A 112,468-nucleotide genomic window follows, 5' to 3' on the forward strand; every position below is an offset into this window, starting at 1 on the left:
AGCCGTTCGTCCACGTCGCCGGGTCCCGCTACTGGACGACGGCCGGGCCGCTCTTCATGGTGGCTGCCGTCGGCTTCGTCCGTGAGTCGCACGTACGGCGGAGCCACGACTCCGCGGTGCGCGAGGACCTGCACGGCACCGACGCGCTGCTGAGCCGATGGCTCAAGCCGGTGCAGCTGGCGCTCTCCGCGCTCTTCGCCGTGGTGCTCGTCGGCCTCGGCCTCATGGCCATCTAGAGTTCGCCGCATGGCCGATCCCACCGACCGAGACTCCACCGGGCGGCGCCGGATCGCCTACGTCCTGCCCGTCTACAACGAGCAGGACAACATCACGGTGTTCCACGGCGCGCTGACCGAGGCGACTGCCGTGCGCAGCGACCTCGACTACGAGTTCGTCTACGTCAACGACGGCAGCCGGGACGCCTCGCTGGATCGCCTGCTCGAGCTGCGGGCCGCCGACCCCCGGGTGACGGTGCTCGACCTGTCCCGCAACTTCGGGCACCAGCTGGCCGTGACCGCAGGTCTCGACCTGGTCGCCGAGGACGGCTCGGCGGACGCGGTCATCGTGATGGACACCGACCTCCAGGACCCGCCCGCGGTGAGCGTGCAGATGATCGGCCTGTGGGAGGACGGCGTCGACGTCGTCTACGGTCAGCGCCGCAGCCGCAAGGACACGGTCTTCAAGCGGAGCACGGCGTACGTCTTCTACTGGGCGCTTGACCGGCTGGCGTCGATCGAGATCCCCCGCAACGTGGGCGACTTCCGGCTCATGGACGCCAAGGTCGTGGCCGAGGTCGCCCGCTACCGCGAGCACGGGCGCTTCCTGCGGGGCATCGTCGCCGATGTCGGCTTCCGGCAGGAGGCGTTGCTGTTCGACCGCGACGAGAGGTACGCCGGGGAGACGGGCTACCCGCTGCGGAAGATGCTCAGCTTCGCGGCCAACGGGATCCTCGGGTTCTCCACCGCCCCGCTGCGGATGATCAGCCGGCTCGGCATCTTCATCTCGCTGCTGAGCGTGCTGCTCGCGGCGTACGTCCTCTACGTCCGGCTGTTCCAGCCCGACCAGTCCGTGCCCGGCTGGGCGTTCCTCGGCGTCGGCATGTTCCTGCTCGGCGGCATCCAGCTGATCATGATGGGCGTCATCGGCATGTACCTCGGTCGCGTCTACATCGAGGCCCAGGACCGCCCGCTCTACTCGCTCGCGCTCGTCGCCCGCGACGGTACGCCGCCCCCGCCGCGCCGCCACCGCGACATGGGGCAGGACGACCCGGGAGTGGTCTCCTGAAGAGCCGCATCCCCTGGACGGCGGTGCGGTTCGCCGGGGTCGGCGTCTGCAACACCGCGATCGACTGGGGGCTGTTCCTGCTCCTGCACGGCCACCTCGGGATCACGCTGGCCAACTTCGTCTCGGCCAGCGCCGGCATGGCGTTCAGCTTCGTCGTGAACGGGCTCTTCACCTTCCGTGCCGGGCGGCTCACGCTGCGCCAGGGGCTGCTGTTCGTGGCGACGACCGGCACCGTGATGTGGGTCGCACAGCCGCTGCTCATCCACGGCTGGCTGTGGGTCCTCGAGCACCTGCTGGACGACGCCGACCTGCGACTCGCCGCCGCCAAGCTGGCTTCGATCGCCTGCAGCCTCGCGCTCAACTTCGCGGCGTACCGCCTCGTTGTGTGGCCGGTCACGCGCCAGGCGGAGCCGGCTCCGCGCTGATTTGTTCTCGCATTCACAAACTCCTAGAGTGAATGCGCTGCGCCCGCGGTGAGTGCAGCTGGAAAGTGGAGCTGTGACCGCACGGACTTCGAGCGAGACGGCCCGGGTCATCCCGGAGGCCACGGTCGCGCGCCTGCCCGTCTACCTCCGGGCGCTGACGGCGCTGGCCGATGCCGGCATCCGCACGTGCTCAAGCGAGGACCTCGCCACCGCCGCCGGCGTCAACAGCGCCAAGCTCCGCAAGGACCTGTCCTACCTCGGCAGCTACGGCACCCGGGGCGTGGGCTACGACGTCGACTACCTGCGCTACCAGATCGCCCGGGAGATCGGCGTGACGCAGGACTGGCCGGTCGTCATCGTCGGCATCGGAAACCTCGGTCACGCCCTCGCGAGCTACTCCGGCTTCCGCAGCCGTGGCTTCCGCGTCGTGGCGCTGCTCGACGCCGACCCGGAGCGCCACGAGGAGGTCGTGGCGGGCGTCGCCGTCCGCCCGTTCGACGACCTCGACGCGATCGCCCACGAGCACGCCGTCGCGATCGGCGTCATCGCCACCCCCGCCGCAGCGGCCCAGGACGTCGCCGACCGGATGGTCGCCGCCGGCATCACCAGCATCCTCAACTTCGCACCGGCGGTGATCTCGGTGCCCGACGGCGTCGACGTCCGGAAGGTCGATCTCTCGATCGAGCTCCAGATCCTGGCCTACCACGAGCAGCGCAAGGCGCACGAGCACGCGCGCGACGAGGTCGCCGCAGCCATGGGAGGCGAAGCATGAGCGTCCTCGTCGTGGGCATCTCCCACAACTCCGCACCGGTCTCCCTGCTGGAGCGCGTCGCGCTCGACGACGACGGCGTGCAGAAGCTGATGGCGGACGCCGCCGCCTGCGAGCACGTCACCGAGGCGACCGTCATCTCCACCTGCAACCGGGTCGAGATCTACACCGAGGTCGAGCGCTTCCACGGCAGCGTCGAGTCGCTCTCCAAGCTCCTCGTCGAGCGCGCCGGTGAGACCACCGAGGCGATGCTGCCGCACCTCTACGTGCACTACGACGACGGCGCGATCTCCCACCTGTTCCAGGTGGCTGCGGGCCTCGACTCGATGGCGGTCGGTGAGGGCCAGATCCTCGGCCAGACCCGCGAGGCGCTGCGCCGCGGCCAGGAGCTCGGCACCGTCGGGCCCGCCCTCAACACGCTCTTCCAGCAGGCCCTCCGGGTCGGCAAGCGCACCCGCGCCGAGACGGCCATCGACCAGGTGGCACCGACGCTGGTCACCGCCGCGATCGACCAGATCGACGGGTCCGACGACGCCGTGCGCGGCAAGGACGTTGTGGTCCTGGGCGCCGGCGCGATGGCCGGGCTCGCGACCGCGACCGTCGCCCGGATGGGCGCGCGCCGGGTCGCCGTCGTCAACCGGTCCATGGAGCGGGCCAAGCGGCTCGCCGCGCTCTACGACGCGCACCCCGTCCCCATCTCCCAGCTGGCCGCCGAGCTCACCGGCGCCGACGTGCTGATCACCTGCACCGGCTCCGCCGCGACCCTCGTCGGTCGCGACGTGCTCGCCGCGGCCCGCGCCGACGTCGCCGACCGGCCGCTGGCGATCATCGACCTCGCGCTGCCCCACGACGTCGACCCGGCCGCCGCCGAGCTGCCCGGCGTGACGCTGATCGGTCTCGCCCAGCTCGCGGAGGCCCTCCACGACGGCACCAGCAGCGTCGAGGTCCTCGAGGTCCGCCGCATCCTCGGCGAGGAGGTCACCGCCTTCCTCGCCGCCCGCCGCCAGGCCAGCGTCACCCCCACCGTGGTCGCGCTCCGCTCGATGGCGACGTCGGTCGTCGACGCCGAGATGACCCGCCTCGAGAGCCGCCTGCCCGACCTCGACGACCACGTCCGCGACGAGATCCGGCACGCCGTGCGCCGGGTCGCCGACAAGCTGCTCCACGAGCCGACGGTGCGGGTCAAGGAGCTCGCCAACGAGGACGGCGCCGTCTCCTACGCCGCGGCCCTCGCCGAGCTGTTCGCGCTCGACCCCGAGGCCGTCGACGCCGTGACCCGGCCGATGGGCGTCCCCGAGGAGGGAGCCCCGTGACCGGATCGACAGTGACGGGACCGGCCTTGACGGGGCGCCGCACCCTCCGCGTCGGCACCCGCCGCAGCCTCCTCGCCACCACCCAGGCCGAGCACGTCGCCGCCCTGGTGCGCGACCGGCTCGGCGTCGACACCGAGCTGGTGGAGATCACCACCGACGGCGACCGCAGCCAGGCCGCCGGCACACCGCTGCGCGGCAGCTCGACCGGCGTGTTCGTCGGCGCGCTGCGCGACGCCCTGCTGACCGGCGAGGTGGACCTCGCGGTGCACTCGCTCAAGGACCTCCCGACCTACCCCGAGGCCGGCATCGCGCTGGCCGCCGTACCCGAGCGCGAGGACCCCCGAGACGTCGTCGTCGCCCGCGACGGGCTCACCCTCGGCGAGCTGCCGGCCGGCAGCAAGGTCGGCACCGGGTCGCCCCGGCGAGCCGCCCAGCTGCACGCCCTCGGCCTCGGTTTGGAGGTCGTGGCCATCCGTGGCAACGTCGACACCCGGATCGGCAAGGTGCGGGCAGGAGAGTGTGACGCGGTGGTGCTGGCGCGAGCGGGCCTGGCGCGGATCGGGCGGCTGGACGAGGCGAGCGAGGTGCTCGACCCCCTCCAGATGCTGCCCGCCCCCGGGCAGGGTGCGCTGGCGGTCGAGTGCCGCGCCGACGACCCGCTCGTCGACCTCCTCGCCGCGCTCGACGACCCCGCGACCCACGCTGCCGTGCTCGCCGAGCGCACGACGCTCGCCACGCTCGAGGGCGGCTGCTCCGCCCCGATCGGCGCCCTCGCCGAGGTCGCCGAGGGAGAGGACGGTCCCGAGCTGTGGCTCCGGGCTGTCGTGCTCTCGGAGGACGGCACGCTCGCCGTGCGCCGCTCCGCCTCCGCACCCCTGACCGACCCCTCCGCTGCCGCCCACCTGGGGGCGCAGCTGGCGCAAGAGCTGCTCGACGAGGGTGCCGGGCAGCTCGACTCCGCTCCCGAACCCTCCAACATCACCGAACCCGCCGCAGGATCGACAGAGGTGCACAACGCATGACGCGAGCCCATTCAGCCGCCACCAAGGCTGCCAAGGCTGAGAAGAACATGGCCACGAACCACGCTGCCGGCGTCGCGTTCGTCGGCACCGGTCCCGGTGACCCCGAGCTGCTGACCGTGCGCGCCCTGCGGCTCATCGAGGGCGCGGACGTGCTGATCACCGAGGCGCCCGAGCACCTCGACCTGATCGCCCGGCTGCGGGGCACGTCCCCCGACAGCGCGGACAGCACCGACGGACCCGAGGTCGTCGACGGCGGGTTCGGCGAGGACGGCCAGCCGCTGACCCACGCCGCCCGGGCCAAGGTGGTCGTCAAGCAGGCCAAGCGCGGGCTGCGCGTCGTACGCCTGCTCAGCGGCGACCCGTTCCTCTACGCCTCCGGCCCGGAGGAGGCCCAGGCCGTCGCCAAGGCCGGCCTCGCGTTCGAGGTCGTGCCCGGTGTGTCGTCGGTCGCCGCGGTCCCGGCCTACGCCGGCATCCCGCTCACCACGAAGGACCACCGCGAGGTCGCGGTCGTGACGTGTGGCGACCGGGTCGACTGGAGCCGCTACTGCGACACCCCGACCCTGGTCCTGCTCTCGGCCGTCGGCCAGATCGGCGACATCGCCAAGGACCTGATCGCCGCCGGCCGGTCGCCCGAGACCCCGGTCGCCATGACCCGGGTCGGCACGACCACCGAGCAGCAGACGGTCACGTCCACGCTCGAGCGGATCGCCGCCGACGCACGTGCCGCTCGGATCGCCCCGCCGGCGATCACCGTGGTCGGCTCGGTCGTCGACCTGCGCGCGGCGCTGTCGTGGTTCGAGACCAAGCCGCTCTTCGGCTGGCGCGTGCTCGTGCCGCGCACCAAGGAGCAGAGCGCGACGCTGTCCGACCGCCTGCGCCACTACGGCGGCGTCCCGGAGGAGGTCCCGACCATCTCCGTGGAGCCGCCCCGCAACCCGCAGCAGATGGACAAGGCCGTCCGCGGCCTGGTCGAGGGTCGCTACGAGTGGATCGCGTTCACCTCGGTCAACGCGGTCAAGGCGGTCCGCGAGAAGTTCGAGGAGTACGGCCTCGACGCCCGTGCCTTCAGCGGCCTCAAGATCGCCGCGGTCGGTGACAAGACCGCCCAGGCGATCGCTGCCTGGGGCCTGCGCGCCGACCTGGTGCCGTCGGGCGAGCAGTCGGCCGCCGGCCTGCTCGAGGACTGGCCGGAGTACGACGAGCAGCTCGACCCCATCAACCGCGTCTTCCTGCCGCGTGCCGACATCGCCACCGAGAACCTCGTCGCCGGCCTGATCGACCTCGGCTGGGAGTGCGACGACGTGACGGCCTACCGCACGGTGCGTGCGGCGCCGCCGCCGGCGCCGACCCGCGACGCGATCAAGACCGGCAAGTTCGACGCCGTCGTCTTCACGTCGTCCTCGACCGTGCGCAACCTGGTCGGCATCGCCGGCAAGCCGCACCCGTCGACGGTGATCGCGGTCATCGGGCCCGCCACGGCGAAGACCGCCGAGGAGCACGGCCTGCGGGTCGACGTCATGGCGCCCAAGCCCGACGTCGACGTGCTGGTCGAGGCCCTCGCCGACTTCGGAGCCGCCCGCCGCCAGGCGATGGTGGAGGCCGGCGAGCCGGTGACGAAGCCGAGCGACCGGAAGGCGTCGGGTCGGCGGCGGAAGGCCGAGTGACGGGGAGACAGTTTCACCGGCCGGCCGGTGAAACTGTCGTCCGCCGCGGGATGATGGCCCCATGACCGAGCTCGACCCCCCCGTCATCCGCCCGCGCCGCCTACGGACCACCCCTGCGATGCGGGAGATGGTGGCGGAGGCGACGCTGCGGCCGTCGCAGCTGGTGCTGCCGCTGTTCGTCCGCGAGGGCATCACCGAGACCCGGCCGATCTCGTCCATGCCGGGTGTCGTGCAGCACACGCGCGACACCCTCCGCAAGGCGGTGGTCGAGGCGGCAGAGGCCGGGATCCGCGGGGTGATGCTCTTCGGCATCCCCGAGTCGAAGGACCCGGCGGGCTCCGGGGCCATCGACCCCGACGGGATCCTCAACGTCGCGATCCGGGACGTGGCGGACGAGGTCGGCGACGCGGTCGTGGTGATGGGTGACCTTTGCCTCGACGAGTTCACCGACCACGGGCACTGCGGCGTGCTCACGCCCGACGGCAGGGTCGACAACGACGCCACGCTCGCGGCGTACGCCGAGATGGCCGTCGCCCAGGCCGCGGCCGGGGTCGACATGGTCGGCCCCAGCGGCATGATGGACGGCCAGGTCGCCGTGATCCGCGCGGCGCTCGACGCGGCCGGGCACACCGACACCGGGATCCTCGCCTACGGCGCCAAGTACGCCTCCGCCTTCTTCGGACCGTTCCGGGAGGCGGTGGACTCGTCGCTCCAGGGTGACCGTCGGACCTACCAGCAGGACCCGCGCAACGGGCTCGAGGGCGTCCGGGAGGCGGTCCTCGACGTCGAGCAGGGCGCGGACATCGTGATGGTCAAGCCGGCGCTGGCGTACCTCGACGTCATCCGGCAGGTCCGGGACGCCCCCGAGCTGCGCGGCGTGCCGGTCGCGGCCTACAACGTCAGCGGCGAGTTCGCCATGGTCGAGGCCGCCGCCGCCCGCGGCTGGATCGACCGGGAGCCGGCGATCCTCGAGACGCTCACGTCGATCCGACGGGCGGGCGCCGACCTGATCCTCACCTACTGGGCCGTCGAGGTCGCAGCGCTCCTGCCCTGAGCCGGGCGTCTGCCAGCGACGCAAATGCGAAGGACCCCGGATCCTGGATCCGGGGTCCTTCGCGTTGCTGAGTCGTTGCTGGGTCAGAGGCCGTAGGAGCTCAGGCACTGCTCCAGCTTGACCGGGTCGAGGAGGAACTCCGCGTTGCACTTGAGCTTCGCCTGGATCTTGGTCAGCGGGCCGAGCAGGCCGTCGATGAGGTTCTCGAGCGGCTCGTCCACCGGGGTGTTGGTGTCGGGGACGTTGTTGCCGCCCGGGTCGAGCGGGTTGTCGTTGCCGCCGCCACCCGGCGGAGGCGGCACGGGCCCACCGCCACCCGGCGGCGGAGTCGTCGGCGGCTCCTCGTCGTCGCCGTCGTCCACCGGCACGTAGCCGTCGTCGTCGGAGACGTCGGGACCGTCGCTGGGCCGGCTGTCGTTGGCGCCGTTGTAGGTGCCCGGGTTGTAGGTCGGGGCCTCCGGCACGATGTAGCCGGCCGAGGTGGTGTTGTTGGGGATCGTGGTGAAGTCGCCGTCGAGGTAGGCGTCCATGATCGCGAGCACCAGGTCGACGTACGACTGGCTGTGGTTGTAGCGGAAGACCGCGGACCGCTGGCCGACCAGGGTCGACAGGTCGTCCTTGCCGGAGCAGAGGTAGACCGCCGTGGCCAGCGCCGCGTCGTCGATGTCCTGGGGGTTGCGCTTGTCGTCACCGTCGGCGTCGACACCCACGATCGACCAGGTCGACGGGATGAACTGCATGGGGCCGATCGCGCGGTCCCACTTGCTGTCGCCGTCGAACTGACCGGCGTCGGTGTCGCTGATCGCCCGGGTGTTGTTGCGGCCGTTGAGCGGAGCGCCGTAGATGCCGGGCGTGGCCACACCGTCGTTGTCGAGGACGTTGCCGCCGAAGCGACCGTGGTTGGACTCCACCCGGCCGATCGCGGCGACGAGCTGCCAGGTGAGGTTGCAGCTCTTGTCGGCCTTGTTGATGACCGCCTCGGCGCGCTGGTAGGCGGCGAGGGCGGCCGAGGGGATCTGGTTGGTCGACGCGGTGGCGACGATGTTCTGGTCGTTGCCGGTCGGGCTGAGGCTGTCGGGGTCGGAGACGCTCGCCGGTGCCTCGATCGCGTCGGTCGGCACGCTGGTGCCGTCCGGAAGCGACTCGTCAGGCGACTGGCTGGCCGACACTGCGGGAGACACCCCACCGATGCCTGCCACGCTGGCGGTCCAAGCGGCCGACAGCAGTGCGAGCGGAACGATCGTGGCGGCCCGTTGAAGCCGTCCCAAACGCTTCCTCGACATATGGACTCTCTCCCCAGGCCCTGTGGCCCCGAACTCGGTCACGTGAGTCTCTCCCCGCTACCGGACTCACTGTGTCGTCGCGCCTGCTCCCACGGGTGCGACAACAGACAGAACGAATGGTCCCACATACACGTTACGGGTGTCACACGTTCCAATTTGTGGCCCACCCGGCGTGGCACACACCACAGTACCCACGAGAGGCGTAGAACAGACTGCCCCCGAGGAGGGGATCCGTCCTTCGATCGGCCACAATGACTCGGTGACTCCCGTCCCGACGTCCCGCTCCGAGGAGCTCTTCGCCCGAGCGCGCGCCGTGACCCCCGGCGGGGTGAACTCACCCGTCCGGGCGTTCAACGCCGTGGGCGGCACCCCGCGGTTCGTCGCGTCGGCGCAGGGAGCATGGCTGACCGACGTCGACGGCAACGAGTACGTCGACCTGATCTGCTCCTGGGGCCCGATGCTGCTGGGGCACGCCCATCCCGAGGTCGTCGCGGCCGTCCAGGCGGCGGCCGCCCGCGGCACGTCGTACGGCACGCCCACCGAGGGCGAGGTGGCCCTGGTCGAGGAGATCATCGGTCGCGCTCCGGTCGAGAAGGTCCGGCTCGTCTCCTCCGGGACCGAGGCGACGATGTCGGCGATCCGCCTCGCCCGCGGCTTCACCGGCCGCGACGTGGTGGTGAAGTTCGCCGGCTGCTACCACGGCCACCTCGACGCGCTGCTCGCCTCGGCGGGCTCCGGCCTGACCACGTTCTCGATCCCCGGCACCCCCGGCGTGCCGGAGTCGTCGACAGCGCTCACCCTGGTGCTGCCCTACAACGACCGGGCGGCCGTCGAGGCGGCCTTCGCCGAGCACGGCGACCGGATCGCCTGCCTGATCACCGAGGCCGCGCCCGGCAACATGGGTGTCGTCCCGCCCGAGCCCGGCTTCAACGCGTTCCTCGCCGAGACCTGCCGCCGGCACGGTGCGCTGTTCGTCAGCGACGAGGTGATGACCGGCTTCCGGGTCTCGCGCAGCGGTCAGTGGGGCACCGACGGTGCGGTGGAGGGCTGGCGCCCCGACCTGGTGACCTTCGGCAAGGTGATGGGCGGCGGCCTGCCCGCCGCGGCGTTCGGCGGCCGGGCGGACGTGATGGCCGCGCTCGCCCCGGACGGGCCCGTCTACCAGGCCGGCACCCTGTCCGGGAACCCGATCGCCACCGCCGCCGGCCTCGCCACGCTCCGGCTGGCGACGCCGGACGTCTACGACCACCTCTCCTCCGTCGCCGACACCCTCCGTGGAGCGGTCGCCGAGGCGTTCACCGCGGCCGGCGTGCCCCACGTCATCCAGTCGACGGGCTCGATGTTCTCGGTGTTCCTCACCGACGGGCCGGTCTGCGACTTCGCCGGGGCGTCCCGGACCGACGTGGCGGCGTACGGTGCCTTCTTCCACGCCATGCTCGACCGGGGTGTCCACCTGCCGCCCTCGGCCTACGAGGCGTGGTTCGTCTCCGCCGCCCACGACGACCGCGCCGTGCAGACCGTGCTCGACGCCCTGCCCGCTGCCGCCGCGGCCGCTGCCGAGGTCTCGACCAGCTCGACCACCGGAGGTTCCCCATGACGCCCGACACCATCGTCCATCTGGTCCGCCACGGGGAGGTCCACAACCCCGAGGGCGTGCTCTACGGGCGCCGCGACGGCTTCCACCTCTCCGACCTCGGCCGCGAGATGGCCGAGCGGGCCGCTGCCTACCTCGCCTCCCGCGACGTCACCGTGCTCCGCTCCTCGCCGCTGGAGCGTGCGCGGGAGACCGCGGCGCCGCTGGCCGACAAGCTCGGGCTCGAGATCGAGATCGACAACCGGGTCATCGAGTCCACCAACCGGTTCGAGGGCCTGACCTTCGGCCGCGGCACCAACGCGCTCCGGAACCCGCTGCTCTGGCGGCACCTCTACAACCCGTTCCGGCCCTCGTGGGGCGAGCCCTACAAGGAGATCGTCACCCGGATGATGGCGGCGGTCCACGACGTACGCCTCGAGGCCGCCGGCCACGAGGGCGTCATCGTCTCCCACCAGCTGCCGATCTGGACCACCCGGCTGCACGCGGAGAAGCGGTCCTTCCTCCACGACCCGCGCCGGCGGCAGTGCACGCTCTGCTCGGTGACGTCGCTCCACTTCGTCGACGACCGACTCACGCAGGTCAGCTACCACGAGCCCGCGATCGAGCTGATCCCGAAGAGCGACCGCAGCGCGCCGTTCTCGGCCGGTGACGCGCCCGTCGAGAAGCGGCCCGAGGGCTCCCTGCCTCCCGAGGAGCCGGAGTCCTGAGCATCGTCCGCCTCGCCGCGCCCGCCCTCGCGGGCGTCCTCCTCCTCACCGGCTGCTCCGACTTCGCGGGCACCGGCGACCTCGACTACGTGCCCGGCCAGGGCAACGTCACCGAGGTCGCGCCGGAGGACCGCGACGACCCGGTCGGGGTGAGCGGCGAGACGGTCCAGGGCGACCCGCTCGACCTGGCCGACCTGCGCGGCCAGGTCGTGGTCGTCAACGTCTGGTGGTCGCTGTGCGGTCCGTGCCGCACCGAGATGCCGATGCTCGTCGAGGCGGAGGCCGACCTGCCGGCCGACGAGACGGCGTTCGTCGGCATCAACATCCGCGACGCGGCGCCGGAGAACGCGGCCGCCTTCGAGCGCGACCTCGACGTGACCTACCCCTCGATCTACGACCCGGGCAGCGAGACCCTCGACGAGTTCGGCCGCTACCGGCCCTCCTCGATGCCGGCCACGGCGATCCTGGACCGGGAGGGACGGGTCGCCGCGCTGATCAGCGGGGAGGTCCCGTCCAAGACCACCCTCGTCACGATCGTCGAGGACCTCCTCGAGGAGGACGCCGATGGGTGAGTGGTTCGAGAGCCAGGCGGCCGCCGGGTCGCTCGCGCTCGCCGTACCCGTCGCCGTGATCGCCGGCCTGGTGTCCTTCTTCTCGCCCTGCGTGATCCCGCTGCTGCCCGGCTACCTGTCCTACGCGACCGGGTTGTCCGGCGCCGACCTCGCCGCGGGTGAGGCCGCCCGGCACCGCGGGCGGATGCTGGCCGGCTCGGTGCTGTTCGTCCTCGGCTTCGCGGTCGTCTTCGTGCTCCTCGGCGCCGCGTTCGGCAGCGTCGGCTCCTGGCTCCGCGGCTGGCAGGACGAGATCACCCTGGTGCTCGGCATCGGCCTGATCGTGCTCGGCCTGGTCTTCTCCGGGCTGCTGCCGTGGCTCCAGCGCGACTGGCGCGTCCACAAGATCCCGGCGGTCGGGCTGGGCGCCGCACCGCTCATCGGCGCGCTCTTCGCGATCGGGTGGACGCCGTGCATCGGCCCGACGTACGGCGTGATCGTCAACCTGACCTACACCGACGCCACGGCGCTCCGGGGGGCGCTCCTCTCGCTCTGCTACGCGCTCGGGCTCGGTCTCCCGTTCGTCGTCGCGGCCGTCGCCTACCGGCGGACCCTCGGCGCGGTCGCGTGGGTGCGCCGGCACCAGGTCTGGGTGATGCGGCTCGGCGGGCTGATGCTGGTCGTGATCGGTTTGCTCCTCGTCACCGGCTGGTGGGACCAGGCGGTCCAGTGGGTCCAGCTGAGGTTCGTCGGCGGCTTCGAGGTCGCCATATGAAGATCACCCCACGGCGTTCTTCGTCTCCTCCGCTGCGCTCCCCTGACGAAGAACGCCGCGGGGACCCCGATTCGGTGGTTGCGCCCGAAGGGCAGCGGGAGGGTCGCCCCGTCGCCCGGGGCGAGCTGACCGCGCGCGAGCTGCTGCGGTGGACCTGGCGCCAGGTCACCTCGATGCGGACGGCGCTGGTGCTGCTCCTGCTGCTCGCGCTGGCGGCCATTCCCGGGTCGGTGGTCCCCCAGTCGGGCGTCGACGCGCTCGCCGTGACCCGGTGGAAGGAGGAGCACCCCGACCTCACGCCGATCTACGAGAAGCTCGACCTGTTCTCGGTCTACGACTCGATCTGGTTCTCCGCGATCTACCTGCTGCTGGTGCTGTCGCTGGTCGGCTGCATCATCCCGCGCTGCCTGGTCTACGCCCGCGCGCTGCGGGCCCAGCCGCCGGCCGCCCCGCGCAACCTCTCCCGGCTGCCCGAGCACACGTCGTACGAGACCTCCCTGCCGGCCGACGAGGTGCTCGCCCGCGCCCGGAAGGTGCTGGGCAGGCGCTACCGGCTCCGGGTCTCGACCGGCTCGACCGGCTCGACCGGCTCGACCGGCGAGTCGGACGCGGTCAGCGCCGAGCGCGGCTACCTCCGCGAGGCCGGCAACCTGCTCTTCCACCTGTCGGTGCTGGTCGTGCTGGCGGGCTTCGCGATCGGCGGGCTGTTCGGCTACCAGGGCGGCGTGATCCTGGTGCAGGGGTCGACGTTCGGCAACAACCTCACGCAGTACGACGACTTCGACCCCGGCGGTCTCTTCACCCCGGAGCAGCTCGACGAGTTCGACTTCACCGTCGAGGACTTCGAGGTCGAGTGGCTGGAGGAGGGGTCCGGCGCCGGCACGGCGCGGGGGTTCGTGGCCGGGCTGTCCTACCGGGAGGGCGACGGCCCGGAGCGCTCCTACGACCTCAAGGTCAACCACCCCCTGTCGATCGGCGGCACGGACGTCTTCCTGATCGGCCACGGCTACGCACCGGTCATCACGATCCGTGACGGCGAGGGCAACATCGCCTGGACCGGCCCGACCGTGTTCCTGCCGCAGGACTCCTCGTTCGTGTCGTTCGGCGTCGTGAAGGCACCCCCCGCGGAGCCTGAGCAGATCGGCCTCGAGGGACTGCTCTACCCGACCTTCGACCTCTACCAGGGCGACCCGGTCTCCGTCTTCCCCGACGCGCGCAACCCGCTGGTGTCGCTGCTCGTCTACTCCGGTGACCTCGGGCTGGACTCCGGCGAGGCGCAGTCGATCTACGTCCTCGACAAGGAGGACGCCACCCTGGTGACCGACGAGGACGGCAAGCCGTTCCGGCTCGACCTGTCCGTCGGCGAGACGATCGAGCTGCCCGACGGCCTCGGCTCGGTGACCTTCGAGCGGGTCGAGCCGTGGGTGCGGGTCCAGATCAGCCAGTCACCCGGCAAGGAGGTCGCCCTGGCGGGCGTCGTGCTGGCCCTGATCGGCCTCTGCGGGTCGCTCTTCATCCGGCCGCGTCGGGTGTGGGTGCGCGCCCGGGCTGTGGCCGGTGACGGGGCAGGGGACACAATGGCCGGCGGGACGACAACGGTCGTCGAGGTCGCCGGGCTCGACCGGTCCGGCAACGGCGACCTGGCCGAGGTGCTGACCGACCTGGTCGCAGCATTGCACGACGAGAAGGAGCGCCCGTGACCGACGCTGCATGGGAGACCCTGAGCAACCAGGGCGTGGCCGTGGCCGGGCTCGTCTACTTCGCCGCCCTGCTGGTGCACCTCGCCGAGTGGGCGACGCTCCGCCAGCCGGCGCCGCGGGAGGCGGCGCTCGTGGGCGCCGAGGCGCCGCCCGCCTCGACCAGCAACGCACGTCGTACGGCGGCGGAGCGCGCCGCGTTCCTCGGCCGGCTCGGCTTCCTCCTCACTTGCATCGCTGCGGGAGCCCACCTGGTCGGCCTGGTCGGCCGGGGCATGGCCGCGGACCCGAACCGGGTGCCGTGGGGCAACATGTACGAGTTCACGGTCGCCGGCACCTTCGTCGTGACCCTGATGTACCTCGGGCTCCACCGGCGGTTCCGGCTCGGGTGGATGGCGCCGCTCGTCGTTACCTTCGTGCTGACCACGCTGATGGTCGCCGTCATCTGGCTGCACGAGCCGGTGCAGCCGCTGCGCGAGGCGCTCAACTCCTACTGGCTGGTCATCCACGTCGTCTCCGCGGTCATCGCGACCGGCGCGTTCACGCTGGGCGGCATCGCGTCGATCGTGTACCTCGTCAAGATGCGCAAGGGCAGCGAAGCGACCGGCTCGACCACCACGGAGGGCTGGCTCGGCCGGGTCCCCTCCCTCGACGCCCTCGACAAGCTGGCCTACCGCGTGCACGCGTTCGCGTTCCCGGTGTGGACCTTCGCAGTGCTCATCACCGGCCCGATCTGGGCGCACGAGGCGTGGTCGCGCTACTGGAACTGGGACCCGAAGGAGGTGTGGGCGTTCATCACCTGGGTGGTCTACGCCGGCTACCTCCACGCCCGCGCGACGGCCGGGTGGAAGGGCCGCAACGCGGCGATCCTCGCCCTGGTCGGGCTGGCGACGCTGTGGTTCAACTTCATCGGCGTCAACTACTTCTCGTCCAGCAGCCAGCACTCCTACGCGCTGGAGGCACCGGTCGAGCGACCGGCCGGGTCCTAGCCGTTCTCGTCGGGCGGATTCAGCCGCTTGCGGTCGAGGTCGCGCAGGAAGTCCTCGTCGTCGTCGGGGGCGACGGGACGGGGCGGGGTGCTGGGCCGCTTCGGCTTCGGACGCGGCATCCCGGGCCGATTGCCGGGGCCCCGCTCCTGGAGCGCCCGCGTGACGAGGTAGGTCACGGCCGCGAAGACCAGGATGACCACCAAGAACTTGAGCACACCTCCAATGTAGATCGTGTCTGGTCACCCCGTGTCACGGATTGAGAACACTTCACCCGGTGGACCTACCCTGGGTGACGTGAAGGAGTTCTGGGTCTACACCCTGCTGCGGCTCGGCCTGTTCTTCGGGTCGGGCGCGATCGTGTTCGGCATCTGGTTCCTCATCACCGGGGACGTCCCGCTGATCTGGGTGATCGTGATCGCGTTCGCGGTGAGCGGCGTGGCGTCGTACTTCCTCCTCGAGCGGCAGCGCGAGAAGCTCGCCGAGAAGGTGCAGGGCCGGGCGGCGAAGGCGGCCGAGAAGTTCGAGCAGCAGCGCGCCAAGGAAGACGCGGACTGACTCAGGCCACGGCGAGGCCGATGCCGCAGCCCACGGCCCAGACCAGCTCGGCCAGGCCGGTCTGCTGGAGCACGGGGATCAGACCCGGTCCGACGGCGCCGCCGAGGACCGTCCGGCACGCCGGCGCGGCCAGGGCGAGGAACGGCAGCCCGAGCAGCGCCCACGGGGTGGTGAGCACGGCGACGCCCAGGAGGGCGCCGGTGGCGAGCAGCACGAGCGCGGCGTAGAACGCCCGGGTCCGGCGGTCACCCAGTCGTACGGCGAGCGTGATCTTGCCGGCCACGGTGTCGGTCGGGATGTCGCGAAGATTGTTGGCGACGAGGATCGCGCAGGCGAGCGCGCCGACGCCGGCTCCGGCGACCAGGGCGGCCCAGCCGCTGTCGCCCCACTCCTCCGTCTGGACGTAGGTCGTACCGACGACCGCGACCAGGCCGAAGAACACGAAGACCATCACCTCGCCGAGGCCGAGGTAGCCGTACGGCTTCGAGCCGCCGGTGTAGTACCAGGCGGCGAGCACGCAGAGCAGGCCGACGGCTACCAGCCACCAGGCGGTGGTGGCGGCGAGGACCAGGCCGGCGACGCCGGCCACGCCGAAGGCGAGGAACGCTGCCCGCTTCACCGCGGCAGGCGACGCGAGCCCCGACCCGACGAGCCGGAGCGGGCCGACCCGCTCGTCGTCGGTGCCACGGATGCCGTCGGAGTAGTCGTTGGCGTAGTTGACCGCCACCTGCAGCGCCAGGCTGACCACCAGGGCCAACAGTGCCTTCCACCACACCGCCTCGGATCCATGACCGGAGTACGCCGCGACGCCGGTGCCGGCGACGACCGGCGCGACGGCCGCGGGGAGGGTGCGCGGGCGGGCGCCCTGGAGCCAGTGAGCGGGGGTGGCCATGATGCAGCGATTCAAGCAGGCTGCTCGATGCCCTGCTTCTCCAGGTGCCGCTCCGCCGCCCGCGCTGCGGGGTGGATCAGGACCGCGGCGACGAGCACGATCGCGGCGATGACTACCCAGCCGGGCGTGCCCCACTCCATCGCGAGGAAGGTGTAGAGCGCCGGCGCCCAGACCGAGCCGAGGGTGAAGCCGAGCTGGGAGACGCCCTGGTACTCCCCGCGGCGCTCCGGGTCGGAGAGCTCGGCCTGGAGGCCCCACTCGCCAGCCGACTGGAACAGCTCGGCGCCGGTGACCGTCACGTGGCCGATCCAGACCAGCGCGATCGTCACCCAGCCGACCGTGTCGTGGGTGACGAGGACGATGCCACACGAGAGCACGAAGAAGAACGCGCCGCGGCGTTGGGCGCGCAGCGAGTCGGCGACGGTGGCGATGCCGCGCGCGGCGGCGACCTGGAGCAGCACCGCCATCACGGTGTTGGTGCCGAACAGCCACGCCAGCAGCACCCGCGGGGCGTCGGTCTCCTCGACCAGCCACAGCGGGATGACGACGTTGAGCAGGATCTGGTGGGTCGACAGCACGCCGCCGAGGATCGCCATCGCGACGTAGCCCCGGTTGCGGAGCGCGCTCCGGCGCTCGTCCGACGCCTCGAGCGCGACCTCGAGCAGGGGCTCGGTGTCGATGTGGTGGGCGGCCCGCGGGAGGCGGGCGACGAGCGCGGCGTTGAGGAGCAGCAGGCCGGCGGTCACGACGGGCACCACCCGCACGACGTCGTCGTCGTTGGTCGCGAGCGCGACGCCGGCGAGGAGCGCGCCGAGGGTGTAGCCGACGTTGCGAGCGGCGCGGAAGTAGGCGTTCGACCGGACCCGCTCCTCGCGCGGGAAGACGTCGAACCGGTAGGCGTTTCGCGACGAGCGGCTGGCGGCCTGCACGAGGCCGAGCCCGATCATCATCGCCACGAACGACGTCATGTCGCCGACCACGAGCCACACCAGGTAGAGCAGCGCCTCGACGAGCGAGCTGAGCGCCCAGACCAGCTTGGCGCCGTAGCGGTCGCTCAGCTTGCCCAGTGGCACCGCGAGGACGAACGTCGCGAGCCCGGACAGCGAGAGGCCGAGGCCGACCTGCGCCGCGGAGAGGCCGACGATCTGGGTGAAGAACACCGCGCTGCCGGTGAGGAAGACGCCGTCGCCGAACGCGGACAGCACCGACTGGGAGGAGAGCCGGCGGACCAGCGTGGTCGGGCCGGCCAGCCGGAGGACCCGCTCCGGTAGATATCTTGACATCAAGATAAGTCTAGGAGGGCTCGCTCGCGAGGTCCACCCCGGCGGCCGGCGTCCCGGTCTCCGGCCCCGTCTCCTCCTCCGGCGGGAAGTGCTGGTCGCGGAACCGCTCCGCCATCCGCACCGACGGCCCGAGACCGAGCGTCGCCACGACCACGATGCCGGCGATCACCAGCCAGCCCTGGCCGCCCGCCCACGACAGCGCCAGCCAGGTGTAGAGCGCGGGCGCCCACTGGAAGCCGAGCGCGCTGCTGACCTCCTGGACGCCTTGGTACTCCCCGCGGCGCGCCGGGTCGGACAGCTCGGCCTCGAACGACCAGCTCGCGCCGGAGATCGCGAGCTCGGCGCCGGTCACGGTGAGGTGGCCGAGCCAGACCAGCAGCACGGTGATGAGGCCGACGGTCGAGTGGGTGATCATCGTGACCACACAGGAGACGATGAAGAACGCCGACGAGATCCAGGTGTAGCGCATCGCGTCGCGGAGGTTGCGCACACCCTTCGAGGTGTAGGCCGGCAGGAAGATGCAGAGCACGGTGTTGGTGCCGAACAGCCAGGCCAGCAGCACGTGCGGGGCGTCGGTGGCGTCGACCAGCCACAGCGGGATCACGATCTGCAGCAGGACCTGGTTGGTCCACAGCACGCCCATGAAGAACGTCGTCAGGATCCACCCGATGTTGCGGATCGGACCCGGTCCGGTCGGCCGCACCCGCCGCTCGCCGCTCGCGATCCGGAGGTCGTGGGGAGCCGCCGGCAGCCGCGAGACCCAGAACGCGTTGGCCAGCATCGTCGCCGCGGCGAAGAACGGCGTCCACCGGATGACGGTCAGGCTGTCGGTCGCCAGCGCGATGCCGCCGATCATGGCGCCGAGGGTGTGGCCCACGTTGAGCCAGGAGTACATGTAGGCCTGGGTCTCGACCCGCTGGTGGCGGGGCAGGACGTCGAGCACGTAGGCCTGGTGGCTCGACCCGCCGAGCGAGGCGAACAGCGCGAAGACGATGGCGACGGCGACGTACTCCTGGAACCCGGAGACGAACGGCAGCGCACAGAACACGACGGCGCGGCCCAGCGTCGACAGCGCCCAGACCCGCTTCGGACCGAGCCGGTCGACGACGCGACCTGCGGGGTAGGCGAACAGGAACTCCGCGACGCCCATGATCGTGAGGGCCACGCCGACCTTGCCGGCGGACATCCCGACGACGAGCGTCAGGAACACCGCGCTGCCGGTCATGAACGCGCTCTCGCCGGTCGCGAACAGCATCGACTGGGTCGCGAGCCGGCGCGACAGCGGGGTCGGCGGGATCAGTCGCCGCAGGAAGCCGCGCTGGTCCCCGGGAAGGGTGGTCGTCACTCGTCGCATTCCATCGCAGGCCACCGACACCCGGCCACCGAATATCTGCCCGGCTAGCCTCGCCCCGTGAGCTTCTGGACCCCGCAGGACTCCGCGCCGGAGGTGGTCGAGCAGATCCGCACCTGGCTCGACGGCCCGGAGGGCGTGCGCCTCGTGGTCGCGACCTCGGGGTCCACCGGCGCGCCGAAGCTGGTCGCGCTCGGCCGCGACGCCGTGCTCGCGTCGGTCGCCGCCTCGGCGCGCAGGCTCGGTGCGACGGGGCCGTGGGTGCTGGCCCTGCCGCCGACGTACGTCGCGGGCGTGCAGGTCCTGGTCCGCTCCCTGGTCGCCGGACACCCCCCGGTCTGGCTCGAGCGCGACGGCTGGCCGGACGGGAGGGGGTGGTTCGTCTCGCTGGTCCCGACGCAGCTCGGCCGCCTGCTCGACGACGACGAGGCGGTGTCCGCGCTGCGGCGGGCGCACACGGTGCTGCTCGGTGGCGGGCCCGTCGACGCCGCGCTCCGGGAGCGCGCGGGGGATGCCGGCGTACGGGTGGTGGCGACGTACGGCGCCGCCGAGACCGCAGGCGGCTGCGTCTACGACGGCGTGCCGCTCGACGGCGTGGCGGTCGCGGTCGGCGAGGGTGGCCGGATCCGGATCGCGGGACCCACCCTGTTCGAGGAGTACGTCGACGAGCCGGAGCTCACGCGGCGGGCACTGGTCGACGGGTGGTACCTCACCTCCGACGCCGGCCGGATCGACGAGGACGGCCGGCTGGTCGTGCTGGGCCGGGTCGACGACGTGGTCGTGACCGGCGGGGTGAACGTGCCGGCCGTCGCCGTCGCGGCGCGGATCCGTGAGCACCCGGCGGTGGCCGAGGCCGAGGTGCTCGGCGTCCCCGACGAGGAGTGGGGCAACCGGGTGGTGGCGTTCGTCGTCGGCTCGGTCCCCCTGCCAGAGCTGCGCGACTGGGTCGCGGAGGCCCACCCACGTTCGTGGGCGCCACGCGAGCTCGTCCTCCTCGACCACGTCCCGCTGCTGGCCAACGGCAAGCCCGACCGGCAGGCACTGCTGGCGCGGGTGGGGCGGCCATGAGGGTGGTCTCGATCCCGATGCGCACCCGCTTCCGCGGGCTGACGGTGCGCGAGGCGGTGCTGCTGCCCGGGACGGCGGGGTGGGGCGAGTGGAGCCCGTTCCTGGAGTACGACGCGCACGTCGCCGAGCCGTGGCTCCGCTGCGCGGAGGAGGCCGCGGCAGGCGAGTGGCCCGAGCCTGTCCGCGACGTCGTACCCGTGAACGTGACGGTGCCGGCGGTCGGCCCGGAGGCCGCCCACGCGATCGTCCTGCGCGGCGGCTGTCGCACGGCGAAGGTCAAGGTCGCCGAGCCCGGTCAGACGCTGGCTGACGACGAGGCACGACTCGAGGCGGTGCGCGACGCGCTCGGCGCGGACGGGCGGATCCGGGTCGACGCCAACGGGGCGTGGTCCGTCGACGACGCGGTCGCCGCGATCGGTGCGCTGGACCGCGCGGCCGGCGGCCTGGAGTACGTCGAGCAGCCGTCCGCCTCGGTCGAGGACCTGGCCGCCGTCCGGCGCCGGGTCGACGTGCCGATCGCCGCTGACGAGTCGATCCGGCGGGCATCTGACCCCTACCGGGTGCGGGACCTCGCGGCGGCGGACGTGGCGGTGCTCAAGGTGCAGCCGCTCGGCGGCGTCCGGGCGTGCCTGCGGATCGCCGAGGACATCGGGCTGCCGGTGGTCGTCTCGTCGGCGCTGGAGACGTCCGCCGGCGTCGCCGCCGGCGTCGCGCTGGCGGCGGCGCTCCCGGAGCTGCCCTACGCCTGCGGCCTCGCCACCGTGCAGCTGCTGACCGACGACGTCGCCGTCGACCCGCTCCTGCCGGTCGACGGCGCGCTCGCGGTCGGACGCCCCGACGTCGACGAAGCCGCCCTCGACCGGCTGGCCGCGCCACCGGACCGGGTGGCGTGGTGGGAGGCCAGGTACGCCGACGTCGCCTCGCTGCGGCAGGATCGACGCTCGTGAGCAGCATCAGCGGCGTCGACCTCGGCGCAGCCGTCGTCGCGCGGCTGGTCGAGGAGCAGGTCACCGAGGTCGTGCTCGCGCCGGGCTCGCGCAACGCGCCGCTCGCCTTCGCCGTCTGGGCGGAGGAGAAGGGGCCCGGCCGGATCACGCTGCGCACCCGGATCGACGAGCGGTCGGCCGGCTTCCTCGCGCTCGGGCTGACCAAGGTCGGCCCCCGGGCCGGGGTCGTCTGCACCTCCGGCACCGCCGTCGCGAACCTCCACCCGGCCGTGCTCGAGGCCGCGCACGCCGGCCTCGCGCTGGTCGTGGTGACCGCGGACCGGCCCGCCCGGCTGCGCGCCACCGGGGCCAACCAGACGACCGACCAGGTCGGCATCTTCGGCCCGCTCGTGACGACGTACGACGTCGCGCAGGTCGCCGACCTCGACGCGGTCCCGTGGGGCAGCCCGGGCCCGCTCCACCTGAACGTCCGGCTCGACGAGCCCCTGGTGCCGGAGGACGCCTCGGTTTCGAGGCTCGCTGCGCTCGCACCTCGACCAGCGGCGCCGCCGGCGGCTGAGGTGCGAGCCTCGGCAGCGCGGAGCCTCGAAATCCCCGCCCTGCCGACCGGCCCCCGGACCGTCGTGGTCGCCGGTGACGACGCCGGCCCCCGGGCCCGGCAGCTCGCGGAGCAGGCGGGCTGGCCGCTCCTCGCCGAGCCGTCGAGCGGCGCCCGGACGGGCACCCACGCGCTCCGCACCTACCGGCTGCTGCTCGGCACGTCCCTGGGGGCGGAGGTCGAGCGCGTGGTGGTCTTCGGCCGCCCGACCCTGTCGCGCCCGGTCACCCGGCTGCTCGCGCGCGAGGACGTGGAGGTGCTCGTCGTGCCGGGGCGCGGCGCGTGGCCGGTGCGGCCGCCGGGCTCACGTGAGCTCGACGGGATCCCCACCGCCGAGCCGGACGACCCCGGCTGGCTCGAGCGCTGGCAGCAGGCCGACCGCGAGCTGGGTCGGAAGGTCGACCAGCTGCTCGCGGCAGAGCCCCGGCTGACGCCGTACGACGTCGCGGCCGCCGTGTCCGCCGTCCTGCCCCCCGAGGGGCTGCTCGTCGTCGGCGCCTCGAGCCCGATCCGCGACCTCGACCTGATGGCCCGGCCGGCCCGGGTCGGGGAGCGGCGGAAGGTGATCGCCAACCGCGGGCTCTCCGGCATCGACGGCACCATCAGCACGGCCATCGGCGCGGCGCTGGGGCGCGACTCGAGCCGGGCCCTGGCGCTGATGGGCGACGTGACGTTCCTCCACGACCAGTCCTCGCTGGTGCTCGGGCCCTACGAGGAGCGGCCGGACCTGACGATCGTCGTCGTCAACGACGACGGCGGCTCGATCTTCTCGATGCTCGAGCAGGGGGCGCCGGAGCACGCGGCCGCGTTCGACCGGCTCTTCGGCACCCCCCACGGCGTCGACCTGGCGAGCCTGTGCGTCGCCACCCGCACACCGTTCCTGCGGGTGAGCTCGCGGCCGGAGCTCGAGCACGCGCTCGCCAGCCCCAATGGTGGGATCGAGGTCATCGACGTGCTGGTCGGCAGGGCCGACCGCCGCGACCTCGACGCCCGGATCCGGGCGCTGGCGAGCGAGTGAGTCCTGGGCAGCCCCCTAGATCCTGCCCAGGACCGGCTCGGACTCGAGGATCCCCTCCTCGCTCGGCCTCGCGCCCTCGCCGAACACCTTGGCGTGCTGGCGGGCCCGCAGGTCGAGATGGGCGTCGCGCGGCCGGTCGTAGCCATAGCGCTCGCGGGCCTGCGCCGGAGTGAGCACCTCCTCGCGCTCGGGCGGTACGCCGAGCAGGACCGGCGCCGCGACCGAGACTGTCATCGGCGACAGCAGCCGGAGCAGCTGCACGGCGACGGAGCCGTTGAGCGACGCGAGCCAGAACGCGATCCGCAGCACCGGACGGATCGCCGCGTCGGTCACCCGTGACTGCTGCAGGCCGCTCTCCTCGCGCATCCACTGCGGCAGGGTCGCGATCGTGCCCTTGCGCAGGAGGACCGCGGAGATCCAGCTGACCGGCGCCAGGAACCACGGCAGCTCCGGAAGCATCACCCGGGCGTCGAGCAGCTGGTTCATCGCATCCTTCGCGATGTCGCTACCGAGCAGCTGGGGCCGCATCCGTTCGTAGTAGGCGCGAAGCTCCTCGCGGTTGCGGGGGACGTCGGCCGGGTCGCAGGTCTGCAGCTCGGCGGCGACCGCGCACTCCGCCCAGTACTGCGCCTCCTCCTCGGGGCTCAGCCTCCCCGGGCCGTACCGCTCGTAGGCGAGCAGGATGGAGTGCCATCCGGTGAGCTGGATCCAGAGCTGGCTGTCGGGGTCGTTGGCGTCGTACCTGATCCCGGTGACGGGGCAGGTCCCGATCCCCTTGGAGTGGATCTTCACGAGCACGTCCGCCGCCCGCGACGTCTCGCGGCTCGGCCCGAACGCGACGAGCGCGAAGTACCGCAGCGTCCGGTCGTAGCGGGTGCGGGGCCGGTCGAAGATGGCGTGGGTCTCGGTCACCGACGCCACGAGGGCGGGGTCGAGCTCCTCGACGACGACCGCCCGCTGGAAGCCGATGGTGAGCGACGTGGGGTAGGACCACACCTTCCAGGTCACGGAGTCGGGGCCGAAGAACCCGTAGTCCTCGTGGGGCTGCACATCCTTGCGTCTCATGACCCTATTACTACACAACTGTAGTATTTAGGGGAAGGGGTGTGCGCACTAAGGTTCCGGATGTGCCCGATGCCCCGCGCCAGCGCCGTCCGTACGCCGCGCGCGTGCCGATGGAGGTGCGCCGCGAGCAGCTGATGGATGCGGCGCTCCGGGTGATCGTGCGCGACGGGTACGGCGGCGTCTCGGTCGACGCGATCGCCAAGGAGGCCGGGGTCACCCGCCCGGTGGTGTACGGGGCGTTCGAGGGGCTCGGCGACCTGCTGACCGCGCTGCTCGACCGGCAGCAGGTGCGGGCGTTCGGCCGACTGCTGCAGGCGCTCCCCGAGGACGCGGACCCCGCTGACCCGGTCGGCCTGGTGAAGGCCGGGATCGAGCAGCTGGCGACGATGATCCGGGAGGACCCGGACACCTGGCGGCCGATCCTCCAGCCGCCCGAGGGGCTGCCCGAGGTGGTCAGGCAGCGGATCGAGGCCGACCGCGAGCGGGTCCGCCTGATCTTCGCCGACCTCATCGCGGGCGTGAGCACGACGCAGGACGGGCCGCCGTTCGACGCCGAGCTCTACGCCCACGCGGTGCTGGCGATCCTCGAGCACTTCGGCAGGCTGCTGATCGACGACCCCGGCCGGTTCACCACCGAGCGGATGGTCGACGGGGCGACCCGGCTGCTGTCCATGTTGTGGCGGTGACGCTCGGGGAACGGTCAGCCGGGAGAATGTCCCCGTGGAGATCGCCCTGCTGCTCGTGGCCATCGCCGTCACCGTGCTCGCAGTCACCGCGATCACCGGCCGGCTGGGGATCGCCGCCCCGATCCCGCTGATCCTGGTCGGCTGGGCGGGGTCCTACCTCCCGGGCGTCCCGACGATCCACCTCGAGCCGGAGGTCGTGCTCCTCGGACTGCTGCCGCCGCTGCTCTACGCCGCCGCCCTCGGCACGTCGCTCGTCGACTTCAACGCCAACCGCCGGTCGATCCTGCTGCTGTCGGTGGGTCTGGTCGCGTTCACGACGGTCGGCGTCGCCGTCGTGGTGCACGCGATCCTGCCCGAGATCGGGTGGGCCGCCTCGTTCGCGATCGGCGCCGTCGTCGCGCCGCCCGACGCGGTGGCCGCGACGGCGATCGGGCGTCGGATCGGGCTGCCGCGCCGGATCGTGACGATCCTCGAGGGAGAGTCCCTGCTCAACGACGCCACCGCGCTGGTCGCCCTGCGGACGGCGATCGCGGCGATCGGAACGACCTCGGTGGCGATGACCTCGGTGTGGGAGGTCGGGCTCGACTTCCTCCTCGCCGCCGGCGGCGGGCTGGTCATCGGCATCCTCGGCTTCCTGGTCGTCGCGAAGATCCGCAGGCACGTCACCGACCCGCTCCTCGACACCGGGATCTCGCTGGTCGTGCCGTTCGCGACCTACATCGCGGCCGAGGAGATCCACGCCTCCGGTGTGGTCGCCGTGGTGGTCGCCGGCCTGCTGCTCGGCCACAAGGCGCCGATCCTGCAGACCGCGCAGTCGCGGATCGCCGAGCGGATGAACTGGCGCACGTTGGCGTTCGTGCTCGAGAACACCGTCTTCCTGCTGATCGGCCTGCAGGCCCACTGGCTGGTCGACGACGTGCGCGCGAGCACGCTCTCCGCCAGCACGATCGTGACGGTCTGCCTGGCGACGCTGGCAGCGGTCATCGTGCTCCGGCTGGCGTGGGTGTTCCCCGCGCGCTACCTGCTCATCCGCCCCGGGCTCGATCCGACGACCGGGAAGCGGCCGCCCGCGTCGTACACGTTCCTCATCGGGTGGGCCGGCATGCGCGGTGTGGTCACCCTCGCCGCGGCGTTCATCATCCCGGAGTCGGTGCCGCACCGCGAGGTGCTGCTGATGATCGCGTTCACCGTGGTCGCCGGCACGCTCCTGCTGCAGGGGCTGAGCCTCGGCTGGCTCGCGCGCCGGCTGCGCGTGCCGGCCCCGGACCCGATGGACGACGCGCTGGCGCGGGCGACCCTGCTGCAGCAGGCGTCCAAGGCCGGCTACGCGCACCTCGACGAGCTCGACGCGGACGACGACCCGTACGGCGTCGCCGACCTGATCCGGCAGCGGATCGAGCAGCGCAACTTCGCGGCCTGGGAGCGGCTCGGCACGACGGCGGGGGAGGAGAGCCCGGCAGCGCTCTACGCGCGGGTGCGCGAGGAGATGATCGAGGCCGAGCGCAGGCGGGTGCTGGAGATCCGCTCGACCGGGTCGGTGGCGTCCGAGGTGGTCAGCGACGTGCTGGCCATGCTCGACATCGAGGAGTCGATGCTCGACGCCGCGGAGCAGGAGCGGGCGGAGGTGGAGGCGGTGCGGGTGCGGACACCGGTCGGCCAGGTGTGCGACCACCTGGCGTCGACCCCGGTGACGGAGCCGGCCGGTGAGGTCGCGTGTGAGAACTGCCTGGCGATCGGCAGCCGCTGGGTCGCGCTGCGGATGTGCCTCGGCTGCGGTCACATCGGCTGCTGCGACTCCTCACCCCACCGTCACGCGACGGCCCATTTCCACGAGAGCACCCACCCGGTCATGCGCTCGGTCGAGCCCGGCGAGGACTGGCGGTGGTGCTTCGTGCACCACCTCACGGCCTGATCGCGTCGCGATCACGCCCGGCTCAAGCGGTCGACGAGCCCCCTGGTTCCGGCGTTAGCGTGAACCATGCGACTCACCAAGCTCGGCCACTCCTGTGTCCGGATCGAGCACGACGGCACGGTGCTGGTGCTGGATCCCGGCGTCTTCACCGACGCCGGCGCCGTCGACGGTGCGGACGCGGTGCTCATCACCCACGAGCATCCCGACCACTACCACCCCGACCACCTGCGCCGGACCACCGCGCCGATCTACACGATCACGGCGGTCGCGGCGCAGGTCAGCGACGGTGCGCCGGACCTGACCGAGCGGGTGACGGTCGTCCGGCCCGGCGAGGAGTTCACCGTCGGGACGGTCCCGGTGACCGCGGTGGGGGAGCTGCACGCGGTGATCCACGACGAGCTGCCGCGGTTCGACAACACCGGGTACCTGCTCGGGCTCGGCGACACCACCGTGTTCCACCCCGGCGACGCGCTGACCGTGCCGGACCAGGACGTCGACGTGCTCCTCGCGCCCGTGTGTGCCCCTTGGATGAAGGTGTCCGAGGGCATCGACTTCGCCCGCCTGGTGGGCGCGCCCCGCAACGTGGCGATCCACGACCGCACCTACTCGGAGGCGGGCCTCGGCATCGCCGACGGCCACTACGGCCGCTTCCTCGGCGCCGCCGGGCTCGAGTACGTCCGCCTTCCGGACGGCGCCGACCTCTGAGGGACGAGCGCCAAGGCATGATTGCCGGATGCCCTTGCGCTCCACTCTCGTCGGTGCCGCCTCCGGCATCCTCCTGCTCGCCGGTGTCTTCGGCTTCGCCGTCGGACTCCCGGAGGTCGAGGGCGACGAGATCGACGCTCCTGCGGAGGCCGAGGAGCAGGAGGAGGCCGACGACACCCCGGTCGGCGAGCTGTTGCCCGCGACGCTGCTCGACGGCGCGCTGGTGCGCTACTCCGACGTGCAGTCGGAGTACGCCGCCCTGTTCGACGAGGTCGAGGGCTACGGCGCCGACACCCTGACCGAGGCGTTCGGCGAGGACACCGCGGTCGGCGTCTACACGACGTCCGACGAGCAGGTGCGCGTCGCGGTCACGATCTACGCCGGCGGGTCCGGCCTGTTCCTCCAGACCGGCCCACCGGTGCCGCCGGAGCTCTCGGCCAACAACGAGAGCGTCGGCGAGTACTCCCGCCAGGGCGAGAGCGTGTGCTTCGGCCAGTGGCAGACCCAGGCCTTCGAGCAGAAGGCCCCGCCGTTCCAGGCGCAGTGCCAGCGCGAGGTCGCCGGGCGCACGATCAACGTGTACGCCGTACCGGGCATCACCGTCGAGCAGACCGCCGACATCGTGGACGACGTCGTCACCCAGTCCGGGCTGGGATAGCGGTTCTGGCGGGGCTCACCGCTGTAGCGACGTCACGTCCCCGAGCCTCTGCAGCTTGTGCGGGTTGCGCATCGCGTAGATCCGGGTGATGCGGCCACCCTCGACGACGAAGCTGAGTGCCGTGGTCGAGCCGTCCAGCGGGACGTCGAGCCTGGCGCCGGGCAGGCCGTTGATCGAGAGCGGCATGCCGGTGAACTCGACGTTGAGCCGCCACGCGGTGCCGAGCAACGCCGTGACCTTGTCGGCGCCGCGGACCGGCTTGCGCGCCGCGGCGGCGACGCCTCCTCCGTCGGCGACCAGCACCACGTCGGGCGCAAGCACCTCGAGCAGCGACTGGAGGTCACCGCCCTGGACCGCGGCGAGGAACTTCTCGACGGCGGCCTTCTGCTCGTCGTGCTTCACCTGCATCCGCGGTCGCCGCGCGGCGACGTGCTCCTTCGCCCGGTGCGCGATCTGGCGGACCGCGGCCGGCGACTTCCCGACGGCCTCGGCGATCTCGTCGTACGGCGTGTCGAACACCTCGCGCAGGACGAAGACCGCCCGCTCGGCCGGTCCCAGTGTCTCGAGCACGGTGAGCATCGCGATCGACACGTTCTCGGCCAGCTCGACGTCCTCGGCGACGTCGGGGGACGTCAGCAGCGGCTCGGGCAGCCACTCCCCGACGTAGTCCTCCCGCCGCCGGGACAGTGAGCGCAGCTTGTTCAGGGACTGCCGGGTCACGATGCGGACCAGGTAGGCACGCGGGTCGCGCACCTCTGCCTGGTCGACACCGGCCCACCGCAGCCAGCTCTCCTGCACCACGTCCTCGGCATCGGCGGCCGAGCCGAGCATCTCGTAGGCGACGGTGAAGAGCAGGCTGCGGTGCTCGACGAACGGATCGCTCACGATCACGACCGTACGGCTCCGGCGGTCGACGGCTCGGCCAGGGGCCTGAGCCCGCACGCCGCGGCGAACCCGTCCGACTCGATGCCGAGCGCGACGTTGCCGCGGGTGGTGAAGTTGGCGAACGCGATGACCGCGGTCAGCTCGACCACCGCCGCGTCGCCCAGCTGGTTGCGCAGGCTCGCGACCATCTCGTCGGTGACGGTGACCGGCGTCCGGCTCATCGCCTCGGCGTAGTCCATCACCTCGCGCTCGAGCGTGGTGAAGACGTCCGACTCCCGCCAGCGCGGCACCTCGCGGGCCTTGTCCATGTCGAGGTTCTTGTTGTGCGCCTCGAAGTAGTTGAAGTCGAGGCACCACGTGCAGCCGATGTACGACGCGACCGCCATGTGCGCGAACGTCTTCAGGGACTCGTCGCAGGCGTCCCACTTCTTCAGCTTGCCGCCCAGCCCGCCCAGGGTCATCAGCACCTTCTGGTTGTGCCAGTAGACGCCGAGGGAGGTCGGCACCTGGCCGAGCGTCTTCTTCATCATCCGCTTCAGCAGCGCGCCCTTGAAGCCGGTGACCTCGGCGGCGGGAATCCGGGTGTTGCTCATGTCGTCCTCCTCGGTTGCGGTGTCGCCATGAGACACCGCTCCTGCGGAGGCTGTGACACGTCGGCCTCGACTTGTCGGTCGAGCCCGTCGAGACCCTCAGCTCCAGTAGACGACGACCGTGTCGCCGATCTGGACCTGGTCGTAGAGCCAGGCGATCCCGTCGTAGTCGCGGACGTTGACGCACCCGTGGGAGGCGCCGTCGTAGCCGACCGCGGCGAAGTCGGGGGAGTAGTGCACGGCCTGGCCGCCGGAGAAGAACATGGCGAACGGCATCGGCGTGTCGTAGAGGCTCGACACGTGGTCGCGGCTCTTCTGGAAGACGCTGAACACGCCCTCGCGGGTCGGGGTGAACTCGCCACCGAACCGGACGTCCACCGTCTTCTGGACGTCGCCGTCGACGACCCAGCGCAGCGTGTTGCTGGACTTGTCGACACAGAGCACCCGGCCCTCGAGGCAGCGGGGGTCGAGCGCGCCAGGAGCGTTGGTGGCGGTCTGACCGGTGAGCTCGGCCTCGGTCGGCTCGGTGGTCATCGCGAGGAGCCGGTCGAGCGTGCGCCGGTCGACCTCGCCGGTCACCGGGATCTCCCGCTTGGCCTGGAAGCCGCGGACGGCCGCCTCGGTGACGTCGCCGTAGAACCCGGTCACGTCGGCGTTGAACCAGTCGATCTGCGCGAGCCGCGCCTGGAGGTCGCGCACGTCGTCCCCGGAGTCGCCGGGAGCGACCAGGGCCGGGCCGGGCACGAGCTCCGGCTCGACCGGCTCCTCGGGCTCCGCGGCAGGACCGTCGGTCGGGTCGTCGGCGGACTCGTCGGGAGCGTCGGTCGTGGGCAGGTCCGCGGGAACCTTGGCGTCGGGGCGGTCGGCGACGGGGGTCACGTCCTCCACGGGACGCTGCCACGGGAGGCTCCCGGCCTGGCTAGCTGATCCGACGCCGTAGGCAAGGCCGCACAGGAGCGCCGCGACGAAGGCGACGATGGTGAAACGACGGACGACGGACATGGGATTCCTCGGGCTTCTCGGGTGCTGCGTTCTTGGTCTTGTACCGGAGAGGACGCAGCAGCCGCCCCTTTGGTTGCGATGAGTCGCCCGGCACTACAGTTCCGGGGTGGCCCGCGCAGCACTCGACAAGCAGCCCGCCGACGTCCGTCGCATGTTCGACGCGGTCGCCAAGCGGTACGACATCACCAACGACGTGCTGTCGTTCGGGCAGGACCGGCGGTGGCGGCGCGAGGTGCTCGCAGCGGTCGATCCGGCGTACGGCGACAAGGTGCTCGACCTCGCTGCCGGCACCGGTACGTCGAGCCAGCCCTTCGCCGACGCCGGCGCCACCGTCGTCCCGTGCGACTTCTCGATCGGCATGCTGCAGGTCGGCAAGAAGCAGCTGCCGCACCTCCCCTTCACCGCCGGCGACGGCACGAGGCTGCCGTTCGCGGACGGCACCTTCGACGCGGTGACCATCTCGTTCGGCCTCCGCAACATCGTCGACCCGGTCAAGGGCCTCGCCGAGATGCGCCGGGTCACCCGGCCCGGCGGCCGGCTGGTGGTCTGCGAGTTCAGCCACCCGACGTGGAGCCCGTGGCGCACGGTCTACCTGGAGTACCTCATGAAGGCGCTCCCGGCGCTCGCGAGGACCGTCTCCTCCTCGCCGGACGCCTACGTCTACCTCGCCGAGTCCATCCGCGCCTGGCCCGACCAGGCCGGTCTGGCCGCGATGATCGCCGAGGCCGGCTGGGCGAGGCCGGAGTGGCGCAACCTCTCCGGGGGCATCGTCGCGATGCACCGGGCGACCGCCTGACCGTTCGCGAACCGGCGTCCGGCCTCTGCGGGGCGCGTGGAATACCCGGTCAACGTCCTTTCCCACGGGTTGTCGGCCACTGCAGAGGCGGACAACCCGTGGGATACCCGGTCGACCGGGTATCCCGCCCCCCACCCACCCCATCCCCCTGAATTAAGCCACGCCTCCGTGAGGTAAATCCCCAGGTCAGCGGCGTATTCCGATCCCCCGCACCCCGTTGTGCGAAGGCCGCCGCGGGGTGGCAGTATGTGTGCCGCGCCACTCGTGATTACTTTCACAAGATCACGATCCGGGCGCTGGCGCAGGGCCCTCGCACGGGAAGGGGAGGCAGTTGGAGCTCTACACACCGGTACTGGTCCTCGCGGCGCTGGCCGCGCTGTTCGCGGTCGGCTCGGTCGCGTTGAGTGCGCTGACCGGGCCTGCCCGCTACAACCGCGCGAAGCTCGACTCCTACGAGTGCGGCATCGAGCCGACGCCGCAGGCCATCGGGGGGCGCTTCCCGGTGAAGTACTACATCACCGCGATGCTCTTCATCGTCTTCGACATCGAGATCATCTTCCTCTACCCGTGGGCCGTGCAGTTCGACGCCATGGGCTGGTTCGGGCTGGTCGAGATGGTCGTCTTCATCGCCACCGTCTTCGTCGCCTACGTCTACGTATGGCGCCGCGGCGGCCTCGAGTGGGACTGAGAGGGAACCTGTGGGTCTCGAAGAGAAGCTCCCGAGCGGCGTCCTGCTGACCACGGTCGAGGGGGTTGCCGGCTACTTCCGCAAGGCCAGCTTCTGGCCCGCGACGTTCGGCCTCGCCTGCTGCGCGATCGAGATGATGACGAGCGGCGGTCCGAAGTACGACCTCGCCCGCTTCGGCATGGAGGTCTTCCGGGCCAGCCCGCGGCAGGCCGACCTCATGATCGTCGCCGGCCGGGTCAGCCAGAAGATGGCTCCGGTCCTCCGCCAGATCTACGACCAGATGGCCGAGCCCAAGTGGGTGCTCGCCATGGGCGTCTGCGCCAGCAGCGGCGGCATGTTCAACAACTACGCCATCGTCCAGGGCGTCGACCACGTCGTACCCGTCGACATGTACCTTCCCGGCTGCCCGCCGCGTCCGGAGATGCTGATCGACGCGATCCTCAAGCTGCACGACAAGGTCAAGGCCACCCCGCTCGGCCCCAACCGGCTCGCCCAGATCCGCGAGCTCGAGGCCGAGGGCCTGGCCGCCCTGCCGACCAGCGACATGAAGGGTCTGCTGCGGTGACCGACGAGAAGAAGGTCGACGGGCCGGCCGAGGCCGTCGAGCAGCCTGCGGTCGAGCAGTCGCCCGAGAACGTCCCGGCCCCGACGGGCGAGGTGCGCAAGATCGGCGAGCGCCACGGCATGTTCGGCGTCACGGGCACCGGTGACACCAGCGGGTACGGCGGACTCGTCGCCCCTGTCGTCTACCCCGCGGCCACGGAGCGTCCCTACGGCGGCTGGTTCGACATCGTCGCCGACGGCCTCGACCCGCTCATCGAGTCGGTCGTCATCCACCGGGGCGAGATCACCTTCCACATCGCGCCGGACAACCTGGTCGCCGCCGCGAAGCTGCTCCGCGACGACCCGAGCCTGCGGTTCGAGCTGTGCGCGGGCGTCAGCGGCGTGCACTACCCCGGCGACACCGGGCGCGAGCTGCACGCGGTCTACAGCTTCCTGTCGATGACCTACAACCGGCGGATCCGGGTCGAGGTCAGCGTCCCCGACGCCGACCCGCACCTGCCGTCGCTGTGCGGCGTCTACCCGGCCGTCGACTGGCACGAGCGCGAGGCGTTCGACATGTTCGGCCTGGTCTTCGACGGTCACCCGGCACTGACCCGGATCCTGATGCCCGACGACTGGCCGGGCCACCCCCAGCGCAAGGACTACCCGCTCGGCGGCATCCCGGTCGAGTACAAGGGCGGCACGATCCCACCCCCGGACCAGCGGAGGAGCTACAGCTGATGGTCTCGACAAGCTCGACCAGCCACGAGGACGTCTACGCCGGCTCTTCGGAGACCAGGGACGCGCGCGCTGACAGAGTGTTCACCGTCTCGGGCCAGGACTGGGACGAGATCGCCTCCGGCCTCAAGGACGAGAACGACGGCGACGGCGGTGATGCCTACGAGCGGATCGTCGTCAACATGGGCCCGCAGCACCCGTCCACCCACGGCGTGCTCCGGCTGATCCTCGAGCTCGAGGGCGAGACGGTCACCGAGGCCCGCTGCGGCATCGGCTACCTCCACACCGGCATCGAGAAGAACATGGAGTACCGCTCCTGGGTGCAGGGCACCACGTTCTGCACCCGGATGGACTACCTCAGCCCGTTCTTCAACGAGATGACCTACGCCCTCGGCGTCGAAAGACTTCTTGGCATCGAGGACGGTCCTGATGGGGTCCCCGAGAAGGCCCAGGTCATGCGGGTCCTGCTCATGGAGCTCAACCGGATCTCCTCCCACCTGGTCTGCATCGCGACCGGCGGCATGGAGATCGGCGCCCTCACGGTGATGACGATCGGCTTCCGCGAGCGGGAGCTGGTCCTCGACCTGTTCGAGCTGATCACGGGCCTGCGGATGAACCACGCGTTCATCCGCCCCGGCGGCGTCGCCCAGGACCTCCCGGTCGGGGCGCTGGAGGAGATCCGCGGCTTCGTCGCGCTGATGAAGAAGCGGCTGCCGGAGTACGCCGCGCTCTGCAACGCCAACCCGATCTTCAAGGCGCGCCTGGAGGGTGTCGGCCACCTCGACCTCGAGGGCTGCCTCGCGCTCGGCCTCACCGGCCCGGTCCTGCGGAGCACGGGCTACCCGTGGGACCTGCGCAAGACGTCGCCGTACAGCGGCTACGAGACCTACGACTTCGACGTGCAGACCTGGGACACCAGCGACTCGTACGGCCGGTTCCGGGTGCGCCTCAACGAGATGTGGGAGTCGCTCAAGATCATCGAGCAGGCCGCCGACCGCCTCGCACGGATGGAGGGCGAGCCGGTCATGATCGCCGACAAGAAGATCGCCTGGCCGAGCCAGCTCGCGATCGGCAGCGACGGCATGGGCAACAGCCTCGACCACATCCGCACGATCATGGGCGAGTCCATGGAGGCGCTGATCCACCACTTCAAGCTGGTCACCGAGGGCTTCCGGGTGCCGCCCGGCCAGGCCTACGTGCCGGTGGAGTCCCCGCGCGGCGAGCTGGGCGCCCACGTCGTCTCCGACGGCGGCACCCGGCCCTTCCGCGCCCACTTCCGCGACCCGTCCTTCAACAACCTGCAGGCCATGGGCGTGATGAGCGAGGGCAGCATGATCGCCGACGTCATCGTCGCGATCGCCAGCATCGACCCGGTGATGGGAGGCGTCGACAGGTGACGCTGGACGACAAGACGCTCGCCGAGCTGCGCGAGATCGCCGGCCGCTACCCGGAGAAGCGGTCCGGCCTGCTGCCGATGCTCCACCTCACGCAGTCCGTGCAGGGCAAGGTCACGCCCGAGGCCATCGAGGCCTGCGCGGAGATCCTCGGCACGTCCGCCGCGGACGTCAGCGGGGTCGCGACGTTCTACACGATGTACAAGCGGCACGCCGTCGGCGACTTCCACGTCGGCGTCTGCACCAACACCCTGTGCGCGGTCATGGGCGGCGACGAGATCTTCTCCCGGCTCAAGGAGCACCTCGAGATCGGCAACGACGAGGTGGCCGAGAAGCGTCAGGGCGACCAGTACTCCGTGAGCCTCGAGCACGTCGAGTGCAACGCGGCCTGCGACTACGCCCCGGTCGTGATGGTCAACTGGGAGTTCATGGACAACCAGACCCCCCAGGGCGCTGTCCAGATGGTCGAGGCGCTGCGGGCCGGTCACGACGTCCGCTCCACCCGCGGCCCCCGCCTCTGCACCTGGCGCGAGGCCGAGCGGGTCCTCGCGGGCTTCCCGGACGGCCGCGTCGACGAAGGCCCCGCTGCGGGGCCGGCCAGCCTGGTCGGCCTGGAGATCGCCCGGGAGCGCGGCTGGACCGCCCCCGACGCTCCGGCGCCGGCCGAGGTCGAAACCGCCCCGTCGAAGGAGGAGGCGGTCGCCGAGGCCGACACCTCGCGCGCCGAGTCCGAGACGGTCGAGGAGACCAGCGGCGCCGGTGAGCCCGCGGCCGAGAAGGAGGAGGCGCAGTGACGACCCAGGACTCGGTGCTGACCCCCGTGCTCACCGACATGTGGGACGTCGAGCGCTCGTGGACGCTGCCGGCCTACGAGGCCAAGGGCGGCTACCAGGCGCTGGACAAGGCGTTCGCGATGAGCCAGGACGAGGTGATCAACGCCGTCAAGGACTCCGGCCTCCGGGGCCGTGGCGGCGCCGGCTTCCCGACCGGCATGAAGTGGTCCTTCATCCCGCAGGACAACCCGAAGCCGAAGTACCTCGTCGTCAACGCCGACGAGTCCGAGCCGGGCACCTGCAAGGACATCCCGCTGATGATGGCCAACCCCCACGTGCTCGTCGAGGGCGTCATCATCAGCTCCTACGCCATCCGCGCCAACAAGGCGTTCATCTACATCCGCGGTGAGGTCCTCCACGTCATCCGCCGGGTGCAGGCGGCCGTGGCCGAGGCGTACGCCGCCGGCCACCTCGGCAAGGACATCCACGGGTCGGGCTTCGACCTCGACGTCGTCGTCCACGCGGGTGCCGGCGCCTACATCTGCGGCGAGGAGACCGCCCTGCTCGAGGGCCTCGAGGGCCGCCGCGGCCAGCCGCGGCTCCGCCCGCCGTTCCCCGCCGTCGCCGGCCTCTACGCGAGCCCGACCGTGATCAACAACGTCGAGTCGATCGCCTCGGTGCCGAGCATCGTCGCGAACGGCGCGAAGTGGTTCGCCTCCATGGGCACCGAGAAGTCCAAGGGCTACGGCATCTTCTCCCTCTCCGGCCACGTGCAGAAGCCGGGGCAGTACGAAGCGCCGCTCGGCATCACGCTTCGCGAGCTCCTCGACCTCGCCGGCGGCATCCGCGAGGGCCACGACCTGAAGTTCTGGACGCCCGGCGGGTCCAGCACCCCGCTGCTGACGGCCGAGCACCTCGACGTCCCGCTCGACTTCGAGGCGGTCGGAGCCGCCGGCTCGATGCTCGGCACCCGGGCGCTGCAGATCTTCGACGACACCGTGTGCGTCGTACGCGCCGTGCTGCGGTGGACGGAGTTCTACAAGCACGAGTCGTGCGGCAAGTGCACGCCGTGCCGTGAGGGCACCTGGTGGCTGGTGCAGACCCTCGCCCGGCTCGAGAAGGGGCACGGCAGCGAGGCCGACCTCGACCTGCTGCTCGACCAGTGCGACAACATCCTCGGCCGCTCGTTCTGCGCGCTCGGCGACGGCGCGACCAGCCCGATCTCGAGCTCGATCAAGTTCTTCCGCGACGAGTACCTCGCCCACCTCACCCAGGGCGGGTGCCCCTTCGACCCTGCCCGGTCGACCGCGTGGGCCGGGCAGGAGGTGCCGGCATGACCGTCTCGACTCCTTCGACAGGCTCAGGGACCGACGAGGGCGGTGTGGAGAAGGCCACCGACCTCGTCAACGTGACGATCGACGGCATCCAGGTCGCCGTGCCCAAGGACACCCTGGTGATCCGGGCGGCGGAGCAGGTCGGCGTCCAGATCCCGCGGTTCTGCGACCACCCGCTGCTGGCGCCGGTCGGCGCCTGCCGCCAGTGCCTGGTCGACGTCCCCGATGCCGGCAACGGCCGCGGCTTCCCCAAGCCGCAGGCCTCCTGCACGCTGCCGGTCGCCGAGGGCATGGTCGTCAACACGCAGGTCACCAGCCGGGTCGCCGACAAGGCGCAGCAGGGCGTCATGGAGTTCCTGCTCATCAACCACCCGCTCGACTGCCCCGTCTGCGACAAGGGCGGCGAGTGCCCGCTGCAGAACCAGGCGATGTCGAACGGCCGGGGCGACTCGCGCTTTGCCGGCAACGTCAAGCGCACCTTCCCCAAGCCGATCAACCTGTCGCCGATCGTGCTGCTCGACCGCGAGCGCTGCATCGTCTGCCAGCGCTGCACCCGGTTCGCCGACGAGATCGCCGGTGACCCGTTCATCGCGCTCGTGGAGCGCGGCGCGGAGCAGCAGATCGGCATCGCCGAGGACGCGCCGTTCCTGTCGTACTTCTCCGGCAACGTCATCCAGATCTGCCCGGTGGGCGCGCTCACCTCGGAGACCTACCGCTTCCGGTCCCGCCCGTTCGACCTGGTCTCCAGCCCGGGTGTCGCCGAGCACGACGCGTGCGGGTCCGCGATCCGGGTCGACCACCGGCGCGGCAAGGTGATGCGCCGGCTGGCCGCTGACGACCCCGCGGTCAACGAGGAGTGGATCACCGACAAGGACCGCTTCGCGTTCGCGTACGCCCAGGGCGACGACCGGATCACCTACCCCCGGGTGCGGGGAGACGACGGCGCGCTGCGCCCGGCCTCGTGGCCGGAGGCGTTCGCCGTCGCGGCCCGGGGGCTGACTGCCGCGAAGACCGCCGGCGGTGTCGGTGTGCTGACCGGTGGCCGGCTGACCGCCGAGGACGCCTACGCCTACAGCAAGCTGGCCCGGGTCGGGCTCGGCACCAACGACATCGACTTCCGTGCCCGTCCGCTGTCCGCCGAGGAGGCTGCGTTCCTCGCTGCCAACGTCGCCGGGACTGTGATCGGTACCGACTCGGCGACCACCGGCCGCCTTGCCCCGGTCTCGTACGCCGACCTCGAGTCGGCCACGAAGGTCGTGCTCGTCGGGCTGGAGCCCGAGGACGAGGCCGGCGCGATCTGGCTGCGCCTCCGCAAGAGCGTCCGGGCCGGTGGCACCGAGGTGATCGCGGTCGCGCCGTACACCTCGCGTGGCCTCAGGAAGCTCGACGCCCGTCTCGTGCCGACCGTCCCGGGCGACGAGCCGGCTGTGCTGGCCGGCCTCGCCGCGGACCTCGACGGCACCACGGTGGTCCTGGCCGGGGAGCGCCTCGCCACCGTGCCCGGCGCGCTCACGGCCGTCGCCGACCTCGCAGCGTCGTCCGGTGCCCGGCTGGCCTGGGTGCCGCGCCGTGCCGGTGACCGCGGCGCGGTCGAGGCGGGGTGCCTGCCCAACCTGCTGCCCGGCGGTCGTCCGGTGGCCGACCCCGGTGCCCGGGTCGACGTGGCGACGGCGTGGGGCGTCGACGCGCTTCCCGAGGCCGAGGGCCGCGACGCCGACGCCATCGTGGCCGCGCTCGTCGCCGGTGAGCTGGGCGGACTGCTCGTCGGCGGGGTCGACCCGGCCGACACCTCCGACCCGGCCGCGACCCGCGCGGCCATCGAGGCCGCCGGCTTCGTGGTCGCCCTCGACCTCCGGGAGACCGAGGTCACCCGCGCCGCCGACGTCGTGCTGCCGGTCGCGCCGGTCACCGACAAGGCCGGCACCTTCGTCAACTGGGAGGGCCGGGTGCGGCCGTTCGAGGCGGCTCTCAGCAACCCCTCCTCGCTCCCGGACCTGCGGATCCTGGCCGGCATCGCGGAGGAGATGGGCACGCCGCTCGGCTTCCGCACGGTGCCCGAGGTTCGCGCCGAGATGGCGCAGCTGGGCCCGTGGGACGGGGCGGGTCCGTCGGAGGCTTCGAGGCTCGTCGCTGGCGCTCCTCGCACCTCAACCAGCGACGGCTCGGACGGCCTCGTCCTCGCCACCTGGAAGCAGTCCATCGACAACGGGCGGATGCAGGACGGCGACAAGTACCTCCGGGCCACCGCCCGGGTTCCCGTCGCCCTGGTGACCCAGGACGTCTACGCCTCGTGCGGTCCGACCGTGACGATCACCGGTGACCGCGGGTCGGTGACCCTGCCGGCCGTGGTCGCCGGCGACCTGGTCGCCGGCGTCGTGTGGGTGCCGGCGAACTCGTTCGGCGCCGGAGTGCTCAGCGACCTCGCCTCACCCGGCAGTCGCGTGCGAGTGGAGGGAGGACAGGCATGAGTGCCCTGTCTGCGTACCTGACGCCGATGGCGGCCGACCCCACGAGGGAGCTGCCCGCGTTCGGCCACGACGAGTGGTGGGTCATCGGCCTCAAGACGCTGCTGATCTTCGTCGTGCTGGTGCTGCTCACCCTCTTCAACATCTGGTGGGAGCGCCGGGTCGTCGCCCGGATGCAGCACCGGATCGGACCCAACGTGCACGGGCCGTTCGGCCTGCTGCAGTCGCTGGCCGACGGCGTGAAGCTCGCGCTCAAGGAGGACCTGACGCCGAAGGCCGCCGACAAGTTCGTCTTCATCCTCGCGCCCGTCATCGCGGTGATCCCGGCCTTCGTCACCTTCGCCGTGATCCCGTTCGGCCCCGAGGTGAACTTCTTCGGCGAGCGGACACCGCTCCAGCTCACCGACATGCCGGTCGCGGTCCTGTTCGTGATGGCGATCGCGTCGATCGGCATCTACGGCATCGTGCTGGCCGGGTGGTCCAGCGGCTCCACGTACTCCCTGCTCGGCGGCCTGCGCTCGAGCGCCCAGATGATCTCCTACGAGGTCGCGATGGGCCTCGCCCTGGTCTCGGTCTTCATGTACGCCGGCTCGATGTCGACCAGCGAGATCGTGGCGGCGCAGGACGACTTCTGGTTCGGCCTGATCCTGTTCCCGTCGTTCGTGATCTACACGATCGCGATGGTCGGCGAGACCAACCGCGCGCCGTTCGACCTCCCGGAGGCCGAGGGCGAGCTGGTCGGCGGCTTCCACACGGAGTACTCCTCGCTGAAGTTCGCCCTGTTCTTCCTCGCCGAGTACATCAACATGGCGACCGTATCCGCGCTCGCGACCACGCTCTTCCTCGGCGGCTGGCACGCGCCGTTCTGGATCGACGAGGTGTGGCCCGGCGCCAACCAGGACTACTGGCCGGTGCTCTGGTTCTTCGGCAAGGTGCTGTTCTTCATCTTCATCTTCATCTGGCTGCGCGGCTCGCTGCCGCGACTGCGCTACGACCAGTTCATGGCGTTCGGCTGGAAGCTCCTGATCCCGATCTCCCTGGGGTGGATCATCGCGGTCGCCACGATGCGGGTCGCCCGCGAGGAGATCGACTTCGACGGACGGAACCTGCTGATCGCCATCGGCATCGGGGTCGGGGTGGTGCTGCTGGTGTCCCTCATCCCCGAGCGCCGGAAGGACGACAGCGAGACGACCCGGAGCGCCACGCCGCGAAGCGGCGGCTTCCCGGTCCCGCCCATGCCGACCGGCGGCGCGGTGCAGGGTGCTGCCCGTCCGCTCGTCTTCGCGAACGACGAGGGGGTCACTGAGCCTGTCGAACGTGTCACCACCACGACTTCTGCCACCACCGACCGCACGGAGGCGCGCGATGGCTGACAAGGACCAGGGGACCCCGTCCCTCAAGGAGCAGTTCTGGGACCCGGTCGCCGGCTTCGGCGTGACCTTCCGGACCATGTTCCGCAAGGTCGTCACCGAGCAGTACCCCAAGGAGAAGCTCCCCACCGCGCCGCGGTTCCACGGCCGCCACCAGCTCAACCGCTGGCCGGACGGACTGGAGAAGTGCGTCGGCTGCGAGCTGTGTGCCTGGGCCTGCCCGGCGGACGCGATCTACGTCGAGGGCGCGCAGAACAGCGACGAGCCCACGGTCGACGTCGACGGCAACCCGGTTCCGTCCGGGCGGTTCTCGCCGGGCGAGCGCTACGGCCGCGTCTACCAGATCAACTACCTGCGCTGCATCCTCTGCGGCCTCTGCATCGAGGCGTGCCCGACCCGGGCGCTCACGATGACCAACGAGTACGAGCTGGCCGACGACAACCGCGCCGACCTCATCTACGAGAAGTCGGACCTGCTCGCGCCGCTGCTGCCGGGGATGGAGCAGCCGCCGCACCCGATGCGGCTCGGCGACGAGGGGGCCTACTACCGCGGCGAGAGCGCTGCCGTGGCCGTCGACGCCGGTGACCGACCGCAGGCGTCGCGGGCCGCCCAGGAGCCGACGGGGGAGGAGCACCGGTGACCGCCTTCTGGATCCTGGCGCCGGTCATGGTGCTGGCCGCCCTCGGCATCCTCTTCGTGCGCAAGGCCGTGCACGCAGCGCTGCTCCTCGCAGTCGTGATGATCAGCCTCGCGATCCTCTACGCGGTCCTCGAGGCGCCGTTCCTCTTCGCCGTGCAGATCATCGTCTACACCGGCGCGATCCTCATGCTGTTCCTGTTCGTGCTGATGCTGGTCGGCGTCGACGCCTCGGACTCGCTCGTCGAGACCATCAAGGGCCAGCGTGCGCTGGCCTGGCTGACCGGGATGGTGTTCGCGGTCGTGATGGTCGTCGGGCTGACCCAGATCTCGTTCGGCACGGCCGTGGGCCTCGACGAGGCCAACACCGGCGGCAATGTCAAGGCGCTCGCCAACGTGCTGTTCTCGCGCTACGTCTTCGCGTTCGAGGTGACCAGCGCCCTGCTGATCACGGCCGCGGTCGGCGCGATGGTGCTCGCGCACCGCGAGCGGCTCACGCCGAAGACGCACCAGGCCGAGCTCGCGGCGAAGCGGGTGCGCGACTTCAGCGAGAAGGGGGTCCACCTCGGTCCGCTGCCCCCGCCCGGCGTCTACGCCCGGCACAACGCGGTCGACACCCCGGCGCTGCTGCCCGACGGCAGCCCGGCGCCGGCGTCCGTCTCCCGGGTGCTCGCCGCGCGCGGCACGGTCCGCGCCGCGGACGCGCTCGCCGACGACGTCGACGAGGTCACCGCCCAGCTGGGCCAGGACGCCGCCCACAAGCCCGAGACGTCCGGCAAGGCCAGCGCCACAGCCTCCTCCGAGGAAGACTCCGCCGAGCCAAACGGCGACCACGGTGTGCGAGGCAAGAAATGAGCGACCACAGATGAGCCTCACGCCGTACGTCGTCCTCTCCGCGATCCTGTTCACGATCGGGTCGATCGGGGTCCTCACCCGCCGCAACGCGATCGTCGTGTTCATGTGCGTGGAGCTCATGCTCAACGCCTGCAACCTGGCGTTCGTCGCGTTCGCCCGCCAGCACGGCAACCTCGACGGCCAGATCGCTGCCTTCTTCGTGATGGTGGTCGCCGCGGCCGAGGTCGTGGTCGGGCTCGCGATCATCATGACCATCTTCCGGACCCGTCGGTCGGCTTCCGTCGACGACGCCAGCCTGCTGAAGTTCTGAGGGGCCGATGAGTTCTCACCTGCTGCTGACCGCTGCCGCGGAGGCGGAGCACCACGTCCCGGTGGTAGCCCCGACCGAGGCCGACGGCGTCTTCTCCCTGCTCTGGCTGATCATCGCGCTGCCGCTCCTCGGCGCCGTGGTGCTCCTGCTCGGCGGCAGGTACGCCGACAAGTGGGGCCACTACCTCGGCGCTGCGCTGCCGATCGGCTCGTTCGTCATCAGCCTGATGTGCTTCTTCAGCGTCCTCGGGCGTGACGAGGACGACCGGCAGGTCGCCCAGCACCTCTACGACTGGATCCAGGTCGGCGGCCTCGACGTCGGCATGGACCTGCTCTACGACCCGCTGTCGGCGATGTTCCTGCTGCTGATCACCGGCGTCGGGTCGCTCATCCACGTCTACTCCATCGGCTACATGGCGCACGACCCGCGCCGGCGCCGGTTCTTCGGCTACCTCAACCTGTTCGTCGCCGCGATGCTGATGCTGGTGCTGTCGGAGAACTACCTCGGACTGTTCCTGGGCTGGGAGGGGGTCGGCCTGGCGTCGTACCTCCTCATCGGGTTCTGGCAGCACAAGCCCTCCGCCGCCGCGGCCGCCAAGAAGGCGTTCGTCATCAACCGCGTCGGCGACATGGGGATGGCGCTCGCGATCTTCCTGTTCTTCGTCACGTTCGGCTCCACCAGCTTCAGCGTGATCAGCGAGAACGCCGCCGGCGCCTCGGAGACCACGCTCACCTGGCTCGGTGTGCTCCTCCTGCTCGGTGCGTGCGGCAAGTCGGCGCAGGTGCCGCTCCAGGCCTGGCTGCTCGACGCGATGGAGGGTCCGACCCCGGTGTCGGCGCTGATCCACGCGGCCACCATGGTGACCGCCGGCGTCTACCTGATCGCGCGCTCGAACTTCGTCTTCGAGCTGGCGCCGACAGCGCAGACCGCGGTCGTGATCGTCGCGACGGTCACGCTCCTGTGGGGTGCGATCCTCGGCTGCGCCAAGGACGACATCAAGAAGGCGCTCGCCGGGTCGACGATGAGCCAGATCGGCTACATGATGCTCGGCGCCGGCCTCGGTGTGGCGGGCTACGCCTTCGCGATCTTCCACCTGCTGACCCACGGGTTCTTCAAGGCCAACATGTTCCTGGGCGCGGGCTCGGTCATGCACGCGATGGACGACGACGTCGACATGCGCCACTACGGCGGCCTGCAGAAGATGCTGCCGGTGACCTTCCTGACGTTCGCGATGGGCTACCTCGCGATCATCGGGTTCCCCGGGTTCTCCGGGTTCTTCTCCAAGGACAAGATCATCGAGGTCGCCCTGACTGAGAACCTCCTGGTCGGTCTCTGCGCCCTCCTCGGCGCGGGCATCACCGGCTTCTACATGACGCGCCTGATGCTGCTGACGTTCTTCACGAAGAAGCGCTGGGCCGACGACGTCCACCCGCACGAGTCGCCCGCAGTGATGACCGTCCCGCTGATCGTGCTCGCGGCGCTCTCGGTCCTCGGTGGCGTGATGCTCGCCGGCGACTGGATCGTCGACTTCCTCAGCCCGGTCGTCGGCCACGTCGAGCACGAGGAGCCTCCGCTGCCCGCGATCGTGATCACGCTGCTCGTCGTCGTCGTGGTCGGCATCGGTGTGGCACTGGCCTGGTTCTTCGTCCAGCGGCGGGACGTTCCCCGCGAGGCCCCGCGCGACGTCTCCTTCGTCACCAAGGCCGCCCGTGCGGACCTGTACGGCGACGCGATCAACGACGGGCTCGTCGTCCGGCCCGGCGGTCACCTGGTGACCGGCCTGGTCGCCGCCGACCGCAGTGTCGTGGACGGCACCTTCACCGGCGGCTCGTTCACCGTCCGCGGCGTCGGACAGGGGCTCCGTCGGCTGCAGACCGGATACGTCCGGTCCTACGCGCTGTCCGTGCTCGGGGGCGCCCTCATCCTCGTCCTGACCCTGGTGGCGGTGAACCTCTGATGTTGTCCACTCTCATCTGGCTCCCGCTGGTCGGCGCGATCGTCGTCGCCGTCGCACCGGCGACCCTGAGCAAGCTGCTCGGCATGGCCGTGGCCGCGGCGACGCTGGTCGTCGCCGTCGTGGCGGCGGTGTCCTACGAGGTCGACGGCGGCTTCCAGCTCGAGGAGACCTACACCTGGATCGACGCGTTCGGCGTCCACTACGCGCTCGGGCTCGACGGCCTCGGCCTGCTGATGGTCCTGCTGACGGTCGCGCTGGTGCCGCTGGTGCTCGCGGCCGAGTGGTTCCTCGCCGACGACGCCGGCGGCAGTGGTGCCCGCTCGTTCGTCGCGTGGACCCTGGCTCTCGAGGCGCTGTCGCTCGCCGTCTTCTGCGCGACCGACGTGTTCCTCTTCTACGTCGTCTTCGAGGCGACGCTGATCCCGGCGTACTTCCTGATCGGCGGCTTCGGCCGCGCGGGCCGCGGCGCGGCTGCGATGAAGTTCCTGATGTTCCAGCTCGCGGGCGGCCTGATCCTGCTGGCGTCGGTCATCGGGCTCTACGTCGTGGCGGCCGAGGAGGGCGAGCCGTCGTACCTCCTCACCGACCTGGCGGCGGTCGACATCGGCACCCAGGAGGGCCGCTGGCTGTTCATCGGCTTCTTCATCGCGTTCGCGATCAAAGCGCCGCTGTTCCCCCTCCACACCTGGCTGGCCGACACCACCGAGAAGGCGACCCCGGGCACCTCGGTCCTGCTGGTCTGCGTGCTCGACAAGATCGGCACCTTCGGCATGCTCCGGTTCTGCCTCGGGATCTTCCCCGAGGCCTCGGAGTGGGCGACGCCGGTCGTGATCGCGCTGGCCCTGATCTCGATCGTGTACGGCGCCCTCGTGGCGATCGGGCAGGACGACGTCCTCCGCCTGATCGGCCTGACGTCGCTCAGCCACTTCGGCTTCATCACGCTCGGCATCTTCGCGATGACCAGCCAGGGCGGCTCCGGCGCGATCCTCTACATGGTCAACCACGGCATCGGCACCGCCGCGCTGTTCCTCATCGCCGGCTACATCCTGCACAGGCGCGGCACGACGCTGATCAGCGAGATGGGCGGGCTCGAGAAGGCCACGCCGGTCCTCGCCGGCCTGTTCCTCGTCGCCGGCCTCGCGACCCTCGGCCTGCCCGGGCTCAGCCCGTTCGTGTCGGAGTTCCTGGTCCTGGTGTCGGCCTTCGACTACGCGTGGTGGGTCGGCGCGATCGCCGTCACCGGCATCGTGCTGGCCGCGATCTACGTCCTGTGGATGTACGAACGCACCATGACCGGCCGCACCCCGGTCGACGTCGAGGCGACGCCCGACCTGAGCATCCGCGAGATCGGGGCCGTCGCGCCGCTGATGCTGGCGCTGGTCCTGTTCGGCTTCTACCCGACGCCCCTGCTCGACGTCGCCAACCCGGTCACCGACGACCTGCTGGCGCACGTCGGCGTCGAGGACGACAGTCCCGACGTACCGCCCGGTGAGGTCCACGACGAGGCGGAGGAGGCGCACTGATGCCCGAGTTCAGCAAGCCGACCATCGAGTACTTCGAGCTGCTCCCGCTGCTCATCGTCTTCGGCACCGCGTGCCTGGGCGTCCTCGTCGAGGCGTTCCTGCCGCGCGACCGGCGCCGGGTCCCCCAGCTGCTGGTGACGCTGGCCGGCCTCGTCGCCGCGCTCGCCGCCACCATCTGGGTCGCCACCGACCTCGAGGAGCACGCCGACGGTGCCGCGCGTGGCCTCGTCGGAGCCGAGGGCAGCGTCATCGTCGACGGCCCGACCGTCTACCTGTGGGGTCTGCTGCTGGTCTTCGGCATCCTCGGCACCGGTCTGTTCGCCGAGCGCCGGCTGGAGGGCGGCCTGTCTGCGTTCGCCGGCCAGGCGGCGGCCCTCCCCGGCACCGAGGCCGAGCGCCTCGCGGCGACCAAGGGCCTCGACCACACCGAGGTCTACCCGCTGCTGCTGTTCGCGATCGGCGGCATGCTGCTCTTCCCGGCGTCCGGCGACCTGCTCACGATGTTCGTCGCGCTCGAGGTGCTGTCGCTGCCGCTCTACCTGCTCTGCGGCCTCGCCCGCCGCCGGCGGCTGCTCAGCCAGGAGGCGGCGCTCAAGTACTTCCTGCTCGGCGCGTTCTCCTCCGGCTTCTTCCTGTACGGCGCCGCGCTCGTCTACGGCTACGCCGGCACGATGTCCTTCGCGGGCATCGACCAGGCCGTCCGCGCGGGCACGGCGGACCAGGGACTCCTGCTCGCCGGCATCGCGCTCCTCGCGGTCGGCCTGCTGTTCAAGGTCGGCGCCGCGCCGTTCCAGGCCTGGACCCCCGACGTCTACCAGGGTGCCCCCACCGCGGTGACCGCGTTCATGTCGGCGGCCACCAAGGTCGCGGCGTTCGGTGCGCTCCTGCGGCTCTTCTACGTCGCGTTCGGCGCCGAGCGCTGGAGCTGGCAGCCGATGCTGTCGGTGATCGCGATCGCGACGATGCTGCTCGGTGCGGTGCTCGCCGTCGTGCAGACCGACGTGAAGCGGATGCTCGCCTACTCCGCGGTCGCGCACACCGGCTTCCTGCTGACCGGTCTGATCGGTGCGCAGGGCGTGGGAGACCTCGCCGAGGGCCAGTACTCCTCGCTCGAGGGCGTGCTCTTCTACCTCACGACCTACGGCTTCGCGTCGGTCGGCGCCTTCGCGCTGGTCACGGTGGTGCGCGACGCCGGCGGTGAGGCCACCGGCAACGCCGCCTGGGCGGGTCTCGGCAAGCGCTCTCCGCTGGTCGCCGGCGCCTTCGCGTTCTTCCTGCTGTCGATGGCCGGGATCCCGCTCACGTCCGGCTTCGTCGGCAAGTGGGCGGTGTTCACCTCGGCCATGTCCGCCGGGTTCTGGCCGGTGGTGCTGGTCGCGATCGCGTCGAGCATCATCGCGGTGTACTTCTACATCCGCCACATCCGCCTGATGTTCTTCAGCGACCCCGACCCGGACGGGACGGTCGCCGTGAGCGACGCCTCGCTGCTCACCGTCGGCACGATCGCGGTGTGCCTCGCGGCGACGGTCGTCCTCGGCGTTGTGCCAGGGCCGGTGCTCGATCTCGTGGTGGGTGCGGGAGACTTCATCAGGTGAGCACTGATCCGTCGGCCGGGCCCAGCCCGGCCGAGCTGGCCCTCCCGATCGTCGACGACGCGCTGGCCGCCCGCCTGCGCGAGCGGATGGCGGCGGTCGAGACCGCACTCTTCGAGCACGCGAGCAGCCGTGCGCCGTACGTCACCGAAGCGGCGCGCCATCTCCTCGCTGCCGGCGGGAAGCGGTTCCGGCCGCTGCTGGTGCTGCTCGCCGCCGAGGCGGGCGACCGTCCGGACGCCGAGGAGGTGCGGACGGCGGCGTGCGTCGTCGAGATCACCCACGTCGGCTCGCTCTACCACGACGACGTCATGGATGAGGCCGCGCTGCGCCGCGGCTCCGACTCCGCCAACTCGCGCTACGACAACCTGGTCGCGATCCTCACCGGCGACTGGCTGTTCGCGAAGTCGTCCGAGCTCACGGCCGCGCTGGGCCCCGAGGCGGTGCGGATCCAGGCGGAGACCTTCACCCGGCTGGTCGAGGGCCAGATCCTCGAGACGGTCGAGCCTGGCCCCGGCGAGGACCCGCTCGCGCACTACCTCGAGGTCGTCGCCGGCAAGACCGGCTCGCTCATCGCCACGTCGGCCCGCTACGGCGCGCTCTTCGGCGGGGCGTCGCCCGAGGTGGTCGCGGCGCTGACGGAGTACGGCGAGCTCGTCGGCACCGCCTTCCAGCTCTCCGACGACATCCTCGACATCGCCTCCGACTCCGCCGAGTCGGGGAAGACGCCGGGCACCGACCTCCGCGAGGGGGTGCCGACGCTGCCGGTGCTGATGGCCAAGGCCTCCACGGACCCCGCGGACGCCCGGCTCCTGGAGCTGCTGTCGCTCGACCTCGACGACGACGCCCTCCACGCCGAGGTGCTGGACCTCCTCCGCAAGCACCCCGCGATGGACGAGGCGCGCGCCTACGTCGTCGCCCGTGCCCAGGAGGCCAAGCAGCTCCTGACGGTCCTGCCCGAGGGGTCGGTGCGTTCCGCACTGGAGACCTTCGCCGACGTCGTCGCCACCCGCACGGCCTAGACCGCGGCTGCCTCGGTCACCAGCGCGAGCTGCTGGCGACGGCGCTCGCGGATCGCGTCCCAGGTGAACACGCTCAGCGCCAGCCAGACCAGCACGAAGCCGAACCAGCGGCCCGGCGGCATGTGCTCGCCGAGAACCGTGATGCCGAGCGCGAACTGCAGGATCGGCGCGAGGTACTGCAGCAGCCCCAGCGATGTCATCGTGATCCGCGTCGCGGCGCCGCCGAACAGCAGCAGCGGGATGGCCGTGACCACGCCGGTCGACATCAGCAGCAGCACGTGGCCGACGCCCTCAGAGGCGAAGCGCGCGTCCCCGGTGCTGCCCAGCCACGCCAGGAAGCACAGCGCGAACGGGGCGATCAGCGCCGTCTCGACGGCCAGGCTCTCGATCGCGCCCACGCCGGCCGTCTTCTTCGCCAGGCCGTAGGTGCCGAACGAGAACGCGAGCACGAGCGCCACCCACGGCGGCCGGCCGTAGTCCCAGGTCAGCACCGCGACGGCGACGAACCCGAGGCCGAGCGCGGTCCACTGGACCGCCCGCAGCCGCTCGCCGAGGAGCACCACGCCCATCAGCACCGTGACGAGCGGGTTGATGAAGTAGCCGAGCGACGTCTCGACCACCCGCTCGGAGTTCACGCCGTAGATGTAGGTGCCCCAGTTCGCGGTGATGGTGGCTGCGGCGAGCACGAGGAGCAGCGTCGTACGACGGTCGCGGAGCAGGTCCCGCAGGGCGGCTCGCCGTCGGAGCACCACCACCAGGACCGCCATGACCAGCGCCGACCAGAAGACCCGGTGGGCCAGGATCTCGACCGGCCCGCTCGGCTCGAGCAGCGGGAAGTAGAGCGGGAACGCGCCCCACAGTCCGTACGCCGCGAAGCCGAAGATCAGACCTCGTCGCGACTCCGTCACGTAACGAGCGTAAGGGTGGAACGCCCATTACTCAAAGGTAAAGGGGACGGCTAGCATGCGACGGCCGGCGTTTGCCTGAGAACGAGCAGGGTAGGACGCCGCCTGCACAGCTCATCTACTCGGACCAGGGGATTCCATGCATCGCTTCATCGTCGGCCTGATCGCCATGTTCAGCGCCGCCCTGCTCGCCGTGACCGCCGCACCGGCGGACGCTCGCGACACGACCAGCATCACTTCTTCCAAGGACGCCGCGGCCTCGGCCGCCGAGAACGCGGAGCGCGGCCGGATCCGGCTGACGATCCACGGCGAGATCGTCAACAACACCCGCCTCAAGATCAACGGCCAGGCGCGGGGCTGGCGCAGCAAGCCCGTCCTCCTACAGCGCAAGCGCGGTCTGAACGGCGCCTGGCGGGTCGTCGAGCGCGACCGCACCACCCGCGAGGGTCGCTACCTCTTCGCGAGCGCGCCGGTGCCGCGGTCCGGTCGCTACTACTTCCGGACCAAGGTGAAGAGCCCGCGGTACGCACCCTCCGCGACGATCGGCTGGTACTCCCGCAGCGCGTCATGACCTGAGAACGATCGTGGGCCCCGCCGACCGGCGGGGCCCACGCTCATTTGCTGCTGGGTCAGCCGACGTTCCAGGTGTCCCCGGCGTTGAGCAGCTTCGTGAGCCGGTCGGCGTCGGTGCCGCCTGATTGTGCTGCCTTGGCCTTGGCGTCGGCGACCTGCGCGCGGGCGAGGTCGTCGTACGTCGGCCGCTCGACCTGGCGGAAGATGCCGATCGGGGAGCGGTGGAGGTAGCCGGCGTCGGTGAGCCGCGAGATCGCGAAGGCGGTGGACGGGTCGGGGTTGTGAGCGTCGTGGACCAGCAGCTGCTCGGTGGGTACGGCGGCGGTCTCGACGACCTCGACGCCGCCCCCGGCGCGGGCCAGGGCCTTGTCGCCGAGGCCGGTCTCCTCGTCGCGGACGCCGAACGTGATCGGCTTGCCGTGCTCGAGCGGGATGATCGCGTGCTCCTTGGTGTCGCGGTCCTTGATCGCGTCGAACGCCCCGTCGTTGAAGATCGGGCAGTTCTGGTAGATCTCCACGAACGAGGTGCCACGGTGGGCGGCAGCGGCGGCGAGGACCGCGGTGAGGTGCTTGCGGTCGCTGTCGATGGTGCGAGCGACGAAGGAGGCCTCGGCGCCGAGGGCCAGGGACACCGGGTTGAACGGGTGGTCCAGGGAGCCCACGGGGGTGGACTTGGTGACCTTGCCGACCTCACTGGTGGGGGAGTACTGGCCCTTGGTCAGGCCGTAGATCCGGTTGTTGAACAGCAGGATCGTCATGTTGACGTTGCGGCGCAGCGCGTGGATCAGGTGGTTGCCGCCGATGGAGAGAGCGTCACCGTCACCGGTGACCACCCACACCGACAGGTCCTCGCGGGCGGTGGCGATGCCGGTCGCGATCGACGGCGCACGGCCGTGGATCGAGTGCATGCCGTAGGTGTCGAGGTAGTAGGGGAACCGGCTGGAGCAGCCGATGCCCGAGACGAAGACGATGTTCTCGCGCCGCAGGCCGAGGTCGGGCAGGAAGGACTGCACGGCCTTGAGCACGGCGTAGTCGCCGCAGCCGGGGCACCAGCGGACCTCCTGATCGCTGGTGAACTCCTTCGCGGTCTGCGGGCCCTCGGCAGCGGGGACCGACTCGGTGCCGGTGCGCAGGGCGGGCAGGGGCAGTTCGGTGCTGGTGGGGGTGCTCATCGGCTCGGAGCCTCCTCGTGGTCGGACGGCGGGTTGAGCCCGTGCTCACCGAGGTCCACCTCGGTGCCCTCGGCCTCGCCGACGAGCTGGCCGACGGCCTCGGCGAGCTCGGCGGCCTTCAGGGGCAGGCCGCGGACGTGGTTGTAGCCGATGGCGTCGACCAAGAACTCAGCACGAAGCAACCTGCTCAGCTGGCCGAGGTTCATCTCGGGCACGAGCACCTTGTCGTAGCGCTTGAGGACGTCGCCGAGGTCGGCGGGGAACGGGTTGAGGTGGCGCAGGTGGGTCTGGGCGACGTGGTAGCCGGCGCGACGCACCCGGCGGCAGGCGGCGCCGATCGGGCCGTACGTCGAGCCCCAGCCGATCACCAGCACCTTGGCCTCGCCGGAGGGGTCGTCGACCTCCAGCGGCGGCAGCGACTTGGCGATCGCCTCGATCTTGGCCTGCCGGGTGCGGACCATCAGGTCGTGGTTGGCCGGGTCGTAGGAGATGTTGCCGTGCCCCTCGCCCTTCTCCAGGCCGCCGATGCGGTGCTCCAGGCCGGGAGTGCCCGGGATCGCCCACGGGCGAGCCAGGGTCTCCTGGTCACGCAGGTAGGGCCAGAACTCGTCCGGCTCACCTTCGGCGGCTTTCGGCGAGGCGTGGTTGAGCGCGGTCGCGAAGTCGGGGTCGATGACGGGGAGGTCGTCAATGGAGGGGACCTGCCAGGGCTCGGAGCCGTTGGCGAGGTAGCCGTCGGAGAGCAGCATCACCGGGGTGCGGTAGGTGATGGCGATCCGGGCGGCCTCGACGGCGGCGGAGAAGCAGTCGCCGGGTGACTGCGGGGCGACGATCGGCACCGGCGCCTCGCCGTTGCGGCCGTACATCGCCTGCATCAGGTCGGCCTGCTCGGTCTTGGTCGGCAGGCCGGTCGACGGCCCGCCGCGCTGGACGTCGATCACCAGCAGCGGGAGCTCGGTCATCACGGCGAGGCCGATCGCCTCGGACTTCAGCGCGATGCCCGGCCCGGAGGTGGTGGTGACGCCCAGGGAGCCGGCGAAGGAGGCACCGATCGCGGCGCCGATGCCGGCGATCTCGTCCTCGGCCTGCAGCGTGGTCACGCCGAAGGCCTTGTGCTTGCTCAGCTCGTGGAGGATGTCGGAGGCCGGGGTGATCGGGTAGGACCCCAGGAACACGGGAAGACCGGACCGCACGCCCGCGGCGATCAGGCCGTAGGAGAGCGCGAGGTTGCCGGTGATGTTGCGGTAGGTGCCCTCGGGGAGCTTGGCGGGCTTGATCTCGTAGCGGACCACGAACGTCTCGGTTGTCTCACCGAAGTTCCACCCGGCCTTGAAGGCGGTCAGGTTCGCCCCGAGGATCGCGGGCGCTTTCTTGAACTTGTTCTCCAGGAAGGCGGTGGTCGGCTCGGTCGGACGGCCGTACATCCACGACAGCAGACCGAGGGCGAACATGTTCTTCGCGCGGGCGGCGTCCTTGCGGGACAGGCCGTACTCCTTGACCGCCTCCACCGTCATCCCGGTCAGGTCCACCGGGTGGACCTGGAAGTCGCCGAGCGGGTCATTGGCGTCGCCGAGCAGGTCCAGCGGGTTGGTGTCGTAGCCGGCCTTGTCGAGGTTGCGCTTGGTGAAGTCGTGGGTGTCGACGATGATCGCCGCGCCCTTGGGCAGGTCGCCCACGTTGGCCTTCAGCGCGGCCGGGTTCATCGCCACCAGCACGTCGGGACGGTCGCCCGCGGTCAGGATGTCGTGGTCGGCGAAGTGGACCTGGAACGACGAGACACCCGGCAGCGTGCCCTGAGGCGCCCGGATCTCGGCCGGGAAGTTCGGCAGCGTCACCAGGTCGTTGCCGAACACCGCCGATTCCTGGGTGAACCGGTCACCGGTCAGCTGCATGCCGTCACCGGAGTCGCCGGCGAACCGGATGATCACCCGGTCGAGCTGCTTGACCTGCTTGGTCTGACTCACTGTCGGTCCACTTTCCCTGAGCCCCGTGGAGGGCAACTGCGCTGAGTTCACGGTCGTCGCGCGCCGGAGGATCCGGAGCACAGGATCCGATTCTAGAACGTGTTCTAGGTTTCCGGCTCCGACGTGCTCGAAGTCTCCCTGTGGCGGTCACGACACGCCGTCCCCACGATAGTCCGCCGCCCTCGCGCATCCGAGTTCTCGCCAGCGGCTGAGCGCGGGATCGGGGTGACCTCACTCACAGGGGGGCGCCGTCCGCACTGTGAGCCGTCCCGACCGCGACACGCGGGGCTTGCGTACTGTCTCCATTAAGTCTAGTAATCTACATGGCATTCACGAGGAAGGCTGTGCCCAACGGGGCATCGGCCGGGAGACGAAGTCAGGAAGTGACGCAATGAAGAAGACGATCAAGGCGGCAGTGGTGGGGATGACCGGGATGCTGGCCTTGACCGCCTGCACCTCGGCCGGCGGCAGCAGCTCGAAGGACACGCTCTCTGTGGTCGCGTTCTCGGTGATGGAGACAGCGAACGAGGGCGTCTACGAGGCCTACCAGGAGACCGACGCAGGCGAGGAGACCGAGTTCGCGCCGTCGTACGGCGCCTCGGGTGACCAGAGCCGGGCCGTCGTCGACGGCAAGGAGGCGGACTTCGTCCACTTCTCCCTCGAGACCGACGTGACGCGGCTGGTCGACGAGGGCCTCGTCGCCGACGACTGGAAGGAGGCCACGCCCACCAACGGCATCGCCACCTCCTCGGTCGTCGTCTTCGTCGTCCGCGAGGGCAACCCGCTCGGGATCGACTCCTGGGACGACCTCGCTCAGCCGGGTGTCGAGATCGTGACGCCGAACCCTGGCTCGTCCGGCGCGGCGCGGTGGAACATCCTCGCCGCCTGGGCGCACATCATCGGCAACGGCGGCACCGAGAAGGAGGCCGAGCAGTTCGTCTCCGACCTGCTCGCCAACACGCCGGCGCTGCCGGCCAGCGGTCGCGAGGCGACGTCGGCTTTCGTCGAGGGGGACCAGGACGTGCTGCTCTCCTACGAGAACGAGGCGATCCTCGCGAAGCAGAACGGTGAGGCCATCGACTACGTCGTGCCGCAGGACACGCTGCTCATCGAGAACCCGGCGGCCGTGACCGTCGACGCCAAGGACGGCGCCGAGGACTTCCTCGAGTTCGTGACCTCGGCGGAGGCCCAGTCCCTCTACGCGGGCTTCGGCTTCCGCCCGGTCGAGGGCGTCGAGGGCGTCGAGCTCCCCGAGGTCGAAGGTGCGAACGACCCCGCCGACCCGTTCCCGGCCCCGGAGGAGCTCTACACGATCGATGGCGACTTCGGCGGCTGGGGCGAGGCGGCCGACAAGTTCTTCGCCGACGGTGAGGACGGGGAGCCGCTCGGCATCATCCCGCGGCTCATCGAGCACTCCGGCGCGGACGCCCAGGAGTAAGGACTCCTGTGGCTACCGCGACCCTCGACGCGCCTGAGGTAACCGCCCGCCCGACGCCCACGCGTCGGGCGGGCCCGCGCACGACCCTGACCGCCGGCTCTTCGCTCGGCCTCGGCGTCGCCGTCACCTGGTTCAGCCTGCTGGTGCTGATCCCCCTGACCGCGATCGTCGTGACCTCCGCCGAGCGCGGCTGGTCCGGCTACGTCGACACGATCACCAACCCGCAGACGATGGCGGCGATCAGGCTGACCGTCGGACAGTCACTGCTGGTCACCGGGATCAACGTCGTCATGGGCACCCTCATCGCCTGGGTGCTGGTCCGTGACCGGTTCTGGGGCAAGGCCGTGCTGGACGTCGTCATCGACATCCCGTTCGCCCTCCCCACGATCGTCGCCGGCCTGGTGCTGCTCGGGCTCTACGGGCAGGGCAGCCCGCTCGGCCTCGACTGGGCCTACACGGAGCGGGCGGTGATGCTCGCGCTCGCGTTCGTGACGCTGCCGTTCGTCGTACGCACGGTGCAGCCGGTGCTCGGTGAGCTCGACCACGACGTGGAGGAGGCGGCGGCGTCACTCGGCGCGAAGCGGCTCACCATCTTCCGGCGGATCATCCTGCCGAGCCTCGCCCCGGCCATCGCTGCCGGTGCTGCCCTGTCGTTCGCGCGAGCGATCGCCGAGTACGGCTCGCTGGTGCTGCTCAGCGGCAACAAGCCGTTCAGCACCGAGGTGGTGTCGGTGCGGGTGCTGTCCTTCATCGAGAACGGGAGCACGGCGTCGGCCGCCGCTGTCGCAAGCCTCATGCTCGCGGTCGCGCTGTTCGTGATCGTCGTCCTCGACATCGTGCAGAGGCGGGTGTCGCGCCGTGGTTGAGGTCTCCACGCCCGTCAAGTGGCTGCTGCGGCTGCTCGCGATCGGCTACGTGTTCTTCCTGGTTGCCTGGCCGGTGTCGACGATCGTCCGCGAGGCGTTCGCCGACGGCGTCGGCGCCTTCTTCGACATCTTCAGCGACGAGCAGGTCGTCAACGCCCTGGCCCTCACGGTGCAGGTCGCGGTCCAGGCCGTGCTCATCAACCTGGTGTTCGGCGTCGGCATCTCGCTGCTGCTGGTGCGCTACGAGTTCCCCGGCAAGCGACTGCTGTCGGCGCTCGTCGACCTGCCGATGTCGGTCTCGCCGGTCGTCGTGGGCCTGTCGCTGCTGCTCGTCTACAACGGCCGCGACGGCTGGTTCGGCACGCACCTGGAGGAGTGGGGCGTCCAGATCATCTTCAGCGGCACCGGGATGATCATGGCCACCTGCTTCGTCGCGCTGCCGCTCGTCATCCGCGAGGTCGTGCCGGTCCTCGCCGAGATCGGCGACGACCAGGAGCAGGCGGCCCGCAGCCTCGGCGCCAACAGCCGGCAGACCTTCTGGCGGATCACTCTGCCCAGCATCAAGTGGGCGGTCGTGTACGGCGTCGTGCTGAGCCTCGCCCGCAGCCTCGGCGAGTTCGGGGCGGTCAAGGTCGTCTCCGGCAACGTCGCCAACCAGACCCAGACGGCGACGCTCGTCGTCGAGAAGCAGTACCAGAGCTTCGACCAGGCCGGCGCCTACACGGTGTCGTTCGTGCTCGCGTTCGTGAGCGTGCTCTGCATCGTCGTCGTCTCGATCCTTCGTCCCAAGGAGCACCACTGATGTCCATCGAAGTAACCAACGTGACCAAGAAGTACGGCGACTTCTACGCCCTCGACGACGTCAGCGTCTCGCTGCCCACCGGCCAGCTCACGGCGCTGCTCGGCCCGTCCGGTGGCGGCAAGTCGACGCTGCTCCGGATCATCGCCGGCCTCGACACCGCCGACAGCGGGACGGTCGCGATCGAGGGGACGAACGCCACCAGGCTGCCGCCGCAGAAGCGCAACGTCGGCTTCGTCTTCCAGCACTACGCGGTCTTCAAGCACATGACGGTGGCGAAGAACGTCGCGTTCGGCCTGGAGATCCGCAAGACGCCGAAGGCGGAGGTGAGGCGGCGGGTGGACGAGCTGCTCGAGCTCGTGCACCTGTCGCAGTTCGCCGACCGGCTGCCGTCGCAGCTCTCGGGTGGTCAGCGGCAGCGGATGGCGCTGGCGCGCGCCCTCGCGGTGGAGCCGACCGTCCTCCTGCTCGACGAGCCGTTCGGTGCCCTCGACGCCAAGGTCCGCAAAGAGCTGCGCGAGTGGCTGCGCCGCCTGCACGACGAGGTCCACGTGACCACGGTGTTCGTGACCCACGACCAGGAGGAGGCGATGGAGGTCGCCGACGAGATCGTGGTGATCAACCAGGGCCGGGTGGAGCAGGTCGGCAGCCCCGACGAGCTCTACGACGAGCCGGCGAGCGACTTCGTCATGGGCTTCCTCGGCGAGGTGACCCGGCTCGGGCCGGTGCGGCTGCGCCCCCACGACGTGGAGGTCGGGGTCACGCCCGGCCGGGCGGGTGCGATCCCGGGGACGATCACCCGGCTGCTCCGGGTCGGCTTCGAGGTGCGGCTCCAGGTCGAGCTGGACCGGGAGCTCGGTGGCGGGGCGGACCCGGTGTCGGTCGTGCTGTCGCGCAGCCACGCCCGCTCCCTGGATCTCGAGCTGGGATCGAAGGTCTGGCTCACCGCTGCCGTCGGTGCCGTGACCGTGCCGGCGATGGTGGCGGTCTGAGGCCGACCCGCGGGGCTCGGACTACCCGACCGACTCCGCGCGCTGCTTGAGTGCTTCGGCGTGGCGGCGGAAACCCTCAGCAACCCGGTCGGGGCCGGCGAGGCGCACCAGCGGCCCGGAGAACTCCTCCACGGTGTCGTAGGTCGTCGGCCCCCCGGGTCGCTGGGTCAGCCGCTGGTGCCGGGTTCCGCGGACCAGGCCGAGCTTGGCCGGCAGTCCCTCGTAGACGTACGACAGGAGCGCGGTCGTCGTACCGTCGCCGGCAGGAGCTGGCGGCTCCACCGCCGTGATCCGTTCCGGTGACTTCGCGCCCTTGCCGTTCGCCCAGCGCACGTGGAGCAGGATCGGGTTGTCGACGGCAGCCGGCTGCGGCGTGTCCGCGCGTACGACGAAGGGGTTCCACTCGGGGTACGCCTCCGTGTCGAGCATGACTGCCCACACGACCTCGATCGGGGCGTCGATCTCTACCGACGCCCGCGGGTCGGTCGCCGTCATCGGTAGTTGGTGAACTGCACGGCGAAGTCATAGTCCTGCGCCTTCACCAGCGAGATCACGGCCTGCAGGTCGTCGCGCTTCTTCGACGACACCCGCAGCTCGTCACCCTGGACCTGGGCCTTCACGCCCTTGGGGCCCTCGTCGCGGATCAGCTTGCTGATCTTCTTCGCGTCCTCGGAGGAGATGCCCTCCTTGAGCGTGATCCCGATCTTCGACTGCTGGCCCGACTGGCGCGGCTCCGAGGCGTCGAGGATCTTCAACGACTGGCCGCGCTTGATCAGCTTCTGCTGGAACACGTCCAGTACGGCGGACGCGCGGTCGTCCGCCGACGCGGTGATCTCGATCGCGTGCTCGCCCTTCCACTCGATCGTGGCTCCGGTGCCCTTGAAGTCGAACCGGGTCGCCACCTCCCGCGCCGTCTGGCCGAGTGCGTTGTCGACCTCCTGGCGGTCGATCTTGCTGACGATGTCGAAGGAGGAGTCGGCCATCAGGTTCACCTCGTGCTGTCGGGGCTGGGATCTCAGGGCTGGTGTTTTCGGGGAAGGCGTCGTGCTGCGCTATTGTTTCGCGTCGTTGTCGACCGGCCAACCGGGGCCTCCCCGAGCCGCCGACGGCACACCCCCGGCAGGTTGCCCGAGCGGCCAAAGGGAGCTGACTGTAAATCAGCCGGCATTGCCTACAGTGGTTCGAATCCACTACCTGCCACAGGGACAGAACCGCCCCTGACCTGCGGAAGAACGCCGGTCAGGGGCGGTTCGCATCTGGTCGTCGTGCGGCCGGCCCGACGAGTGCGCGCAACCTATTCCCCCGGCGATCCAGCGGACGTACATTCCTCCAGAAGGGCAGGCCCGTCGAGGAGGATCGCTCATGAAGAAGCCGTTGGTCGCCATGGCTGCCACTCTGGTCCTCGGGGCCGCGGGCGCCTTGCCCGGCATGGCCTCCTCGGGGCCGGACGTCGCGGCACCCCCTCGGGCGACGAACCCGGCGTACGCGTTGGTGCAGCTCACCGGCGCGCCACTGTCGACTGCTGCAGCGACCCGTCCGCAGGGCGGCAAGAAGATCAACTTCAGAAGCGCGGCGGTGCGCAACCACCGCGCAGACCTCGCGGCCGAGCGGAACCGGTTCCGCTCCTGGCTCCGCGCCAACGCTCCCTCGGCCCGGATCACCGGTGAGTTCGACCTCGCAGTCAACGCGGTGGCGGTCAAGCTCAACGGCACCAGCCTGCGCAGGCTGAGGTCCGCGCCGGGTGTGCGCTTCGTCGAGAAGCAGGGTGTGTTCAGAGCGGTGGCGCACGAGGATCCCGACCTGAGCCTCTCCCACGTCGATCAAGCGTGGACGGCGGTCGGCGGTGAGGCGAACGCCGGCGCGGGGGTCGACGTCGCGATCATCGACAGCGGCATCGATGTCACCCACCCGTGCTTCGACGACGCTGGCTACCCGGCGGTGCAGCAGTCCGGTGACCCGGATCTGACCAACAACAAGGTCGTCGTGGCGAAGGCCTACGGCAACAAGCTCGCGAAGCAGGGCTTCGACGCCTCCGACCAGAACGGCCACGGCACGCACGTGGCGGGCACGGTGGCGTGCAACGCGCACACCCCGTCCATGGTCGACGGTGTGGACATCCCCTACGACATGTCGGGCATCGCGCCGCGTGCCGTGCTCGGCAACTACAACGTCTTCCCCGGTACGACGGGATCGGCGCGGTCCGAGGACATCCTCGAAGCGATGGAAGACGCCTACGAGGACGGGTTCGACGTCGCGAACATGAGCCTTGGTGGTGCTCGCAACGACGGCGGCGGAGCCTTCCTGCTCGACCGTGCCGTGGACAACCTCGATCGGGCCAACATGGTGGTCGCCGTTGCCGCGGGCAACGATGGGCCCGGCTACTTCACAGTCCACTACCCGGGCGCCGCGCCTCGCGCGCTCACGGCAGGCGCCAGCACCGTGGGGCACGGCGTGATCAACACGGCGACGGTCGCGGGTGTCGAGTACGAGGTGGTGGTCGGCGAGTTCGGCGAGCTGGAGTCCGACCTCACGGCGCCGCTCGACGTCGTACCCGCGGCCGGACTCCCCCACGGACTGAGCACAGCGTGCGACACCGACCCACCGCTGCCGGACTTGACCGGCAAGATCGCCCTGCTGGGCCGCGGCAACTGCGACTTCACCGTGAAGATGCGCAACGCACAGAACGCCGGTGCCGTCGGAGTGATCATGGTCGACCACACCGAGGAGCCGCCGTTCGTGATGGCGCACAACGGCCTGGAGCCTGTCCCGACGATCCCGGGCGTGATGGTGCGTCTCTCCGACGGCGCGGAGATCGACGACCACGAGGGCGCGCCGGCGACGCTCCACGCCCTCGGGACGTACGTGCACGACCCTGCGGCCACGAACCTCATGGCGGGATTCAGCAGCCAAGGTCCGACACACGGCGACCTGCTGATCAAGCCCGACGTGGTGGCGCCGGGCGCCGACGTGCTCAGCGCCCAGCCAGCGTGGGCGTGCAGCGCACCTCCGTGCTTCAGCTTCCTCGGTGGCACCAGCATGGCGACGCCGCACCTCGCGGGCGCTGCAGCGGTGGTGCGCGGCGACCACCCAGGCTGGACGGCGGCGCAGGTGCGTTCCGCGATCGTCAACACCGCCCAGGAGGGTTTGCTCCGGCACCCCGAGACCGGTGAGGTGACCGACGACCCGCTCATCACGGGTTCCGGCCTGCTGGACGTCGCGGCGGCGGTGGACGCCGTTGCCGGTGTCGCGCCGGTGAGCAAGTCGTTCGGCGCCTGGTCCAGCGGAGCGGGCGGTTCGCGGACAGCGACGATCACGGTCACCAACCTGTCCGGGTCGCCGCAGACCTTCACCGCGGCAGTCGAGGACACGGCAGCCGACGGTGTCCGCTTCACCGGCGCCCGTACGTTCACGCTCGCCCCAGGCCAATCCGGGACGGTCGCCGTCACCGCGGCGGCCGCCAAGGGCGCACCCGACGGGCACAAGTTCGCGACCCTTCGCGTCTCCAAGGCGGGTGGCGAAGTGGCGCACGCGCGTCTCTACACCTTGGTGGGCGAGGGTGACCGGGCCCCGGGGCAGCACCAGCTCCCTCCGCCGTTCGCGTAGAACACCTGGTGGGCCCTGCGGACGGGCAGGATGAGCGGATGGAAGTACTCAGCAGCCGAACCCTTCTGAGGCCTTCAGACCCTGTGCGCAGTCAGCGGTTCTACCGGGAGACGCTCGGCCTGGCCGTCTACCGGGAGTTCGGAGGCCCGGACGCTCCCGGGGTGGTGTTCTTCCTCGGCAACGGCCTGCTCGAGGTCAGCGGTCGGGCGACGGACCCGCGCGGCGACGGGATCGCGTTGTGGATGCAGGTCCGGGACGTTCAGACCGAGCACCGGCGCCTGCTGGCCGCGGGTGTGCCGATCCTCCGCGAGCCTCGACGAGAGCCGTGGGGACTCCTGGAGATGTGGATCAAGGACCCGGACCAGATCCCGATCGTCGTGGTCGAGATCCCCACCGACCATCCGCTCCGGCAAGACCAGCGCAGCGAACGGAGGCGTTCCGACGCCTGACTCAGCCGGCGTCGGTCGGCTCGATCTGCGCGAGCTGCTGGGTCAGATAGCTGCGCATCCGGTCCCGATGCTCCTGCTCGAGCTGCTGCAACCGCGCAACCTCGTCCTGCAGGGCAGCCTGCTGCTCGGCCAGCTCGCCCAGCACGGTCGCGCGCTGCCGGTCGTGCTCAGCCCGCGTCTGCTCGAGCTCCGCCTGCACCCGCTCCACCTCCTGCTGGGCATCGGCCCTGGCCCGGTCGGCCTCAGCGCCCGCCGACGCCCGCAGCTGTTCTGCCTCGGCTCGGCTCGACGCAGTGAGCCGGTCCGCATCGCTCTTCGCCTCCGCCACGATCGAGGCCGCCTCGGCCCGCGCCTCGTCGAGCAGTTCGTCGGCGTTGCGTGCAGCGATCTCCAGCAGTCGCGCGGCCGCGTTGGTGCCGTCTCCCACACCGGTGACGTGCTTCTCCTGAGTCAAGATTCCCCCTAGGTCCTGATGTCACCGTACGGTCCGCCCGTCGCGCACCACAACGCGGCCGCCCCCCATACAGCGCGTCGCCGGGATCTCAGGTGCCGCAGAAGGTCTGGTAGCGACCGAAGTCCTCGGGCGCTGGATCGGCGTAGCGCTCCAGCCCCGGCGTTGCATCGAACGGCTGGCGCACCGCTTGGAGCAAGGCGTGAAGGGGCACGAGGTCGTCGTTCGTCGCGGCGCGGAGGGCTTCCTCCACGAGGTGGTTGCGAGGGATGTAGAGCGGGTTGACCCTGTCCATGGCGTCCGGGTCAGGATAGAGCGCTCGCCACCCCTCGAGCCAACCGTCGATCGCGGAGAGGTCGAGGAAGAGGCCACGCGCCGGCTCGGCGTCACCCCGAGCGGCGGTCGAGAGGTGCCGCCAGAAGGAGGTGTGGTCGACGTGGCTCTCCCGGAGCAGCTCGAGCAGCTTCTCCGCCAGCTCGTCCGCGGCCGCGTCGTCGACCGCCACGAGCCCGAGCTTGGCGCGCATCCCGGCCGACCACGCCTCGGCGTACTCCTCGCGGAACGAGCCGAGGGTCTCGGTGGCCAGCGCGACTGCTTTCTCCTGGTCCTCGTCGAGCAGCGGAAGGAGTGCCTCGCCGAACCGGGCGAGGTTCCACTCCGCGATCCCCGGCTGGTTGGCGTAGGCGTAGCGGCCCGCGTAGTCGATCGAGCTGAAGACCGTCGCGGGGTCGAATGCTTCGAGGAACGCGCACGGACCGTAGTCGATCGTCTCCCCGGAGATGGTCATGTTGTCGGTGTTCATGACTCCGTGCACGAACCCGACGAGCATCCACCGGGCGACCAAGGCGGCCTGCGCAGAGATGACGGCGCGGTACAACGCGAGGTGCGGGTGCTGGTCCGACGCGGCTTCGGGGTGGTGGCGCTCGATGGCGTGGTCGGCCAGCCGGCGCAGGAGGTCGATGTCGCCGGTCGCCTGGACGAGCTGGAAGGTCCCGACCCGCAGGTGGCTGCTGGCGACCCGGGCCAGGAGGGCGCCGGGCAGCACCGTCTCCCGGCGGACGTCGCGGCCGGTGGCGACCACGGCCAGCGACCGGGTCGTCGGGATCCCGAGGGCGTGCATGGCCTCGCTGACGACGTACTCGCGCAGCATCGGGCCGATCGCAGCCAGACCGTCGCCTCCGCGCGCGAACGGTGTGCGCCCGGAGCCCTTGAGGTGGACGTCGCGTACGCGGCCCGCACGGTCCGTCAGCTCGCCCAGCAGGAGCGCGCGGCCGTCGCCGAGCCGGGCGAACCCACCGAACTGGTGGCCCGCGTAGGCCTGGGCAACGGGGATGGTCCCCTCCGGAAGGCGGGTCCCGGTGAGCAGCCCGACGCCCTCCTCGGTCCGCAGCCACTCCGGGTCGAGCCCGAGGTCCTCGGCGAGCGGCTCGTTGAGGACCACGAGCCGAGGCGCCGGGGTGTCGGCGGCCTGCCACTGCACGGCAAGCTCCGGCAGCTCGGATGCGAACCGAGCCTGGAAGGCGGCGGTGCTGGTGGGAGCCGTCATGCCTCGAGCCTACGGAGGCCGAGGTGGAGGCTCGACCTGCCACGAGCTGAACCCCTCGTCCGACGGTCGGCGTCAGGTGATGGTGGCGAGCAGGACGGGATGGTCGGAGTAGTAGCGCCGGAAGGTCGCCGGTGGACACCCGTCGCCCGGGCGGCCGTGTCGCAGCGACCGGGCCTGGCAACGCAGCAGCACTCGCTGCCGGGTGAACACCGAGCGTTCTGCTTCGCAGCGCCAGCGTTTGACGAAGTACGCCAGGTAGCAGCGGTCGTACCACGCGGCGGTCGGGGTCCCCAAGGTGTAGATGAAGTCGATCCTGCGGGCGACACCGGCGACACCGGCCGGTCCGGTCGGGTGCAGGCTGCGCACCGCATCTCGGTAGCCGGCGCGGATCAGGCCGCGATGTCCGGCCCGGACGGCGCAGCCGAGTCGCTCTCCCTCGCGGGGGTCGTGACGACAGCGGGTGAGGTTGAGGTCGCCCCCGAGCACAGCGATCGTGCCGGGCGCCCGCTGCGCCCGGTCCGCCAGCTCGCGGCCCAGGGTGGTCAGGGCGCGGGTCTTGTGGCGGGGTCCGGCCGGCGCGATGTGGGCGTTGACCAGAAGGGCGGCCCGGGCGCCGCCGGGGGTGCGGATCGTGGCGTGGATCCACGGATGCGCGGTGCACCCGAAGCCGCCGCGACCGGTGAGGTGCCGGGCTCGGGTCGACCACCTGCCCCAGGTCCGGATGGTGCCGCGTCGGTGGATCTGCGTCACGGTCCGGTTGTTGACGAGGATCGAGGATCCGCGCAGCAGGCTGAACCTGCCGGTCCGTGGCCCGTCGCACGCCCCGTGTACGACGCGGTGCGCAGTGCGGGTGGCCACGACGAACTCGACGCCGGCGGCCTGGGCGCGCGGGTGGGCGTTGAGTGCGCGGCCGACCCGTTGGGCGGTGCCGAGGGTCTCCTGCAGGAGTACGACGTCGGGCAGGCGACCCGGTCGCGAGAGCAGACGACGTGCAAACGCCCTGCGGTCGGTCGCGTCGCGTCGGTCCGCCCGGTGGCGCACGAGGATGCCCTCGTGCACGTTGGCGGCGGCGACCCGGATGCCAGCCGAAGGTGCGACCGTGCTGACCGCCCCCGCACGGTCGGCCGCGGCGGGCAGTGCGGCCGAGGCTCCGATCAGCACGAGGCACAGCAGCCGGATCGCGAACATGCGGCCATCGTTCGGCCGGCGGGTGAGACGAGGGTGAGGCGTCGATGAGCCCGCCCTCACCTCGCCGTCACACGCCGTCAGGGGCGCGGGGCCCGCGCCTCCTGGCAGGGAGGTCTGCCGGGGGCGGAACGGGGCACTGTCGCTCGTGAGTGAAGCCTTGTGGGGTGGGTCTGCCCGACAGCAGACTTGCCGCACACCGACCCAGGAGGACCAATGACCGAAACACCTGACCAGCCCCTCGGCGACGACGACATGACCACGGGTCCCGCGGATGACGCGGGCGCGGGCCTCGGCGACGCGGACGGCACCGACGGCGACACCACCGACAGCGACTCGACCGACAGCGACAGCACCGACGGCGACGCCAGCGACAGCGACAGCACCGACAGCGATGCCTCGGACGGGGACATCATCTGAGTGTCCGCCCTCGCCCTGCTGACCGGTGACGCCCAGACCTTCCTCACGAAGATCTGGGCGTCACAGGTCCACCTCCACCGCGCCGATCCCGACGACCTGGTCGGCCTGCTGTCGCTCGAGGACGCCGACCGGCTGCTGACGTCCTCCGCGATCCGCACGCCGTCGATCCGCTTGGCGAAGGACGGCGCGATCGTGCCCGAGTCGTCCTACACCCGCGGGGCCACCGTGACCGGCAGGCCCCTCACCGGCCTCGTCGACGCCCGCAAGGCGCTTGCGCTGTTCGACGACGGCGCGACGGTGGTCTTCCAGGGGCTCCACCGCTTCTGGCCGCCGCTGACGACCCTGATCGCCGAGCTGGAGCTGGAGCTCGGCCATCCCTGCCAGGTCAACGCCTACCTGACGCCGCCCGGTTCGCAGGGCTTCGCCGTGCACTCCGACTCCCACGACGTCTTCGTGTTCCAGACCGCCGGCTCGAAGCAGTGGGAGGTCCACGGCGAGGACGGCGCCGAGGAGGTGCTGCTCGAGCCCGGGCTCTCGATGTACCTCCCGACCGGCACTCCCCACGCGGCGCGAGCCCAGGAGTCGGTCTCGCTCCACGTGACGGTGGGCATCAACCAGCTCACCTGGCGGGGACTGGTCGAGCGCACGCTGGCGGCGGTGGTCGCGGGCGTCACTGACGAGCACCTGCCGGCCGGCTACCTCGACGACCCGGCTCTGCTGACCGGCCCGCTGGCCGAGCGGCTGCAGGCCGTCGCCGAGGACCTACGGCGCGTCGATGCCGATGCGGCCGTCGAGGCCGAGATCCGCCGCTTCCTCACCTCGCGCCCCTCGCGCCTGCCCGGCGGCGTCACCGACGTGCTCGCCCTGCGCGCGGGCATCGACGACGACACCCGGCTCCGCCGGCGCCCCGGGCATCCGTGCGTGCTGCTCGGCGACGACGAGCAGGTCCAGGTCCTGCTCGGCGACCGGCAGCTGACGGTCCCCGCCTGGACCCGGCCCGCCCTCGAGGAGATCCGCACCCGCTCGTCGTTCACCGTCGGCGACCTCGCCGACCACCTCGACGTCCAGAGCCGGAAGGTGCTCTGCCGGCGCCTGGTCCGGGAGGGGCTCCTCGAGGCGGTGTCCTGACGTCGTGGAGACAGCTCCGCCGAAGCGCTTCTCGTGCGCGCCCGCCAGCGTGCTGCGCGACGAGCCGCTGGCCGGCACGGCCACCCACGTCCGCACCTGGGTCCTGCTCGAGCACTCCGGCCCCTGGGGCAGCGACGCGCTCCTCGACGCCCGGCTCCCGGAGGGCCTCGGGCCGGCGCTGAAGCAGCAGGCGAAGGCCTACCGCGCGAAGATCCTGCTGGTCCGGCGGGCCCGGGCGAAGCGCGATCCCGAGCGGCTCAACGTGTTCGTGGCCGACGCCCACCACCGCCACCCGCGGGTCGAGCACGGCACGGTCACCGACCTCCGCGAGGTCCTCGACCTGGACCTCACGGCGTTCCGCGACGGCGGCTCGACCGGGCTGGCGGCGTACGACGGCGCGCTCTTCTGCGTCTGCACCAACGGCCGCCACGACGCCTGCTGCGCGGAGCTCGGCCGGCCGGTCGCGATGGCGCTCGACGACGCGCACCCCGAGGAGGCGTGGGAGGTCTCGCACATCGGTGGCGACCGGTTCGCCGGGAACCTGGTCGTGCTGCCGGAGGGCCTCTACTACGGGCGGCTCGACCCACAGCGGGCGATCGCGGTGGCTGGCGCGCACCTGGCCGGCGAGGTCGACCTCGACCACCTGCGCGGCCGGTCGTCGTACCCGATGCCCGTGCAGGCCGCGGAGCACCACCTGCGCCGCCAGCTCGGCGCGACCCGGATCGCCGACGTCCAGCTCGTCAAGCGCTCGGCCGACGGCGACGTCACCGACGCCACCTTCGCCGTGGCGGGCGGGACCTACGCCGTGCGCGTCCGGACCCGGGTCGATCCGGCGACGGCCACGAGGCTGACCTGCAAGGCCCATCGGGACAACCCGATCCCGTCGCACGAGCTGCTGTCGGTCGAACGGACCGGGTGACCGTTCCGCAAATCGCCCATGCCGCCCGTCCCGCGCTGCTAGCGTCCGAGGCATCGCGCGAAGGGGACAGCGATGAGCGAGACGCCCGCAGGACCTGGGTGGTGGCAGGCCTCCGACGGCCGGTGGTACCCACCGGACGCGCACCCGTCCGCCCAGCAGCCGCCGCCCCCACCGCCGACGCAGCCGCCGCCGACGCAGGCGCCGCCGTCGTACCCGCCGGGCGGCTACCCGCCGGGCGGCTACCCGCCGGGCGGCTACCCGCCGGGCGGCTTCGCCCCCGGCCAGCCGCCGCCGCGCAAGAAGTCGAAGGGCTGGCTCATCGCGCTGGTGCTGGTGCTCCTCGCCGGGCTGATCGGTGCTGCCGGCGCCTTCGTCTACTTCGAGTTCGTCCAGGGCGACGACGAGCCCGAGATCACCGGCGACCCGGTGACCCTCGAGCCGGTGGACTTCCCGGGAGAGTCGCCGTTCGTCACCGGCAGCGCGGTGGCCGACACGTCGCTGTCGTCTGCGGCGGTGGACGCCGCCAACGCGATCAGCTCCGACCTGGAGGTCGACGACGAGACCGGCGGCCGGATCGCGACGGGGACCGAGCCGGGTCTCTACGGCGGCACCATGGACGAGCAGGCCTGCGACCCGTTCGCGCTGGCCGACTTCCTGGAGTCCGAGCCCGCGAAGGCTGCCGCCTTCGCCGGTGTGCTCGAGCTCGACCCGGCGGAGATCCGTCCCTACATCGAGAACCTCACCCCCGTCCTGCTGACGGCCGACACCTGGGTCACCAACCACGGCTTCGAGAACGGTGAGGCAACGCCGTTCCAGTCCGTCATGCAGGCCGGTACGGCGGTGCTGATCGACGAGCACGGCGTGCCCCGGGTCCGCTGCTTCTGCGGCAACCCGCTGCTCGAGCCGGAAACCGCCGACCACACGCTCCAGGCGACCGAGGGCGAGGAGTGGGACGGCTACGAGCCCGACGGGGTGCGGCTCGTCCAGGGCGGCGACACGGCCCTGGAGACCGTGACCCTGATCGACGCGGAGTCGGGCGAGCAGTTCGACCGCGGCCTCGGGCCCGGCCAGACCGGGTCCGTCCAGGCGACGCTGCGCTGGAGCACCGAGGCCGACATGGACCTGCACGTCCTCGACCCCGAGGGCCGGGAGATCTACTTCGCCTCGCCCACCAGCACGTCCGGCGGCGAGCTCGACCTCGACAAGATCCCCGGCTGCGGGAGCGGCGACAGGGGTCCGCACACCGAGAACATCTTCTGGGAGGAGGACGCGCCTCCTGGCGAGTACACCGTCTTCGTCCTCGACTACACGTCGTGCGACGCGCCGACCGAGTTCAGCCTCCAGGTGGTCGTCGGCGGCATCACCGTGATCTCGGAGACCGGCACGCTGTCGTCGTCAGCGGAGGAGAGCACCCGGTTCACCTTCGAGGTCTACTAGCCGGCTAGGGGCCCTCCGCGAACGCGACGACGTCGCCGACGACCCGGACGCTGACCCGGTCGCCGGCGGTGGGCACGGAGGTGGCGGGCGTCCGCGCGGACAGCTCCTCACCGGAGTCCAGGCGCACCCGAACCGTGGCGTCGTGCCCGTAGAAGCTGATGTCCACGACCTCGGCGGGAGCGCCGTCCGCCCCGGCCGACCGGATCTGGAGCTGCTCGGCGCGCACGGCGAGCCGCACGACGCCGGGCGCCGTCGTCGTCTGCAGCGGGACGACTCCCAGCGCGCAGGTGGCCTCCCGGCCGTCCGCGACCTTGCCGTCGAGGAGGGACGCGTGCCCGAGGAACGACGCGACCCGGGGGTCCGACGGCGTCAGGTAGACGGACCCGGGCGATCCCACCTGGAGGAACGCGCCGTCGAGCATCACCGCCACCTGGTCCGCGAGCGACAGCGCCTCGCCCTGGTCGTGGGTGACCAGGACCGCGGCGGCGCCGGCGGCCCGCAACGCACGAACCACCGCCCTGCCGGTGTCCTCCCGCAGCGACGCGTCGAGCGAGGAGAACGGCTCGTCGAGGAGCACGACGCGGGGACGGGGTGCGAGCGCACGCGCCAGCGCGACCCGCTGCTGCTGCCCGCCCGAGAGCTCGTGGGGGTAGCGGGTGGCCATCGTGGCCGGGAGCTCGACGAGCTCGAGCATCTCGGCGACCCGGGCGTCGGCGTCGCGCACCGAGCGCGGCAGGCCGAACCGCACGTTGCGAGCGACGCTGAGGTGCGGGAAGAGCGCGCCGTCCTGCGGCACGTAGCCCAGCCCGCGGAGCCGGGCGGGGACGGTCCGCCTGCCGACGACCTCGGAGCCGGCGACCGTGACGGTGCCGGCGGACGGCGTCACGAAACCGGCCACAGCGCGCAGCAGGGTCGTCTTCCCGCAGCCGGAGGGTCCCAGGATCGCCGTCACGCCGTCGGGCACGACCAGGTCGAGGCCGCGGAGGACCGGCGTGCCTCGGTAGCCGGCCTCCAGGCCGCGGATCTCGAGTGCGGCGGTCACGACGCGCTCCTGATGCTCAGCCGGCCCAGGAGCCAGGTGGACGGGATGGACAGGACGATCAGAGCGAGACCGTACGGCGCAGCCGCACCGTACGCGATCGACGACGCGTCGGACCAGAAGCGGGTCGCGAGCGTGTCGGTGCCGAGCGGCGCCAGCAGCAGTGTCGCGGTCAGCTCGGTCGCGACGGCGAGCGAGACCAGGGCGGTCGCGGCCGTCAGGCCGGGGAGCACGAGCGGCAGCGTCACCCTTCGCGCCACGCCCGGTCCGGTGCAGCCGAGGTTGCGCGCGACCTCCTCCAGACCCGGCGGGACCAGCTCGAACGTCGACCGCACACTGACGACCGCGCGCGGGAGGAAGAGGATCGTGTAGCCGACCAGCAGCACGACCACGGTCTGGTAGAGCGACGGCACGAGCCGGATGGAGACGGTCACCAGCGCCAGCGCGATCACGATGCCCGGCATCGCGCTGGCGGTGTAGACGCTCCGCTCGACGGCGGTCGTGACCAGTCCGCGGTTGCGGACGGCCAGCCAGACCACGGGCACGGCGAGTGCCGTCGCGGTCACGCCGCCCGAGACTGCCAGGCCGAGCGTCGTCACCACCGCGCCGGAGAGCTCACCGAGGTCGACGGCAGCGGAGGTGCCCCGGAGCAGCCAGCGGACCAGCGCCGCGAGGGGCACGCCGAGTGCCCACAGCGCGAGGCCCGTGAGGCCGGCGAGGACCGGCAGCCGCATCCTCCCGAGCCGGATCCGGACCGGGTCGCCGCTCGAGCCGGAGCCGACCCTGCTCCGGCGCCGGTGCCCGCGCAGCAGCAGCTCGAGCCCGAGGAGGAGCAGGCAGAAGCTCACCAGCACGAGGGCGAGCAGGGTCGCCTCCGGGCCGTTGAAGACCGTGGCGTACTGCTGGAGGATCGCCGTGGTGAGCGTCGGGTAGTTGAGCAGCTGGAGCGCGCCGTACTCCGCGAGCAGGTGGAGCCCGACGAGCAGCGCCCCGCCGAGCACGGCCGGGCTCACGGCCGGCAGCGTGACCCTGGCGAAGACGCTCCAGCCGCCGCGGCCGAGGGAGGTGGCGACCTCCTCGACAGCGGGGTCGAGCCGGCGCAGGGCCGCCACCGTCGGCAGGTAGACCAGCGGGTAGTAGGACAGCGTCACCACCATGACCGCGCCGGGGAAGGACTGCACGGCGTGCGTCGTGGAGACCCAGCCGTAGCCGTTGACGAACGCGGGTACGGCGAGCGGTGCGCACAGCAGTCCGTGCCACCAGCCCCTGCCCGGGACGTCGGTGCGCTCGACGACCCACGCGCCCACCACGCCGAGCACCGCGCTCGCTGCGACGCCCGCGACGAGCAGTCGGACGGTGTTCCACAGCAGCTCGCCGATCCGCGGCCGCCACAGGAAGTCCCGGGCCTCGTCGGCCCCGAGCTCTGCGGTCGTCCAGAGGACGTAGCCGAGCGGCACCAGGGTGAGCGCGGCGACCCCGACGCCGACCACGAGCAGCACGGGCGAGGCGCCCCCGGCCAGTGGCCGCGGACTCCTCGTCGCCCGCGCGGTCGCGGTCAGGGTCGTGGTCAGAGGAAGCCGACCTCCGTCATCAGGTCGACGACCGCCTCGGAGTCGAGGTCGGACACGTTGACCACCGGGGGCTGGAGCTCGCTGAAGGGCTTCACGCCCTTCTCGAGCTGGACGGCCGGGTTGAGCGGGTACTCCAGGGCGTAGCTGTCGGCGAGGATCTGCTGTCCCTCCTCGCCGACGAGGAACTCCAGGAACTCGCGGGCCTCGTCCTTCATGTCGCTCGACTCGAGGATGCCCGCGCCGGAGACGCTCAGGAAGGCGCCGGGGTCCTGGTCGGCGAAGTAGTACTGCGCGCTGTCGTCGCTGAGGTCGCCGCCCTCGACGCGGTCCCGCTCCCAGTAGTAGTGGTAGACGATGCCGACCTCGGACTCACCGGCGTCGACGGACTCGAGCACGACGTTGTTGCCGTCGTAGACGGTGCCGTTCTCCTCGATGCCCTCCAGCCACGCGCGGGTCGCCTCCTCGCCCTCCAGGTGGAGGATCGCGGCGACGATGGCCTGGAAGTCGGCGCCCGTGGGGGAGAACGAGATCCGCCCGGCCCACTCCGGCTCGGCGAGCTCGAGGATGGAGTCCGGCAGCTCGGACTCCTCGACCAGGTCGGTGTTGTAGACGAGCACCGTCGAGCGCGCGACGAACCCGGTCCACAGGCCGCTGCGGGGGCGGTACTGCGCCGGGATGACCTCGAGCACGTCGTCCGGGAGCCTCTCGAACAGGCCGGCCTGCTCGACCTGCGACATCGCGGGGGAGTTCTCGGTCAGGAACACGTCGGCGTCGGAGGCGTCGCCCTCCTGGACCAGCTGGTTGGACAGCTCGAGGTCCTTGCCGTGGCGCAGCTCGACGTCGATCCCCGTCTCCTCCTCGAACGCCGGCGCGATCTGCTCCAGCAGCTGCTCGTGCTGGGCGTTGTAGATGATCAGCTTCGGCTCGTCCTCCCCGCAGGCGGTGAGCACGGGGAGGGCCAGGGCCAGAGCGGCCAGGCCGAGTGCGGGACGGGTCAGGGTCATCAGGCTTCCTTGCTGGTGGCGACGAGCGGAGGGTGCAGAGCGGGCAGACCGTGCCAGCGGCGCCGGCCCAGGTCAGAGACGCGGTCGACGAGCCGCCAGACGGCGACACCGACCAGGAGCGAGGCGAGCAGGCCGCCGAGGGGCCACCGGTGCTCGAGGTGGGGGTAGACCTGCCAGTGGGTCAGGTAGACGTAGAGGGAGGCGCTCGCGACCTGGCCGACGACACCGACCGTCACCCGCGGCAGGCGCACGGTCGGCACCCAGATCAGCGCGAGCAGGCCCAGCGCGATCGTCGCCTCCCGGACCGGGTCGCCGCAGAACCCGTGGACCCCCGCGACGAGCAGCGCCGACAGCAGCAGGCGGTGGCCGGTGCGGCGGGCACGGGCGGCGGCCCACCCACCGGCGAAGAGCCACACGACGAAGGTCGAGGAGTGGATGAGGTCGCCGTCGTACCCGCTGGCAGTGGCCCAGAACCTCGGGACGAGCCCGGCGACGAGGACGCCGACGGCGAACCAGTACGGCGACCGTCGCTCCCAGGCCGCGACGCGGCTCACGGCGGTGAGCACCCCGGCGCCGACCATGAGGTAGACGAGGACCTCGATGAACCAGAAGTGCCACTCGGGCTCGTGCCAGGTGTGGCGCCCCATCGCGTCGTTGAGCAGCAGCACGTTGCGCCAGCCGTACTGGCCACTGATCAGGCAGACCGCAGCCACCCAGATCGCCGTGGGGACCGCGATCCTCGCGATCGAGCGGACCAGGTTGCGCCGGCGGTCCGCGCGGTCGCCCCCGACCAGGTGGAACCGTGCGAAGTTCGCTCCCGCGACGGCGAGCAGGACGTGCGCGCCGCCGAGGAGCATGAACAGGTTCGAGTGGCTCCCGACGATCATCACGATCGCGGCGGCGCGGAGCACGATGCCGGTGTCGAGCCGGACCGAGCGGGAGCGGCGCGGGTCGCGCGCGAGATCGGCGAGCTCGGCGATCGTGCGGTCCGGCCAGTCGGCCGGCAGGCGCCCGAGGCGACGCTCGAGCCGCAGCGAGAGCTCGACGTACGACAGCGAGTCGCCGCCGAGGCCGGCGAAGGTGTCGGTGGGAGTGACCCGGTGCCGGCCGAGCACCGCGGCGTACAGCGCCGTCAGCGTCTCGGTCGTGGAGACCTCGGGGACGTCCTCGCGCGGCGCCTGGAGCCCGGCGATCGACGCCTGGTCGACCTTCCCGTTGGGGAGGCGGGGGATCGCGGGCACGGGTACGACGGCGATCGCGTGGTCGGGCAGGCCGGTCGCGGCGGCCGCCGTCGTGGCGACCTCCTCGACCGCGACCGGGGCGGGCTCACCCGCGAGCGCGACGACGAGCCGGGTCGCGTCGGCCGCCTCGGCGCAGGCGACCTCGTGGTCGCCGAGGGCCAGCAGGTTCTCCACCCGGTCGAGGTCGATCCGCTGCCCGAAGAGCTTGGCGAAGCGCGCGCGGCGGCCGACGACCTCGAAGAGCCCGGCGTCGCCGACCCGGGCGAGGTCGCCGGTGCGGAGCTCGGCCAGCTCCGGCCCGCGCGCGAGATCGGCAGCGCCGTGGGCGTAGCCCATCATCACGTTGGGGCCGGTGTAGACGAGCTCTCCGACGCCGTCCGGGTGCCCGTCGACGGGGTCGATCCGCAGGGTGCCGCCCGGGATGGCGACCCCGATCGCTGTCGGGTGGTCGAGGACGAGGTCGGGCGGCAGGTAGGCCATCCGGGCGGTTGCCTCGGTCTGGCCGTACATGACGAACAGGTCCCAGCCCTCGCGCCGGCCGCGCTCGGCGACTTCGCGCACCCGCTCCGGCGCCAGCCGGCCGCCGGCCTGGGTCACCAGGCGCAGCGTGGGGAGCTCCGGCCAGCCGGCGGCGTCGAGGAGGTCGAACGTGTAGGGCACGCCGGCGAAGGACGTGACGCCCGTGGTGCGCGCGAGGTCCCACAGCGCCGACTCCGCCACCGACCGATCGGTGAGGACCACCGACGCCCCGACGCTGAGGTGGCTGTGGAGCACGGACAGCCCGTAGCAGTAGTCGAGGGGGAGGGTGGTGATGGCGCGGTCCTGCGGCGTCAGCCCGAGGTACGACGCGATCGCGTCGGCGTTGCTGTCGACGTTGGTCCGCGACAGCCGCACCAGCTTGGGCGACCCGGTGGACCCCGAGGTGCTCAGCAGCAGCCGGGTCTCGGGATGGAGCTCGGGAGCCGGCCGGCCGGTCGGGGCGAAGCCGCCGTCGGCCCAGGTGGCGCTCGCGCCGTAGGCACGGGCGAGCACGTCGTCGCGCGACAGCAGCACGGTGTGGCCGTCCGCGAGCGCGGCCAGGTAGGCGACGACGAACTCGACGGTCGGCGCCGGGGTCAGCCCGACGAGCTGCTGGGCGGTCCCGAGCCGGGTGCGCGCGCCGTCGACGAGGTCCGCGAGGTCGTCGTACGACAGGACCTCGGTGCCCGCGACCAGCGCCGGGCGATCGCCGTGACGACCGAGACCCACTGCGAACCCGACGCCCGCTCGGGGCCGGGTCGCGCTGGCCAGCGCGTGCGGCGGGGGCGTCACCCGGTCAATATAAGGCTAGCCATACCAATGTTAGGCATCGCTCACCCAACGGACGCGCCGGGGGCGTGGCTCTCGTCACACGGGGGTGAGGCGGAACACCGGGATCACCCGGTCGGTGCGCTCGGCGTACTTGTCGAAGTTGGGCCAGGTGGCCAGCATCGTCGCCCAGGCCTGCTCCCGCTCCGCGCCCAGCATCTCGCGCCAGGTGACGGTGTAGTCACGGCGGCGGTAGCGGATGGCGGCGGTCTCGGTGGCGCGGAGGTTCGCGACCCAGACCGGGGTCTTCGGTGCGCCGAAGTACGACCCGGCGATGAGCCACTCGTCGCCGTCCGGGACGGTGAGCAGGTTGGTCGACCGCGGGATCCCGCTCTTCCGGCCCGGGACCGTCAGCACCAGGTTCGGCAGCCCCGCGACGTCGAGGATGCCGTAGCGGTCCTTCGTGAGCCGGTGCACCAGGTTGTCCGTCCAGACGATCTGCGGCAGGAGCTTCGGCATCCAGGAGATCGAGCCGACCTTGACGGCGACAGGTGTGAGAAGGCCCATGGCCGAAAGGTAGACGATGAGAGGCCGATGAGAGCCTCATCGACGTCTCATCTGGCGTTCCTAGCGTCGCCGGGGTGTCCGAGACCCGCCGCGCCCTGCTGCTCGCATCCGTGACCTCGTTCGCCCTCTTCGTGCTGCTGGGGGTGGCCGTCCACCTCGGGTGGTCGGCCAGCACGGCGTACGACGGCCCCAGCGCCGCGATCCGCGAGTGGGCCGTGAAGCAACCCGGTCTCGAGGCGCCGTTGCTGTTCGTCGAGCGGGTGCTCGGCAACCAGGGCATGGCCGTGGCGACGGCCGTGCTGGCGGGTGTCCTGCTGCTGCGACGACAGGTGCGCTCGGCCCTGCTGGTCGTCGTCGTGATGTTCGCGGCGCGTGAGCTCACGCAGTACTTCAAGGACCTGTTCGGCCGCGACCGGCCGGCCTGGCAGGACCCGGACCTGCTGCTCCAGTCCGGCTCCTACCCGTCGTCGCACGCAGCGACCGTCGTGGCCTTCGCCGCCCTCGTGCTCGGGCTGACGATCCTCGGGAGCCGCCGTCGCAGCACTCGGGGCCTGGTCGGCGCCGGGGCCCTCCTGCTGGTGCTGGTCGTCTGCGCCGACCGGGTGCTGCTGGGACGGCACTACCCGACCGACCTCCTCGGTGGCGCGCTGCTCGGCACCGGCCTGGTGCTGCTCGGCCTGGCGCTCCTCCACCCGCTGCCCGTGGCACGCGAAAGGGACGCCTCCCTTCCGGGTGGCGCCCCTCTCGGCGATCGCGAGCTGGAGGTCAGCCGAGCTGCTTGACCTGGGTGCCGCCGGCGAACTTGTCGTGCCAACCCTGACGGTTGGGGTCCTTGTTGAGCGTGACAGCGATGAAGATCATCGCCGCGAGCGGGGCGGCCCAGCCGAGGAAGAACCATCCGATGATCGGGATGATGCTCAGCACGCCGAGCGCGGAGTAGGCGTTGCGCTTGGCCGCCTGCTCGACGGTCGGGTTGCTCACCCCGTCGGGCCCGTAGGTGCGCAGCTTCAGGATCATCTTGCCGACGGTCTGGCCGCGGTTCGACTCCAGCAGGGTGAAGTAGGCCAGATAGAGCGCGGCCTGGAGGATCGCGGTGAGCGTGTAGAAGATGAACTGCTCACCGAACGAGTTGCTGAAGCCCGAGTAGATGATGGCACTCAGGATCAGGAAGATCGGCACGTAGACCACGCCGAGGAGGATGTGGTCGATCAGACGGGCCAGGAAGCGGTTGAGCAGCTCGCCCGGCTTCTCGACGCCGACCGGGTGGCTGCCGGGGAGGCCTCCGGTCGGCGGAGGTGTCGGCCCGCCGGGCGGCGGGGTCGGCCCCCCGGGCGGAGGTGTGGGCGGGCCCGGAGGCTCTGGAGGCATCGTCATAGCTTCTGCTCCTTGATGGGGGCGGTGTTGCCGTTGAACCAAGAATGGCCGCTACCGGGCCGAATAGTCAGCAACCACCCGAATTGACGTCCTCGGCGCGTTCGCCGGTGGTTGCGGCGTCGTTCAGCTCTGCGCCGCTCGGTGAACCTACGTTCCGCCTGTGCTCCAGCAACGGCCGCTCCGGACCGCTGGGCAGGCGACCCGCGGCGTCACCGGCAGCTGCCTGGTGCTCGTCGGCGGCCTGGGGGTGTCCACGCTGCCCCCGTCGTCGCCGTTGCTGCGCTCGGGCGTGCTCGACGTGATCCGTGGGGCCCAGGCCGGCCGGATGTCGGCGCTGGTCCTGGTGCTCGTCGGGCTCGCCCTGCTCGCCAGTGCGTGGTTGGCGTTGTGCTGGCACGTCGCGCTGACGGGCGGGGAGGACCGGCGCGACGCTCTCGACCTGGTCCGCTTCTCGGCGATGGTGTGGTGCGCACCGCTGGTGCTGGCGCCGCCGCTGTTCTCCCGGGACGGCTGGTCGTACGCCGCGCAGGGGATGCTCGCGCGGGTCGGGCTGTCGCCGTACGACCACGGCCCGTCGGCGCTCCTCGACGGCCGGACCGCGACCCTCCCCGACCCCTACAGGCTGCAGGGCGGCGCGCCGATCGTGCAGGCGGTGGACCCGATGTGGGCGGACACCCCGACGCCGTACGGCCCGCTCCACGTGCTGCTCGGCGAGGTGGGAGCCGGCCTGACGGGCAACCCGTGGGTGCTGGTCGTCGGCCATCGGCTGGTGGCGCTGGCCGGGCTGGTGATGCTGGCGTGGGCGGTGCCGCGGCTCGCCGCGTGGACGGGAGTCGACCCGGCCCTCGCCTCGGCGCTCGTGCTGCCGTCGCCGCTGATGATGGCGAACGGTGTCGGCGGGCTCCACAACGACCTGCTCATGGTCGGACTGATGGCAGTGGCGCTCGTCGTCGGCGTCGAGCGGCACTGGGCCTGGGGCGCCGCAGTCGGCGCACTGGCCGCGGCGGTGAAGCTCCCGGGCGGCCTGGTGTGCATCGGCGTCGCGCTCGCGAGCCTGCCCGCAGGGGTCGCCCTGGTGACGCGGGTACGACGGCTGGCGGCGGTCGCCGGGCTCGCCCTCGCGGTCCTCCTCGGACTGGGCGTCGTCACCGGGCTCGGCCACGGCTGGGTCGAGGCCCTCATGGTGCCGGGGATGATCACGACGCCGCTCTCGCTGACGTCGCTGGCCGGCGGCGTCCTGGACTGGGCGGTCGCGCTCCTCGGCGCGGACCTGCCCCCGGCGACCTTCATGCGCATCGCCCGCGGTCTCGGGCTGGTCGCCATGGGCGCGGTCGCCGTGGGGGTCGCCCTGCGGTGGCCCACCGGGGAGCGGGAAGCGGCAGTCGCTGCCGTCGGCATGGTCGCGGCGGCGTTCGTGCTGCTGTGCCCGGTCGTGCACCTCTGGTACTTCCTCGTGCTGCCGCCGTTCCTCGCCACGCTGCGGCTCGGGCGCACGGCGGTGAGCGCGCTGATCGCGGTCTCCGTGACCCTCGGAATGGTCGCGCCGCTGGACTCGTCGCTGCACGGCGCCTACTACGCCATCGTGGTCGCCTGCATGACGCTGGCCGTGCTGCTCCCGGTGCTGCTGCTCACCCGCCGCGCCCGCGACCGGATCGACCGGATCGCGTCGTCGCGCTGGCTGGTCCTCCAGCAGTCCCCGCCGTCGCGCTAGCGTCGCCGGGGTGATCACGCCTCGCCTCGTCCTGGCCGCGCTCGCCGTCCCGCTCGCCGTCCTCGCGGGCTGTGCCGGAGAGGATCCCGCTGGGTCGGACGGGACGGACGCGGCGGACCCGTCGAGCGCCGCCGACGTCGACTACCCCGAGGTGGGCCTCGACCTCGCGGACGCACCCGAGCTGGAGGGCGTCTACCAGCAGGCGCTGCAGACCTACGTCGACTTCGAGCGCGGACGTCGCCTCGCGGCTCGCGAGGGCGAGGTCAGCCGGCTGCTGTCGTTCAACGCGGTCGCGGACGTGGTGGACCCCTACCGAGAGGCGTTCGCGGCGTACGACGGCGGCACCTACGCCGGTGACGTCGTGGTCGAGTTCCTCGAGGCCCGGCCGCGCGGAGACGTCCTGCGGCTCGGCATCTGCGTCGACGCCACCGCCCTCGTCGTGCCCGACGGTGCGCCGACCATCCTCGGAGAGCCGACCCGGTCGCCCCAGCAGGTCGACGTCACCAACATCGAGGGGCTGTGGCGGGTCACCAGGGCCGAGCCGGTCGACGGCTCCTGCTAGGCCGTTGCCCGCGCCGGCGCCCCGACCGGCTCGCCGGCGTGGATCGCCAGCATTCGCTCCACGGTGGCCGACCAGGGGTACTCCTCGGCACGGCCCCGGGCAGCCGCCCTTCGCTCGGTGCGGGTTCTCGCGGCGACCCTGAGGACCGCGTCCGCCAGGGCGCCAGCCTCGGGCGCCGCCCAGGCCCCGGACCTCCTGTCGACCAGCTCGCGCGCGCCACCGCGGTCGGCCGTGACCACCGGGGTGCCGCTCGCCAGCGCCTCGAGGACGGCGAGCCCGAACGTCTCGGTCGGGCACACCGAGAGAGCGACGTCGGCCGCCGAGATGCGGCGGCTCAGCTCCTCGCGCCCGTCGACGAACCCGTGGAAGAACACCGGGGCGCCGCCGGCGACGGCGCGGAGCTCGTCGAGATGGGGTCCCTCGCCGTACACGTCCATCCGGAGGGGGACCCCGCGCCGGTGGAGCTCGACGGCCGTCGCAACCGCGAGGTGGGGTGACTTCTCCCGCGACAGGCGGCCGACGTGGGTCAGGCGCAGCAGCCCGTCGTCGGGGGGCGGCGCATGGTGCGGCCGGAACGTCGCCAGGTCGACGCCCAGCGGGACCCGCTCGATCGGGCAGCCTGCGGCGTCCGCCACCCGCTGGAACTCCTCCTGCGCGTAGCGCGACGTCACCACAAGAGTGTCGAAGCTGCGGACGACCAGCCGGTTGACGACGCCGATGGAGACCTTGGACGTCGTCGGCTTGCCGCTGCGCCGGGCGAACATGTCGGTCAGCTGCTCGTGGGAGAGGCAGACGGACCGCACGCCCGCGCGGCGCGCCCACCAGGCCACCGGCAGCAGGGTCAGCTTGTCGTTCCACTCGATCGACGTCGGGGCGAACCGGTCGAGGAGGTCGACCAGGCGCCACGGCTCGACGATCAGCCGGTAGCCGCTGCCGACGTGGGGTGCGCGCAGCTGCGCGACCGTGCCGTGCTCGGTCTCGGTGACGGTGTCCACCGGACCCGGGATGACGAGGAGCCGGTCGACACCGGCGTCGACGTAGCCGCGGCCGAGCTCGGCCAGCGCGGTCTTCATCCCGCCCGAGGCCGCCCCGACGAAGTTGGCAAGCTGGGCGATACGCACGCCCGGCACCCTCCCGCCCCTCCGTGAACGCGTGGCGACCAGGGGGTAGAGGTCGGGTGGCGACCGCGGGAGGATGGCCGGGTGAGCAACGAGGAGGCACGTCCCGACGAGTTGGTGTGCACCGGTGCGGAGGCGGCCGGGGTCGAGATCATGACGCCGCGGGAGGTGCCGCTGGGCGGCCCGCGCGCGATGACGGTACGACGAACCCTGCCGCAACGGGAGCGGAGCCTGATCGGGGCCTGGTGCTTCCTCGACCACTACGGGCCGGACCTGGTGTCGGACTCGGGCGGGATGACGGTGGCGCCCCACCCGCACACCGGGCTGCAGACCGTGAGCTGGCTGTTCGAGGGCGAGGTCGAGCACCGCGACAGCGCCGGCCACCACGCGATGGTGCTGCCCGGCGAGATCAACCTGATGACGGCCGGCCGCGGGATCAGCCACTCGGAGGTGTCGACCGAGGGCACCACCAGGCTGCACGGAGCCCAGCTGTGGGTGGCGCTTCCCGACGGGAGCCGTGACGTCGACCCCGGGTTCGAGCACTACGCGCCGTCCGAGCTCGCCGGCGACGGCTGGCGGGGGCGGGTGTTCCTCGGGTCGCTCCTGGGCGACACGTCGCCCGTGTCGACGTACTCCCCGCTGGTGGGGGCCGAGCTGGCCCTCGACCCCGGCGTGATCCTGCCGCTCGAGGTGGACCCCTCGTTCGAGCACGGCGTGCTCGTGGACCTCGGCTCGGTGACGGTCGACGGCGTGACGGCGAAGCCCGCCGAGCTCGCCTACATCCCGCCCGGCGACGGCACGATCGCGCTGGTCGCCGGCGACGAGGGCGCGCGGGTGCTGGTGCTCGGCGGCACCCCGTTCGGCGAGTCGATCGTGATGTGGTGGAACTTCGTCGGCCGCACCCACGAGGAGGTGGTCGGCTTCCGCGCGGAGTGGCAGGACCAGATCACCCGCGACGGCGCCGTCGTCCCGGACTCCTCCGACGTCGCCGACGGCCGCTTCGGCATCGTCGCCGGCGACCACCTCCGCCCCATCCCCGCGCCCGAGCTCCCCAACGCCCGCCTCAAGGAGCGCCGCTGACCCTCCACCGTTGAATCGCCCCTCGTGGGGGGCGAATCGCCCCACCACAAGTCCCGATTCGACCAACCACAGGACCCGATTCGACGAGGCGGCATGATGAGCGCCCATGGGACCGGTCATCGGGGAGGACGGGATCGCCCGCTGCGCGTGGGCGGGTGGCCCGGGGCCGATCCGCGACTACCACGACGAGGAGTGGGGCAGGCCGGTCACGGGGGAGTCGGCGTACTTCGAGCGGATGACCCTCGAGGCGTTCCAGTCCGGGTTGTCGTGGGCGACGATCCTCGCCAAGCGCGATGCCTTCCGTGAGGTGTTCGCGGGGTTCGACGCTGATGTCGTCGCGGCGTACGACGACGCCGATGTCGAGCGGCTGATGGCCGATACCCGGATCGTCCGCAACCGGAGCAAGATCCTGGCGACGCTGCAGAACGCCCGCGCGACCGTCGCCCTCCGCGACGACGGGGGGCTCGAGCAGCTGATCCTCGGCTTCACCCCGGAGGCGACACCGGCCGCCGACGCCACGACCTCGGCGGAGTCGGTGGCGCTGGCCAGGGAGCTGAAGCGCCGCGGGTTCGCGTTCGTCGGTCCGACGACGGCGTTCGCCCTGATGCAGGCGCTCGGCCTCTTCGACCCGCACGTCCCGGGCTGCCACCGGCAGGGCGCTGCGTGATCCTCGGGCTCACCTGGCTGGTCGCGTTCCAGCTGCTCGGGGAGGTCACCGTCCGGCTCCTCGACCTGCCGGTGCCGGGGCCTGTCGTCGGGATGCTCTACCTCCTCGTGTTCCTCCGCCTCCGACGCCCGGCCGCGGGAGCCCCGGTCCTGCGGGCGGGCGACGGGCTGCTGCGGCACCTACAGCTGTTCTTCGTGCCGGCGGGCGTCGGTGTGGTCGCCTACCTCGGCGTGCTCGGCGACGACTGGCTGCCGATCACGGTCGCGATGCTCGGCTCGTGGCTGGTCGCCCTCGCCGTCGTCGGCTGGACCGCTGTCGGCCTCGAGCGGCTGCTGGGCGAGCCGCGCGACGACCAGCCGCGGACGGCGCGATGACGAGCGCAGCGGACACCCTGCTCGAGGTCGCGCGGTCCCCGCTCGGGCTGCTCGGCATCACTCTCGGCGGCTACCAGGCGGGCCGCTGGCTCCTGCGCCGCACCGGCGACCACGCGCTCGCGCAACCCGTCCTGGTGGCGGTCGTCGTGGCCGGTGGCGCGATCACCCTGCTCGGCGTCGAGTACGCCGACTACCGGTCGGCGACCGAGATCGTCGCGTTCTGGCTCGGTCCGGCGACGGTGGCGCTCGCGATCCCGCTCCACCGCCAGGTCGACCGGCTGCGCGGGTTCGTCGTACCCCTCCTCGTCGCGGTCGTCCTCGGCGCCGCGGCCTCGATCAGCTCCGGCGTGCTCCTCGCCCGCTGGCTCGGGGCGGAACAGGCACTCGAGGAGACGCTGGCGGCGAAGGCCGCGACCACGCCGGTCGCGATCGCCTTGACCGAGCCGCTCGGCGGGATCCCCGCCCTCGCCGCCGTCTTCGCGATCACGATCGGCATCGTCGGCGCCGTCGCCGGGCCGGCCACGCTCCACCTGCTGCGCATCCGCGACCGGCGGGCCCGCGGCCTCGCGCTCGGCGCCGTGTCCCACGGCGTAGGCGCGTCCCGGATGCTGCGCGAGCACGAGACCGAGGGCGCCTTCGCCGGACTGTCCATGGGGCTGTCCGCACTCGCGATCAGCGTGCTGCTCCCGGTCCTCGCGCTCCTGCTCTGGTAGGACGCACCCAGCGCGCCGAGCCGCTAGCGTGCCCCCATGAGCCGCGTCCACGCCTTCTCCGACGACGCCCTCGGTGACCTCGACGCCGTCGGGATCTCCGAGCACCTCCACGCCGGCAAGGTCTCGATCTCCGAGGTCGTCGACGCCGCCATCGCCCGCACGGAGCGCGTCGCGGACGAGCTCGGCGCCGTCGCCCACCGCGACTTCGACCGCGCGCGCCGGGAGTCCCGCAGCCCGCGGGGCGGTTTCTTCGCGGGTGTTCCGACCTTCGTCAAGGACAACGTCGACGTCGCCGGGATGCCGACGATGAACGGCACCGACGCGTGGTCGCCGTACGCCGCGAAGAAGGACGGCGAGTTCGCGCGGATGTACCTCGCCACCGGCCTGATCCCGCTCGGGAAGACCCGGCTGTCGGAGTACGGCTTCAGCGCCAGCTGCGAGCACCCGCGGCTCGGCCCGGTGCGGACCCCGTGGAACACCGAGCACACCGCCGGCGCCTCGAGCGCCGGGTCGGCGGCGCTGGTGGCGGCCGGAGCCGTGCCGATCGCGCACGCCAACGACGGCGGCGGCTCCATCCGGATCCCGGCGTCGGTCAACGGGCTGGTGGGGCTCAAGCCCAGCCGCGGACGGCTCGCCCAGGACGCCGCGATGCGGCAGATGCCGATCCGGATCGTGTCCGACGGAGTCGTCACCCGCAGCGTGCGCGACACTGCCGCGTTCTTCCGCGAGGCCGAGCGGATCTACCGGCCGCTCGCGCTGCCGCCGATCGGCGACCTCACCCGACCCGGCCGGAAGCGGCTCCGGATCGCGCTCAACACCACCGGTCTCCTGCGTGGTGCCGACGCCGAGGTCACCGCGCTCACCGAGCAGACCGCGCGGCTCCTGGAGGACCTCGGCCACACCGTCATCGAGGTGGACGCGCCGGCGCCGAAGTCGTTTGGCGACGACTTCCTCCTCTACTGGGCTTTCCTCGCGCTCGCGCTGCTCTCCGGCGGCCGGCGCTTGCACGGCAGGAGCTGGACCAGGGCCAACCACGACGCGCTCACCGTCGGTCTCGCCCGGCACGCCCGCCGCAACCTGCACCGGATGCCCGGCGCGATCACCCGGCTCAAGCGCAGCACCCGCGACGCCGCCCTGTTCTACGACAAGTACGACGTCAGCCTGACTCCGACGCTCGCGACCCCCACGCCCAAGATCGGGCACCTCGACCCCACCCAGGACTACGACACCCTGGTCGACCGGTTGCTCGACTGGGTGGCCTTCACGCCGCTGCAGAACGTGACCGGGACCCCGGCCGTCTCCCTGCCGCTCGCGACCACCGCGACCGGCCTCCCGCAGGGCATGATGCTCGGCTCCGGATTCGGTCACGAGGCCGTGCTGATCGAGCTCGCCTACGAGCTCGAGGAGGCTCGTCCGTGGGCCCGGATCCAGGACTGAGCGCCCGATTTCGTCGTACTGCCCGCCGGGTTGTATCGTTCTCCGGCGTTGCCCCTTTAGCTCAGTCGGCAGAGCGACTCCATGGTAAGGAGTAGGTCTACGGTTCGATTCCGTAAAGGGGCTCTGGGAGCAAGGGTGCCCGCCCACCCCCGTGGAGAGGCAGCCCGAACCCCCTGGCGGGGTAGCTCAGGTGGTTAGAGCACACGGCTCATAATCGTGGTGTCGCGGGTTCGAGTCCCGCCCCCGCTACGCCAGACGACAGCAGCACCAGCAGACCAATCAGACGCAAGGACTTCCCGTGGCCAGCAAGAGCTCCGACGTTCGCCCCAAGATCACGCTCGCCTGCGTGGACTGCAAGGAGCGCAACTACATCACGAAGAAGAACCGGCGCAACGACCCCGACCGCCTCGAGCTGTCGAAGTTCTGCCCGCGTTGCCGCAAGCACACCGAGCACCGAGAGACCCGCTGACCGAATCGCGCGAGCGTGTCGCCGACGGCTTCGCCGCCGTGCGACACGCTGCCGCGCCGCAGCTGACGTCGTCTGAGCAACAGGTCGACTGGCGACCTTGACCCGGCTCCCGACAGGGACGCCGGGTCGTTGTCTTTCCTCCGGCCGGCAGTCCGTAGGCTGGCGGCATGCCGATCGACACGACGCTCGTGGGGCGGGAGTTCCCTCCCACCCGGCCCTACCTCGTGACCGAGGCGGACGTGACGGCCTTCGCCACAGCGACCGGCTCCGCGGCGGCGCGGGTGCCGGCCACCTTCCCGGTCGTGGTGACCTTCCGCGCGCTCCTCGACTTCCTCGAGGCCGAGCAGGTCGATCTCTCCCGGATCGTCCACGGCGACCAGAGGTTCGCCTACGAGCGGCCGGTCGTCGTCGGTGACGAGCTGACCGCGACGCTCACCGTCACCGGCGTCCGCCAGATCGAGGGCACCGACATCCTGCGCACGACGAGCACGATCACCGATGGCACCGGCGACCTGGTCTGCACCGCCGGCGCCACGATCGTCCACCGGGGCGACGCATGACCACCCTGGCGGCCGGCACCGTGCTCGAGCCGCAGGAGTACGCCGTACGCCGTGCGGACCTGCTCGCCTACGCCGCGGCCTCCGGCGACCCCAACCCGATCCACCAGGACGAGGAGATCGCCCGCGCGGTCGGCCTCCCCGGCGTGATCGCGCACGGGATGTACACCATGGCGCTCGCCGCCCGGGCGGTCGCGACCTGGACCGGTGACGCCGAGGTCGTCGAGATCGGCTGCAAGTTCACCGCGCCCGTGGTCGTGCCGGCCGACGGCAGCGCGACGGTGCGGGTGGCGGGGACGGTCAAGTCCGTCGCCGACGGCCTGGCCACGCTCGCGCTCGAGGTCACCTGTGCGGGCGAGAAGGTCCTGGGTGCCCCCAAGGCGGTCGTCCGGGTTGGCTGAGCGGCTGGCGGACCACACCACGCTGCGCCTCGGCGGACCGGCGCGCGCCTGGGTGCGCGCCACGACCGAGGAGGAGCTGGTCGAGGCGGTGTCCGCCGCCGACGCGGCCGGAGAGCCGGTGCTCGTGCTCGGCGGCGGCAGCAACCTGGTCGTGGCGGACGAGGGCTTCGCCGGCACCGTCGTCGAGGTCGCGACCCGCGGCGTCAGCGCCGACACCGACCCGGCAGGTGACGCAGAAGACCCCACCTGCGGCGGCGCCCTGGTGACCGTCGCCGCCGGCGAGACGTGGGACGACCTCGTCGCGCAGGCCGTCGAGCGCGGCTGGGTCGGCATCGAGGCGCTGTCCGGCATCCCGGGGTCCGTCGGCGCGACGCCGATCCAGAACGTCGGCGCCTACGGCCAGGAGGTCTCCCAGACGATCGCGTCGGTCCGGGTCTGGGACCGCAAGCTCAACGGCATCCGGACGTTCGCCGCGGCCGACTGCGGCTTCGGCTACCGCACCTCACGCTTCAAGATCGACCGCTACGACGCCAACGGCGGCCGCCACCTGGTGCTGTCGGTGACCTTCCAGCTCCGGCAGGGGAGCCTCGGCGCCCCGGTGGCGTACGCCGAGCTCGCCCGTTCCCTGGGGGTCGAGCCCGGCACGCGCGCCCCTCTCCCCGACGTGCGCGCCGCCGTGCTCCGGCTCCGCGGCAGCAAGGGCATGGTCCTCGACCCGGCCGACCACGACACCTGGAGCGCCGGCTCGTTCTTCACCAACCCCGTCCTGCCCGCGTCGGAGGTGCCCGAGGGTGCGCCGGCCTGGCCCACCGCCGAGGACGGCCTGGTGAAGACCAGCGCCGCCTGGCTGATCGAGCACGCCGGCTTCGGCAAGGGCTACGGCCTCGACCGGGAGCCCGGCCGGGTCTCGCTGTCGACCAAGCACACCCTCGCGCTCACCAACCGCGGAGGCGCGAGCGCTGCCGACCTGCTCGCGCTGGCGGGCGAGGTCCGCGACGGAGTCGCGGCGTCGTACGGCATCACGCTGGTCAACGAGCCGGTGCTCGTCGGCTGCTCGCTCTGAGCAGCGGCTACTGCTCGACGCCGGCGAAGAGCCAGATGAACAGCGCCACGAAGGCGGCCGCCACCAACAGCATCACCACCGCGAGCAGGATGCCGATCAGGCCGAGCACCCAGCCGGCGACCGCGTGGCCGCGATTGTTGTAGAGGTCCGGCCGGCTGCTGATCGCCTTGCTGGACCACAGCCCGAGGCCGAGCGCGACGGGCGAGCAGATCATGCCGAGCAGCGTGATCCCCGACGTCGGCAGCACCAGGATGCCGCTGACCAGGCCGAGGATGCCGAGGATCATCGCCCAGAGCCCGCCCTGGTGCGTCTGCTGGCCGGTCACCTGCTGGTAGGCCACGGGCAGGCCGTACGCCGGCGACCCGGGCGGGACGGGCGGCCCTTCGGCGGCGGTCTCGCCCCACGCCGGCGCCATCGGCTCTGAGGGCGGCGTGAGCCCGGGCTCGTGTGTCATGGGTGGTGTCTACCCTGCCGGTGGCCGGTCCGAACCACCGGCCGCGCCGACGACCATCAGGCGGACCAGGCTGTCGACGTACGACCGGGTGCCGGACCGCTCCAGCGCCGCCGTCGGCGTCGTGATCAAGGAGATGACGATCCGGTAGGCCCACTCGGCCGCAGTCCTCGGGTCCAGCCCGGCCGACGCGGACTGGCTCAGCGCCCGCCCGAGCTGCTCCTCGAAGAGCCCGACCACCCGCTCGACCAGGGGGCCGGACTCGGTGGTCAGCGCCGGCAGGATCAGCTCGGGGTGGTCGCGCAGCGCCTTCTGCAGCAGCGCGTGCCTGCGGCTGTACTCCACGACGAAGGCGATCGCGTTGACCAGGTGCGCCTCGAGGTCGTCGCTGCGCCGCAGGACCGGCACGGCCGCCTCGAAGAACCGGTCCAGCTCCCGCTCGAGGATCGCGGCGACGATCGCCGCCTGGTCGCCGACGTACTTGTAGACCGTCGGCCGCGAGATCCCCGCGCGCTCTGCGATCGCAGCGTGCAGGCGCGCGCCGAGCCCCTGGTCGAGCAGGCACTCCGTCGCTGCGTCGAGGATCCGCTCACGGATCCGCGCGGCGGCCGCCGGATCGGCGGGACCCGGACGGAGCGGCGCGACGCTGGACATGGCGGCATCGTACGACCCCTTGACCGGTCGTTGACGAAATGCAATCATACGTAAACAACTATCCGGCAACGCCGCCGAGAGGAACTGCGCATGACCACCGCGCCCGAGCGCACCGCCCCCTCGCCCCACCCCCCGATGAACCAGGTCGCCACCCGCCTGATCAACGGGTCGGTCCGTCGCTCCTACGAGCCCGCCGTGGCCATCGACTGGGACGCCCCGCTCGAGGACGGGAAGTACTTCCTGCCCAAGGAGGTCATCTCGCTCTACGGCACGCCCTACTGGGAGGAGCTCACCGAGGAGCAGCGGATCGCGTTGTCGCGCGAGGAGCTCGCCAACGTGCTTTCGGTCGGCCTCTGGTTCGAGAACATCCTCAACCGCGGGCTGCTGCTCCAGCTGCTGCGCGAGGACCCGGCCGGTCCGTTCGCGCACTACGTGCTCACCGAGATGGGCGACGAGTGCCGCCACATGACGATGTTCGGCAAGATGATCGCCCGCGTCGGTGCTCGGCCCTACCGGATGGGGCGCACGGACCGGTTCCTCGCCGTCCTGCTGCCGCACTTCCTCCGCGGGTCGCTGCTGTGGGTGGGCGCCCTCATCGGGGAGGAGATCTTCGACGCGCAGCAGCGCCGGATCATGGCCGACCCCGAGCTGCAGCCGGTCGTCGCCCAGCTGATGCGGATCCACGTGACGGAGGAGGCCCGCCACATCAAGTTCGCGCGGGAGGGCGTCGTCCACCGGATGCAGGACGCGTCGTGGCTCGAGCGGTTCCTCGTGCGCAACCTCAACGGCCTCGGCGGGCCGGTGATGAAGCGGTCGCTCACTCACCGCGGGATCTACCACCGGGCCGGCCTCGACGTGGAGCGTGCCTACCGCGAGGCCAGGGACAACACCCACCACCACGAGATGGCGACGGTCGGCTTCGCGTCGCTGGCCGCGTTCCTCGAGGAGAACGGCCTGATGGGGCGCGTCGCCCGGCGGCTCTGGAAGCGCAGCGGGTTTCTCGGGTGACGCGGAGGACGAGGCGGAGCAGGCGGAGCAGGCGCCCGCGGGAGACGGCCTGGCTGCCCCCCGAGGAGGACAGCGGGTACGACGGCAGCGCGCTGCTCCTCGTCGGCGACCAGGCGCTGGAGGTGACCGTCCACCTCGACGGGCACCTGGAGCCGCTCGACGGCCGCTTCCACTGGTACGGCCGGATCGAGCGCTCGGTGCCCGTCGCCGCGGCGAAGGCCGCGGGCGCGACCACGGCCGAGCTCGTCATCGGCGACCGTCCGCCGGCCGCGCTGCGGCTCGCCGAGCACGACCCCTGGGGCCACGTCCAGGTGAGCGGCACCGGCGCTCCGCCGTACCCGCTGGAGGCGGTGGAGGTCGAGCTACCGGCCTAGCCGGGGGTCTCCTCCGCCAGCCAGGCGTCGATGTCGGCCTCGGCCCGCTTCCGCACGTCGTCGGGCGCCCGGCTGGCGCGGAACGACATCCGGGCAAGCTCGGCGAGCTGCTCGTCGGACAGCTCGTGGGCGGCGCGCATGGTGGCGTACTGGCCGGCCAGTCGGGAGCCGAACAGCAGCGGGTCGTCCGCGCCTAGCGCGACCGTCGCCCCGGCCGCCAGCAGGATCGGCAGCGGGACCGAGGTGGGGTCGGAGTAGACGCCGAGCGCGACGTTCGAGACCGGGCACACCTCGAGCGCCACCCCGGCGTCGACGATCCGGGCCAGCAGGTCGAGGTCCTCGGCGGCGCGCACGCCGTGGCCGAGCCGGTCCGCGTGCAGGGCGTCGAGGCAGGTCCGGATGTGCTCGGGCCCGCGCAGCTCGCCGCCGTGTGGCGCGAGCAGCAGGCCGGCCCGCTCGGCGATCGCGAACGCGGGAGCGAAGTCGGCGGTCGACCCGCGCCGCTCGTCGTTGGAGAGGCCGAAGCCGACGACGCCGCGGTCGACGTACTGGCTCGCGAGGCGGGCCAGGGTGCGGGCGTCGAGCGGGTGGCGGGTGCGGTTGGCGGCGATGACCACCGCCATCCCCAGGCCGGTGCGCTCGCTCGCGTCGCGGACCGCGTCGAGCACCAGGTCGGTGAAGGCCGTGATCCCGCCGAACCGCGCGGCGTAGCCGCTCGGGTCGACCTGGATCTCCAGCCAGCGGCCGCCGTCCGCGACGTCGTCCTCGGCGGCCTCCCGCACCAGCCGGCGGACGTCGTCCTCGGTCCGGAGCACGGACCGCGCGACGTCGTACAACCGCTGGAACCGGAACCAGCCCTTCTCGTCGGCCGCGGTCAGCTCCGGCGGCCACTCGGTCACGAGCGCGTCGGGCAGGTGGATGCCGTCGCGCGCGGCGAGCTCGAGCAGCGTCCCGTGGCGCATGGACCCGGTGAAGTGGAGGTGCAGGTGCGCCTTCGGTAGTGAGTGGGGGTCCCGCATCCGGCGATCGTAGAGGGGGAGCCCCCCGGTGGTCCGCGACGCCGGCGGTGGTGCGCCGGGTGCACTGCTTTTGGCCCGGTTGGCGCGTGGTGCGTAGACTCCACCCTTGGTGGCTTTCCCCCATGGTGAGTCGCGCCCTCGTGACTCCTGATCACGGGCGCGGTGAGACCGGGATCGCCGTCGGAGGGCACTAGCTCAACTGGCAGAGCATCGGTCTCCAAAACCGAAGGTTGGGGGTTCAAGTCCCTCGTGCCCTGCAGGACCACGACAAGATTGACAAGTACGCAGAAGAGGTGAGCAACGTGTCGGACTCCCACGCGGCCCAGAAGGGTCGCCAGTCCGACGCCGGCAAGTCCGGCGAGCGGCGGACCGGACCGCTGACGTTCTACCGCCAGGTCGTCGCCGAGCTCCGCAAGGTCGTCTACCCGACCCGCGAGCAGCTGACCACCTACTTCTTCGTCGTCATGGTCTTCGTGCTGGTGATGATCGGGATCGTCTCGCTGCTGGACCTCGGTCTGGGCAAGGCGGTCTTCGCGATCTTCACCGGCGCGGACGACGTGTGACCGACGCCGACGGCAAAGTCGACGAGGTCACCCCGCAACACCAACTGATGGAGCACACGTGTCGGAGCAGTACGACGCCGCCCCGGAGACGGGCGAGGACGTCACCACCCCCGAAGAGCTGGACGACGAGGCTCTGACGGAGAACGACGAGGTCTCCGAGGAGCCGCTCGCTGACGACGTCGAGGTCGCTGACGAGCTTGATGACGAGACCGCCGAGGTCGCCGGCGAAGGCGCGCTCGAGGACGCTGCGCCCGAGGAGACCGCGCCCGAGGAGGAGCTCGACCCGCTCGAGGCGTTCCGTCGCGAGCTGATGATGAAGCCGGGCGACTGGTTCGTCGTGCACACCTACTCCGGCATGGAGAACCGGGTGAAGCACAACCTGGAGAACCGCATCCACTCCCTCAACATGGAGGACTACATCCACGAGATCGTGGTCCCCACCGAGGAAGTCGCCGAGATCAAGAACGGCCAGCGCAAGATGGTCCGCCGCACCGTCCTCCCCGGCTACGTCCTGGTCCGGATGGACCTCACCGACGAGTCCTGGGCCGCGGTCCGGCACACGCCGTCGGTGACCGGCTTCGTCGGCCACAGCCACCAGCCGGTGCCGCTGAGCATGGACGAGGTCGAGAAGATGCTGGCCCCGTCCGTCGTCGTGCAGGCCCAGGCCGAGAGCGACGCCGCCGCCGCTGCCGCGGGCACCCCCGGAGCCCCGGCCGCCAAGAAGCCGATCGAGGTCGCCGACTTCGGCGAGGGCGACTCGGTCATGGTGGTCGACGGCCCGTTCGCCACGCTGCACGCGACCATCACCGAGATCAACGCCGAGGCCCAGCGCCTCAAGGCGCTGGTCGAGATCTTCGGCCGGGAGACCCCGGTCGAGCTGAGCTTCAGCCAGGTCCAGAAGGTGTGAGGCCCCAGAAGCACAGCGCTCGGTCGCAAGACCGCAGGAAGAAGTGGCAGAGGCGCACGTCGTACGCCTCGTCATGACCACGAGAAGAAAGAGATAGAGGAATGCCTCCCAAGAAGAAGATCGCCGCACTGGTCAAGGTGCAGCTCCAGGCCGGTGCCGCCACCCCGGCGCCCCCGGTCGGTACGGCCCTGGGCCCGCACGGCGTCAACATCATGGACTTCTGCAAGGCCTACAACGCCCAGACCGAGTCCATGCGCGGCAACGTCATCCCGGTCGAGATCACCATCTACGAGGACCGGTCCTTCACCTTCATCACGAAGACCCCGCCGGCCGCCGAGCTGATCAAGAAGGCCGCTGGCCTGCAGAAGGGCTCGGGCGTCCCGCACAAGGAGAAGGTCGGCAAGCTGACCAAGGACCAGGTGCGCGAGATCGCCCAGACCAAGCTCCCCGACCTCAACGCCAACGACATCGAGGCCGCGATGAAGATCGTCGAGGGCACTGCCCGCTCGATGGGCGTCACGACCGACTGAACCTGTGGGAGGGCCGCGCTGGCCCGCTGACCACATACTTTCCAGCAGAGAAGAGAAAGCACATGCAGCGCAGCAAGACCTACCGCGCGGCGACGGAGACGTTCGACAAGGACGAGCTCTACTCGCCGCTGGCCGCGATCAAGATCGCCAAGGCCGCCAGCAAGAAGAAGTTCGACGAGACCGTCGACGTGGTGATGCGTCTCGGCGTCGACCCCCGCAAGGCGGACCAGATGGTGCGCGGCACCGTCAACCTGCCCCACGGCACCGGCAAGACCGCTCGTGTCCTCGTGTTCGCCAACGGCGACAAGGCGGAGGCCGCTCGCGCGGCCGGTGCCGACATCGTCGGCGGCGACGAGCTCATCGACAAGGTGGCCGGCGGCTGGCTCGACTTCGACGCCGTCGTCGCGACGCCCGACATGATGGGCAAGGTCGGCCGCCTCGGTCGCGTCCTCGGCCCCCGCGGCCTGATGCCGAACCCGAAGACCGGAACCGTCACCCCGGACCCGGCCAAGGCCGTCACCGACATCAAGGGCGGCAAGATCGAGTTCCGCGTCGATCGGCACGCCAACCTGCACTTCATCATCGGCAAGGCGTCGTTCGACGAGTCCCAGCTCGCGGAGAACTACGCGGCTGCCCTCGAGGAGGTGCTGCGGCTCAAGCCGGCCAGCTCCAAGGGCCGCTACCTGCGGAAGGTCACCGTCTCGACGACCATGGGCCCCGGTGTCCAGGTCGACCCGAACCGCACCAAGAACGTCGCGGTCGACGACGAGGCCACGGCCTGACCAGCTCTTCGGAAAACACACCGACCCGGCGCCTCCACGGCGCCGGGTCGGTGCGTTTTCGAGCAGGGGGCTCCCGGGGCCTCAGGCCTTGCGTCGGAGCCAGCCGTCGGGGACGGCGGAGATCAGCAGCTTGTCGTTGATCTCCTGGTCGATCTCGAAGTCGGGGTTCTCCTTGAGGAACTCCCACACCGCGGTCTTCGGGTTGTCGCCCTGGGACCACGGGCGGTCGGGGAAGACGCTGTCGTCCATGTCCTCGACGATCGTGTCGAACACCAGGCAGTAGCTGCCCGGGGTCACGAGCGGGGCGTAGTAGCCGAGCTCCTTCTGCACGTGCTCGTGGGTGTGGTTGGAGTCGAGCGAGACCAGGACCCGCTCGTAGCCTGCGGCGTACTCGCGCACCTTCTCCGCCATCTCGTCGGTGATCGACGAGCCCTCGAACATCTCGATCCGCGAGCGCATCGGGTGGGCGTCGATGGCGTCGCGGTTGTGGGACCGGATGTCGATGTCGATGCCGAGGACCTTGCGCTTCGGGTTGGCCGGGTCGAGCGTCGTACCGTCCGCGACGGCGTCGGCGTAGTCCAGCATGGCCAGCAGCGAGGCGCTGAGGATGAGCGAGCCGCCGTGGGCGATGCCGGTCTCGATGATGAGGTCGGGCTTCACGGCCGCGACGACTTCCTGGTAGGCGACGATGTCGGCCGGGAACTGGATCAGCGGGCGGCCCAGCCAGTCGAAGTTGTACATGTACTTCTGGTTGAACGCGCGGGTCACGAACGCGAGGGCCTGTGCCTGCCACTCAGCGTCGCCCTTGTAGCCGGCGATGAAATCGCGACGCTCCTGCTGGAACTGGGCGATCGGGTCACTGGTTGCATCTGCCACTTGCGGGCCTCTTTCCTCGGACGGTTTCACTCGGTGGGTTCAGCTAGCGGGCGCTCGACGCTGAGGCGTGGCCGACGGCCTGCGCAAGCATGTCAGGCAGCCGCTCGGTCAGCCGCGCGGGACGCAGGCCGGTCTCCTCCCGGATGCGGGAGACGTCGATGGTCGGGAAGGCGCGGGTCGGGCCACCGGCCGCGAACGCGACGCCGGAGCCGGTCTGCTCGGCAATGACCGCGGCGATCTCGCCGTGGGTCACCGGCTGGCCGCTGGCCAGGTTGTAGAGGCGGTGGCGGCCGCTGGTCGCGACGTGGGCCAGCATCCGGCACAGGTCGTCGACGGCGATGTAGTCCTTCGACGACTCCGGGCCCTCGCCGATCGTGATGTCGCGTCCGGCCGCGACGTCGGCGAGCAGCATGCCCAGGAAGGTGTCGCTGTGCGACCCGGGGCCGTAGACGTTGGACACCCGGGCGACGCGCACCCCCGGCTCGGGCCGGGACGCGCAGATCGCCTCGCCGAGGAGCTTGCTGAGGTCGTAGATCCCGTCCGCCGTCGGCTTGGCCAGGGGGACCGACTCCTCCGAGACGGTGGGGGTGTCGAGGCCGCTGTAGACCCGGGTGCTGGACAGGTAGAGCCAGGAGCCGAAGGTGGTGTCGCGGATCCGGTCGGCCAGCGCGGTGACGTGCGCGTCGACCGTGTCGAGGGGTCGCGACCGGAAGTCGCCGGTCAGGCCGATGGCGTAGACCACGTGGCCGAGGTCGTCGCCCCGGGGCGGGATCTCGTCGCGACCCGGGGTCAGCACCTCGTGGCCGGCCTCGCGGAGGTGGGCGGTCAGGGCTCCGCCGATGAAGCCGGACGAGCCGAACACGGTGAACCTCATCGACGAGACCCGCGGATCGTCATCGGGTTGCCCGCGGCGATGGCGTACGGCGGCACCTCGCCACGCACGAGCGTCAACGCACCGATCACGGCGCCCTTGCCGATGTGCGTGCCGTCGAGGATGACGCACCCGGCGCCGAGCCAGACGTCATCCTCGATCACGATGCCGCCCTTGCTGGGCCGGAAGCCCTGCTGCTGGATGAACGTGTCGGGGTCGTCGAACTGGTGGTTCGTCGGGGCGAAGACGCAGTTGGCCGCGACCGACACCGCGTTGCCGACGGTGATCCCGTTGCCGGAGTAGAGCACGCAGCCGGAGTTGAAGACGCAGCTCTCGCCGATGACGATGTCGCCGCTGCCGCCGGCCGGCTTGAACTTCACGAAGCTGTCGATGTACGAGCGCGCGCCGATCACGTACCGCGAGCCGCGCACGCTCGGCTCGATGTCGGCCAGCGGGGAGACGAAGGCCGTCGGGTCGAACTCGAGGGTCATGGGGGGCCTACCGGCGTGCGTCTCGGTCGTTCACGACAGCCACTCCGGGTCCAGCTCGCTCAGCCTCGGGTTGCTGCGGTCGCGGTCCACCATCACCTCGGGCTGACGCGGCCACGGAATGGCGAGGGCCGGGTCGTCCCAGGCGAGGCCCCGGTCGGCGTCCGGGGTGTAGCGGCTGCTGACGAAGTAGAGCACCTTCGTGTCGGGCTCGAGCGTCAGGTAGCCGTGCGCACAGCCCGCCGGGATGTAGAAGGCACGGTCGCCGTCGGCGGTCAGGGTGACGCTGGCCGACCTGCCGAACGTGGGGGAGTCGGGGCGGAGGTCGACGATGGCGTCGAAGATCGCCCCCTCCACGCAGTGGACCAGCTTCGCCTCCTGGTGCGGCGCCACCTGGAAGTGGAGGCCGCGGAGCGTGCCGGCCTCCTTGCTGCTGCCGAGGTTGGCCTGGACGGGCACCAGGTCGATGCCGGCGCCGGCGAGCTCGTCGACGCAGTAGAGCCGCGCGAAGCTGCCGCGCTCGTCGCGCCGCGGCTCGAGGTGTACGACGTACGCCCCCTCGACCCCGACGCTCTCGAACTGCATCAGCTCGCCTGCAGGGTGGCGGCCGGCAGCTGCTCGTAGCGCTCGATCTGCGCGAGGGTGAGCGCGCGCGGGTCGGCCCCCTCGTTGAAGTCGTGGTACCACTCGGCGACCCACTCGAGGGTGGTGGCGGAGTCGAGCCGCGGCGACCAGCCGAGCGACTTGATGGCCAGCGACGCGTCGAGGGCCAGCAGCTTGTTCTCCGGCGGGTGCTCGCCGGGAGCCTGGACCCAGCCGTGCTCGTGGCCGAGCCCCTGGGCGACGGCGTCGGCGACCTCGCCTGTGGTCGTCTCGGGCGCGCCCGGCAGCGGGCCGAAGTTCAGCGCCTTGGGATCGGCCACACCGCGCTCCGCGAGCGCCTCGAGGAAGAGCAGGTAGCCGGAGATCGGCTCGAGCACGTGCTGCCACGGCCGGGTCGACTCCGGGTTCCGCAGCTCCGGGAGCTTCCCGGCGGTGACGGCGCGCCAGACGTCAGGGACCAGCCGGTCGATCGACCAGTCGCCACCGCCGATGACGTTGCCGGCGCGCGAGGTCGCGAGCGGGATCCCGCGCGGCGCGAAGAAGCTGTCGCGGTAGCACGACGTCGCGATCTCGATGCACGCCTTCGAGGCGGAGTAGGGGTCGTGGCCACCGAGCAGGTCGTCCTCGCCGAACGGGACGCCGGCGTCGGAGTTGGCGTAGACCTTGTCGGAGGTGACCATGAGGACGGCGTCGAGGCCGTCGAGGTCCTTCGCCGCGTCGAGGACGTTGACCGAGCCCAGCAGGTTGGTCTCGAACGTCTCGCGCGGCTCCTGGTAGGAGCGGCGGACCAGCGGCTGGGCGGCCATGTGCAGGATCACCGACGGCCGGAACTCGTGCAGGACCGTACGCAGCCTGTCGTGCTCGGCGAGGTCGGCGATCGTCGACTCGGCGTTCGCGAACGGCGCGAGCAGGTCGAAGAGGGCCGGCTCGTGGTTGGGGGCGAGCGAGTAGCCCGAGACGGTGGCGCCGAGCTTCTCCAGCCACAGGCTGGTCCAGCTCCCCTTGAAGCCGGTGTGTCCCGTCAGGAAGACGCGGCGGCCGTTCCAGAAGTCCGGTGATGGCGTTGGCAACATCGCGGGCGTCAGTCCCATTTCTTCCAGGGGGCCGTGCCCCTCTCCCAGCGCTCCTCGAGCATCAGCTTCTCGCGCAGGGTATCCATCGGCTGCCACCAGCCGTCGTGGTGGTAGGCCATCAGCTCACCGGTGTTCGACAGGTGCTCGAGCGGCCCTCGCTCCCAGACGGTGTCGTCGCCCTCGATCAGGTCGATGACGGACTTGTTCAGCACGAAGAACCCGCCGTTGATGTGGGTCCCGCCCTGCGGCTTCTCCATGAAGCCGGTGACGGCGTCGCCCTCCATGTCCAGGGCGCCGTAGCGGCCGGGAGGCTCGACCGCGAGGACCGTCGCCTGCTTGCCGTGCTTGGTGTGGAAGGCCATCTCGTCGGTCAGGTCGGCGTCGGTCAGCCCGTCGCCGTACGTGAACGCGAAGGGCTCGTCGTCGTCGAGGTGGTCACGGACCCGCCGCAGGCGCCCGCCCGTCATGGTGTCCTCACCGGTGTCGACGAGCGTCACGGTCCACGGCTCGGCGCGCTGTTCGTGGACCACCATCTTCCCGGTGGCCATCTTGAAGGTCACGTTCGACATGTGCAGGGCGTAGTTCGCGAAGTACTCCTTGATCACGTAGCCCTTGTAGCCACAGCAGATGATGAAGTCCTGGATGCCGTGGTGCGAGTAGAGCTTCATGATGTGCCAGATCATCGGTCGGCCACCGATCTGGACCATCGGCTTCGGCTTGGTGGTGGTCTCCTCGGAGATCCTCGTGCCAAGGCCTCCCGCCAGGATCACGGCTTTCACTCGGGTCTCCTCGCTCGCTGGCTGCAGCGGGCGGGACCCTACTACAGCGAATTTGCGGTCAGGTGCGACTTTGGGGAACGGGGGTGCTCCGTGGTCGCAGGGTTGCCGTCGTCGTAGCACACGACGAAGCCATGGGAGTCCTTTCTGGCTTGCCTCGTGGGGGGCTGATCTGTTTCAGCGAGACCGACCGTAGCCGACCTGCTGTCCGTTGGGGCGGGCTTCGGTTTCGATCACGTGTCCATTCGGTGATGCGTGAGTTCCCTCGCGCAGAGCGGGCGCGGCTGTCCTCGTCGACGTTGACGCCCCTTGGGTCGTCGGCAAGGATTCCCTGCAACATGTCGAGCCAGGAGTTTGATCTCGAGCGGAGACGCGAGCTCCAGTCCGCAATCGCCAACCTGACGGCGGCGCTGTGGCGCCTCGACCCACCTGCTGCTGACAACGCTGACAACGCTGCTGGCGACGAGGCGGGGGAGCCGGGGGAGCCGGCGCCGGACGGCCCGATCGATCTCGAGAAGCCGTTGCGGCTGGTCTTCAGGGCGGCGGGCTACGAGCCGGAGGTGGTGCGGCGGGTGGTGGCGGCGCTGGCGCCGCTGGAGCCCGAGCCCGAGGTCGAGCCGCAGGATGTGGTGAAGCGGGCGGTGCGGGCGGCGGGGTACGAGCCGGAGGTGGTGCGGCGGGTGGTGGCGGCGCTGGCGCCGCAAGAGCCCGAGCCCGAGGTCGAGCCGCAGGACGTGGTGAAGCGGGCGGTGCGGGCGGCGGGCTACGAGCCGGAGGTGGTGCGGCGGGTGATGGCGGCGCTGGCGCCGCAAGAGCCCGAGCCCGAGGTCGAGCCGCAGGACGTGGTGAAGCGGGCGGTGCGGGCGGCGGGCTACGAGCCGGAGGTGGTGCGGCGGGTGGTGGCGGCGCTGGCGCCGCCGGAGCCCGAACCGGACCTCGAGCCGCAGGACGTGGTGAAGCGGGCGGTGCGGGCGGCGGGCTACGAGCCGGAGGTGGTGCGGCGGGTGGTGGCGGCGTTGGCGCCGCCGGAGCCCGAACCGGACCTCGAGCCGCAGGACGTGGTGAAGCGGGCGGTGCGGGCGGCGGGCTACGAGCCGGAGGTGGTGCGGCGGGTCGTGGCGGCGTTGGCGCCGCAAGAGCCCGAACCCGAGCTCGAGCCGCAGGACGTGGTGAAGCGGGCGTTGCGGACGGCAGGCTACCGCCCCGACCTCTCCCGCCTGGTGCTCTCGGTGCTGGACCGGTACGACGACGCCGATGCCGATGCCGACGGCCGCGACAGCGGGAGCGTGGCCGAGCCGGTGCGCCAGCTCCTGCGGGTCGCGGGCTACCGCACCGACCTCATCAACCTGGTGCTCGCCCTGCTCGGCCGCTACGGCGACCCCGAGCAGGCGGAGAGCGGTCTGCGCGTAGGCGACCTGCTGCCGCTCGTCGAGCAGACCGAGGACGGTCTCGACGTCCGCGAGCCGGTGCGCCGGATCCTGCGCGTCGCGGGCCACCGCACCGACCTGGTCAACCTGATCGGCGCCCTCCTCGACCGCTTCGGCGACGCGGAGACGCCGACCGGCGGCCCCAGGATCCGGGATCTCGCCGAGCTCCTCGAGGATCCCGACGAGGACCTGCTGGCGCTCATGAGGCACTGGCGGTCACCCGAGGCAGGCGCCCGCCACCTCGGGCACGAGCTGGTCGTGCTGCTGGGCCATGCCGGCGTCGATGAGGACGCCGCCCGCGACCTCGCGGCCGCCATCACCCAGGACCCGCAGGGCGAGCGGCTCAAGGAGATCGCGCGGGTGTCCCGGTTCGCCCTCACCGCCGAGGACGCCTGCATCTCGATGGCCGAGCCGGCCTGGCTCGAGGACCCGACGTTCGCGGCGGCGTACGCCGAGGCCAAGAAGATCTCCGCCTGGGGTCGCGACATCAGGTGGCGGGTCCAAACGCTGGTCAAGCTCGCCGCCGTCGCCCGCCACCTCGAGGGCGACTTCGTCGAGTGCGGCGTCGACACCGGTGGCACGGCCCGCGCGGTGATGGCCTATCTCGGCGACGGGGCCTTCGAGGGTCGCACCTTCTACCTGTTCGACACCTTCCGTGGGATCGTGCCGGAGCAGCTGCTGTCGGACGAGCCGGCGCCGGTCGAGGACCGCTTCCCGGAGGTGGCAGCGGTCGCGCGTGCCAACTTCGCCGACAAGCCCTACGCCCGCATCGTCGAAGGGGTGGTGCCGCAGACCCTGTCCGAGTACACCGGCTCCCAGGTGGCGTTCCTCCACATCGACATGAACGCCGCCTACCCCGAGGTCGAGGCCCTGCGGTACTTCTGGGATCGTCTGACGCCGGGTGCGCCGGTGGTGTTCGATGACTACGGCTTCCCCCGACACCGGGCGCAGCGCCGCGCCCTGGACGAGGCGGCTGCTGCCCTGGACGTCGAGATCATGATGCTGCCGACCTGTCAGGGCATCGTGTTCAAACCCGCAAAGGGGGTCTGAGAGATGCACATCCTGGCCATCGGCCAGTCCAACATCGCCAACCACTGCGGCACCCCCGCGGCGTCGGACTTCGGCGACGCACTGGTCGACGGCGAGGTCTTCCCGCTCCAGGACCCGATCGCCGGCGGGACCGGGACCGCAGGCAGCGTGTGGCCGCGGGTCGCCGACAGGCTGGCAGGCGAGCCGTGGCCCGGGTCGCTGCGCCTCACCCTCACGGCGGTCGGCGGCACCTCGATCGCCGAGTGGGCACCGGGCGGACCCTGCTTCGAGAAGCTCACCGGCCGGCTCGCGGCGGGCGACGGAGCGGGGGTGACCCACGTCGTCTTCCAGCAGGGCGAGAAGGACACTCTCCTGGAGACGTCGGCCGAGGACTACACCGCCCACTTCATGCGCCTGTACGACGCGGTGACGGCCAAGATCGGCGTCGTCCCGTGGGTCATCTGCCGCTCGTCGTACCGCTTCGGCGTGACGAACCCGGACGTCACCGACGCCCAGTCGAAGCTCGCCGCGTCGCTGCCGCTGGCCGTCGAGGGCCCCTACCTCGACGCGCTGGGCCCGGAGTTCCGCACCGACGACACCCATTTCAACGACGCCGGCCTCGAGCAGCTCGCGACCGGGCTCTGCCAGGCGCTGCTGACGACGGCGCCGGAGGGCAGTGCCCGATGACCGAGCGCGAGGTCCCCAACAGCAAGGCGGTCCTGATCGCCTGCATGCCCAAGAGCGGGTCCACGTTCCTGTCGGCGCTGCTCGCCAACATGCCGGGGTTCCGGCGCGAGCACCTCGTGCCGTCGTACTACCGGCGCGAGCAGGAGCTGAGCGAGGAGCTGATCCGCAAGGCGTTCGCGGCGACGGACACCCTGCGCGACGCCTTCCGGCAGGGCGTGGTGAGCGCTCCCACCCGTCCCCGCGGGTTCGTGGCGCAGCACCACGTGAAGCACAACCACGAGACCCAGTCGCTCGTCGACGCCTACGGCCTGGTGCCGGTCTTCCTGGTGCGCAACATCTACGACATCGTCATCTCGCTGCGGGACCACGTGGTGAAGAGCGCGCCCTACACCGCGGCGGCCTACGTCGACGAGGACATGCTCGGGTGGCCCGAGGAGCGCATGCATGACTTCCTCGTCGACCTCGCGCTGCCGTGGTACATCCACTTCTACGTCAGCTGGTGGAAGGCCGAGAACCGGCTGCTGGTGACCTACGAGGACCTGACCCGCGACCCGCGGCAGCAGGTCTCGCGGATCGCGAGGTTCGGCCGGCTGGGCTGGGACGAGGAGACCTTCGAGGCGACCCTCGCGAAGGTCCAGGGCGGCGACAGCACCCGGAAGAACGTCGGGCAGGCGGGTCGCGGCGAGGTCCTCACCCAGGACATGCGCGACCGGATCCAGAGGTACTGCTCCTACTACCCCGACGTGGACTTCGAACCGATCGGCGTCCCGTCGTCGTGAAGATCCTGATCCCCACCCGCAACAGGCCGACGGCGCTCCGCGGGCTGCTCGAGTACCTCGCGCGGTTCTACCCGGGGGCCGACGTGTTCGTGGCCGACGGCAGCCACCCGGAGTTCCAGCCGCAGAACGAGGCCTACGTCAAGTCGCTGCAGGAGTCCGGGGCGCCCCACGTGGAGTACCAGGCGTTCCACCACGACATCTCGCTGTTCGAGCGCCTGTCCACCGTCCTCCAGTCGCTCGACTCCGAGTTCGTCTCCCTGTGCGCCGACGACGACTACCCCGTGGTGGAGACGCTCGAGCAGGCCGAGCGCCGGCTGGCGGAGACCCCCGGCGCGATGTTCGCCGGCGGCCACCTCGTCCACATCAACATCAACTCGACGAGGTCGTCGGTCGCCCGCCTCGACGCGGTCCGCGACCTCACGTCCGACGACGTGCTCGAGCGACTGACGATGTTCGGGGCGTTCCCGTTCACGACGTCGTACGGCGTCGCCCGGCGCGAGCTCCTGATCGAGCGCTACGCCTTCCTCCAGACCTGGACCTCGACCAGCTTCTTCGACCTCGCCGTCGGCCTGACGGACCTGATCCAGGGGAAGTTCGTCGGCGTGCCGGAGTTCGCGTTCCTGTGCACCCGCAACGAGGTGCACAGCTACTACCGTCCCGAGGACGGGCTCGCCTACCTCCGCAACGCAGGGAAGGTCCTCGACCTCAACGACCGCCTCGTGCAGCGCCTGGTCGATGCCGGCTGCGAGCCGGAGCGGACGTCGCAGGTCGTCGGCAGCGTGGTCGCCCGGCGCCTAGCCGGCGTGGTGGGGCACCCGCCGTTCCGGCTGGTGGGCTTCCGCGAGACCTACCCCTACGCCACGCCGGGCATGGACCACGCGCGTGCCAAGTTCGCCGACCTCTTCGTCGAGGGCACGCCCGAGCGGGAGCGCTACGCCGAGCGGCTGCAGTTCATCTCCGACAACGTGCGCCGGATCCTCGAGTCCACGGACAACGCCGGCGAGGCCGCGGTCTACGGCACCCTCTGAGCCCGCCGGTCAGGCTCAGCCGTCGGCCGCGAGCTTCTCCGCCGCCGCGAGCTCGACGCACACGGCGACTCCCGCCATGGCGGTCTCGACCTCGGCCAGCGCGGGGAAGGTCGGGGCGAGCCGGATGTTGCGGTCGTCGGGGTCGTCGCCGTGGGGGAACGCCGAGCCGGCCGGCGTGAGCGCGATGCCGGCCTCCTTGGCCAGCTGCACCACGCGGGCGGCGGTGCCGTCGAGCACGTTGAGGTCCACGAAGTAGCCGCCGATCGGCCGGCTCCAGGTCGCGATGCCGAGGCCGTCGAGGCGCGCGGTCAGCGCGTCCTCGACCGCGGCGAACTTCGGCGCGATCAGGTCGCGGTGCTTGCGCATGTGGGCGCGGATCCCCTCGGCGTCACCGAAGAACTCCACGTGCCGGAGCTGGTTGACCTTGTCGGGCCCGATCGAGGCGTAGGAGAGGCGCTTCAGGAACCACTCCTTGTTCTCCGGCGACGCGGCCAGCGCGGCGACGCCGGCCCCCGCGAAGGTGATCTTCGACGTCGAGGCGAACATGATCGGCCGGTTGGGGTTCCCGGAGGCCGACGCCAGGCCGAGCGCGTCGGCGCTCTTCGTCTCGACGTCGGTGAGGTGGTGGACGGCGTACGCGTTGTCCCACAGGATCCGGAAGTCCGGGGCCGCGGTCGGCATCGCCATCAGCTCCGCCGCCACCTCGGTCGACGTCACCGAGCCGGTCGGGTTGGCGTACGTCGGCACCAGCCACATGCCCTTGACCTGCGGGTCGTCGGCGACGAGCGCGCGCACCGCCCGCACGTCCGGGCCGTCCTCGCGCATCGGCACGGTGACCATCTCGATGCCGAGCTCGGCGAGCATCGTGAAGTGGCGGTCGTAGCCCGGGACCGGGCACACGAACTTGACCGTGTCCTCCTGGGCCCACGGCCGCGGCGAGTCCGGGCCGCCGTGGGAGAGCAGCCAGGTGACGACCTGGTACATCATCGTGAGGCTGGAGTTGCCGCCGGCGATCACCCGGGCGGTGTCGACACTGAGGAGATCGGCGAAGATCTCCCGCATCTCGGCCAGGCCCTCGAGGCCGCCGTAGTTGCGCACGTCGGCGCCGGACCGGTCCTTGTTGGTCGTGGGGAGGCCCAGCAGCCCCTGGGACAGGTCGAGCTGGTCGGCGCCCGGCTTGCCCCGGGTCAGGTCCAGCTTGAGGCCCTTGGCCTGCAGGTCCTGGTAGTCGGCCTGCGCCGCGCTGAGGCGCTCGGCGAGCTGGTCGGGGGCGAGGTCGGTCAGCGGCTGGGTCGACGAGGTCACGGGGACCATCGTGCCAGTGCCCCGGGGGGTTCTCGCACCCGGATTGTCCTGGATTTGGACCGGTACGACGGCGCGACGTACTCTTGCCGTCGAAACCTTAAGACCGCCGGTCGTCCGGGCTGCCTCAGCCCTGACCGAAGGAACCGCGAGAGCGGACGGCCTGCGCAGGGGATCAGAGCATGACCAGCAGTTGCGCCCGCAGGGCAGCAGCCGATGTCCACGCCCTGAGCGCCTGCGCTCAGGGCGTTCGTCATTCGGGATCTTCAGCCGGCAGTCAGATCCGGAAGGAGACCCATGGCGCGGGCAGACAAGCAGGCCGCCGTCGCGGAGATCGCTGAGTCCTTCGGCGACGCCGCTGGCGCTGTGCTGACCGAGTACCGCGGTCTCACCGTGAAGCAGCTGCAGGACCTGCGGCGCTCCCTCGGCGAGAACGCCAACTACGCCGTGGTCAAGAACACGCTGGCCAAGATCGCCGCCAAGGAGGCGGGGATCGAGGGCTTCGACGAGCTCCTCACCGGCCCGACTGCGATCGCCTTCATCTCGGGCGACGTCGTCGAGGCGGCGAAGGGTCTGCGTGACTTTGCCAAGGCCAACCCCGCCCTTGTCATCAAGGGTGGAGTTCTGGACGGCAAGGCCCTCGAGCCGGCTGAGATCGCCAAGCTGGCCGATCTCGAGTCGCGCGAGGTGCTCCTGGGCAAGCTGGCGGGCGCGATGCTCGCCTCGCTGAGCCAGGCCGTCTACCTCCTCAACGCGCCGCTGGCCCAGGCCGCCCGTCTCGCGGGTGCGCTGCAGGCCAAGGCCGAGGAGGACCCCTCGATCCTCGCAGGTGGTGCCGCCAAGACCGATTCAGATGGTCCGGGCGCCGCCGAGGAGGCCCCTGCCGACGACGCCGCCGAGGCTGTGCCGTCTGCCGAGGCCCCCGCCGACGAGGCGGCCGCCGAGGCTGCCTCTGACGAGGGCGACACCACCGAGGCCTGAGGCCTCGGAACCACCACCTGAAACCCGGCGGGTCGCAAGTGCGGCCGGCCACCAAACGGAAGGAAACGCCATCATGGCGAAGCTCACCACTGACGAGCTGCTCGACGCGTTCAAGGAGATGACCCTCATCGAGCTCTCCGAGTTCGTGAAGCAGTTCGAGGAGACCTTCGGCGTCACCGCTGCCGCTCCGGTCGCCGTCGCCGCTGCCCCCGCCGCCGGCGGTGCTGCTGCGGGCGGCGAGGAGGCCGCCGCGCAGGACGAGTTCGACGTCATCCTCGAGGCTGCCGGTGACAAGAAGATCAACGTCATCAAGGAGGTGCGCGCGCTGACCTCCCTCGGTCTCAAGGAGGCCAAGGACCTGGTCGAGGGTGCGCCGAAGCCGGTCCTCGAGAAGGCCACCAAGGACGCCGCGGAGAAGGCGAAGGAGGCCCTCGAGGCCGCCGGCGCCACCGTCACCCTCAAGTGACGATCTGACGCTGTTCCTGCGAGGCGGGTCCCCGGAAGGGGGCCCGCTTCGTGCATTTGCCCCCGGGACCCGGGGCAATGTGTACTCGCCAGTAGGACATGGTGTCTCGGATTCGGACCCTGGGTGACGTGGACCACGGTTACCGCGTAACGTGCGCCTCGCGGTTGCGTTGTTCCCTCGCAGCCGCACGTGGAATTTGGTGGCAGCCCCGGGTGGGCTGGGGACCACGTCGGGTCAGCGGAGGATCAGGAAGAGGTCAGCATGGGCGTCGACGTCGCAGTGACGAACTTGACCAAGCAATTCGGGAAGCAGCTCATCTGGAAGGGCGTCACGCTGACGCTCCCCGCCGGTGAGATCTCGGTGATGCTCGGTCCGTCCGGAACCGGCAAGTCGGTGTTCCTGAAGGCCCTGATCGGCCTGATCAAGCCCGATGAGGGCTCCATCATCATCGAGGGCACCGACATCGCGTCCTGCTCCGAGAAGGAGCTCTACGAGGTCCGCAAGCTGTTCGGCGTGCTGTTCCAGGACGGCGCGATGTTCGGCTCGATGAACCTCTACGACAACGTGGCCTTCCCGCTGCGCGAGCACACCAAGAAGTCCGAGTCAGAGATCCGCGACATCGTCATGGAGAAGATGGACCTCGTCGGTCTGCTCGGCGCGGAGTTCAAGCTCCCCGGTGAGATCTCCGGCGGTATGCGCAAGCGCGCCGGTCTCGCCCGCGCCCTGGTCCTCGACCCGGAGATCCTCCTCATCGACGAGCCGGACTCGGGTCTCGACCCGGTCCGCACATCGTTCATCAACCAGCTGTTCGTCGACCTGAACGCCCAGATCGACGCGACGTTCCTGATCGTGACCCACGACGTCCACAGTGTCCGGGTCGTGCCCGACCAGATCGGTCTGCTCTACCACAAGCACCTGGCGATGTACGGCCCGCGGGAGATGCTGCTGTCGTCCGACGAGCCGGTCGTGCGCCAGTTCCTCAACGCCCAGACGATCGGCCCGATCGGCATGTCCGAGGAGAAGGACGCCGACCAGCTGGCTGCGGAGAAGGACATGGACCTTCCGCCGCTGCCCCCGATCCCGCTCCAGCTCGAGCCGTCCAACGGCATCCCGCGCCGCGCTCAGCGGCCCGCCGGCGAGTGGTGCCGCCAGAACGGCATCACCCCGCCTCCTGGGTCGTTCACCAAAGAGGCGGAGCACGCCAGCGGCACGTCGCAGCAGAGCAGCTGACGGGTTTCGATGTCCTCAACCGCCGCTAGGGTCCTCGCGCCGGTCGGCACCGCGGGCAAGCTCTTCGCCTTCGGTCTCGACGTGGCCCGAGGACTGTTCCGGCGCCCGTTCCAGCTGCGTGAGTTCCTTCAGCAGGCCTGGTTCATCGCGTCGGTCACCATCATCCCCACCGCCCTCGTGGCCATCCCGTTCGGTGCTGTCATCGCACTGCAGGTGGGTGGCCTGATCAAGCAGTTCGGCGCGCAGTCGTTCACCGGCTCCGCGTCCGTGCTGGCGGTCATCCAGCAGGCCGGTCCGATCGCGACGGCGCTGTTGATCGCGGGTGCAGGCGGGTCGGCGATCGCCGCCGACCTGGGCGCCCGGAAGATCCGCGAGGAGCTCGACGCGATGATGGTGCTGGGCATCGACCCGATCCAGCGCCTGGTCGCGCCCCGGGTGCTCGCCTGCATGCTCGTCGCGGTGTTCCTCAACGGAATGGTCAGCGTCGTGGGTGTGGGCGGCGGCTACGTCTTCAACGTCATCCTCCAGGACGGCACCCCGGGTGCCTACCTCGCCAGCTTCACCGCGCTGGCGCAGCTGCCCGATGTCTGGGTCGGCATGGTGAAGGCGCTCGTGTTCGGTCTCATCGCCGCGATCGTCGCCTCCTACAAGGGCATGAACGCGGCCGGCGGACCGAAGGGCGTCGGTGACGCCGTGAACGAGTCCGTGGTCATCACGTTCCTCCTCCTGTTCGTCGTCAACTTCATCATCAGCACGATCTACCTGCAGGTCGTGCCCCCTAAGACGGGTTAGGGGAAGAGACATGGCGAACGTGAAGGCGATCTACGAGCGGCCGCTCAAGGGCCTCGACACCCTTGGGCACGAGCTGTCGTTCTACATCAAGGTGATCCTGGCGATCCCCCGCACCATCTCGCACTACCCGCGGGAGATCCTGCGACTGCTGGCGGAGGTCACCCTCGGCTCGGGCGCGCTGGCGGTGATCGGCGGCACCATCGGCGTCATCATCGGCATGACGTTCTTCACCGGCGCCCAGGTCGGGCTCTCGGGCTACGCCGCGCTCAACCAGCTCGGCACCGCGGCCTTCTCCGGGTTCGTGTCGGCCTACTTCAACACGCGGGAGATCGCGCCCCTCGTCGCCGGCATCGCGCTGGCGGCCACCGTCGGCTGCGGCTTCACCGCGCAGCTCGGCGCGATGCGGATCTCCGAGGAGGTCGACGCCCTCGAGGTCATGGCCATCCCGTCGATGCGGTTCCTGGTCGCGACCCGCGTCGTCGCCGGCCTGATCGCGATCGTCCCGCTCTACGTGGTCGGCCTGCTGTCGTCGTACGTCGCCAGCAGGCTGGTCGTGACCGTGTACTACGGCCAGTCCGCCGGCACCTACGACCACTACTTCAACCAGTTCCTGCCACCGGGCGACGTCTTGTGGTCGTTCGGCAAGGTGCTGGTGTTCGCCGTGGTCGTGATCCTCATCCACTGCTACCACGGCTACACTGCGTCCGGCGGTCCTGCCGGCGTCGGCGTCGCTGTGGGCAAGGGGGTCCGGACGAGCATCGTGGCGATCAACGTCATCGACCTGTTCCTCTCGATGGCGATCTGGGGCACCACCACGACGGTCCGGTTGGCGGGGTGATGAGCTGATGCTGAACAAGTCCCTCGACGCCTACAAGACGCTCGGCGTGCTCTTCATCTGCCTGCTGCTGTTCGGCGTGTGGCTGACCTACGCCGTCTTCACCAAGAAGTTCTCGGACTACGAGGAGGTCACCCTCCGGACCTCGTCCATCGGGCTGCAGCTGCCCGAACGCGCGGACGTCAAGATCCGCGGCGTGATCGTCGGAGAGGTGCTCGAGGCGGAGGCCGGCGACGACGGCGCCGAGCTCACGCTCGGCCTCTACCCCGACGAGGTCCACTCCATCCCGGCCAACGTCACGGGCGCGATCGTGCCCAAGACCCTGTTCGGCGAGAAGTACGTCTCCCTCGTCGTGCCCGGCTCCGGCGCCGAGGGCACCATCGAGGCGGGCGACGTCATCACCAAGACCGACCTCGGCACCGAGGTCGAGGAGGTCCTCTCCGACATCTACCCGCTGCTGCAGGCCGTCCGCCCGGCCGACCTCAACGCGACGCTGTCGGCGCTCGCGACCGCGCTCGAGGGACGCGGCGACCAGCTGGGGGAGAACCTCGCCACCGTCGACTCCTACCTGAAGCGGATGAACCCGCTGATCCCCGCCCTGCTGGACGACCTCCGCCTCACCGCCCAGGTGTCCGACCTGTACGCCGACATCCTCCCGGAGGTCGCCCAGATCCTCGACGACACCGTCACGACGACCGGCACGTTCGAGGAGAAGGAGGAGACGCTGAACGCCGCCCTGCGCGACATCACGGCCTTCGCCGACCGGGCCCGGGGCTTCCTCGACCGCAACGGCGCCTTGATCGACGAGGCCAACGACCTGAGCGCGATCCAGCTGCGCCTGCTGGCGCGCTACTCGCCGGAGTTCCCCTGCCTCTTCGGCGGCCTCAACAACATCGCCCCGCGCATCGCGTCGATGTTCCGCGGCTTCGAGCTCCACATCGTGCTCGAGACCCTGCCGAACCAGCCGCGCGCCTACACCGTCCAGGACCGGCCGAAGTTCGGCGACCACCGTGGCCCGCGGTGCTACAGCCTGCCGACGCCCCCGTGGAGTCAGCAGAACCCCTACCGCAACCCGCCGAACTTCGACGACGGCGTCGACGAGCCGACCGGCAAGGGCACCACCCGGGTGCCGCCCGGTTTCGACCGGGAGCTCGGCTACCGCGGCACGGCCCACGACGACCTGGTCCTGCGGCAGTTCCTGTCCGAGGCGTACGGCGACGACGCCAGCTCGGACCTCGGGGTGCTGCTCGCCGGCCCCGTCGTCTCCGAGGCAGGTGATCGGTGATGGGGCTGACCCTCGACAAGAGGACCTCCGGTGACCTGGTCCGGCTGCTCATCTTCATGATCACCACGGGCCTCGCCACCGGCGTCCTCGTCGTGACGATCGGCAACCTGTCGTTCGGTGCCACCAAGGAGTACAAGGCCGAGTTCGCCGACGCGACCGGAGTCGTCCAGGGTGACGACATCCGGGTCGCCGGCGTGCGGGTCGGCAACGTCCAGGACATCGAGATCGCCGAGGACAACCGGGCCCTCGTCACGTTCTCGGTCGACGCCGACACCAAGCTCGACAGCTCGACCCACGCGACGATCAAGTTCCGCAACCTGATCGGCCAGCGCTACATCGCCCTCACCCAGGAGGGCAGCAGCGACGACGAGCTGGAGGACGGCGACACGATCCCGGTGTCCCGCACCCAGCCCGCGCTCGACCTGACCGTGCTGTTCAACGGATTCAAGCCGCTGTTCGAGGCGTTGTCGCCCGACGACATCAACAAGCTCTCGTTCGAGATCGTCCAGGTCTTCCAGGGCGAGGGCAGCACGCTCGAGAGCCTGCTCGCCAGCACCGCGTCGTTGACCCAGACCCTGGCCGACCGGGACCAGGTGATCGGCGACCTGCTCGTGAACCTCGAGCACGTCCTCGACCACGTCGCCGATCGCGACGACCAGCTGACCGACCTGATCGGGAGCTTCCAGGAGCTGATCGGCGGGCTCAAGGAGGACCGCGAGGCGATCCTGTCGTCGCTCGACGGCATCTCCGACCTCGCCGTCGAGACCGCCGGACTGGTCGACAAGATCCGCGAGCCGCTGGTCCGTGACATCAAGGAGGCGCGACAGCTCGCTGCGCTCCTCGACCGCAACAAGGGGGAGATCGACCGCGTGCTGCAGGTGGCGCCGTACAAGATCAACAAGTACGGCCGGACCGGCACGTACGGCTCGTGGTTCAACTTCTACCTGTGCCACTTCAACGCGAAGATCCGCATCGGCAAGGAGATCCTGGCTGAGCCGAAGTACGCGACCGGCGCCGAGAGGTGCGACCTGCCATGAGCATGAAGCCCTTCCGTGAGCGCAACCCGGTCGTCGTCGGCGCGATCAGCATCGCCGTGCTCGTGCTCGGACTGCTGGCTGCGTTCCGCGCCCAGGACCTGCCCCTGATCGGCGGCGGGGACAGCTACTACGCCGAGTTCGACGAGTCCGGCGGGCTCAAGGTCAACGACGAGGTCCGCCTCGCCGGGGTCCGCATCGGCAAGGTCGACTCGATCGAGCTCGAGGACGGCAAGGTCAAGGTCGGCTTCAAGATCAAGACCGACGCCGAGTTCGGCGACGAGACGCACGCCTCGATCAGGGTGAAGACCATCCTCGGGTCGATGTTCCTCGCTCTCGAACCGGCCGGCAGCGGCCAGCTCGAGGAGGGCGAGACGATCCCGGCCGAGCGGACGACCTCGCCGTTCGACGTGGTGGAAGCCTTCGAGGGGCTGGCCGCGACCTCCGACAAGATCGACACCGACCAGCTCGCAGCAGCCATGACCACGATGGCCGACCTCACCCGGAACACTCCGGAGGAGTTCCGCTCCGCGCTGGAGGGCGTCTCCGCGCTGTCGAGGGTCGTGGCGGCCCGGGACGAGGAGATCAACTCACTGCTCAAGAGCCTGGAGCGGGTCTCCACCGTGCTCGACGCGCGGGACGAGGACATCGTCGCGCTGATGGCGGACGCCGACGTCCTGTTCCGTGCGCTGCTCGAGCGGCGCCAGGCCATCCACGACATCCTGGTCTCGACGGTCACGCTGAGCCAGGAGCTCACCGCCCTCGTGCGCCAGTCGCGGGCGGACCTCAAGCCGGCGCTGCGTCACCTCGAGTCGGTGCTGGGCGTGCTCAACAAGAACGAGGAGAACCTCGACCGGACGCTGACGCTGATGGCGCCGTTCTACCGGGTCTTCGCCAACGTGTTCGGCAACGGACCCTGGTGGGACACCTACATCGCGAACTTCCCGCCCATTCCCGGCCCGGGAGGTGGGGCCCGATGAGCGAGAAGCTGCAGCGGATCCTGCCTCTGATCGTGATCGCCGCGCTGATCGCCGCGGGCGCCGTGTGGTACTTCGGCACCGGCAACGGCGTCAAGACCGTCACGGCGTACTTCCCGCGCACCGTCTCCGTCTACGAGGGCAGCGACGTCCGTGTCCTCGGCGTCCCGGTCGGGAAGGTCGAGGAGGTCCTGCCGGAGGGCACCCAGGTCAAGGTCGTCATGACCTACGACGACGAGATCCGGATCCCCGCGGACGCCGAGGCCGTCATCGTGTCTCCGTCCGTGGTCGGTGACCGCTACATCCAGCTCACCCCGGCCTACGAGAGCGGTCCGGAGCTGAAGGACGACACGGTGCTCAGCACCAAGCGGACCGCGATTCCGCTCGAGCTCGACGAGATCTACGGAAGCCTGGACGAGCTGACCGTGGCTCTCGGGCCCAACGGGGCGAACGCCGAGGGAGCGCTCACCGACCTGCTCGAGCAGACGGCGAAGAACTTCGGCGGTCAGGGCGCGAACTTCAAGCAGACGATCGAGGACTTCGGTGACCTCAGCACGACGCTCGACGACAACAAGGAGGAGCTGTTCTCCTCCACCGAGCGGCTTCAGGGTTTCATCGAGACCCTTGCCGAGAACGACACGACCGTCCGTGACTTCAACCAGTCCCTCGGCAACGTCTCCGATCTCCTGGCGAGCGAGAGCGATGAGCTCACGTCGGCGTTGGAGCACCTAGGGATCGCGCTCGACGTGGTGGGGGGCTTCGTCCAGGAGAACCGCGCGTCCCTCGGCCGCAACATCCGCGGTCTCAACCGGGTCGCGAGGCTGCTGGCGAAGCACCGCGAGGACATCCACGTCATCCTTCGTGCGGGGCCGCTCGCCCTCAACAACCTCGGTCTCGGCTACAACCCGCAGACCGGCACGCTCGACTCGAACTCCAACATGGGCAACACCATCCACAACCTGTCGTCCGACCCGAAGCTGCTGCTGTGCTCGTTGGTCGCGGCCGGTGACCCCGACGGGGAGATCTGCGACCGGATCAACACCCTGCCGCTGCCGCGCAACGCGCCGTTGGGCCTCGGCACCGGCTCCCGGGTCGACGACCCGCCGTACGACCCGACACTCAACGGACTGGTGGAGGTGGCCCGATGACCCGCCGTCTCCGCGCCGGCGCCGCGATCCTCGCCGGGTCCTTGCTCCTGACCGGGTGCGAGTTCGACGT

General features: G+C 71.1%; 115 protein-coding genes and 4 tRNA genes (2 of these 119 cut by a window edge). 85 read left to right on the top strand and 34 right to left on the bottom strand.

Annotation, left to right across the window (positions count from 1 at the left end):
• The 8 genes from F0U47_RS05225 to hemB all read left to right on the top strand — a co-directional run.
• Nucleotides 1–236 carry the final stretch of a hypothetical protein gene (locus tag F0U47_RS05225; RefSeq protein ID WP_149749271.1) on the top strand. Its footprint begins 1,255 nt before the window's first position, so 236 of the gene's 1,491 nt are visible here — the last part of the coding sequence; its start codon lies beyond the left edge, outside the window; it ends in the stop codon at nt 234–236.
• A 10-nt stretch (nt 237–246) separates the two neighbouring features.
• On the top strand, nt 247–1,284 hold the full coding sequence (locus tag F0U47_RS05230) for a glycosyltransferase family 2 protein (RefSeq protein WP_149749272.1): 1,038 nt from the start codon (nt 247–249) through the stop codon (nt 1,282–1,284).
• Between the two features lie 23 nt (nt 1,285–1,307).
• Complete coding sequence (locus F0U47_RS05235; protein ID WP_188111178.1) at nt 1,308–1,709, top strand: GtrA family protein; 402 nt, start codon at nt 1,308–1,310, stop codon at nt 1,707–1,709.
• 73 nt (nt 1,710–1,782) lie between these two features.
• On the top strand, nt 1,783–2,481 hold the full coding sequence (locus tag F0U47_RS05240; protein WP_149749274.1) for a redox-sensing transcriptional repressor Rex: 699 nt from the start codon (nt 1,783–1,785) through the stop codon (nt 2,479–2,481).
• Entirely contained in the window at nt 2,478–3,791 is a 1,314-nt protein-coding gene (locus F0U47_RS05245; RefSeq protein WP_149749275.1) for a glutamyl-tRNA reductase, read from the top strand. Before F0U47_RS05240 ends, F0U47_RS05245 begins: the two co-directional genes overlap by 4 nt.
• Entirely contained in the window at nt 3,788–4,813 is a 1,026-nt protein-coding gene (gene hemC, locus F0U47_RS05250) for a hydroxymethylbilane synthase (protein ID WP_246159463.1), read from the top strand. The genes F0U47_RS05245 and hemC overlap by 4 nt, the downstream gene beginning before the upstream one ends.
• On the top strand, nt 4,810–6,480 hold the full coding sequence (locus F0U47_RS05255; RefSeq protein WP_149749276.1) for a bifunctional uroporphyrinogen-III C-methyltransferase/uroporphyrinogen-III synthase: 1,671 nt from the start codon (nt 4,810–4,812) through the stop codon (nt 6,478–6,480). Before hemC ends, F0U47_RS05255 begins: the two co-directional genes overlap by 4 nt.
• 61 nt (nt 6,481–6,541) lie before the next feature.
• Nucleotides 6,542–7,534 carry a porphobilinogen synthase gene (gene hemB / locus F0U47_RS05260; RefSeq protein ID WP_149749277.1) on the top strand — a complete coding sequence of 331 codons (993 nt, stop codon included), beginning with the start codon at nt 6,542–6,544 and terminating at the stop codon, nt 7,532–7,534.
• A gap of 83 nt (nt 7,535–7,617) precedes the next feature.
• Here the strand turns inward: hemB and F0U47_RS05265 are convergent, their stop codons facing one another.
• Entirely contained in the window at nt 7,618–8,733 is a 1,116-nt protein-coding gene (locus tag F0U47_RS05265) for a lytic transglycosylase domain-containing protein (RefSeq protein WP_246159464.1), read from the bottom strand.
• A 343-nt stretch (nt 8,734–9,076) separates the two neighbouring features.
• Between F0U47_RS05265 and hemL the strand changes: the two genes are divergently transcribed.
• The 6 genes from hemL to ccsB all read left to right on the top strand — a co-directional run bounded on the left by hemL (nt 9,077) and on the right by ccsB (nt 15,130).
• Entirely contained in the window at nt 9,077–10,414 is a 1,338-nt protein-coding gene (gene hemL / locus F0U47_RS05270; protein WP_246159465.1) for a glutamate-1-semialdehyde 2,1-aminomutase, read from the top strand.
• Nucleotides 10,411–11,118, top strand: a complete 708-nt coding sequence (locus tag F0U47_RS05275) for a histidine phosphatase family protein (RefSeq protein ID WP_149749279.1) — start codon at nt 10,411–10,413, stop codon at nt 11,116–11,118. Before hemL ends, F0U47_RS05275 begins: the two co-directional genes overlap by 4 nt.
• 89 nt (nt 11,119–11,207) lie before the next feature.
• Nucleotides 11,208–11,690, top strand: coding sequence for a TlpA disulfide reductase family protein (locus tag F0U47_RS05280; RefSeq protein WP_246159466.1), 483 nt, complete (start codon nt 11,208–11,210; stop codon nt 11,688–11,690).
• Nucleotides 11,683–12,444, top strand: coding sequence for a cytochrome c biogenesis CcdA family protein (locus F0U47_RS05285; protein ID WP_149749281.1), 762 nt, complete (start codon nt 11,683–11,685; stop codon nt 12,442–12,444). Before F0U47_RS05280 ends, F0U47_RS05285 begins: the two co-directional genes overlap by 8 nt.
• Before the next feature lie 74 nt (nt 12,445–12,518).
• Nucleotides 12,519–14,144, top strand: coding sequence for a cytochrome c biogenesis protein ResB (gene resB / locus F0U47_RS05290; RefSeq protein WP_246159467.1), 1,626 nt, complete (start codon nt 12,519–12,521; stop codon nt 14,142–14,144).
• Complete coding sequence (gene ccsB / locus F0U47_RS05295) at nt 14,141–15,130, top strand: c-type cytochrome biogenesis protein CcsB (RefSeq protein WP_149749283.1); 990 nt, start codon at nt 14,141–14,143, stop codon at nt 15,128–15,130. Before resB ends, ccsB begins: the two co-directional genes overlap by 4 nt.
• Here the strand turns inward: ccsB and F0U47_RS05300 are convergent.
• A complete protein-coding gene (locus F0U47_RS05300) occupies nt 15,127–15,345 on the bottom strand; it encodes a hypothetical protein (protein WP_149749284.1) in 219 nt (72 codons plus the stop codon). The two genes, ccsB and F0U47_RS05300, sit on opposite strands and share 4 nt — an antisense overlap.
• A gap of 79 nt (nt 15,346–15,424) precedes the next feature.
• Here F0U47_RS05300 and F0U47_RS05305 point away from each other — a divergent pair, with 79 nt between their 5' ends.
• Nucleotides 15,425–15,685 carry a DUF4229 domain-containing protein gene (locus F0U47_RS05305; RefSeq protein ID WP_149749285.1) on the top strand — a complete coding sequence of 87 codons (261 nt, stop codon included), beginning with the start codon at nt 15,425–15,427 and terminating at the stop codon, nt 15,683–15,685.
• A gap of 1 nt (nt 15,686) precedes the next feature.
• On the opposite strand, the gene F0U47_RS05310 is transcribed toward F0U47_RS05305, so the two are convergent.
• From F0U47_RS05310 to F0U47_RS05320, 3 genes are read right to left on the bottom strand one after another with little or no spacing between them, the layout of a single operon-like run.
• Complete coding sequence (locus tag F0U47_RS05310) at nt 15,687–16,577, bottom strand: 1,4-dihydroxy-2-naphthoate polyprenyltransferase (RefSeq protein ID WP_149749286.1); 891 nt, start codon at nt 16,575–16,577, stop codon at nt 15,687–15,689.
• A gap of 11 nt (nt 16,578–16,588) precedes the next feature.
• Complete coding sequence (locus F0U47_RS05315; protein WP_149749287.1) at nt 16,589–17,860, bottom strand: MFS transporter; 1,272 nt, start codon at nt 17,858–17,860, stop codon at nt 16,589–16,591.
• 10 nt (nt 17,861–17,870) lie between these two features.
• On the bottom strand, nt 17,871–19,205 hold the full coding sequence (locus F0U47_RS05320) for an MFS transporter (RefSeq protein ID WP_246159468.1): 1,335 nt from the start codon (nt 19,203–19,205) through the stop codon (nt 17,871–17,873).
• 66 nt (nt 19,206–19,271) lie between these two features.
• On the opposite strand from F0U47_RS05320, the gene F0U47_RS05325 reads away from it, so the two are divergent.
• The 3 genes from F0U47_RS05325 to menD are packed head-to-tail and all read left to right on the top strand — an operon-like array spanning nt 19,272 to nt 22,842.
• Entirely contained in the window at nt 19,272–20,279 is a 1,008-nt protein-coding gene (locus F0U47_RS05325) for an AMP-binding protein (protein ID WP_246159469.1), read from the top strand.
• Nucleotides 20,276–21,226, top strand: a complete 951-nt coding sequence (locus F0U47_RS05330) for an o-succinylbenzoate synthase (protein WP_149749289.1) — start codon at nt 20,276–20,278, stop codon at nt 21,224–21,226. The genes F0U47_RS05325 and F0U47_RS05330 overlap by 4 nt, the downstream gene beginning before the upstream one ends.
• Nucleotides 21,223–22,842: a 2-succinyl-5-enolpyruvyl-6-hydroxy-3-cyclohexene-1-carboxylic-acid synthase gene (menD, locus tag F0U47_RS05335; protein WP_246159470.1), complete on the top strand. Its 1,620-nt coding sequence runs from the start codon at nt 21,223–21,225 to the stop codon at nt 22,840–22,842. Before F0U47_RS05330 ends, menD begins: the two co-directional genes overlap by 4 nt.
• A 15-nt stretch (nt 22,843–22,857) precedes the next feature.
• Here menD and F0U47_RS05340 read toward each other — a convergent pair whose 3' ends face one another.
• Nucleotides 22,858–23,907 carry an oxygenase MpaB family protein gene (locus F0U47_RS05340; protein ID WP_149749290.1) on the bottom strand — a complete coding sequence of 350 codons (1,050 nt, stop codon included), beginning with the start codon at nt 23,905–23,907 and terminating at the stop codon, nt 22,858–22,860.
• 62 nt (nt 23,908–23,969) lie between these two features.
• Between F0U47_RS05340 and F0U47_RS05345 the strand changes: the two genes are divergently transcribed.
• From F0U47_RS05345 to F0U47_RS05360, 4 genes are all read left to right on the top strand, one after another.
• A complete protein-coding gene (locus F0U47_RS05345; protein WP_149749291.1) occupies nt 23,970–24,593 on the top strand; it encodes a TetR/AcrR family transcriptional regulator in 624 nt (207 codons plus the stop codon).
• Between the two features lie 34 nt (nt 24,594–24,627).
• Nucleotides 24,628–26,505 (top strand): cation:proton antiporter domain-containing protein, encoded by a 1,878-nt coding sequence (locus F0U47_RS05350; RefSeq protein ID WP_149749292.1) that lies wholly within the window; start codon nt 24,628–24,630, stop codon nt 26,503–26,505.
• Between the two features lie 66 nt (nt 26,506–26,571).
• Nucleotides 26,572–27,210 carry an MBL fold metallo-hydrolase gene (locus F0U47_RS05355; protein WP_149749293.1) on the top strand — a complete coding sequence of 213 codons (639 nt, stop codon included), beginning with the start codon at nt 26,572–26,574 and terminating at the stop codon, nt 27,208–27,210.
• Nucleotides 27,211–27,238: 28 nt separating this feature from the next.
• Nucleotides 27,239–27,868 carry a hypothetical protein gene (locus F0U47_RS05360; protein WP_149749294.1) on the top strand — a complete coding sequence of 210 codons (630 nt, stop codon included), beginning with the start codon at nt 27,239–27,241 and terminating at the stop codon, nt 27,866–27,868.
• A gap of 15 nt (nt 27,869–27,883) precedes the next feature.
• Here the strand turns inward: F0U47_RS05360 and F0U47_RS05365 are convergent, their stop codons facing one another.
• The 3 genes from F0U47_RS05365 to F0U47_RS05375 all read right to left on the bottom strand — a co-directional run bounded on the left by F0U47_RS05365 (nt 27,884) and on the right by F0U47_RS05375 (nt 30,345).
• Complete coding sequence (locus F0U47_RS05365) at nt 27,884–28,753, bottom strand: RNA polymerase sigma-70 factor (protein ID WP_149749295.1); 870 nt, start codon at nt 28,751–28,753, stop codon at nt 27,884–27,886.
• Nucleotides 28,754–28,755: 2 nt separating this feature from the next.
• The gene (locus F0U47_RS05370; RefSeq protein WP_149749296.1) at nt 28,756–29,346 is read right to left on the bottom strand and encodes a carboxymuconolactone decarboxylase family protein; all 591 of its coding nucleotides are present in this window, start codon (nt 29,344–29,346) and stop codon (nt 28,756–28,758) included.
• A 96-nt stretch (nt 29,347–29,442) separates the two neighbouring features.
• Nucleotides 29,443–30,345 carry a L,D-transpeptidase family protein gene (locus F0U47_RS05375; protein WP_149749297.1) on the bottom strand — a complete coding sequence of 301 codons (903 nt, stop codon included), beginning with the start codon at nt 30,343–30,345 and terminating at the stop codon, nt 29,443–29,445.
• 106 nt (nt 30,346–30,451) lie between these two features.
• Here F0U47_RS05375 and F0U47_RS05380 point away from each other — a divergent pair, with 106 nt between their 5' ends.
• From F0U47_RS05380 to F0U47_RS05455, 16 genes are all read left to right on the top strand, one after another.
• On the top strand, nt 30,452–31,141 hold the full coding sequence (locus F0U47_RS05380) for a demethylmenaquinone methyltransferase (RefSeq protein WP_149749298.1): 690 nt from the start codon (nt 30,452–30,454) through the stop codon (nt 31,139–31,141).
• 331 nt (nt 31,142–31,472) lie between these two features.
• Nucleotides 31,473–31,829, top strand: coding sequence for an NADH-quinone oxidoreductase subunit A (locus tag F0U47_RS05385; RefSeq protein WP_149749299.1), 357 nt, complete (start codon nt 31,473–31,475; stop codon nt 31,827–31,829).
• 10 nt (nt 31,830–31,839) lie between these two features.
• A complete protein-coding gene (locus F0U47_RS05390; RefSeq protein WP_149749300.1) occupies nt 31,840–32,394 on the top strand; it encodes a NuoB/complex I 20 kDa subunit family protein in 555 nt (184 codons plus the stop codon).
• A gap of 119 nt (nt 32,395–32,513) precedes the next feature.
• Nucleotides 32,514–33,113 (top strand): NADH-quinone oxidoreductase subunit C, encoded by a 600-nt coding sequence (locus tag F0U47_RS05395; protein WP_246159485.1) that lies wholly within the window; start codon nt 32,514–32,516, stop codon nt 33,111–33,113.
• Complete coding sequence (locus tag F0U47_RS05400) at nt 33,113–34,507, top strand: NADH-quinone oxidoreductase subunit D (protein WP_149749302.1); 1,395 nt, start codon at nt 33,113–33,115, stop codon at nt 34,505–34,507. Before F0U47_RS05395 ends, F0U47_RS05400 begins: the two co-directional genes overlap by 1 nt.
• Nucleotides 34,504–35,298 carry an NADH-quinone oxidoreductase subunit NuoE gene (gene nuoE / locus F0U47_RS05405; protein WP_149749303.1) on the top strand — a complete coding sequence of 265 codons (795 nt, stop codon included), beginning with the start codon at nt 34,504–34,506 and terminating at the stop codon, nt 35,296–35,298. The genes F0U47_RS05400 and nuoE overlap by 4 nt, the downstream gene beginning before the upstream one ends.
• A gap of 38 nt (nt 35,299–35,336) precedes the next feature.
• Nucleotides 35,337–36,614 (top strand): NADH-quinone oxidoreductase subunit NuoF, encoded by a 1,278-nt coding sequence (nuoF, locus tag F0U47_RS05410; RefSeq protein ID WP_149749455.1) that lies wholly within the window; start codon nt 35,337–35,339, stop codon nt 36,612–36,614.
• Nucleotides 36,611–39,079: an NADH-quinone oxidoreductase subunit G gene (locus F0U47_RS05415; RefSeq protein ID WP_149749304.1), complete on the top strand. Its 2,469-nt coding sequence runs from the start codon at nt 36,611–36,613 to the stop codon at nt 39,077–39,079. The genes nuoF and F0U47_RS05415 overlap by 4 nt, the downstream gene beginning before the upstream one ends.
• On the top strand, nt 39,076–40,449 hold the full coding sequence (gene nuoH, locus F0U47_RS05420) for an NADH-quinone oxidoreductase subunit NuoH (RefSeq protein WP_149749305.1): 1,374 nt from the start codon (nt 39,076–39,078) through the stop codon (nt 40,447–40,449). The genes F0U47_RS05415 and nuoH overlap by 4 nt, the downstream gene beginning before the upstream one ends.
• Nucleotides 40,442–41,086 carry an NADH-quinone oxidoreductase subunit NuoI gene (gene nuoI / locus F0U47_RS05425; protein WP_246159471.1) on the top strand — a complete coding sequence of 215 codons (645 nt, stop codon included), beginning with the start codon at nt 40,442–40,444 and terminating at the stop codon, nt 41,084–41,086. The genes nuoH and nuoI overlap by 8 nt, the downstream gene beginning before the upstream one ends.
• Nucleotides 41,083–41,937 (top strand): NADH-quinone oxidoreductase subunit J, encoded by an 855-nt coding sequence (locus tag F0U47_RS05430; protein ID WP_149749306.1) that lies wholly within the window; start codon nt 41,083–41,085, stop codon nt 41,935–41,937. The genes nuoI and F0U47_RS05430 overlap by 4 nt, the downstream gene beginning before the upstream one ends.
• Nucleotides 41,938–41,947: 10 nt before the next feature.
• Nucleotides 41,948–42,247, top strand: coding sequence for an NADH-quinone oxidoreductase subunit NuoK (gene nuoK, locus F0U47_RS05435; protein WP_149749307.1), 300 nt, complete (start codon nt 41,948–41,950; stop codon nt 42,245–42,247).
• Between the two features lie 7 nt (nt 42,248–42,254).
• Nucleotides 42,255–44,204 carry an NADH-quinone oxidoreductase subunit L gene (gene nuoL / locus F0U47_RS05440; RefSeq protein WP_149749308.1) on the top strand — a complete coding sequence of 650 codons (1,950 nt, stop codon included), beginning with the start codon at nt 42,255–42,257 and terminating at the stop codon, nt 44,202–44,204.
• Nucleotides 44,204–45,727 (top strand): NADH-quinone oxidoreductase subunit M, encoded by a 1,524-nt coding sequence (locus F0U47_RS05445; RefSeq protein WP_149749309.1) that lies wholly within the window; start codon nt 44,204–44,206, stop codon nt 45,725–45,727. Before nuoL ends, F0U47_RS05445 begins: the two co-directional genes overlap by 1 nt.
• Entirely contained in the window at nt 45,727–47,322 is a 1,596-nt protein-coding gene (gene nuoN / locus F0U47_RS05450; RefSeq protein ID WP_149749310.1) for an NADH-quinone oxidoreductase subunit NuoN, read from the top strand. The genes F0U47_RS05445 and nuoN overlap by 1 nt, the downstream gene beginning before the upstream one ends.
• A complete protein-coding gene (locus F0U47_RS05455) occupies nt 47,319–48,341 on the top strand; it encodes a polyprenyl synthetase family protein (protein WP_246159472.1) in 1,023 nt (340 codons plus the stop codon). Before nuoN ends, F0U47_RS05455 begins: the two co-directional genes overlap by 4 nt.
• Here the strand turns inward: F0U47_RS05455 and rarD are convergent.
• On the bottom strand, nt 48,338–49,249 hold the full coding sequence (gene rarD / locus F0U47_RS05460; RefSeq protein WP_223162662.1) for an EamA family transporter RarD: 912 nt from the start codon (nt 49,247–49,249) through the stop codon (nt 48,338–48,340). The two genes, F0U47_RS05455 and rarD, sit on opposite strands and share 4 nt — an antisense overlap.
• Nucleotides 49,250–49,385: 136 nt before the next feature.
• On the opposite strand from rarD, the gene F0U47_RS05465 reads away from it, so the two are divergent.
• Nucleotides 49,386–49,817: a hypothetical protein gene (locus F0U47_RS05465; RefSeq protein WP_149749311.1), complete on the top strand. Its 432-nt coding sequence runs from the start codon at nt 49,386–49,388 to the stop codon at nt 49,815–49,817.
• Nucleotides 49,818–49,875: 58 nt separating this feature from the next.
• On the opposite strand, the gene F0U47_RS05470 is transcribed toward F0U47_RS05465, so the two are convergent.
• The gene (locus F0U47_RS05470; RefSeq protein WP_149749312.1) at nt 49,876–50,991 is read right to left on the bottom strand and encodes a 2-oxoacid:ferredoxin oxidoreductase subunit beta; all 1,116 of its coding nucleotides are present in this window, start codon (nt 50,989–50,991) and stop codon (nt 49,876–49,878) included.
• Nucleotides 50,988–53,036, bottom strand: a complete 2,049-nt coding sequence (locus F0U47_RS05475) for a 2-oxoacid:acceptor oxidoreductase subunit alpha (protein WP_149749313.1) — start codon at nt 53,034–53,036, stop codon at nt 50,988–50,990. Before F0U47_RS05475 ends, F0U47_RS05470 begins: the two co-directional genes overlap by 4 nt.
• A 310-nt stretch (nt 53,037–53,346) precedes the next feature.
• Here F0U47_RS05475 and F0U47_RS05480 point away from each other — a divergent pair, with 310 nt between their 5' ends.
• The 4 genes from F0U47_RS05480 to F0U47_RS05495 are packed head-to-tail and all read left to right on the top strand — an operon-like array spanning nt 53,347 to nt 57,050.
• Nucleotides 53,347–54,393 (top strand): sulfate ABC transporter substrate-binding protein, encoded by a 1,047-nt coding sequence (locus F0U47_RS05480; RefSeq protein WP_149749314.1) that lies wholly within the window; start codon nt 53,347–53,349, stop codon nt 54,391–54,393.
• Nucleotides 54,394–54,401: 8 nt separating this feature from the next.
• Nucleotides 54,402–55,259: a sulfate ABC transporter permease subunit CysT gene (gene cysT / locus F0U47_RS05485; RefSeq protein WP_149749315.1), complete on the top strand. Its 858-nt coding sequence runs from the start codon at nt 54,402–54,404 to the stop codon at nt 55,257–55,259.
• A complete protein-coding gene (locus F0U47_RS05490) occupies nt 55,252–56,061 on the top strand; it encodes a sulfate ABC transporter permease (RefSeq protein ID WP_149749316.1) in 810 nt (269 codons plus the stop codon). The genes cysT and F0U47_RS05490 overlap by 8 nt, the downstream gene beginning before the upstream one ends.
• Nucleotides 56,061–57,050: a sulfate/molybdate ABC transporter ATP-binding protein gene (locus F0U47_RS05495; protein WP_149749317.1), complete on the top strand. Its 990-nt coding sequence runs from the start codon at nt 56,061–56,063 to the stop codon at nt 57,048–57,050. Before F0U47_RS05490 ends, F0U47_RS05495 begins: the two co-directional genes overlap by 1 nt.
• A gap of 21 nt (nt 57,051–57,071) precedes the next feature.
• Here the strand turns inward: F0U47_RS05495 and F0U47_RS05500 are convergent, their stop codons facing one another.
• Nucleotides 57,072–57,545, bottom strand: a complete 474-nt coding sequence (locus tag F0U47_RS05500) for an SRPBCC domain-containing protein (protein ID WP_149749318.1) — start codon at nt 57,543–57,545, stop codon at nt 57,072–57,074.
• Nucleotides 57,542–58,033 carry a YajQ family cyclic di-GMP-binding protein gene (locus F0U47_RS05505; RefSeq protein WP_188111179.1) on the bottom strand — a complete coding sequence of 164 codons (492 nt, stop codon included), beginning with the start codon at nt 58,031–58,033 and terminating at the stop codon, nt 57,542–57,544. The genes F0U47_RS05500 and F0U47_RS05505 overlap by 4 nt, the downstream gene beginning before the upstream one ends.
• A gap of 135 nt (nt 58,034–58,168) precedes the next feature.
• Here F0U47_RS05505 and F0U47_RS05510 point away from each other — a divergent pair.
• The 3 genes from F0U47_RS05510 to F0U47_RS05520 all read left to right on the top strand — a co-directional run bounded on the left by F0U47_RS05510 (nt 58,169) and on the right by F0U47_RS05520 (nt 61,102).
• Nucleotides 58,169–58,250, top strand: a tRNA-Tyr gene (locus tag F0U47_RS05510).
• A gap of 162 nt (nt 58,251–58,412) precedes the next feature.
• Nucleotides 58,413–60,653 (top strand): S8 family serine peptidase, encoded by a 2,241-nt coding sequence (locus F0U47_RS05515; RefSeq protein ID WP_149749319.1) that lies wholly within the window; start codon nt 58,413–58,415, stop codon nt 60,651–60,653.
• A 38-nt stretch (nt 60,654–60,691) separates the two neighbouring features.
• Entirely contained in the window at nt 60,692–61,102 is a 411-nt protein-coding gene (locus F0U47_RS05520) for a VOC family protein (RefSeq protein ID WP_149749320.1), read from the top strand.
• Between the two features lies 1 nt (nt 61,103).
• Here F0U47_RS05520 and F0U47_RS05525 read toward each other — a convergent pair whose 3' ends face one another.
• The 3 genes from F0U47_RS05525 to F0U47_RS05535 form a co-directional block, all read right to left on the bottom strand.
• A complete protein-coding gene (locus F0U47_RS05525) occupies nt 61,104–61,556 on the bottom strand; it encodes a hypothetical protein (RefSeq protein ID WP_149749321.1) in 453 nt (150 codons plus the stop codon).
• Between the two features lie 88 nt (nt 61,557–61,644).
• Entirely contained in the window at nt 61,645–63,099 is a 1,455-nt protein-coding gene (locus F0U47_RS05530; protein ID WP_149749322.1) for a protein adenylyltransferase SelO, read from the bottom strand.
• Between the two features lie 72 nt (nt 63,100–63,171).
• On the bottom strand, nt 63,172–64,287 hold the full coding sequence (locus F0U47_RS05535; RefSeq protein WP_149749323.1) for an endonuclease/exonuclease/phosphatase family protein: 1,116 nt from the start codon (nt 64,285–64,287) through the stop codon (nt 63,172–63,174).
• Between the two features lie 213 nt (nt 64,288–64,500).
• On the opposite strand from F0U47_RS05535, the gene F0U47_RS20995 reads away from it, so the two are divergent.
• The 4 genes from F0U47_RS20995 to F0U47_RS05550 all read left to right on the top strand — a co-directional run bounded on the left by F0U47_RS20995 (nt 64,501) and on the right by F0U47_RS05550 (nt 68,188).
• On the top strand, nt 64,501–64,704 hold the full coding sequence (locus F0U47_RS20995) for a hypothetical protein (protein ID WP_188111180.1): 204 nt from the start codon (nt 64,501–64,503) through the stop codon (nt 64,702–64,704).
• Complete coding sequence (locus tag F0U47_RS05540; RefSeq protein WP_149749324.1) at nt 64,705–65,832, top strand: cupin domain-containing protein; 1,128 nt, start codon at nt 64,705–64,707, stop codon at nt 65,830–65,832. It begins immediately after the preceding gene.
• A 4-nt stretch (nt 65,833–65,836) separates the two neighbouring features.
• A complete protein-coding gene (locus F0U47_RS05545) occupies nt 65,837–66,751 on the top strand; it encodes a ferredoxin family protein (protein WP_149749325.1) in 915 nt (304 codons plus the stop codon).
• Between the two features lie 72 nt (nt 66,752–66,823).
• On the top strand, nt 66,824–68,188 hold the full coding sequence (locus F0U47_RS05550) for a DUF6777 domain-containing protein (RefSeq protein WP_149749326.1): 1,365 nt from the start codon (nt 66,824–66,826) through the stop codon (nt 68,186–68,188).
• Nucleotides 68,189–68,192: 4 nt separating this feature from the next.
• Here the strand turns inward: F0U47_RS05550 and F0U47_RS05555 are convergent, their stop codons facing one another.
• From F0U47_RS05555 to F0U47_RS05575, 5 genes are all read right to left on the bottom strand, one after another.
• Nucleotides 68,193–69,230: an ABC transporter ATP-binding protein gene (locus F0U47_RS05555; RefSeq protein WP_149749327.1), complete on the bottom strand. Its 1,038-nt coding sequence runs from the start codon at nt 69,228–69,230 to the stop codon at nt 68,193–68,195.
• Complete coding sequence (locus tag F0U47_RS05560; protein ID WP_149749328.1) at nt 69,227–70,726, bottom strand: ABC transporter permease; 1,500 nt, start codon at nt 70,724–70,726, stop codon at nt 69,227–69,229. Before F0U47_RS05560 ends, F0U47_RS05555 begins: the two co-directional genes overlap by 4 nt.
• 68 nt (nt 70,727–70,794) lie before the next feature.
• Entirely contained in the window at nt 70,795–71,802 is a 1,008-nt protein-coding gene (locus F0U47_RS05565; RefSeq protein WP_149749329.1) for an iron ABC transporter substrate-binding protein, read from the bottom strand.
• The gene (locus F0U47_RS05570) at nt 71,802–74,354 is read right to left on the bottom strand and encodes an AMP-binding protein (protein WP_149749330.1); all 2,553 of its coding nucleotides are present in this window, start codon (nt 74,352–74,354) and stop codon (nt 71,802–71,804) included. The genes F0U47_RS05565 and F0U47_RS05570 overlap by 1 nt, the downstream gene beginning before the upstream one ends.
• 75 nt (nt 74,355–74,429) lie before the next feature.
• The gene (locus F0U47_RS05575) at nt 74,430–74,897 is read right to left on the bottom strand and encodes a nitroreductase family deazaflavin-dependent oxidoreductase (protein WP_149749331.1); all 468 of its coding nucleotides are present in this window, start codon (nt 74,895–74,897) and stop codon (nt 74,430–74,432) included.
• A 74-nt stretch (nt 74,898–74,971) separates the two neighbouring features.
• Here F0U47_RS05575 and F0U47_RS05580 point away from each other — a divergent pair, with 74 nt between their 5' ends.
• A complete protein-coding gene (locus F0U47_RS05580) occupies nt 74,972–75,679 on the top strand; it encodes a phosphatase PAP2 family protein (protein ID WP_149749332.1) in 708 nt (235 codons plus the stop codon).
• On the opposite strand, the gene F0U47_RS05585 is transcribed toward F0U47_RS05580, so the two are convergent.
• Entirely contained in the window at nt 75,663–76,271 is a 609-nt protein-coding gene (locus F0U47_RS05585) for an RDD family protein (RefSeq protein ID WP_223162664.1), read from the bottom strand. The genes F0U47_RS05580 and F0U47_RS05585 overlap by 17 nt on opposite strands.
• 160 nt (nt 76,272–76,431) lie before the next feature.
• Between F0U47_RS05585 and mptB the strand changes: the two genes are divergently transcribed.
• Complete coding sequence (gene mptB, locus F0U47_RS05590) at nt 76,432–77,982, top strand: polyprenol phosphomannose-dependent alpha 1,6 mannosyltransferase MptB (protein ID WP_149749333.1); 1,551 nt, start codon at nt 76,432–76,434, stop codon at nt 77,980–77,982.
• Nucleotides 77,983–77,992: 10 nt separating this feature from the next.
• Nucleotides 77,993–78,544 (top strand): hypothetical protein, encoded by a 552-nt coding sequence (locus tag F0U47_RS05595; protein ID WP_149749334.1) that lies wholly within the window; start codon nt 77,993–77,995, stop codon nt 78,542–78,544.
• Here F0U47_RS05595 and F0U47_RS05600 read toward each other — a convergent pair.
• Complete coding sequence (locus F0U47_RS05600) at nt 78,541–79,665, bottom strand: glycosyltransferase (RefSeq protein ID WP_149749335.1); 1,125 nt, start codon at nt 79,663–79,665, stop codon at nt 78,541–78,543. The genes F0U47_RS05595 and F0U47_RS05600 overlap by 4 nt on opposite strands.
• 81 nt (nt 79,666–79,746) lie before the next feature.
• On the opposite strand from F0U47_RS05600, the gene F0U47_RS05605 reads away from it, so the two are divergent.
• The 11 genes from F0U47_RS05605 (at nt 79,747) to F0U47_RS05655 (ending at nt 86,423) form a co-directional block, all read left to right on the top strand.
• Nucleotides 79,747–80,742: a pirin family protein gene (locus F0U47_RS05605; protein ID WP_223162665.1), complete on the top strand. Its 996-nt coding sequence runs from the start codon at nt 79,747–79,749 to the stop codon at nt 80,740–80,742.
• Between the two features lie 106 nt (nt 80,743–80,848).
• Nucleotides 80,849–81,409, top strand: a complete 561-nt coding sequence (locus tag F0U47_RS05610; RefSeq protein ID WP_149749336.1) for a DNA-3-methyladenine glycosylase I — start codon at nt 80,849–80,851, stop codon at nt 81,407–81,409.
• Nucleotides 81,406–81,783, top strand: coding sequence for a CidA/LrgA family protein (locus tag F0U47_RS05615; RefSeq protein WP_149749337.1), 378 nt, complete (start codon nt 81,406–81,408; stop codon nt 81,781–81,783). The genes F0U47_RS05610 and F0U47_RS05615 overlap by 4 nt, the downstream gene beginning before the upstream one ends.
• Nucleotides 81,780–82,496, top strand: coding sequence for an LrgB family protein (locus F0U47_RS05620; RefSeq protein WP_149749338.1), 717 nt, complete (start codon nt 81,780–81,782; stop codon nt 82,494–82,496). Before F0U47_RS05615 ends, F0U47_RS05620 begins: the two co-directional genes overlap by 4 nt.
• A gap of 36 nt (nt 82,497–82,532) precedes the next feature.
• The gene (locus F0U47_RS05625; protein WP_149749339.1) at nt 82,533–83,933 is read left to right on the top strand and encodes an amidase; all 1,401 of its coding nucleotides are present in this window, start codon (nt 82,533–82,535) and stop codon (nt 83,931–83,933) included.
• A gap of 50 nt (nt 83,934–83,983) precedes the next feature.
• A tRNA-Thr gene (locus tag F0U47_RS05630) sits at nt 83,984–84,056 on the top strand.
• 52 nt (nt 84,057–84,108) lie between these two features.
• A tRNA-Met gene (locus F0U47_RS05635) sits at nt 84,109–84,182 on the top strand.
• 49 nt (nt 84,183–84,231) lie between these two features.
• Complete coding sequence (rpmG, locus tag F0U47_RS05640) at nt 84,232–84,402, top strand: 50S ribosomal protein L33 (protein ID WP_118923003.1); 171 nt, start codon at nt 84,232–84,234, stop codon at nt 84,400–84,402.
• A 167-nt stretch (nt 84,403–84,569) separates the two neighbouring features.
• A complete protein-coding gene (locus tag F0U47_RS05645; protein WP_149749340.1) occupies nt 84,570–84,962 on the top strand; it encodes an FAS1-like dehydratase domain-containing protein in 393 nt (130 codons plus the stop codon).
• Nucleotides 84,959–85,360 carry a MaoC/PaaZ C-terminal domain-containing protein gene (locus F0U47_RS05650; protein ID WP_149749341.1) on the top strand — a complete coding sequence of 134 codons (402 nt, stop codon included), beginning with the start codon at nt 84,959–84,961 and terminating at the stop codon, nt 85,358–85,360. Before F0U47_RS05645 ends, F0U47_RS05650 begins: the two co-directional genes overlap by 4 nt.
• Complete coding sequence (locus tag F0U47_RS05655; RefSeq protein WP_223162666.1) at nt 85,308–86,423, top strand: UDP-N-acetylmuramate dehydrogenase; 1,116 nt, start codon at nt 85,308–85,310, stop codon at nt 86,421–86,423. Before F0U47_RS05650 ends, F0U47_RS05655 begins: the two co-directional genes overlap by 53 nt.
• 7 nt (nt 86,424–86,430) lie before the next feature.
• Here F0U47_RS05655 and F0U47_RS05660 read toward each other — a convergent pair whose 3' ends face one another.
• A complete protein-coding gene (locus F0U47_RS05660; protein ID WP_149749343.1) occupies nt 86,431–86,877 on the bottom strand; it encodes a hypothetical protein in 447 nt (148 codons plus the stop codon).
• A 9-nt stretch (nt 86,878–86,886) separates the two neighbouring features.
• A complete protein-coding gene (locus F0U47_RS05665; RefSeq protein WP_149749344.1) occupies nt 86,887–87,528 on the bottom strand; it encodes a TetR/AcrR family transcriptional regulator in 642 nt (213 codons plus the stop codon).
• A gap of 90 nt (nt 87,529–87,618) precedes the next feature.
• On the opposite strand from F0U47_RS05665, the gene F0U47_RS05670 reads away from it, so the two are divergent.
• Together F0U47_RS05670 and F0U47_RS21000 are read left to right on the top strand one after the other, a co-directional pair.
• Nucleotides 87,619–88,536 carry an AurF N-oxygenase family protein gene (locus tag F0U47_RS05670; RefSeq protein ID WP_188111181.1) on the top strand — a complete coding sequence of 306 codons (918 nt, stop codon included), beginning with the start codon at nt 87,619–87,621 and terminating at the stop codon, nt 88,534–88,536.
• On the top strand, nt 88,533–88,910 hold the full coding sequence (locus tag F0U47_RS21000) for a DUF4873 domain-containing protein (protein ID WP_188111182.1): 378 nt from the start codon (nt 88,533–88,535) through the stop codon (nt 88,908–88,910). Before F0U47_RS05670 ends, F0U47_RS21000 begins: the two co-directional genes overlap by 4 nt.
• Here F0U47_RS21000 and F0U47_RS05680 read toward each other — a convergent pair.
• Nucleotides 88,907–89,929, bottom strand: a complete 1,023-nt coding sequence (locus F0U47_RS05680) for an adenosine deaminase (protein WP_149749346.1) — start codon at nt 89,927–89,929, stop codon at nt 88,907–88,909. The genes F0U47_RS21000 and F0U47_RS05680 overlap by 4 nt on opposite strands.
• A 184-nt stretch (nt 89,930–90,113) precedes the next feature.
• Here F0U47_RS05680 and F0U47_RS05685 point away from each other — a divergent pair.
• From F0U47_RS05685 to rplA, 5 genes are all read left to right on the top strand, one after another.
• Nucleotides 90,114–90,186: transfer RNA gene (locus F0U47_RS05685), tRNA-Trp, on the top strand.
• A gap of 36 nt (nt 90,187–90,222) precedes the next feature.
• Nucleotides 90,223–90,492: a preprotein translocase subunit SecE gene (gene secE, locus F0U47_RS05690; protein ID WP_149749347.1), complete on the top strand. Its 270-nt coding sequence runs from the start codon at nt 90,223–90,225 to the stop codon at nt 90,490–90,492.
• A 58-nt stretch (nt 90,493–90,550) separates the two neighbouring features.
• Nucleotides 90,551–91,399 carry a transcription termination/antitermination protein NusG gene (gene nusG, locus F0U47_RS05695; protein WP_149749348.1) on the top strand — a complete coding sequence of 283 codons (849 nt, stop codon included), beginning with the start codon at nt 90,551–90,553 and terminating at the stop codon, nt 91,397–91,399.
• Nucleotides 91,400–91,500: 101 nt separating this feature from the next.
• Entirely contained in the window at nt 91,501–91,929 is a 429-nt protein-coding gene (gene rplK, locus F0U47_RS05700) for a 50S ribosomal protein L11 (protein ID WP_149749349.1), read from the top strand.
• A 62-nt stretch (nt 91,930–91,991) separates the two neighbouring features.
• Nucleotides 91,992–92,711, top strand: coding sequence for a 50S ribosomal protein L1 (gene rplA / locus F0U47_RS05705; RefSeq protein WP_149749350.1), 720 nt, complete (start codon nt 91,992–91,994; stop codon nt 92,709–92,711).
• Between the two features lie 81 nt (nt 92,712–92,792).
• Here the strand turns inward: rplA and F0U47_RS05710 are convergent, their stop codons facing one another.
• The 6 genes from F0U47_RS05710 to rfbF are packed head-to-tail and all read right to left on the bottom strand — an operon-like array spanning nt 92,793 to nt 97,401.
• Nucleotides 92,793–93,587 (bottom strand): cephalosporin hydroxylase family protein, encoded by a 795-nt coding sequence (locus F0U47_RS05710; protein WP_223162667.1) that lies wholly within the window; start codon nt 93,585–93,587, stop codon nt 92,793–92,795.
• 43 nt (nt 93,588–93,630) lie between these two features.
• The gene (locus F0U47_RS05715) at nt 93,631–94,461 is read right to left on the bottom strand and encodes an NAD-dependent epimerase/dehydratase family protein (RefSeq protein ID WP_149749351.1); all 831 of its coding nucleotides are present in this window, start codon (nt 94,459–94,461) and stop codon (nt 93,631–93,633) included.
• Nucleotides 94,458–94,949, bottom strand: a complete 492-nt coding sequence (locus F0U47_RS05720) for an acyltransferase (RefSeq protein WP_149749352.1) — start codon at nt 94,947–94,949, stop codon at nt 94,458–94,460. Before F0U47_RS05720 ends, F0U47_RS05715 begins: the two co-directional genes overlap by 4 nt.
• Before the next feature lie 30 nt (nt 94,950–94,979).
• Nucleotides 94,980–95,531: a dTDP-4-dehydrorhamnose 3,5-epimerase family protein gene (locus tag F0U47_RS05725; RefSeq protein ID WP_149749353.1), complete on the bottom strand. Its 552-nt coding sequence runs from the start codon at nt 95,529–95,531 to the stop codon at nt 94,980–94,982.
• On the bottom strand, nt 95,531–96,640 hold the full coding sequence (gene rfbG, locus F0U47_RS05730) for a CDP-glucose 4,6-dehydratase (RefSeq protein ID WP_223162668.1): 1,110 nt from the start codon (nt 96,638–96,640) through the stop codon (nt 95,531–95,533). Before rfbG ends, F0U47_RS05725 begins: the two co-directional genes overlap by 1 nt.
• Nucleotides 96,631–97,401 carry a glucose-1-phosphate cytidylyltransferase gene (gene rfbF, locus F0U47_RS05735; protein WP_149749354.1) on the bottom strand — a complete coding sequence of 257 codons (771 nt, stop codon included), beginning with the start codon at nt 97,399–97,401 and terminating at the stop codon, nt 96,631–96,633. Before rfbF ends, rfbG begins: the two co-directional genes overlap by 10 nt.
• A gap of 335 nt (nt 97,402–97,736) precedes the next feature.
• Here rfbF and F0U47_RS05740 point away from each other — a divergent pair, with 335 nt between their 5' ends.
• Genes F0U47_RS05740 through F0U47_RS05755 form a run of 4 tightly spaced genes read left to right on the top strand, consistent with a single transcriptional unit; the run spans nt 97,737 to nt 102,348 of the window.
• A complete protein-coding gene (locus tag F0U47_RS05740; RefSeq protein ID WP_149749355.1) occupies nt 97,737–99,875 on the top strand; it encodes a class I SAM-dependent methyltransferase in 2,139 nt (712 codons plus the stop codon).
• Between the two features lie 3 nt (nt 99,876–99,878).
• Complete coding sequence (locus tag F0U47_RS05745; protein WP_149749356.1) at nt 99,879–100,541, top strand: sialate O-acetylesterase; 663 nt, start codon at nt 99,879–99,881, stop codon at nt 100,539–100,541.
• Nucleotides 100,538–101,320 carry a sulfotransferase domain-containing protein gene (locus F0U47_RS05750; RefSeq protein WP_149749357.1) on the top strand — a complete coding sequence of 261 codons (783 nt, stop codon included), beginning with the start codon at nt 100,538–100,540 and terminating at the stop codon, nt 101,318–101,320. Before F0U47_RS05745 ends, F0U47_RS05750 begins: the two co-directional genes overlap by 4 nt.
• Entirely contained in the window at nt 101,317–102,348 is a 1,032-nt protein-coding gene (locus tag F0U47_RS05755) for a TIGR00180 family glycosyltransferase (RefSeq protein ID WP_188111183.1), read from the top strand. Before F0U47_RS05750 ends, F0U47_RS05755 begins: the two co-directional genes overlap by 4 nt.
• 15 nt (nt 102,349–102,363) lie before the next feature.
• On the opposite strand, the gene F0U47_RS05760 is transcribed toward F0U47_RS05755, so the two are convergent.
• Nucleotides 102,364–103,653, bottom strand: a complete 1,290-nt coding sequence (locus F0U47_RS05760) for an aspartate aminotransferase type Ic (RefSeq protein WP_246159474.1) — start codon at nt 103,651–103,653, stop codon at nt 102,364–102,366.
• Nucleotides 103,654–103,947: 294 nt separating this feature from the next.
• On the opposite strand from F0U47_RS05760, the gene rplJ reads away from it, so the two are divergent.
• The 10 genes from rplJ to F0U47_RS05810 all read left to right on the top strand — a co-directional run.
• Nucleotides 103,948–104,631 (top strand): 50S ribosomal protein L10, encoded by a 684-nt coding sequence (rplJ, locus tag F0U47_RS05765; RefSeq protein ID WP_149749360.1) that lies wholly within the window; start codon nt 103,948–103,950, stop codon nt 104,629–104,631.
• Between the two features lie 73 nt (nt 104,632–104,704).
• Nucleotides 104,705–105,097: a 50S ribosomal protein L7/L12 gene (rplL, locus tag F0U47_RS05770; protein WP_149749361.1), complete on the top strand. Its 393-nt coding sequence runs from the start codon at nt 104,705–104,707 to the stop codon at nt 105,095–105,097.
• Between the two features lie 261 nt (nt 105,098–105,358).
• Nucleotides 105,359–106,327, top strand: a complete 969-nt coding sequence (locus F0U47_RS05775; RefSeq protein WP_149749362.1) for an ABC transporter ATP-binding protein — start codon at nt 105,359–105,361, stop codon at nt 106,325–106,327.
• 9 nt (nt 106,328–106,336) lie between these two features.
• A complete protein-coding gene (locus F0U47_RS05780; protein ID WP_149749363.1) occupies nt 106,337–107,119 on the top strand; it encodes an MlaE family ABC transporter permease in 783 nt (260 codons plus the stop codon).
• A gap of 10 nt (nt 107,120–107,129) precedes the next feature.
• The gene (locus F0U47_RS05785; RefSeq protein WP_149749364.1) at nt 107,130–107,957 is read left to right on the top strand and encodes an MlaE family ABC transporter permease; all 828 of its coding nucleotides are present in this window, start codon (nt 107,130–107,132) and stop codon (nt 107,955–107,957) included.
• Between the two features lie 7 nt (nt 107,958–107,964).
• Nucleotides 107,965–109,239 carry an MCE family protein gene (locus tag F0U47_RS05790; protein WP_149749365.1) on the top strand — a complete coding sequence of 425 codons (1,275 nt, stop codon included), beginning with the start codon at nt 107,965–107,967 and terminating at the stop codon, nt 109,237–109,239.
• Nucleotides 109,239–110,276, top strand: a complete 1,038-nt coding sequence (locus tag F0U47_RS05795; RefSeq protein ID WP_149749366.1) for an MCE family protein — start codon at nt 109,239–109,241, stop codon at nt 110,274–110,276. The genes F0U47_RS05790 and F0U47_RS05795 overlap by 1 nt, the downstream gene beginning before the upstream one ends.
• Nucleotides 110,273–111,253, top strand: coding sequence for an MCE family protein (locus tag F0U47_RS05800; RefSeq protein WP_246159475.1), 981 nt, complete (start codon nt 110,273–110,275; stop codon nt 111,251–111,253). Before F0U47_RS05795 ends, F0U47_RS05800 begins: the two co-directional genes overlap by 4 nt.
• Nucleotides 111,250–112,398 carry an MCE family protein gene (locus tag F0U47_RS05805; RefSeq protein WP_149749367.1) on the top strand — a complete coding sequence of 383 codons (1,149 nt, stop codon included), beginning with the start codon at nt 111,250–111,252 and terminating at the stop codon, nt 112,396–112,398. Before F0U47_RS05800 ends, F0U47_RS05805 begins: the two co-directional genes overlap by 4 nt.
• Nucleotides 112,395–112,468, top strand: the start of a protein-coding gene (locus tag F0U47_RS05810; RefSeq protein ID WP_149749368.1) for an MCE family protein. It continues 1,345 nt past the right edge of the window; only the first 74 of its 1,419 coding nucleotides appear in the window; the start codon lies at nt 112,395–112,397; the stop codon falls past the right edge of the window. Before F0U47_RS05805 ends, F0U47_RS05810 begins: the two co-directional genes overlap by 4 nt.

It is taken from the genome of Nocardioides antri (assembly GCF_008373765.1).
Taxonomy (GTDB): domain Bacteria; phylum Actinomycetota; class Actinomycetes; order Propionibacteriales; family Nocardioidaceae; genus Nocardioides; species Nocardioides antri.

Coding starts and splice junctions, on each gene's coding strand:
- F0U47_RS05785 (WP_149749364.1), top strand. CDS start 107,130: ATGGCGAACGTGAAGGCGATCTACGAGCGGCCGCTCAAGGGCCTCGAC.
- rplJ (WP_149749360.1), top strand. CDS start 103,948: ATGGCGCGGGCAGACAAGCAGGCCGCCGTCGCGGAGATCGCTGAGTCC.
- F0U47_RS05550 (WP_149749326.1), top strand. CDS start 66,824: ATGAGCGAGACGCCCGCAGGACCTGGGTGGTGGCAGGCCTCCGACGGC.
- F0U47_RS05465 (WP_149749311.1), top strand. CDS start 49,386: ATGCATCGCTTCATCGTCGGCCTGATCGCCATGTTCAGCGCCGCCCTG.
- nuoF (WP_149749455.1), top strand. CDS start 35,337: ATGTGGGACGTCGAGCGCTCGTGGACGCTGCCGGCCTACGAGGCCAAG.
- nuoH (WP_149749305.1), top strand. CDS start 39,076: ATGAGTGCCCTGTCTGCGTACCTGACGCCGATGGCGGCCGACCCCACG.
- F0U47_RS05445 (WP_149749309.1), top strand. CDS start 44,204: ATGTTGTCCACTCTCATCTGGCTCCCGCTGGTCGGCGCGATCGTCGTC.
- F0U47_RS05775 (WP_149749362.1), top strand. CDS start 105,359: ATGGGCGTCGACGTCGCAGTGACGAACTTGACCAAGCAATTCGGGAAG.
- F0U47_RS20995 (WP_188111180.1), top strand. CDS start 64,501: ATGACCGAAACACCTGACCAGCCCCTCGGCGACGACGACATGACCACG.
- F0U47_RS05330 (WP_149749289.1), top strand. CDS start 20,276: ATGAGGGTGGTCTCGATCCCGATGCGCACCCGCTTCCGCGGGCTGACG.
- nuoK (WP_149749307.1), top strand. CDS start 41,948: ATGAGCCTCACGCCGTACGTCGTCCTCTCCGCGATCCTGTTCACGATC.
- F0U47_RS05230 (WP_149749272.1), top strand. CDS start 247: ATGGCCGATCCCACCGACCGAGACTCCACCGGGCGGCGCCGGATCGCC.
- F0U47_RS05370 (WP_149749296.1), bottom strand. CDS start 29,346: ATGAGCAACACCCGGATTCCCGCCGCCGAGGTCACCGGCTTCAAGGGC.
- rplL (WP_149749361.1), top strand. CDS start 104,705: ATGGCGAAGCTCACCACTGACGAGCTGCTCGACGCGTTCAAGGAGATG.
- F0U47_RS05780 (WP_149749363.1), top strand. CDS start 106,337: ATGTCCTCAACCGCCGCTAGGGTCCTCGCGCCGGTCGGCACCGCGGGC.
- F0U47_RS05530 (WP_149749322.1), bottom strand. CDS start 63,099: ATGACGGCTCCCACCAGCACCGCCGCCTTCCAGGCTCGGTTCGCATCC.
- nuoL (WP_149749308.1), top strand. CDS start 42,255: ATGAGTTCTCACCTGCTGCTGACCGCTGCCGCGGAGGCGGAGCACCAC.
- F0U47_RS05750 (WP_149749357.1), top strand. CDS start 100,538: ATGACCGAGCGCGAGGTCCCCAACAGCAAGGCGGTCCTGATCGCCTGC.
- F0U47_RS05360 (WP_149749294.1), top strand. CDS start 27,239: ATGCCCTTGCGCTCCACTCTCGTCGGTGCCGCCTCCGGCATCCTCCTG.
- F0U47_RS05740 (WP_149749355.1), top strand. CDS start 97,737: ATGTCGAGCCAGGAGTTTGATCTCGAGCGGAGACGCGAGCTCCAGTCC.
- F0U47_RS05805 (WP_149749367.1), top strand. CDS start 111,250: ATGAGCGAGAAGCTGCAGCGGATCCTGCCTCTGATCGTGATCGCCGCG.
- F0U47_RS05515 (WP_149749319.1), top strand. CDS start 58,413: ATGAAGAAGCCGTTGGTCGCCATGGCTGCCACTCTGGTCCTCGGGGCC.
- F0U47_RS05275 (WP_149749279.1), top strand. CDS start 10,411: ATGACGCCCGACACCATCGTCCATCTGGTCCGCCACGGGGAGGTCCAC.
- F0U47_RS05585 (WP_223162664.1), bottom strand. CDS start 76,271: ATGACGATGCCTCCAGAGCCTCCGGGCCCGCCCACACCTCCGCCCGGG.
- F0U47_RS05725 (WP_149749353.1), bottom strand. CDS start 95,531: ATGCAGTTCGAGAGCGTCGGGGTCGAGGGGGCGTACGTCGTACACCTC.
- F0U47_RS05745 (WP_149749356.1), top strand. CDS start 99,879: ATGCACATCCTGGCCATCGGCCAGTCCAACATCGCCAACCACTGCGGC.
- hemB (WP_149749277.1), top strand. CDS start 6,542: ATGACCGAGCTCGACCCCCCCGTCATCCGCCCGCGCCGCCTACGGACC.
- F0U47_RS05660 (WP_149749343.1), bottom strand. CDS start 86,877: ATGACACACGAGCCCGGGCTCACGCCGCCCTCAGAGCCGATGGCGCCG.
- F0U47_RS05535 (WP_149749323.1), bottom strand. CDS start 64,287: ATGTTCGCGATCCGGCTGCTGTGCCTCGTGCTGATCGGAGCCTCGGCC.
- F0U47_RS05470 (WP_149749312.1), bottom strand. CDS start 50,991: ATGAGCACCCCCACCAGCACCGAACTGCCCCTGCCCGCCCTGCGCACC.
- F0U47_RS05245 (WP_149749275.1), top strand. CDS start 2,478: ATGAGCGTCCTCGTCGTGGGCATCTCCCACAACTCCGCACCGGTCTCC.
- F0U47_RS05520 (WP_149749320.1), top strand. CDS start 60,692: ATGGAAGTACTCAGCAGCCGAACCCTTCTGAGGCCTTCAGACCCTGTG.
- F0U47_RS05500 (WP_149749318.1), bottom strand. CDS start 57,545: ATGACGGCGACCGACCCGCGGGCGTCGGTAGAGATCGACGCCCCGATC.
- F0U47_RS05650 (WP_149749341.1), top strand. CDS start 84,959: ATGACCACCCTGGCGGCCGGCACCGTGCTCGAGCCGCAGGAGTACGCC.
- nuoN (WP_149749310.1), top strand. CDS start 45,727: ATGCCCGAGTTCAGCAAGCCGACCATCGAGTACTTCGAGCTGCTCCCG.
- F0U47_RS05645 (WP_149749340.1), top strand. CDS start 84,570: ATGCCGATCGACACGACGCTCGTGGGGCGGGAGTTCCCTCCCACCCGG.
- F0U47_RS05255 (WP_149749276.1), top strand. CDS start 4,810: ATGACGCGAGCCCATTCAGCCGCCACCAAGGCTGCCAAGGCTGAGAAG.
- F0U47_RS05285 (WP_149749281.1), top strand. CDS start 11,683: ATGGGTGAGTGGTTCGAGAGCCAGGCGGCCGCCGGGTCGCTCGCGCTC.
- F0U47_RS05790 (WP_149749365.1), top strand. CDS start 107,965: ATGCTGAACAAGTCCCTCGACGCCTACAAGACGCTCGGCGTGCTCTTC.
- F0U47_RS05620 (WP_149749338.1), top strand. CDS start 81,780: ATGACGAGCGCAGCGGACACCCTGCTCGAGGTCGCGCGGTCCCCGCTC.
- F0U47_RS05505 (WP_188111179.1), bottom strand. CDS start 58,033: ATGGCCGACTCCTCCTTCGACATCGTCAGCAAGATCGACCGCCAGGAG.
- F0U47_RS05315 (WP_149749287.1), bottom strand. CDS start 17,860: ATGTCAAGATATCTACCGGAGCGGGTCCTCCGGCTGGCCGGCCCGACC.
- F0U47_RS05575 (WP_149749331.1), bottom strand. CDS start 74,897: ATGGGCCTTCTCACACCTGTCGCCGTCAAGGTCGGCTCGATCTCCTGG.
- F0U47_RS05795 (WP_149749366.1), top strand. CDS start 109,239: ATGGGGCTGACCCTCGACAAGAGGACCTCCGGTGACCTGGTCCGGCTG.
- F0U47_RS05715 (WP_149749351.1), bottom strand. CDS start 94,461: ATGAGGTTCACCGTGTTCGGCTCGTCCGGCTTCATCGGCGGAGCCCTG.
- F0U47_RS05680 (WP_149749346.1), bottom strand. CDS start 89,929: ATGCGGGACCCCCACTCACTACCGAAGGCGCACCTGCACCTCCACTTC.
- F0U47_RS05340 (WP_149749290.1), bottom strand. CDS start 23,907: ATGAGACGCAAGGATGTGCAGCCCCACGAGGACTACGGGTTCTTCGGC.
- F0U47_RS05400 (WP_149749302.1), top strand. CDS start 33,113: ATGGTCTCGACAAGCTCGACCAGCCACGAGGACGTCTACGCCGGCTCT.
- F0U47_RS05625 (WP_149749339.1), top strand. CDS start 82,533: ATGAGCCGCGTCCACGCCTTCTCCGACGACGCCCTCGGTGACCTCGAC.
- F0U47_RS05670 (WP_188111181.1), top strand. CDS start 87,619: ATGACCACCGCGCCCGAGCGCACCGCCCCCTCGCCCCACCCCCCGATG.
- F0U47_RS05375 (WP_149749297.1), bottom strand. CDS start 30,345: ATGTCCGTCGTCCGTCGTTTCACCATCGTCGCCTTCGTCGCGGCGCTC.
- F0U47_RS05395 (WP_246159485.1), top strand. CDS start 32,514: ATGTTCGGCGTCACGGGCACCGGTGACACCAGCGGGTACGGCGGACTC.
- nuoI (WP_246159471.1), top strand. CDS start 40,442: ATGGCTGACAAGGACCAGGGGACCCCGTCCCTCAAGGAGCAGTTCTGG.
- F0U47_RS05355 (WP_149749293.1), top strand. CDS start 26,572: ATGCGACTCACCAAGCTCGGCCACTCCTGTGTCCGGATCGAGCACGAC.
- F0U47_RS05565 (WP_149749329.1), bottom strand. CDS start 71,802: ATGACCCTGACCCGTCCCGCACTCGGCCTGGCCGCTCTGGCCCTGGCC.
- F0U47_RS05495 (WP_149749317.1), top strand. CDS start 56,061: ATGTCCATCGAAGTAACCAACGTGACCAAGAAGTACGGCGACTTCTAC.
- rplA (WP_149749350.1), top strand. CDS start 91,992: ATGCAGCGCAGCAAGACCTACCGCGCGGCGACGGAGACGTTCGACAAG.
- F0U47_RS05415 (WP_149749304.1), top strand. CDS start 36,611: ATGACCGTCTCGACTCCTTCGACAGGCTCAGGGACCGACGAGGGCGGT.
- rfbG (WP_223162668.1), bottom strand. CDS start 96,640: ATGGGACTGACGCCCGCGATGTTGCCAACGCCATCACCGGACTTCTGG.
- F0U47_RS05665 (WP_149749344.1), bottom strand. CDS start 87,528: ATGTCCAGCGTCGCGCCGCTCCGTCCGGGTCCCGCCGATCCGGCGGCC.
- F0U47_RS05720 (WP_149749352.1), bottom strand. CDS start 94,949: ATGACCCTCGAGTTCGACCCGACGGCCTTCGTCTCCCCGCTGGCCGAC.
- rplK (WP_149749349.1), top strand. CDS start 91,501: ATGCCTCCCAAGAAGAAGATCGCCGCACTGGTCAAGGTGCAGCTCCAG.
- F0U47_RS05310 (WP_149749286.1), bottom strand. CDS start 16,577: ATGGCCACCCCCGCTCACTGGCTCCAGGGCGCCCGCCCGCGCACCCTC.
- F0U47_RS05480 (WP_149749314.1), top strand. CDS start 53,347: ATGAAGAAGACGATCAAGGCGGCAGTGGTGGGGATGACCGGGATGCTG.
- F0U47_RS05610 (WP_149749336.1), top strand. CDS start 80,849: ATGGGACCGGTCATCGGGGAGGACGGGATCGCCCGCTGCGCGTGGGCG.
- F0U47_RS05800 (WP_246159475.1), top strand. CDS start 110,273: ATGAGCATGAAGCCCTTCCGTGAGCGCAACCCGGTCGTCGTCGGCGCG.